General features: G+C 71.0%; 103 protein-coding genes and 1 tRNA gene (2 of these 104 cut by a window edge). 50 read left to right on the forward strand and 54 right to left on the reverse strand.

Annotation, left to right across the window (positions count from 1 at the left end):
* Positions 1-41, forward strand: the 3' end of a protein-coding gene (locus tag FF100_RS03455) for a hypothetical protein (RefSeq protein WP_246101892.1). 817 nt of this gene lie to the left of the window's left edge; only the last 41 of its 858 coding nucleotides appear in the window; its start codon lies off the left edge, out of view; it ends in the stop codon at positions 39-41.
* A gap of 91 nt (positions 42-132) precedes the next feature.
* Complete coding sequence (locus FF100_RS03460; protein WP_139034305.1) at positions 133-573, forward strand: DUF1489 family protein; 441 nt, start codon at positions 133-135, stop codon at positions 571-573.
* Between the two features lie 155 nt (positions 574-728).
* Here the strand turns inward: FF100_RS03460 and FF100_RS03465 are convergent, their stop codons facing one another.
* Positions 729-1,220, reverse strand: coding sequence for a hypothetical protein (locus FF100_RS03465; RefSeq protein ID WP_139034135.1), 492 nt, complete (start codon positions 1,218-1,220; stop codon positions 729-731).
* A 288-nt stretch (positions 1,221-1,508) separates the two neighbouring features.
* Positions 1,509-10,016: an apolipoprotein A-IV repeat region-like domain-containing protein gene (locus FF100_RS03470; protein WP_139034136.1), complete on the reverse strand. Its 8,508-nt coding sequence runs from the start codon at positions 10,014-10,016 to the stop codon at positions 1,509-1,511.
* Positions 10,017-10,452: 436 nt separating this feature from the next.
* On the opposite strand from FF100_RS03470, the gene FF100_RS37705 reads away from it, so the two are divergent.
* From FF100_RS37705 to FF100_RS03485, 3 genes are all read left to right on the forward strand, one after another.
* Positions 10,453-10,770 carry an Hpt domain-containing protein gene (locus FF100_RS37705; RefSeq protein WP_246101893.1) on the forward strand — a complete coding sequence of 106 codons (318 nt, stop codon included), beginning with the start codon at positions 10,453-10,455 and terminating at the stop codon, positions 10,768-10,770.
* Positions 10,771-10,909: 139 nt separating this feature from the next.
* Positions 10,910-11,230, forward strand: coding sequence for a 2Fe-2S iron-sulfur cluster-binding protein (locus FF100_RS03480; protein ID WP_139034138.1), 321 nt, complete (start codon positions 10,910-10,912; stop codon positions 11,228-11,230).
* A 230-nt stretch (positions 11,231-11,460) separates the two neighbouring features.
* Positions 11,461-12,531 (forward strand): methyl-accepting chemotaxis protein, encoded by a 1,071-nt coding sequence (locus FF100_RS03485; protein ID WP_139034306.1) that lies wholly within the window; start codon positions 11,461-11,463, stop codon positions 12,529-12,531.
* Positions 12,532-12,551: 20 nt separating this feature from the next.
* Here FF100_RS03485 and FF100_RS03490 read toward each other — a convergent pair whose 3' ends face one another.
* The 4 genes from FF100_RS03490 to FF100_RS03505 form a co-directional block, all read right to left on the reverse strand.
* Positions 12,552-13,727 (reverse strand): vWA domain-containing protein, encoded by a 1,176-nt coding sequence (locus tag FF100_RS03490; RefSeq protein ID WP_139034307.1) that lies wholly within the window; start codon positions 13,725-13,727, stop codon positions 12,552-12,554.
* A 32-nt stretch (positions 13,728-13,759) separates the two neighbouring features.
* A complete protein-coding gene (locus FF100_RS03495; protein WP_139034139.1) occupies positions 13,760-14,656 on the reverse strand; it encodes a DMT family transporter in 897 nt (298 codons plus the stop codon).
* 10 nt (positions 14,657-14,666) lie between these two features.
* Positions 14,667-15,563, reverse strand: a complete 897-nt coding sequence (gene hemF / locus FF100_RS03500; RefSeq protein ID WP_246101895.1) for an oxygen-dependent coproporphyrinogen oxidase — start codon at positions 15,561-15,563, stop codon at positions 14,667-14,669.
* 124 nt (positions 15,564-15,687) lie between these two features.
* The gene (locus FF100_RS03505; protein ID WP_139034141.1) at positions 15,688-16,143 is read right to left on the reverse strand and encodes a tRNA (cytidine(34)-2'-O)-methyltransferase; all 456 of its coding nucleotides are present in this window, start codon (positions 16,141-16,143) and stop codon (positions 15,688-15,690) included.
* Between the two features lie 121 nt (positions 16,144-16,264).
* On the opposite strand from FF100_RS03505, the gene FF100_RS03510 reads away from it, so the two are divergent.
* Positions 16,265-18,133 (forward strand): ABC transporter ATP-binding protein, encoded by a 1,869-nt coding sequence (locus FF100_RS03510; RefSeq protein ID WP_139034142.1) that lies wholly within the window; start codon positions 16,265-16,267, stop codon positions 18,131-18,133.
* 358 nt (positions 18,134-18,491) lie between these two features.
* Entirely contained in the window at positions 18,492-18,905 is a 414-nt protein-coding gene (locus FF100_RS03515; protein ID WP_139034143.1) for a hypothetical protein, read from the forward strand.
* A 162-nt stretch (positions 18,906-19,067) separates the two neighbouring features.
* Here the strand turns inward: FF100_RS03515 and FF100_RS03520 are convergent, their stop codons facing one another.
* Both FF100_RS03520 and FF100_RS03525 read right to left on the reverse strand, forming a co-directional pair.
* Entirely contained in the window at positions 19,068-19,391 is a 324-nt protein-coding gene (locus FF100_RS03520; protein WP_139034144.1) for a hypothetical protein, read from the reverse strand.
* A gap of 1,212 nt (positions 19,392-20,603) precedes the next feature.
* Positions 20,604-21,068: an outer membrane protein assembly factor BamE gene (locus FF100_RS03525; RefSeq protein WP_139034145.1), complete on the reverse strand. Its 465-nt coding sequence runs from the start codon at positions 21,066-21,068 to the stop codon at positions 20,604-20,606.
* A 266-nt stretch (positions 21,069-21,334) separates the two neighbouring features.
* On the opposite strand from FF100_RS03525, the gene FF100_RS03530 reads away from it, so the two are divergent.
* The 11 genes from FF100_RS03530 to FF100_RS03580 all read left to right on the forward strand — a co-directional run bounded on the left by FF100_RS03530 (position 21,335) and on the right by FF100_RS03580 (position 32,693).
* Positions 21,335-21,892: a ubiquinol-cytochrome C chaperone family protein gene (locus tag FF100_RS03530; RefSeq protein ID WP_139034146.1), complete on the forward strand. Its 558-nt coding sequence runs from the start codon at positions 21,335-21,337 to the stop codon at positions 21,890-21,892.
* Positions 21,893-22,061: 169 nt separating this feature from the next.
* Positions 22,062-22,568 carry a YceD family protein gene (locus tag FF100_RS03535; protein WP_139034147.1) on the forward strand — a complete coding sequence of 169 codons (507 nt, stop codon included), beginning with the start codon at positions 22,062-22,064 and terminating at the stop codon, positions 22,566-22,568.
* Positions 22,569-22,741: 173 nt separating this feature from the next.
* Positions 22,742-23,776 (forward strand): phosphate acyltransferase PlsX, encoded by a 1,035-nt coding sequence (gene plsX, locus FF100_RS03540; protein ID WP_139034148.1) that lies wholly within the window; start codon positions 22,742-22,744, stop codon positions 23,774-23,776.
* Positions 23,777-23,804: 28 nt separating this feature from the next.
* Positions 23,805-24,782 carry a beta-ketoacyl-ACP synthase III gene (locus tag FF100_RS03545; protein WP_139034149.1) on the forward strand — a complete coding sequence of 326 codons (978 nt, stop codon included), beginning with the start codon at positions 23,805-23,807 and terminating at the stop codon, positions 24,780-24,782.
* Positions 24,783-24,914: 132 nt separating this feature from the next.
* Positions 24,915-25,232: an integration host factor subunit alpha gene (locus FF100_RS03550; protein ID WP_139034150.1), complete on the forward strand. Its 318-nt coding sequence runs from the start codon at positions 24,915-24,917 to the stop codon at positions 25,230-25,232.
* Positions 25,233-25,275: 43 nt separating this feature from the next.
* Positions 25,276-25,803 (forward strand): MerR family transcriptional regulator, encoded by a 528-nt coding sequence (locus FF100_RS03555; RefSeq protein ID WP_246101896.1) that lies wholly within the window; start codon positions 25,276-25,278, stop codon positions 25,801-25,803.
* Positions 25,804-26,116: 313 nt separating this feature from the next.
* Positions 26,117-26,566, forward strand: coding sequence for a hypothetical protein (locus tag FF100_RS03560; RefSeq protein ID WP_139034151.1), 450 nt, complete (start codon positions 26,117-26,119; stop codon positions 26,564-26,566).
* Positions 26,567-26,770: 204 nt separating this feature from the next.
* Entirely contained in the window at positions 26,771-27,262 is a 492-nt protein-coding gene (locus FF100_RS03565) for a 4-aminobutyrate aminotransferase (RefSeq protein ID WP_139034152.1), read from the forward strand.
* A gap of 388 nt (positions 27,263-27,650) precedes the next feature.
* Positions 27,651-29,603, forward strand: coding sequence for a PrkA family serine protein kinase (locus FF100_RS03570; protein ID WP_139034153.1), 1,953 nt, complete (start codon positions 27,651-27,653; stop codon positions 29,601-29,603).
* A 114-nt stretch (positions 29,604-29,717) separates the two neighbouring features.
* The gene (locus FF100_RS03575) at positions 29,718-31,034 is read left to right on the forward strand and encodes a YeaH/YhbH family protein (protein WP_139034154.1); all 1,317 of its coding nucleotides are present in this window, start codon (positions 29,718-29,720) and stop codon (positions 31,032-31,034) included.
* A 78-nt stretch (positions 31,035-31,112) separates the two neighbouring features.
* Complete coding sequence (locus tag FF100_RS03580; RefSeq protein ID WP_139034155.1) at positions 31,113-32,693, forward strand: SpoVR family protein; 1,581 nt, start codon at positions 31,113-31,115, stop codon at positions 32,691-32,693.
* Between the two features lie 112 nt (positions 32,694-32,805).
* Here FF100_RS03580 and FF100_RS03585 read toward each other — a convergent pair whose 3' ends face one another.
* Entirely contained in the window at positions 32,806-33,147 is a 342-nt protein-coding gene (locus FF100_RS03585; RefSeq protein ID WP_139034156.1) for a DUF1476 domain-containing protein, read from the reverse strand.
* A 166-nt stretch (positions 33,148-33,313) separates the two neighbouring features.
* On the opposite strand from FF100_RS03585, the gene FF100_RS03590 reads away from it, so the two are divergent.
* Together FF100_RS03590 and FF100_RS03595 are read left to right on the forward strand one after the other, a co-directional pair.
* The gene (locus FF100_RS03590) at positions 33,314-33,805 is read left to right on the forward strand and encodes a YciE/YciF ferroxidase family protein (RefSeq protein WP_139034157.1); all 492 of its coding nucleotides are present in this window, start codon (positions 33,314-33,316) and stop codon (positions 33,803-33,805) included.
* Positions 33,806-33,848: 43 nt separating this feature from the next.
* Positions 33,849-34,262, forward strand: coding sequence for a VOC family protein (locus tag FF100_RS03595; RefSeq protein WP_139034158.1), 414 nt, complete (start codon positions 33,849-33,851; stop codon positions 34,260-34,262).
* Between the two features lie 23 nt (positions 34,263-34,285).
* On the opposite strand, the gene FF100_RS03600 is transcribed toward FF100_RS03595, so the two are convergent.
* The 5 genes from FF100_RS03600 to FF100_RS03620 all read right to left on the reverse strand — a co-directional run bounded on the left by FF100_RS03600 (position 34,286) and on the right by FF100_RS03620 (position 39,669).
* Positions 34,286-35,275, reverse strand: coding sequence for a glucokinase (locus FF100_RS03600; protein ID WP_139034159.1), 990 nt, complete (start codon positions 35,273-35,275; stop codon positions 34,286-34,288).
* A 68-nt stretch (positions 35,276-35,343) separates the two neighbouring features.
* A complete protein-coding gene (locus FF100_RS03605) occupies positions 35,344-36,294 on the reverse strand; it encodes a 3-hydroxyacyl-CoA dehydrogenase family protein (RefSeq protein WP_139034160.1) in 951 nt (316 codons plus the stop codon).
* A gap of 274 nt (positions 36,295-36,568) precedes the next feature.
* Positions 36,569-37,597, reverse strand: a complete 1,029-nt coding sequence (locus tag FF100_RS03610) for a cyclase family protein (RefSeq protein WP_139034161.1) — start codon at positions 37,595-37,597, stop codon at positions 36,569-36,571.
* The gene (locus tag FF100_RS03615; protein WP_139034309.1) at positions 37,594-38,787 is read right to left on the reverse strand and encodes an ABC transporter substrate-binding protein; all 1,194 of its coding nucleotides are present in this window, start codon (positions 38,785-38,787) and stop codon (positions 37,594-37,596) included. The genes FF100_RS03610 and FF100_RS03615 overlap by 4 nt, the downstream gene beginning before the upstream one ends.
* 195 nt (positions 38,788-38,982) lie before the next feature.
* Positions 38,983-39,669 carry a histidine phosphatase family protein gene (locus FF100_RS03620; RefSeq protein WP_139034162.1) on the reverse strand — a complete coding sequence of 229 codons (687 nt, stop codon included), beginning with the start codon at positions 39,667-39,669 and terminating at the stop codon, positions 38,983-38,985.
* Positions 39,670-39,741: 72 nt separating this feature from the next.
* On the opposite strand from FF100_RS03620, the gene FF100_RS03625 reads away from it, so the two are divergent.
* Both FF100_RS03625 and FF100_RS03630 read left to right on the forward strand, forming a co-directional pair.
* Entirely contained in the window at positions 39,742-40,143 is a 402-nt protein-coding gene (locus FF100_RS03625; protein ID WP_139034163.1) for a PaaI family thioesterase, read from the forward strand.
* Between the two features lie 128 nt (positions 40,144-40,271).
* A complete protein-coding gene (locus FF100_RS03630) occupies positions 40,272-41,720 on the forward strand; it encodes an MFS transporter (protein WP_139034164.1) in 1,449 nt (482 codons plus the stop codon).
* Positions 41,721-41,726: 6 nt separating this feature from the next.
* Here the strand turns inward: FF100_RS03630 and FF100_RS03635 are convergent, their stop codons facing one another.
* The gene (locus FF100_RS03635; RefSeq protein WP_139034165.1) at positions 41,727-42,665 is read right to left on the reverse strand and encodes a LysR substrate-binding domain-containing protein; all 939 of its coding nucleotides are present in this window, start codon (positions 42,663-42,665) and stop codon (positions 41,727-41,729) included.
* Positions 42,666-42,826: 161 nt separating this feature from the next.
* Here FF100_RS03635 and FF100_RS03640 point away from each other — a divergent pair, with 161 nt between their 5' ends.
* From FF100_RS03640 to FF100_RS03665, 6 genes are all read left to right on the forward strand, one after another.
* Positions 42,827-43,744, forward strand: coding sequence for an amino acid ABC transporter substrate-binding protein (locus FF100_RS03640; RefSeq protein WP_246101898.1), 918 nt, complete (start codon positions 42,827-42,829; stop codon positions 43,742-43,744).
* Between the two features lie 20 nt (positions 43,745-43,764).
* Positions 43,765-44,847 carry a threonine aldolase family protein gene (locus FF100_RS03645; RefSeq protein WP_139034166.1) on the forward strand — a complete coding sequence of 361 codons (1,083 nt, stop codon included), beginning with the start codon at positions 43,765-43,767 and terminating at the stop codon, positions 44,845-44,847.
* 565 nt (positions 44,848-45,412) lie between these two features.
* The gene (locus tag FF100_RS03650; RefSeq protein ID WP_139034167.1) at positions 45,413-46,966 is read left to right on the forward strand and encodes a DEAD/DEAH box helicase; all 1,554 of its coding nucleotides are present in this window, start codon (positions 45,413-45,415) and stop codon (positions 46,964-46,966) included.
* 188 nt (positions 46,967-47,154) lie between these two features.
* The gene (locus tag FF100_RS03655; RefSeq protein ID WP_139034168.1) at positions 47,155-47,340 is read left to right on the forward strand and encodes a YegP family protein; all 186 of its coding nucleotides are present in this window, start codon (positions 47,155-47,157) and stop codon (positions 47,338-47,340) included.
* A 292-nt stretch (positions 47,341-47,632) separates the two neighbouring features.
* Entirely contained in the window at positions 47,633-47,959 is a 327-nt protein-coding gene (locus tag FF100_RS03660) for a hypothetical protein (protein WP_342778981.1), read from the forward strand.
* A 159-nt stretch (positions 47,960-48,118) separates the two neighbouring features.
* Positions 48,119-48,313 (forward strand): hypothetical protein, encoded by a 195-nt coding sequence (locus FF100_RS03665; protein WP_139034169.1) that lies wholly within the window; start codon positions 48,119-48,121, stop codon positions 48,311-48,313.
* On the opposite strand, the gene FF100_RS03670 is transcribed toward FF100_RS03665, so the two are convergent.
* The 10 genes from FF100_RS03670 to FF100_RS03715 form a co-directional block, all read right to left on the reverse strand.
* Complete coding sequence (locus FF100_RS03670; protein ID WP_139034170.1) at positions 48,310-48,801, reverse strand: NUDIX hydrolase; 492 nt, start codon at positions 48,799-48,801, stop codon at positions 48,310-48,312. The genes FF100_RS03665 and FF100_RS03670 overlap by 4 nt on opposite strands.
* Before the next feature lie 8 nt (positions 48,802-48,809).
* On the reverse strand, positions 48,810-49,976 hold the full coding sequence (locus FF100_RS03675; protein ID WP_139034171.1) for an ABC transporter permease: 1,167 nt from the start codon (positions 49,974-49,976) through the stop codon (positions 48,810-48,812).
* Positions 49,973-50,998, reverse strand: a complete 1,026-nt coding sequence (locus tag FF100_RS03680; RefSeq protein ID WP_139034172.1) for an ABC transporter permease — start codon at positions 50,996-50,998, stop codon at positions 49,973-49,975. The genes FF100_RS03675 and FF100_RS03680 overlap by 4 nt, the downstream gene beginning before the upstream one ends.
* A complete protein-coding gene (locus FF100_RS03685; protein ID WP_246101899.1) occupies positions 50,995-52,821 on the reverse strand; it encodes an ABC transporter substrate-binding protein in 1,827 nt (608 codons plus the stop codon). Before FF100_RS03685 ends, FF100_RS03680 begins: the two co-directional genes overlap by 4 nt.
* 242 nt (positions 52,822-53,063) lie before the next feature.
* Entirely contained in the window at positions 53,064-53,945 is an 882-nt protein-coding gene (locus tag FF100_RS03690) for a hypothetical protein (protein ID WP_139034173.1), read from the reverse strand.
* Positions 53,946-53,962: 17 nt separating this feature from the next.
* Positions 53,963-55,840: an ABC transporter ATP-binding protein gene (locus FF100_RS03695; protein WP_139034174.1), complete on the reverse strand. Its 1,878-nt coding sequence runs from the start codon at positions 55,838-55,840 to the stop codon at positions 53,963-53,965.
* Entirely contained in the window at positions 55,837-57,837 is a 2,001-nt protein-coding gene (locus FF100_RS03700; RefSeq protein WP_139034175.1) for a glycosyltransferase, read from the reverse strand. Before FF100_RS03700 ends, FF100_RS03695 begins: the two co-directional genes overlap by 4 nt.
* Entirely contained in the window at positions 57,834-58,931 is a 1,098-nt protein-coding gene (locus FF100_RS03705) for a glycosyltransferase family 4 protein (RefSeq protein ID WP_139034176.1), read from the reverse strand. The genes FF100_RS03700 and FF100_RS03705 overlap by 4 nt, the downstream gene beginning before the upstream one ends.
* Complete coding sequence (locus FF100_RS03710; RefSeq protein WP_139034177.1) at positions 58,928-60,172, reverse strand: glycosyltransferase; 1,245 nt, start codon at positions 60,170-60,172, stop codon at positions 58,928-58,930. The genes FF100_RS03705 and FF100_RS03710 overlap by 4 nt, the downstream gene beginning before the upstream one ends.
* A gap of 12 nt (positions 60,173-60,184) precedes the next feature.
* Positions 60,185-61,387 carry a glycosyltransferase family protein gene (locus FF100_RS03715; protein WP_139034178.1) on the reverse strand — a complete coding sequence of 401 codons (1,203 nt, stop codon included), beginning with the start codon at positions 61,385-61,387 and terminating at the stop codon, positions 60,185-60,187.
* Between the two features lie 294 nt (positions 61,388-61,681).
* On the opposite strand from FF100_RS03715, the gene atzD reads away from it, so the two are divergent.
* The 3 genes from atzD (at position 61,682) to FF100_RS03730 (ending at position 65,025) form a co-directional block, all read left to right on the forward strand.
* Positions 61,682-62,812, forward strand: coding sequence for a cyanuric acid amidohydrolase (gene atzD / locus FF100_RS03720; protein WP_139034179.1), 1,131 nt, complete (start codon positions 61,682-61,684; stop codon positions 62,810-62,812).
* Positions 62,813-62,995: 183 nt separating this feature from the next.
* Positions 62,996-64,240: an FAD-dependent oxidoreductase gene (locus tag FF100_RS03725; RefSeq protein WP_139034180.1), complete on the forward strand. Its 1,245-nt coding sequence runs from the start codon at positions 62,996-62,998 to the stop codon at positions 64,238-64,240.
* Positions 64,237-65,025: an AraC family transcriptional regulator gene (locus FF100_RS03730; protein ID WP_139034181.1), complete on the forward strand. Its 789-nt coding sequence runs from the start codon at positions 64,237-64,239 to the stop codon at positions 65,023-65,025. The genes FF100_RS03725 and FF100_RS03730 overlap by 4 nt, the downstream gene beginning before the upstream one ends.
* Positions 65,026-65,183: 158 nt before the next feature.
* Here the strand turns inward: FF100_RS03730 and FF100_RS03735 are convergent, their stop codons facing one another.
* The 3 genes from FF100_RS03735 to FF100_RS03745 form a co-directional block, all read right to left on the reverse strand.
* Positions 65,184-65,501, reverse strand: a complete 318-nt coding sequence (locus FF100_RS03735; RefSeq protein ID WP_139034182.1) for a c-type cytochrome — start codon at positions 65,499-65,501, stop codon at positions 65,184-65,186.
* Positions 65,502-65,558: 57 nt separating this feature from the next.
* On the reverse strand, positions 65,559-66,833 hold the full coding sequence (locus FF100_RS03740) for a PQQ-dependent sugar dehydrogenase (protein WP_139034183.1): 1,275 nt from the start codon (positions 66,831-66,833) through the stop codon (positions 65,559-65,561).
* 121 nt (positions 66,834-66,954) lie between these two features.
* Positions 66,955-68,394: an amidase gene (locus FF100_RS03745; protein WP_139034184.1), complete on the reverse strand. Its 1,440-nt coding sequence runs from the start codon at positions 68,392-68,394 to the stop codon at positions 66,955-66,957.
* Positions 68,395-68,681: 287 nt separating this feature from the next.
* Between FF100_RS03745 and FF100_RS36875 the strand changes: the two genes are divergently transcribed.
* Together FF100_RS36875 and FF100_RS36880 are read left to right on the forward strand one after the other, a co-directional pair.
* A complete protein-coding gene (locus FF100_RS36875) occupies positions 68,682-68,828 on the forward strand; it encodes a hypothetical protein (protein ID WP_171070024.1) in 147 nt (48 codons plus the stop codon).
* Positions 68,829-68,959: 131 nt separating this feature from the next.
* Positions 68,960-69,097, forward strand: a complete 138-nt coding sequence (locus FF100_RS36880) for a hypothetical protein (RefSeq protein ID WP_171070025.1) — start codon at positions 68,960-68,962, stop codon at positions 69,095-69,097.
* A gap of 70 nt (positions 69,098-69,167) precedes the next feature.
* Here FF100_RS36880 and FF100_RS03750 read toward each other — a convergent pair whose 3' ends face one another.
* The 6 genes from FF100_RS03750 to FF100_RS03775 form a co-directional block, all read right to left on the reverse strand.
* A complete protein-coding gene (locus tag FF100_RS03750) occupies positions 69,168-70,469 on the reverse strand; it encodes an MFS transporter (RefSeq protein ID WP_139034185.1) in 1,302 nt (433 codons plus the stop codon).
* An 86-nt stretch (positions 70,470-70,555) separates the two neighbouring features.
* Entirely contained in the window at positions 70,556-72,109 is a 1,554-nt protein-coding gene (locus FF100_RS03755; protein ID WP_139034186.1) for a UxaA family hydrolase, read from the reverse strand.
* 163 nt (positions 72,110-72,272) lie between these two features.
* On the reverse strand, positions 72,273-73,016 hold the full coding sequence (locus tag FF100_RS03760; RefSeq protein ID WP_139034187.1) for an ABC transporter ATP-binding protein: 744 nt from the start codon (positions 73,014-73,016) through the stop codon (positions 72,273-72,275).
* A gap of 15 nt (positions 73,017-73,031) precedes the next feature.
* Complete coding sequence (locus tag FF100_RS03765) at positions 73,032-74,864, reverse strand: branched-chain amino acid ABC transporter ATP-binding protein/permease (RefSeq protein ID WP_139034188.1); 1,833 nt, start codon at positions 74,862-74,864, stop codon at positions 73,032-73,034.
* Entirely contained in the window at positions 74,861-75,736 is an 876-nt protein-coding gene (locus tag FF100_RS03770) for a branched-chain amino acid ABC transporter permease (protein ID WP_139034189.1), read from the reverse strand. Before FF100_RS03770 ends, FF100_RS03765 begins: the two co-directional genes overlap by 4 nt.
* A gap of 108 nt (positions 75,737-75,844) precedes the next feature.
* Entirely contained in the window at positions 75,845-77,005 is a 1,161-nt protein-coding gene (locus tag FF100_RS03775; RefSeq protein ID WP_139034190.1) for an ABC transporter substrate-binding protein, read from the reverse strand.
* A 198-nt stretch (positions 77,006-77,203) separates the two neighbouring features.
* On the opposite strand from FF100_RS03775, the gene FF100_RS03780 reads away from it, so the two are divergent.
* On the forward strand, positions 77,204-78,274 hold the full coding sequence (locus FF100_RS03780; RefSeq protein WP_139034191.1) for a malate/lactate/ureidoglycolate dehydrogenase: 1,071 nt from the start codon (positions 77,204-77,206) through the stop codon (positions 78,272-78,274).
* Between the two features lie 21 nt (positions 78,275-78,295).
* Here the strand turns inward: FF100_RS03780 and FF100_RS03785 are convergent, their stop codons facing one another.
* Positions 78,296-78,709, reverse strand: coding sequence for a type II toxin-antitoxin system VapC family toxin (locus FF100_RS03785; RefSeq protein ID WP_139034192.1), 414 nt, complete (start codon positions 78,707-78,709; stop codon positions 78,296-78,298).
* A complete protein-coding gene (locus tag FF100_RS03790) occupies positions 78,706-78,933 on the reverse strand; it encodes an antitoxin (protein ID WP_139034193.1) in 228 nt (75 codons plus the stop codon). The genes FF100_RS03785 and FF100_RS03790 overlap by 4 nt, the downstream gene beginning before the upstream one ends.
* A gap of 136 nt (positions 78,934-79,069) precedes the next feature.
* Between FF100_RS03790 and FF100_RS03795 the strand changes: the two genes are divergently transcribed.
* The gene (locus FF100_RS03795; protein WP_139034194.1) at positions 79,070-80,089 is read left to right on the forward strand and encodes an SMP-30/gluconolactonase/LRE family protein; all 1,020 of its coding nucleotides are present in this window, start codon (positions 79,070-79,072) and stop codon (positions 80,087-80,089) included.
* A 258-nt stretch (positions 80,090-80,347) separates the two neighbouring features.
* Here the strand turns inward: FF100_RS03795 and kce are convergent, their stop codons facing one another.
* Both kce and FF100_RS03805 read right to left on the reverse strand, forming a co-directional pair.
* Positions 80,348-81,277 carry a 3,5-dioxohexanoate:acetyl-CoA acetone transferase gene (gene kce / locus FF100_RS03800; RefSeq protein ID WP_139034195.1) on the reverse strand — a complete coding sequence of 310 codons (930 nt, stop codon included), beginning with the start codon at positions 81,275-81,277 and terminating at the stop codon, positions 80,348-80,350.
* A 17-nt stretch (positions 81,278-81,294) separates the two neighbouring features.
* Positions 81,295-82,170, reverse strand: a complete 876-nt coding sequence (locus FF100_RS03805) for a 3-hydroxyacyl-CoA dehydrogenase (RefSeq protein WP_139034196.1) — start codon at positions 82,168-82,170, stop codon at positions 81,295-81,297.
* 253 nt (positions 82,171-82,423) lie between these two features.
* Here FF100_RS03805 and FF100_RS03810 point away from each other — a divergent pair, with 253 nt between their 5' ends.
* Both FF100_RS03810 and FF100_RS03815 read left to right on the forward strand, forming a co-directional pair.
* The gene (locus FF100_RS03810) at positions 82,424-83,086 is read left to right on the forward strand and encodes a GntR family transcriptional regulator (protein ID WP_246101900.1); all 663 of its coding nucleotides are present in this window, start codon (positions 82,424-82,426) and stop codon (positions 83,084-83,086) included.
* Positions 83,087-83,103: 17 nt separating this feature from the next.
* The gene (locus FF100_RS03815; protein ID WP_139034198.1) at positions 83,104-83,871 is read left to right on the forward strand and encodes an SDR family oxidoreductase; all 768 of its coding nucleotides are present in this window, start codon (positions 83,104-83,106) and stop codon (positions 83,869-83,871) included.
* 131 nt (positions 83,872-84,002) lie between these two features.
* Here the strand turns inward: FF100_RS03815 and FF100_RS36885 are convergent, their stop codons facing one another.
* From FF100_RS36885 to purD, 4 genes are all read right to left on the reverse strand, one after another.
* A complete protein-coding gene (locus tag FF100_RS36885; protein ID WP_171070026.1) occupies positions 84,003-84,152 on the reverse strand; it encodes a hypothetical protein in 150 nt (49 codons plus the stop codon).
* A gap of 57 nt (positions 84,153-84,209) precedes the next feature.
* The gene (gene rarD, locus FF100_RS03820; protein WP_139034199.1) at positions 84,210-85,076 is read right to left on the reverse strand and encodes an EamA family transporter RarD; all 867 of its coding nucleotides are present in this window, start codon (positions 85,074-85,076) and stop codon (positions 84,210-84,212) included.
* Between the two features lie 126 nt (positions 85,077-85,202).
* Complete coding sequence (locus FF100_RS03825; protein ID WP_139034200.1) at positions 85,203-86,111, reverse strand: alpha/beta fold hydrolase; 909 nt, start codon at positions 86,109-86,111, stop codon at positions 85,203-85,205.
* Between the two features lie 69 nt (positions 86,112-86,180).
* Complete coding sequence (gene purD / locus FF100_RS03830) at positions 86,181-87,470, reverse strand: phosphoribosylamine--glycine ligase (protein WP_139034201.1); 1,290 nt, start codon at positions 87,468-87,470, stop codon at positions 86,181-86,183.
* A 154-nt stretch (positions 87,471-87,624) separates the two neighbouring features.
* On the opposite strand from purD, the gene xseA reads away from it, so the two are divergent.
* Positions 87,625-89,187, forward strand: coding sequence for an exodeoxyribonuclease VII large subunit (xseA, locus tag FF100_RS03835; RefSeq protein WP_139034202.1), 1,563 nt, complete (start codon positions 87,625-87,627; stop codon positions 89,185-89,187).
* Between the two features lie 220 nt (positions 89,188-89,407).
* On the opposite strand, the gene FF100_RS03840 is transcribed toward xseA, so the two are convergent.
* The 4 genes from FF100_RS03840 to FF100_RS03855 all read right to left on the reverse strand — a co-directional run bounded on the left by FF100_RS03840 (position 89,408) and on the right by FF100_RS03855 (position 93,267).
* A complete protein-coding gene (locus FF100_RS03840; protein ID WP_139034203.1) occupies positions 89,408-90,124 on the reverse strand; it encodes a DUF1013 domain-containing protein in 717 nt (238 codons plus the stop codon).
* A 319-nt stretch (positions 90,125-90,443) separates the two neighbouring features.
* Complete coding sequence (locus FF100_RS03845; protein ID WP_139034204.1) at positions 90,444-91,388, reverse strand: ribose-phosphate pyrophosphokinase; 945 nt, start codon at positions 91,386-91,388, stop codon at positions 90,444-90,446.
* A 256-nt stretch (positions 91,389-91,644) separates the two neighbouring features.
* The gene (locus FF100_RS03850) at positions 91,645-91,893 is read right to left on the reverse strand and encodes a DUF4170 domain-containing protein (RefSeq protein WP_139034205.1); all 249 of its coding nucleotides are present in this window, start codon (positions 91,891-91,893) and stop codon (positions 91,645-91,647) included.
* A gap of 291 nt (positions 91,894-92,184) precedes the next feature.
* Positions 92,185-93,267 (reverse strand): alkene reductase, encoded by a 1,083-nt coding sequence (locus tag FF100_RS03855; RefSeq protein WP_139034206.1) that lies wholly within the window; start codon positions 93,265-93,267, stop codon positions 92,185-92,187.
* Positions 93,268-93,555: 288 nt separating this feature from the next.
* On the opposite strand from FF100_RS03855, the gene FF100_RS03865 reads away from it, so the two are divergent.
* Positions 93,556-95,208: a DUF3825 domain-containing protein gene (locus FF100_RS03865; RefSeq protein ID WP_171070027.1), complete on the forward strand. Its 1,653-nt coding sequence runs from the start codon at positions 93,556-93,558 to the stop codon at positions 95,206-95,208.
* 128 nt (positions 95,209-95,336) lie between these two features.
* Here the strand turns inward: FF100_RS03865 and FF100_RS03870 are convergent, their stop codons facing one another.
* The 3 genes from FF100_RS03870 to FF100_RS03880 all read right to left on the reverse strand — a co-directional run bounded on the left by FF100_RS03870 (position 95,337) and on the right by FF100_RS03880 (position 98,752).
* Complete coding sequence (locus FF100_RS03870; RefSeq protein WP_139034208.1) at positions 95,337-95,741, reverse strand: hypothetical protein; 405 nt, start codon at positions 95,739-95,741, stop codon at positions 95,337-95,339.
* Positions 95,742-95,933: 192 nt separating this feature from the next.
* On the reverse strand, positions 95,934-98,207 hold the full coding sequence (locus FF100_RS03875; RefSeq protein WP_139034314.1) for a xanthine dehydrogenase family protein molybdopterin-binding subunit: 2,274 nt from the start codon (positions 98,205-98,207) through the stop codon (positions 95,934-95,936).
* 65 nt (positions 98,208-98,272) lie between these two features.
* Positions 98,273-98,752 carry a (2Fe-2S)-binding protein gene (locus FF100_RS03880; RefSeq protein WP_139034209.1) on the reverse strand — a complete coding sequence of 160 codons (480 nt, stop codon included), beginning with the start codon at positions 98,750-98,752 and terminating at the stop codon, positions 98,273-98,275.
* Between the two features lie 604 nt (positions 98,753-99,356).
* Between FF100_RS03880 and rpsA the strand changes: the two genes are divergently transcribed.
* From rpsA to FF100_RS03920, 8 genes are all read left to right on the forward strand, one after another.
* A complete protein-coding gene (gene rpsA / locus FF100_RS03885) occupies positions 99,357-101,069 on the forward strand; it encodes a 30S ribosomal protein S1 (protein ID WP_139034210.1) in 1,713 nt (570 codons plus the stop codon).
* Between the two features lie 244 nt (positions 101,070-101,313).
* Positions 101,314-102,270 carry a signal peptide peptidase SppA gene (gene sppA, locus FF100_RS03890; protein WP_139034211.1) on the forward strand — a complete coding sequence of 319 codons (957 nt, stop codon included), beginning with the start codon at positions 101,314-101,316 and terminating at the stop codon, positions 102,268-102,270.
* A gap of 60 nt (positions 102,271-102,330) precedes the next feature.
* Positions 102,331-102,657 carry an integration host factor subunit beta gene (gene ihfB / locus FF100_RS03895; protein WP_048443025.1) on the forward strand — a complete coding sequence of 109 codons (327 nt, stop codon included), beginning with the start codon at positions 102,331-102,333 and terminating at the stop codon, positions 102,655-102,657.
* 142 nt (positions 102,658-102,799) lie between these two features.
* Complete coding sequence (locus tag FF100_RS03900; protein ID WP_139034212.1) at positions 102,800-103,156, forward strand: lipopolysaccharide assembly protein LapA domain-containing protein; 357 nt, start codon at positions 102,800-102,802, stop codon at positions 103,154-103,156.
* Between the two features lie 2 nt (positions 103,157-103,158).
* The gene (gene lhpI, locus FF100_RS03905; protein ID WP_139034213.1) at positions 103,159-104,097 is read left to right on the forward strand and encodes a bifunctional Delta(1)-pyrroline-2-carboxylate/Delta(1)-piperideine-2-carboxylate reductase; all 939 of its coding nucleotides are present in this window, start codon (positions 103,159-103,161) and stop codon (positions 104,095-104,097) included.
* Positions 104,098-104,257: 160 nt separating this feature from the next.
* Positions 104,258-104,986 (forward strand): phosphoribosylanthranilate isomerase, encoded by a 729-nt coding sequence (locus tag FF100_RS03910; RefSeq protein ID WP_139034214.1) that lies wholly within the window; start codon positions 104,258-104,260, stop codon positions 104,984-104,986.
* A gap of 17 nt (positions 104,987-105,003) precedes the next feature.
* Positions 105,004-106,263 carry a tryptophan synthase subunit beta gene (gene trpB, locus FF100_RS03915; protein WP_139034215.1) on the forward strand — a complete coding sequence of 420 codons (1,260 nt, stop codon included), beginning with the start codon at positions 105,004-105,006 and terminating at the stop codon, positions 106,261-106,263.
* 124 nt (positions 106,264-106,387) lie between these two features.
* Positions 106,388-106,464, forward strand: a tRNA-Met gene (locus FF100_RS03920).
* On the opposite strand, the gene FF100_RS03925 is transcribed toward FF100_RS03920, so the two are convergent.
* The 5 genes from FF100_RS03925 to FF100_RS03945 all read right to left on the reverse strand — a co-directional run bounded on the left by FF100_RS03925 (position 106,421) and on the right by FF100_RS03945 (position 111,819).
* Positions 106,421-108,049 carry a recombinase family protein gene (locus tag FF100_RS03925; protein WP_139034315.1) on the reverse strand — a complete coding sequence of 543 codons (1,629 nt, stop codon included), beginning with the start codon at positions 108,047-108,049 and terminating at the stop codon, positions 106,421-106,423. The two genes, FF100_RS03920 and FF100_RS03925, sit on opposite strands and share 44 nt — an antisense overlap.
* 591 nt (positions 108,050-108,640) lie before the next feature.
* Positions 108,641-110,200 carry a YfjI family protein gene (locus FF100_RS03930; RefSeq protein ID WP_139034216.1) on the reverse strand — a complete coding sequence of 520 codons (1,560 nt, stop codon included), beginning with the start codon at positions 110,198-110,200 and terminating at the stop codon, positions 108,641-108,643.
* Positions 110,197-111,030, reverse strand: coding sequence for a DUF7146 domain-containing protein (locus FF100_RS03935; RefSeq protein ID WP_171069993.1), 834 nt, complete (start codon positions 111,028-111,030; stop codon positions 110,197-110,199). The genes FF100_RS03930 and FF100_RS03935 overlap by 4 nt, the downstream gene beginning before the upstream one ends.
* 103 nt (positions 111,031-111,133) lie before the next feature.
* Positions 111,134-111,343 (reverse strand): hypothetical protein, encoded by a 210-nt coding sequence (locus tag FF100_RS03940; protein ID WP_139034218.1) that lies wholly within the window; start codon positions 111,341-111,343, stop codon positions 111,134-111,136.
* A gap of 266 nt (positions 111,344-111,609) precedes the next feature.
* Complete coding sequence (locus tag FF100_RS03945) at positions 111,610-111,819, reverse strand: helix-turn-helix domain-containing protein (RefSeq protein WP_246101901.1); 210 nt, start codon at positions 111,817-111,819, stop codon at positions 111,610-111,612.
* A 124-nt stretch (positions 111,820-111,943) separates the two neighbouring features.
* Here FF100_RS03945 and FF100_RS03950 point away from each other — a divergent pair, with 124 nt between their 5' ends.
* The 3 genes from FF100_RS03950 to FF100_RS03965 all read left to right on the forward strand — a co-directional run.
* Complete coding sequence (locus tag FF100_RS03950) at positions 111,944-112,504, forward strand: hypothetical protein (RefSeq protein ID WP_139034220.1); 561 nt, start codon at positions 111,944-111,946, stop codon at positions 112,502-112,504.
* 385 nt (positions 112,505-112,889) lie between these two features.
* Complete coding sequence (locus FF100_RS03960; protein WP_139034222.1) at positions 112,890-113,474, forward strand: GNAT family N-acetyltransferase; 585 nt, start codon at positions 112,890-112,892, stop codon at positions 113,472-113,474.
* 1 nt (position 113,475) lies between these two features.
* Positions 113,476-113,506: the start of a hypothetical protein gene (locus tag FF100_RS03965; protein WP_139034223.1), read on the forward strand. The gene runs 851 nt beyond the window's last position; only the first 31 of its 882 coding nucleotides appear in the window; its start codon is at positions 113,476-113,478; its stop codon lies off the right edge, out of view.

Below are 113,506 nucleotides of genomic sequence, written 5' to 3' on the forward strand. Positions count from 1 at the left end.
ACGACCTCGCCCTCGGCGAGAAGCTCGCCCGCTTCACCTGACGTCCTCGCCGGGGCGCCGGATCCGCCCTCGCGGCGCCACGATCGCCTTGCAGGGACCCCGTGCCCCGCCTTGCTCTCACACCCGGCCGCGATGACCCTGCACCTCCTCAAGCTCTGCGTCGGCTGCGAGTCCATCGCCGATCTCGAGGACTGGATCGCCGCCCGCCGGGCCGAGGCCGTGCGCCAGGGCCGCCCGCACGAGCAGGCCCACGTCACCCGCATGGTTCCGAAGCGCGGCGGCGAGATCGCCGGGGCGGGCTCGCTGTACTGGGTGATCCGCGGCCAGATCGCCTGCCGGCAGCCGGTCCTGGCGATCCGTCCCTTCACCGACGGCGAGGGAGTCGGCCGCTGCCGCCTCGTCCTCGACCCGGAGGTCACCCCGGTCGAGCCCCGGCCGTGCCGGCCGTTCCAGGGCTGGCGCTACCTCGCGGCGGCGGACGCCCCCCGGGACATCTCCCGCCACGCCGCCGGCGACCTCGCGGCGATGCCGGAAGCGATGCGGCGGGAACTGGCGTCGCTGGGGCTGCTCTGAGGGGGCGGTCCGAGCCGGCGCCGCCCTGATCCCCTCCCGCTCGTTCCGGGGTCGCGAAGCGGCGCCCGGGATCCGGAACCTTCGGTCGTTCAGCAGGGCGTCAGCACGGCCGTCGGAATCGGACGGGCGCCGGGCTGTCGGCAGCCCCCGTTCCCTCAGCCCCCCACACCCGTCTCTAGCGTCCGCAGGATCCAGGCGTCGCGGCTGACCTTCGCCTTGGCCGCCGCGGCGTCGATCTGGTCCGACAGGGCGGTCGGGACCGGGACGGTGACGAGGATCCGCGTCGCGTCCTGGGCGGGGTCGTAGACGAGGGTCGTGAGCTGCGCGGCGAAGCTGCGCAGGGCCGATTGCTTCTGCGGCAGGGTCAGGCTCGGATCGCGGTCGATCACCGGGCAGTAGGACGCCACCGCGTGGTCGATGATCGCGCCGTTCGACAGGCCCTCGGCCCGCAGGCGCTGGACCGCGGCGTGCAGGTCGCGGTTCGACCCGGCGGCGGCCCCCGGCTTGGCGATGGCCTCGAACAGCGGTCCGTCCGGCGCGCCCTTGCCGTTGCCGGGGCACGCGAGGCCGTCCGCCGCCGCCGGCCACGCCGCGAGCACCAGCAAGCCGGCCAGGGTCAGGGAGGGGAGGCGGGATGCAACGCTCATGACAGTCCTCGCTCGACGGGAAGGATCGCGGCGGTGGCGGGATCGCCTCGCGGGCGAAGCATCCGGCAGGCGATCCGTTCATCTCATGGTCGGAGAACGTCGCCGCCGCCGCGACGTTGCGTCCCGCGAAGATGAAAAACCCGTAATGCAACGAGCGGGTCGTCGTAACTCTGGGTCACACGCCAGGATCGTCGATGCGGAACCGGCCGCCGGAACGAAGAAGGCCCCCTCCGGTCCAGCGGGACCGGAGGGGGCCTTCGTTCGGCCGAGGCGGGTGCCGGGGGAGCCTTACGCCCCCTCGAACCGCCCGCTGGCATGGGCCAGCATCGTGTAGACCTTGCCGCTCTCCGAGGTGAGGTAGGCATTGGCCCGGCGCGGGTCCTTGTCGGTGCGGGAGACCTCGCCCAGCAGGCGCTCGAACTCCCGCACGTAATGGTCGACGGTCCGGCGGAACTCCGGCTCGGCCCGGTAGCGGCGGCGGATCTCGTCGAAGGTCTGCTGCCCCTCCGCCGTGTAGAGGCGGCGGGTGAACAGGTTCGTCTCGCCGCGCCGGTACCGCTCCCACAGGTCCACGGCGGCGCCGTGCTCGATCATCCGGGCGATGTTGCTCGAGATCGAGTCGATCGCCGCCGCTCCGGCCCGGTCGGAGGCCGGCTCGCCGGCCTGGCCCGCCTTCGCCTGGCCGGACTTGCCTTGACCGGACCTGCCTTGGCCGTTCTTCGCCTGGCCGGTCACCGGCCCCTCGACCTCATCCTCCTGCGAGGCGCGGGTGAGGAGGTCGGAGAGCCAGCCGCCGGATCCGGCCGGCCGGTTCGCCCCTGCCGGGGCGGCCGGACGGGCAGCCTGGGGCGCCGCCGGACGGGACTGGCCTTGAGCCGGGCGGGCCAGCCCGGAGCCCTCGGCCGTCTGGGCCGTGGACTTCGCCGGCGTCGCCGGCTGAGCCGCCGGCTTGGCGCCTTGAGCCGCCGGCTTCGCCGCCGGGGCCTGGGCCGCTGGCACCTGTGCGACCGGCTCCTGCGCCACCGGCGCTTGGGCCACCGGCGCTTGGGCGACCGGCGCTTGGGCGACTCGAGCCTGGGCGACCGGGGTCGGTGCCGGGGCCAGCGGCCTGGGAGCCGCCGGGGCCGGGACCGCCGGAGCGGAGCGGCCGGCTTCCGCGGCGCGGGGCTGCGCCACGTCGACCGAGCGCGGCGAACGCTGAACCAGGGCCGAGAGCTCGTTCAGGGCCTTGATCTGCTCGGCCACCACCCGGCGCATCTCGCCGGTGGCGTCCTGCGCCTCCTGCGGGATGCTGACCACGCCGCGCTGCAGGTCGCCGCGGATCTCCTCCAGGGTGCGGCGGATCTCGGTCGCCATGCCGCGCATGGATTCCACCGTGCCCTGGAAGCGCTCGGCGGCGTCGCCGAACGCCTCGCGCATCTCGCCCGAGGCACCCGCCACCGCCTGGCGCACCGATTCGGCCGCCCGCTCGCCCTCCTGGCCGGTGCCGGAGCGCAGGCGCTCGAACGCCTCCGTCACGGCGCTGCCGGCCTGGCGGGCGCTGGTCTCGATCTCGCGGCCGAGCGCCTGGGTGCGGGCCTCGATGGTCTTCAGCGTCGCCTCGACCCGGGCGCCGACGCCCTCCGTGGCGGCGGCCAAGGCCGCCGAGCGGGCGTCGATGCTGCCGAGCAGGGCGTCGATCTCGGCCTGGCGGTCGCCGAGCGAGGCGTTGACCCGGCCCTCGGCGCCCTCCAGCGCGCCGGCGGCCTGCGTCAGGTCACCGATATGCTGGCGCGCGGTCTCGGTGAGCGCCTTGCCGCGGGCGTCGAGCGTCGCGGCGAGGCCGGCCGCCTGGCGCAGCGCGCCCGTCGCCGCGCCCTGGAGCGCATCGACCTGCTCGGCCACCCGGTCGGACGCCTTGCCGGTCTCGGCGGCGATCTCGGCGAGCGCCGCCTGGATCTCCTGCACCCGGCCCGACAGCCCGCCCTCGATCGCCGACAGGTTCTCGCCGGACTTGCCGATGAGGTCCTGCAGGGCGCCCGACGCCGCCTCGATGCGGCCGATCAGGCCGCCGAGCTCGCCGCTGAGGCGCTGGTTGACGCGGGTGAGGGCTTCCACCGCCCGGGCCGCGCCCTGGTCGGCCGCCCGGCGCAGGGTCTCGGCCGCCTCCGAGGACAGGGCCGCCAGCGTCTCGGCCCGTTCGCCGAGCGCCGCCACGGCGCCGCCCATCCCCTCGGTGACCGCCCGCTCCAGCGCCTCGCTGCGCTGGGCCAGCACCGCCACCAGCTCGCTGCCGGGGCCTTCCACCAGGCCGCGCAGCTGCGCCACCTGACGGTCGAGCCCCTGGACGGTCTCGCCGCTCGCCGCCAACGCCGCCACCAGGGCGCCGCCGCGCTGATCGAGGGTCCGCTGCAGCGACGCGGTCGTCGCCTCGAGCCGCTCGCCCAAGGCTCCGCCGCGCTGATCGACGATCTGGCGCAGGGTCTCGACCCGCTCGGCGAGGCCGCGGTTCAGCTCGTTGCCGCGCCCGTCGATGGTCTGGGTCAGGTCGCGGGCGGTCTCGGCGAGCGCCCGGGTGAGCCCGCTGCTGCGCTGGTCGATCAGCGCCGCGAAGGCCGCCGCGCGGCGGTCGAAGCCCGAGCTGAGCTGGGCGCTGCGCTCGTCGACCGCCGCGGCGAGGGCCGCGGTGCGCTCGTCCATGGCGCCGTGCAGGTTCGCCACCCGCTCGTCGAGGGCCGCGGTGAGGGCCGCCGTGCGGGCATCGACGAGGGCCGCGTAGGCATCGCTGCGGTCGTCGAAGGCGTCGGCCAGGGCCTCGCCGCGGGCCGCCACCAGGGCGGCGAAGGCGCGCATGCGGCCGTCGATGCGGGCGGTGAAGGCGGCGCTGCGCTCGTCGACGCTGCCGGACAGGGCCTCGGTGCGGGCCTGCATCAGGGCGGCGAGTTCCGCCGCCTTGCCGTCGACCAGGGCGCCGAAGGCCGCCGCCCGCTCCTCGACGGTGCCGTCGAGGATCTGGACGCTGTCTCGCAGGCGCTCGGCCACCGCCGTGCTGCCGGCATCGAGCCGCTGGCCCAACGCCTCGACCTGCCCGCCGAGCACCGCGTCGAGGGCGGCGCGGCTGCGCTCCAGCGCCGTCGACAGCTCGGCAACCCGGGCGTCGAGGAGGGCGGCCAGCGCCGCGCCGCGGCCGTCGAAGGTCTCGGCGAGGTCGCTGTTGCGCGAGTCGAGGAGGCCGGCCAGCGCGTCGCCGCCGCTGCGGATGGTCGCGGCGAGCACGTCGATGCGCTCCTGGACCCTGCGGGCCAGGATATCGCCGGCGCCGGTCAGCTCGGCGAGCGCCCGCTGGCGGCCGTCGATCAGCCGCGCCAGGTTGCCGCCGCCCTGCTCGATCGTGCCGGCGATGGCGTCCTCGCGCTCGCGCAGCAGCGCCGCCAGGGCCTCGACGCGCTCGGTAAGGGTCTGGGCCAGCGCGCTCCGGTGCCCGTCGAGGGCGTCGCCGAGGCCGGCCTGGCGCTCGGAGAGGAGGCCGGACACCGCCTCGGCACTGCGCGATACGGCGTCGCCCAGGGTCGCGACGCGGGATTCGAGCAGGCCGGCGGCCTCCTCGCCCCGCGCCGCGATCAGGCCCGCCATCGCCTCGCCGCGCCGGTCGAGGCTGGTCTCGAGCGACCGGGTCCGGTCGGCGATCAGGCCGTCGAGGTCGCGCAGGGCCGCGTCGAGGCGGCCGGCCAGCCCCTGGCCCCCGGCCTCCGCCGCCCGGACGAAGCCGTCGGCGCGGGCATCGATGAGGCCGGCGATCGCCTGGGCCCGGGCCTCGACGGCCTCGGCGAAGGCGGCGCCGCGGTCCTCGACCAGGCGGTCGAGGGCGGCGAGGCGGTCGTCGAACAGCTCCGACAGGGCGCGGGTGCGGGCGTCCAGGGTGCCGGCCGCGCGGCCGACGCGCTCCTCCAGCGTGGCGCCGAGGTGGTCGCCGCCATCGGCGAGCACGCCGCGCAGGGTGCCGGTGTGCTCCTCCAGCGTGGCGCCGATGGCGCCGGTCCGGTCGTCGAGCAGGACGCGCAGGGTCGTGACCTGCTCGTCGAGCCGGTGCCCGAGGGCCCGCAGGCGCTCGGCGAACAGGCGCTCGACCCCCGCCTCGCGTTCGTCCAGCAGGGTGGCGAGGGCGGTGGAGCGGTCGCCCACCACCGTCTCGAGGCGGCCCGAACCCTCGGCCAGCACCCGGTCGGCCTCCTCGACCGTCGCCCGCAAGGCGCCGAGCACCGCGTCGCCGCGCTTGCCGATCAGGTCGGTGAGCGCCGTGCCGCCGCGGTCGAACAGCCGCGCCAGCTCGGTCATGCGGCCGGCGAGCGTGCCGAACAGCGCGCGGCCGCGCTCGTCGATCTCCTCGGCGAAGGCCGCGATGCGCTCGTCGACGAGGCGCGCCAGGGCCTCGCCGCGGCCGTCGAAGGCGGAGCGGATCGCGTCGGCCTGGACGGCGAGGCCGCGGCCGGCCTCGCCGCTATGGGTCTCCACGAAGGCGACCAGCTCGCGGGTGCGGGCCCCGAGCTCCTCGTCGAGGCCGCGGGTGCGGCTTTCGATCAGGCGCAGGGCCTCCTCGGCCTTGACGCCGAAGGTCTCGTCGACGATGCGGCCGCGCTCGTCGAGGGCCTGGGCCAGGCCGTCGAGGCGGGCGATGACCCGCTCGTCGAAGCGGGCGGCGCCGGCATCGAGGCTGCGGGTCAGATCCTCGGTGCGGCGGCCGAGCTCGTCGCCGATCTCGCCGACCCGGGCGGTGAGCGCGTCGCTCATCGCCTGGCTGCGGGCGGTGATGGCGCGGGCGAGCTCGTCGGCACGGCCGTCGAGGGCCTGGGCGACCTCGCGGCCGCCCTCGGCCATCACCCGGGCCATCTCGCCGGCCCGCACGATCAGGGCCTCGTTCAACGCCGTGGCGCGGGCGCCGATATGCTGGTCGACATGGGCCACCATGGTGCTGAAGGTGGCGCCGATCTCGGCGGTGCGCTTGGCCGAGCGGTCCTCCAGCGCGCCGAGCTGGGCCTCGACCGCCTCGCGGGCCTCGCGGGTGCGCTCGGCGATGGTCTCGGCGACGGCCCGGCCCTGGACCGTGATGAGGCGGTCCATCTCCTCGAGACGCCCGGAGACGGTCTCGGTGAGGTGGTGGGTGTCGCGGGAGATGCGGTCGGCCAGGATGTCGCCGCGGGCGATCGCGTCCTGGAGCGCCGCGAGGCGGTTCGTCACCACCTCGTCGATCGCGCGGCCACCGGTCTCGGCGGCGCCGGCCAGCGCCGTGCCGGTCTTCTCCAGGGCGTCGTTGACCCGCGCGCCCTGGCTCGCCACCGCCACGACGATGTCGCGGCCGACCGCGGCGAGACGGGTATGGGTCTCGTCGGCATGGCGGCCGATCATGTCGGTGAGGGCGCGGCCATGGCCGTCGAACGCGGTCCCGACCTCGGCGAGACGGCTGTCGAGGGCACCGGTGGCACTCTCGGCGGCGAGGGCGAGGGCCGCGGAGACGTCCTCGGCCTGACGGGTCAGGTGCTCGACGGCGCCGCGCAGGGTGGCGTCGGTGGTCTCGGTGCGCTCGGCGACGAGGCGCCCGGCCTCGTCGGCGGCCTTGGCGAAGGCGGCGGCCGCCGCCAGGGTGCGGGCATCGAGGGTGCCGGTCGCGGCCTCGGCCGCCCGGCCGATCGCAAGGGCGGCCTCCTCGGCCCGGCCCGCCAGACCCACCACGGCGCCGTGCAGCGCCGCATCGGCCTCGCCGGCCCGCACCCCGATCACGCTCGCCGCCTCCTCCGCCACCCGGGCGAAGGACGATGCGGCCTCGGCCAGACGCGCCCGCAGCGCACCCGACGCCTCCTCGGCCCCCTGCCGGAACGCCTCGACGCTCTCGGCCGTGCGTGCCCCCACCGCACCCGTCGCCGTCTCGGCGGCCCGGCGCAGCACCTCGGCCGCCTCTTCCGCCCGCGCGCCGAACTCGCCGGTCGTCGCGGTGGTAGCCTGCCGCAGCAGCTCGGCAGCCGCCTGGCTGCGGGCGTCGAGCTCGGCGCCGGTGGTCTCCAGGGTGCGCCGGAAGATGTGCGCGACTTCGACGGTGCGGGTGCCCAGCGCCCCGGTCGCCTGCTCGGCGGCGCGGCGCATGATCTCGGCGGCCTCCGTCGAGCGGCCGTGGAGCGCGTCGCCGACCGTGTCGGCGGAGGCGGACAGGGCCGCGGCGGCGGCCTCGGCCCGCTCGGCGAGGCCGGCGAGCGCCGTGCGCAGCGACGCGTCGGCGGTCTCGGTGCGCTCGCCGATCAGGCGGCCGGCCTCCTCGGCCGCAGCCACGAAGGCGGCGGTCGCGGCGGCGCTGCGCCCGTCGAGGGCGCCGGTGGCGCTCTCGGCGGCGAGGGCGAGGGCCGCGGAGACGTCCTCGGCCTGACGGGTGAGGTGCTCGACGGCGCCGCGCAGGGTGGCGTCGGTGGTCTCGGTGCGCTCGGCGACGAGACGGCCCGCCTCGTCGGCGGCCTTGGCGAAGGCGGCGGCCGCCGCCAGCGTGCGGGCGTCGAAATGGCCGGTCGCGGCTTCCGCGGCCGCGGCGATGGCGGAGGCGACCTCGGCCGCCCGCTCGGTCAGGCCGTCGACGGTGCCGCGCAGGGTCGCGTCGGCGCTGGTCGCACGCTCCGCGACCAGACGGCCGGCCGCATCGGCGGCGCGGGCGAAGGCGGCGGCGGCCTCCTCGGTGTGGCTGCCGACATGGCCGGTCGCGGCCTCGGCCGCCTTGCGGAACTGCTCGGCCAGGGCGGCGGCGCGGGCATCGAGATCGGCGGCGATGTCGTCCGCCGTGCGGCGCAGCGCCTCGCCGGCGCCGGCGGTGCGGGCCTCGAAGCCGCCCTGCAGCGCCTCGGCGGCCAGCGCCAGGGCGGCCTGGGTCTCGCGGGTGCGGGTGTCGAGGCCGTCGATCAGGCCGAGGCTCTTCGTCTCGAAGGCGGCGGCGAGCCCGTCGAGGGCCTGGCCGATCCGGGCCTCGGCCTCGCCGGTGCGGGCAGCGACCAGCGCCGCGACCCGGTCGCCGGTCTGGTCGAGGCTGCGCTCCAGGCTGCCGCCATGGCCGACCAGCACCTCCTCGACGCGGCCGATCGTCTCCTCGAGGCGGGCGGTGAGGTCGGCGCCGCGCACGCCCAGCGCCTGCGCCGCGTCCTCGACCAGGGTCGAGAGGTCGTCGCGCACATGAGCCGCCTTCTCGCCGAAGGCCGTGATGACGCCGTCGCTGGCGCGGGACAGGCCGGACTCGGCCGCCGCCGCCCGGGCCTCGATGGCTGCCGCGACGCCGGTGCCGGCCTGCTCGATCTCCTCGCGCAACGCGATGCCGCGATCGGCGATGTGGGCCGCGATGGCGCTGCCGGAGGCGGCGAAGCGCTCGGTGATGCCGGCACCGGTCTCGGCGAAGCGCTCGGTGAGGTCGCTGCCGCGGGCGAGGAAGCGCTCCTCCAGCCCCTGGGCCGAGCGTTCGAAGGCATCGCGGACCTCGGCGCCCTCGCGGTTGAGGGCCTCGATCACGCCGGCGCCGGTCTCGGCGAGGGTGCGGGCGACCTCGCCGGCATTCTCGGCCAGCGTGCGGCTGAGGAGGCCGCCGGTGCGCTCGAACGCCTCCGTGACCTCGACCGCGCGGGTCTCCAGCGCCCGGCTCAGGGTGTCGCCGACGCTGCCGAGATCGGTCTTCACGCCCTCGCTGGTGGCGACGAGGCGCTGCACCAGGTCGTCGCCGCGGCCGGCCACCGCCTCGACCACCCGGTCGCCGGTGGCGGCGAGCGCCGCGGTGACCGCCTCGCCACGATCGCCGATCGCCGCCGTGATCGCGTCGCCGCGGGCGCCCAGCGCCGCGGTCACCCGCTCGCCGGCGCCGTCCACCGCGGTCACGATCCGCTCGGCCGCGGTGTCGAGCTCCTGGGTCAGGTTCTGGTGGGAGCCCTGGATCGCGCCGCGCACCCGCTCGGCATTGGCGACGATCGATTCGCGCTGCGCCACCAGCTCGTCGACGAGGGTGCGGATGCGGATCTCGTTGTCGGAATAGGCCCGCTCCAGGGTCGAGATCTCGCCGCGGACCAGGGTCTCCAGCTCGCCGGCGCGGGCGAGCGCCCGCTCGACGCCGTCGCCGACCGCCGCGACCTCGCGGCGGACCGCCTGCGACATGGTGAGAACGGCGTCGGTCGAGAAGCCCTCGGGCTCGGCGAGGCGGACCGCCACCTCGCCGACGGCGCGGGCGACGAGGCGCATCTCCTGGGCGCGCACCGCCAGCATCGCGGCGATGAAGAACAGCATCACGGGGGCGAGTACCGCCGCGGCGCCGACGGCCCCCTGCAGGCCGGTGACCCCGGCGGCGAAGCCGCGCAGGTCGCCGCCGGACTGGCTCCAGGCCAGGAGCGCGACGCCGGCGAGCCAGGCGAAGGCGGCGAGGGTGGCGACGAGATAAGGTCCGCGCGACGGCTCGACCCGCAGGGTCTGCTGCAGGCTGCCGACGCTGCGACGATCGTCGTTGGCGACGAGGGACCGGTCGGGCGGCAGGAGGCCGCCCTCGCGGCGGCCGTCACGGGGGCCCGGCAGGGTGCTGCCGTCGAAGCCGGGCTCGCGGGCCGCGGGATTCCCCGAGGGACCGGCCAGGGGATCGGAATCGTGCACGTCGGGCAGGCGCGGCTCGACCCGGCTGGCATCGGCATGGAGGTCGGGCGAGGAGGCGTCGGGCGACCGGGATCCCTGCCCCCCTGCGGGGTGGTCCAGGTTCAGGGCCTGCTCAATCGCCGACAGCGCCGCTTCCGCCGGGTCCTTGAGCTTCTTTTCCGTCGCCATCGAACGCCTCGTTACGCCGTGAACGCCGCCGGGCGACCCGCGAAGGCCGCCGCGCCGCATCATCCCCGAGATCCGCGAAACCCGCGCCGTGCCGCCAGCCGACGCGATCCTCAGCGGTTTACCACGGGAACCTTAGACGCAAGGAGTACCAGCCGGATACCCGGACGGTGCGAACCCTCCCAAAAAGCTTAAGGGAATGGTTACCATGTGTCCGGAGTGGCACCGCGACCACCGCTATCTCGCGGCGGAATCTGAGGTTTGGCCGCCGGAGCGCACCACCGGCGCGGGCGCGATCGGGCTGTGGACAGGAGTCCACCGCCGGCACCGGAACCTTCCGCCCACAGCCGCCGCGACCCGGAACCTTGCATCGACGCACGTCCTGCGGAATCTGACCGCGGACCCGATCCCGCACCCCCACCATCCCGGAGACGCCGCGGTGGAGCCGCTCCTCGACCGCGCCCACCTGGCGCACCAGACCTTCGGCGACGACGACCTGGCCCGCGAGGTGCTGGCCCTGTTCGCCGGGCAATGCGACCGGCTCGTCCCCGGATTGACCGATCCTGGCCTCGACGCGGCGGTGCGGGCCGATCTCGCCCATACCCTCAAGGGCTCGGCGCTCGGCGTCGGCGCGACGCGCGTCGCGACGCTGGCGGGCCGGATCGAGAGCGCCTTGCGGGCCGGCGACGGCGCGGTCCTGCCCGACCTGGGGGCCGGGCTGGCGCGGGCGGTGCGCGAGACGCTCGCCCTGCTGTAGGATCGCCGCCGGAGCCATGCGACGGCCGGAGTGCCGCGCGACGCACGGCGCGCTTGCATTCCGGGACGGCAGCCGCCAATCAGACCCCGCCGCGTCCACGTCCGATCCGCGGCCGCGCTCGAGGCTTCCGGAGTCCCAGATGGTCCAGATCACCTACGTCGATGCCGCCGGCACGCCCCGCACCGTGAAGGGCGAGGTCGGCTCGACCGTGATGGAGACCGCGATCCGCAACAACGTGCCGGGCATCGACGCGGAATGCGGCGGCGCCTGCGCCTGCGCGACCTGCCACGTCTATGTCGGCGAGGAATGGGCGCAGGCGGTCGGCCCGGCCGAGCCGATGGAGCAGGACATGCTCGACTTCGCCTCGGACGTGCGGCCGAGTTCCCGCCTGTCGTGCCAGATCCGGTTGAAGCCCGAGCTCGACGGCCTCACGGTCGTCACCCCGGCCCGCCAGGGCTGAGGCGCCGCGGGTGCCATTCCCTAGAGGAATCGGTGCCCCGCCGGTCGCATCGCATCCCGGCCGCCCCTGCCAGCAAGATCTGACAAGTGCCAGGGTCGAACAGGTAAGATGTTCGGCAGATGGCCTAGACCGTGGCGAGGTGAGATTTCTTAAGCAAGCGCCTCGATAATGGAGTCGTGTCCGGGCCTGACCGGACCAAGGAGGCGCGTTTGACCCACCAGGCCCTCAAGATGAGCGACGACCGGGCGGGCGCCGGTTGCGGCTTGTCGGACATCGCCGACGCGGCGACGACCCTGCGCCGGGTCGCCCAGGACAAGACCCAGCGCATCCGCCGGATCACCCATCAGGTGAAGATGCTGGCCCTTAACGCCCGCATCGAGAGCAGCCGGGTCGGCGAGCAGGGGCGCGGTTTCACGGTGGTGGCGAACGAGGTCGGCGCCGTCGGCGAGGCGATCGCCGGGCTCGCCCGGGAACTCGAGGCCGATGTCGACGGCCGCATCGTCGGGTTGCAGGAGCAGGTCTCCCGTCTGGTGACCCAGGCGCAGGGCGAGCGCCTGATCGACCTCGCGCTCAACGCGGTGGAGTTGATCGACCGCAATCTCTACGAGCGCACCTGCGACGTGCGCTGGTGGGCGACCGACGCGGCGGTGGTGGCCTGCGCGGCGGAGCCGGACGTAGGGTCGGCGGCTTTCGCCGAGAAGCGCCTCGGCGTGATCCTTTCGGCCTACACGGTCTATCTCGATCTCTGGCTGTGCGACCTCGAGGGGCGGGTGATCGCCACCGGCCGGCCCGACCGCTTCCCCGGCCTGCGCGGGCAGAGCGTGGCCCAGGAGCCGTGGTTCCGCGAGGCCGCCGCCCTCGCCTCGGGCGACGCCTACAGCGCCGCCGATATCCGGGCGGAACCGCGCCTCGGCGGCGCCCAGGTGGCGACCTATTGCGCCAGCGTGCGCGAGGGGGGCGAGGCCTCCGGCCGCCCCCTCGGCGTGCTGGCGATCCACTTCGACTGGCAGCCGCAGGCGCGGGCGATCGTGCAGGGCGTGCGGGTCGCGCCGGAGGACCGCGCGCGCACGCGCGTCCTTCTCGTCGATGCCGCCCATCGGGTGATCGCGGCCAGCGACGGCGCCGGCCTCCTGACCGAGCGCCTGCGCCTCGACCTCGCCGACCCGGTCAGTGGCGTCGTCCCGACCCGGGGTGCCCAGGGGCCCGCCGCCAAGGGCCTCGTCGCCTATCACCGCACCCCCGGCTACGAAACCTACCAGGGTCTCGGCTGGTACGGGGTGATCGTGCAGGGGGCCGGCTGACGCCAGGGTGGGGGAGACTTTCAGCGCAGCAGCGCCCGCGTGGCCTGATCGATCCCGTCCAGGGTCAGCGGGTACATCCTGTCGGAGAAGATCCGCCGGATCATCGCGTTCGATTGCGTGTAGCCCCATTGCGCCTGCGGCACCGGGTTGAGCCACGCCACCTTCGGGAAATGCGCGAGCACCCGGTCGAGCCAGACCTGGCCGGCTTCCTCGTTCCAGTGCTCGACCGAGCCGCCCGCCATCGCGATCTCGTAGGGCGACATCGCGGCATCGCCGACGAACACCACCCGGTAATCGGACGGGTAGGTGCGGATCACGTCGAGAAGCGGCGTGCCCTCGGTGTGGCGCCGGCGGTTCTCCTTCCAGACCGTCTCGTAGAGACAGTTGTGGAAGTAGAAATGCTCGAAATGCTTGAACTCCGAGCGGGCGGCGGAGAACAGCTGCTCGGCGAGTTCGACGTGCCAGTCCATCGAGCCGCCGACATCGAGGAACAGCAGCACCTTCACGGCGTTGCGACGCTCCGGCCGCAACCGGAGATCGAGCATGCCGTGGCGCGCCGTCTCGCGGATCGTGCCGTCGAGGTCGAGCTCCTCCGCCGCGCCGGTGCGGGCGAAGCGGCGCAGGCGCCGGAGCGCCAGCCGGATGGTGCGCGAGCCCAGTTCCGCCGAATCGTCGAGGTCCTTGAAGGTGCGCTGGTCCCAGACCTTCACCGCCCGGAAGTTGCGGTTGCCGTCCTGGCCGATGCGGATGCCCTCGGGATTGACGCCATAGGCGCCGAACGGCGAGGTGCCGCCGGTGCCGATCCATTTCGAGCCGCCCTGGTGGCGCCCCTTCTGCTCGGCCAGCCGCTCCTTCAGGGTCTCGAACAGCTTGTCCCACCCGAGCGCCTGGAGCTGCGCCCGCTCCTCCTCGGTGAGGTGCTTCTCCGCCAGCTTGCGCAGCCAGTCCTCGGGGATGGCCTGCGGCTCGACGGCCTCGCCGAGCGTCACCACGCCCTTGAAGACGCGGCCGAACACCCGGTCGAACTTGTCGAGGTTGCGCTCGTCCTTCACCAGGGCCGTGCGGGCGAGGTAGTAGAAATTCTCCACCCGCTGGTCGGCGAGGTCGCGGTCGAGGGCCTCGAGCAGGGTCAGGTACTCGCGCAGCGAGACCGGGACCTTGGCGGCGCGCAGCTCGGTGAAGAAGGACAGCAGCATGGCGCCGATCAACGCGCCGGCGGCCCTATCGGTCAAGCCCCCTTCGGGATCACCGCCGGGGCCTGTCGCCGCGCCTCCGCGGCGAGGTTCCAGACGATGCCGCCGACGATCAGCGCGGCGCCGAGGAACAGCCACGGGTCGAGCGGCTCGCCGTAGAGGCGCCAGCCCAGCAGCGCGATCAGCGGGATGCGCAGGAAATCGAGCGGCATCACCAGGATGGCGTCGCCGCGGCGATAGGCGCTGGTCAGGCACCAATGCGAGGTGAGGCCTGCGATGCACAGGACCGCCAGCGCCAGCCCGTGCCGCCCCTCGAAGGCGTGGACCGGGGCGGCGGGGAAGATCCGGCCGGCGGCGAGGTTGAGCGGCAGCTGGATCAGGTTCATCCAGAACAGGATCGACAGCACGCTCTCGGTCCGGGTCAGCGCCTTGGTGGCGACCGCGGTCAGGGCGAACAGGATCGCGGAGAGCAGCACCACCAGGCTCGCCGGCTGCAGGGCGGCCAGCCCTGGCCGCAGCACCACCAGCACGCCGAGGAAGCCGAGGACCACCGCGGCGACCCGGCTCGCGGTCAGCCGCTCGCGCAGGATCAGCACCGCCAGCAGCGTGACCCAGGCCGGCGTGGTGAATTCGAGGGCGAAGACGACCGCCAGCGGCAGCAGCGTGACGCCGAGCGACCAGGCGTAGTTACCGCCCCAATGGACGAGGTTGCGGGCGAGGTGCAGCCGCAGGCGCCGGGCCGGCAGCGGCCGGCGACGGACGAGCGCGACCACGCCGACGACCGCCACCCCGGCCGCCGCCCGGACCGCCAGGATGTCGAAGAGGCCGAGCGCCGGTGCCACCTCGCGCACCGCGATGGCGGTGGCCGAGAACGACAGCAGGGCGCCGGCCATCCACAGGACGACGGCGACGAGGTCGGGGAGGGGCTTCACCAGGACCCTTCTACGGCCAGCGCACCGTCGGCGGCATCGACGACAGGATCGACGCGACGTTGCCGCCGGTCTTCAGCCCGAAGATCGTGCCGCGGTCGTAGAGCAGGTTGAACTCGACGTAGCGGCCGCGGCGGACCTGCTGCTCGTGGCGATCGGCCTCGGTCCACGGCGTCGCGACGTTGCGCCGGACGATCTCGGGATAGACGCCTAGGAAGGCGCCTCCGACCTCGCGGGTGAAGGCGAGGTCGGCGGCCGGATCGCCGGTCCAGTGGTAATCGTAGAAGATGCCGCCGATGCCGCGCGGCTCGTCCCGGTGCTTGAGGTGGAAATACTCGTCGCACCAAGCCTTGTAGCGGGCGTAGTCGGCCGCCGGATGCCGGGCGCAGGCGGATTCGAACGCGGCGTGGAAGGCGACCGTGTCCGGGTCCTCCTGCGTCCGGCGCCGGTCGAGGACCGGGGTCAGGTCGGCTCCGCCGCCGAACCACGTCTTCGTCGTCACCACGAAGCGGGTGTTCATGTGCACGGTGGGCACGTTCGGGTTCCACGGATGGGCGATCAGCGAGATGCCCGTCGCAAAGAAGCGCGGATCCTCCGCGGCGCCCGGGATCTGGCCGCGGAACTCGGGCGCGAACTCGCCATGCACCGCCGAGACGTGGACGCCGCATTTCTCGAACACCCGGCCGCGCAGCATCGCCATGGTGCCGCCGCCGCCCGGCGCGCCGGAATGGTCCCTGCGCTCCCACGGCGTGCGTTCGAACCGGCCCGGCCCGCCGGCCTCGGGGGCGAACGGTCCCGTCGCCTCGTCCTCGATCCGCTCGAGGGCGGCGCAGATGCGGTCGCGCAGGGTCGAGAACCAGGTGGTCGCCTCGGTCTTGAGCGCGGCGATGTCGGGAACGGTGTCGGTCATGGGCGGCGTCATTCCCCAGCACTAGAGCATTTTCCGACGAAGCGGATACCGGTTCGTCGAAAAAGGCGGCCCGTCGACGATCCGGAGCGGCGTTCGGGCGCTGCTCCCAGACGGGGCCAAGGACTCAGATCGCACCGATTTGCCGGTGACCCTCGCCCAGCATCATCCCGGCGGCCACCGCGACGTTGAGCGAGCGCATCCCTGCCCGCATCGGGATCGCCACCCGGGCATCGGCATCCGCGTGGACCGCCTCCGGTACGCCGGCCGATTCGCGCCCGACCATCAGGCAGTCGCCGTCCCGGAAGGCATGGGCCGTGTAGGGCACCGACCCGTGCGTGGTGGCGAGCACCAGCCGGATTCCGGCCGCGCGCCGCCAGGCGTCGAAGGCGGCGTAGGAGCGGTGGCGGGTGATCGCGACGTGGTCGAGATAGTCGAGGCCAGAGCGGCGCAGGTGGCGGTCCGAGACGTCGAACCCCGCCGGCTCGATGATCTCGACGGCGACGCCGAGGCAGGCGGCGAGGCGCAGCATCGTGCCGGTGTTCTGCGGGATGTCGGGCTGGTAGAGGGCGAGGCGCAGCATGGCTTCGGGATGGTCGATTCGCGCGTCCCGGCATAGCCCGCTGCGTGGCCTGCGGCATCGCTCCCCGGTTGGCGCCGGGCAGCGGTCGCATAGCTGAGGCGGCATCACCCCCGGAGCCCGCATGTTCCTCGACTGGCTCGAGCGCCGCATCGACCCCTTCGCCCCCTTCGAGGAGACGCGCCGCCCGCCCGGCACGGTCGCGGGCTTCGCCTGGTTCTACCTGCGGCCGGTGCGGGGACCGCTGGCGGTGCTGTTCGTCGTGGCGCTCGCCGCCGGCAGCGTCGAGGCCTCGCTCTACCTGCTGATGGGCTGGTTCGTCGACATCCTGGCCCGCTCCGGGCCGGACAGCCTGTGGCGCGACCACGGCACCGGGCTGATGCTGGCCGCCGGCCTGATCCTGGTGGTGCGGCCGATCCTCGCCTGGCTGCACGAGGTCCTGTCGAACCAGTACGTGGTGCCGCAGACGACGAGCCTGATCCGCTGGCGCACCCATCTCTACACGCTGGGCCATGCCCTGTCGTATTTCCAGGCCGATTTCGCCGGGCGGCTCGCCAACCGGGTGACGCAGGTCGGGGTGGCGGTGCGCGAGCTCGCCATCGTGGTGATCGACACCCTGCTCTACGTCGCGATCTTCGCCGTGACGGCGGTGAGCCTGTTCGGGTCGATCAGCCTGTGGCTGATGCTGCCGGTGCTGGCGTGGATCCTGGCCTATGCGGCGCTCACCGCCTATTTCGTGCCGCGCGCCCGGGCGCGCTCGCTCAAGGTCGCCGATACGCGCTCGGCCTTCATCGGCCGCATCGTCGACAGCTACACCAACATCCTGACCCTCAAGCTGTTCGCCCGCGACCGCGAGGAGCGCTCGGCGGTGCGGAACGCGACGATCGAGCACACCGACGCCTACCTGCACTCGTTCCGGCTGATCACCGCGGTCACCGGCACGCTCTCGCTTCTGAACAGCGTCCTGATCGTCGCGACGGCGGGCGTGGTGCTGGCCTTATGGTCGCGCGGGCAGATGACCACCGGGGAGGGGGCGGCGGGCCTCGCCCTGGTGCTGCGGCTGATCGCGATGTCGGGCTGGGTGATGCAGACCGTGCGCGGCTTGTTCGAGAATATCGGCGTCGTCCAGGAGAGCATGCAGACCATCGCGCTGCCGCACGCGCTGACCGACCGGCCGGGCTCCCGCGACCTCGCGGTGACGGGGGGCGAGGTGCGGTTCGAGGGCGTCAGCTTCCATTACGGCAAGGCGGAGGCCGGGATCATCGAGGATTTGAGCCTGCGGATCGCGCCGGGCGAGCGGGTCGGCCTCGTCGGCCCGAGCGGGGCGGGCAAGACCACGCTCACCTCCCTGCTGCTGCGGCTGCACGACCTCGAGGGCGGCCGCATCCTGATCGACGGCCAGGACATCGCCGGGGTGACGCAAGCCTCGCTGCGCCGGCAGATCGCCGTGGTGACCCAGGACACCTCGCTCCTCCACCGCTCGATCGGCGACAACATCGCGTATGGCCGGGAGGAGGCGACGGAAAGCGAGATCGTCGCGGCGGCGCGGGCGGCCCACGCCGATGACTTCATCCGCGCGCTTGCCGACCACAAGGGCCGCGGCGGCTACGACGCGCAGGTCGGCGAACGCGGCGTCAAGCTGTCGGGCGGCCAGCGCCAGCGCATCGCCATCGCCCGGGTGATCCTCAAGGACGCCCCGATCCTGATCCTCGACGAGGCGACCTCGGCCCTCGATTCCGAGGTCGAGGCGGCGATCCAGAGCTCCCTCGACCGGCTGATGCAGGGCAAGACCGTGCTTGCCATCGCCCACCGCCTCTCGACCATCGCCGCCCTCGACCGGCTGGTGGTGCTCGACCGTGGCCGGATCGTCGAGGAGGGGACGCATGACGCCCTCGTCGCCGCCGGGGGCCTCTATGCCCGGTTATGGGCACGGCAATCCGGCGGCTTCCTCGGCGGCGCGCCCGACGCCGCGACCCGGGACGCCGCGGAATAGGGCGGGCACCGCGCGCACGCCGTCCCCCGCAGGATCCGGGATCGACCCCGCTCGGGGAGCAACCACAAGGCTGGTCCCGGCATCGTCGATTCATGATTCGCGAACCCGGTCGGCTTACCCTGGCGGCGATCTCGCGGCAGCTTGCGGGCAGGCCATGTCGTCTCGGCTTCCCAACTCGTACGAAATCCGATCGGTTGCGCCGCGATGCGGCCTCCCGCTTCGCTCAGGCGCCGTGCGTGCCGGTGACGCGCGGTCGGGACGCTGCCTCGTGGAAGCGGTGTCATCCCGTTTAACGAGATCGCCTCGGCGCCATCGCGCCCTCGTCGCCTCGCTGCTCGTCGCGGCGAGCCTCGGCCCGGTGCAGGCCGACCAGTTGCAGCTCAACGTGAAGGCGCAAGCCGGCGAGGCTGTGCCCGAGGCCGCGCCCGTTAACCTGGGCGGCGGATTCATCGAGTTCCTGATCACCGGTCGCATCAACGGCGTGCCGCGGCGCGACCCTTCGCCGGTCCAGGCGGCCGCGGCCCAAGCGGTGCCGCTCCAGACGGTTCCCGCTCAAGCGGCCCCGCCTCAGGACGCGGCCACCGCGGATGCGCCGGCCGGCGACGTGACCATCGTCGATTACAGCGGACCGATCGAGCCCGGCTCGGTCATCCTGAACGTGACCAAGCGGGAGGTGTACCGCATCCTCCCGAACGGCAGGATGGCGATCTACCGGAACGACGAGACCCAGATCAGGCTCGCCCGCGCCATCCTCAAGCAGACGGGGCGGTAAGCGCCGGGCCCGGTCGAGGCCGATCCGACCCGGCAGGCGCGGCGGACAGGCGCCCGATCATGCTGCGATCGGACGCCACGTCGAGCCGTCGATGCCGGCGCGGTCGACCACGGCGCCTGGTTCGCGGCGACGCTTCCGCTCGGTCGCCGGATGCTCTCGCGACTACTGCCCCGGGCAGGCGACCGGAACGAGGGTGAAGTGCTCCCGCTCCACGACCCGCTGCGTCTTGACGTACATCGCCGGCTCGACGCCGGTCCGAACCAGGCCGCCGCTCACACGTGCGGCCGAACCCGCGTCGAAGAACGCCTGCGGCGCACGCACCAGGCGACCACGGGTGTTCTCGACCACCAGGTTCGGGACGTACTGCTTGCTGTAGCAAACATCCGAACCGGTCTGATCGACTTCGTAAGTCCTTGCAGAAGCTTCGCCGGCGATCACGCTCACGGCGAAAGCACTGAAAGCGACGAGAGCGATCTTGGTGTTCATTATCATGCCTCCACTTGGCGCTGTGCACCGACGGATCCTTAACATGTTTTAATCTGAGTTCAACAGCCTTCGACTACTTATGGGTTTAGATTCTGAAATCAAACTCAGTATCGTTCACAGATGGAAATTCCATTCCGACAAAATATTCGCATCGTATATTTCTGCGATCTGCCCGGGATGCCGGTGCGCGATCAGCGATCTTCTCCCTTGATTGAAGTCATTCCACGCTGCATTGCCATAGTTTCCGCGTATGACTGACGCGATTTGGTGCATGATGGATCGATGGTGATGAGACGCACCGGTCCATTTCTACTCCATTGCTGACCGCGATGATCAAGCGGAACCGTGTGCCGGCAGCCCGGGCTGCGCCGCCCGTGCCTGGGGACGCCGCGGACTACGTAGGATGTCGGACGGAGGCCGGGCTGACGCTCCGTGCCTATGCACAGCCGAAAACGGGCTTCGACCGGCGCCGGAGAGGATCGTGGCCGGGCGCATGGGGACGTCATAGGGTCGGCGGCCGGGGCGATTCACCTGACGCCGGACCGGCACGGCGGAGGGGACCGGGAGTCGCACAGACGCCGGGGCTCAGCCGCCGCCGGCGCACATGATGCGCTGCTTCTCTCCTGACCGCGTCCTGCCTCGCGGCGGCCGTCTCCCGATCGGACGGGCAGTCACCGCCGGACTGTACGAGGATCTTGCCGGCGGCGGGGTCGATCGTCTGCGGACGATGCGCGGCCCGCGGGACGGAGGCTCGACGAAAGCGACGAGAGTCAGCCGACGATCGGCGATGCGATCGACGATCGGGGGGCACGTCCGACCCCCGTGCCGCAGCGCGCGACAGCGGCAGGGGCGGAGACGGTGATCGCAACCGTTCCTGTCCGGGCGCAAACGGCCGCCAGGAGGATTCGGCTCACGTCGGCGAGGGGGGCGCGCTCTCGCCTTGCCTGGGGTCTGCGCTGACCGCGGGTCCCTTGCCCCGGGTCTTGTACCCTCGTGCCTTGGGATCGACACGTCGATGCCAAGGCGTCCGGCGCATCGGCGACGACGCCCGTTCGGGCGTGCCTTGCGCCGTCGAACGGATCCGTTCGAAGGCGCCGCGGTAGTACTGGGCCACCGGGAGCCGCCCCCGATCGCCTTGCGGCCGACGGTCCCGCCTCCGGTCGCCTTTCCGGCGCTACGATCGGGCCGGAGGCGCAGCCTCCGGCGACGGCGTCACCGCGCGTTGCCGAACGGCTCGAACTTGGTCAGGCCGCGCATCAGCTGGCCGAGGAAGGCCTGCTCGCCGCCGCTGGTCGGGGTGGTGCGGGAGATGAAGTCGAACACTCGTCCGTCCTGCTCGCCGTAGAGCGCCACGCGCTCGACCTTGAAGCCGGCATTGAAGTACACGGCCAGGACACGCTGGTCCCTCGGGCGCTCGCCCAGGAACATGACCGAGCGCTGGGTGTTCTGGCTGATGTAGTACCAGGACTTGTTGCCGACGGTGGAGACGGTGGTCGGCGTGCCAAGGGTCTGCAGCACCTGCTCGGCGCTGGCGCCCGGCCGCACCTGGGCGACGGCAGCCTCGTCGATGATGTAGCCGTGCCGGAACTCTTCGCCGATCACGCAGCCCGCGGCCGACAGACCGATCAGGCCGGCCGCGGCGAGGCGGAGGAGCGACGGTGTGAAGCGGCGCGGCATCGAGACCTCGGGAGACGTGTGCGGGATGGTGTGACGGCCGACCGGATGGCGGCCTTGCGCGAGAAGCGACCGTTGCCGTACCCCGGGGTTGTGGCGTTGGCAAGGCACGGCCAAGGTTCCGCCACGGAGAGACGGGTCGCCGCGCAGCCGCGACGCGACGGCGATCCCGGATCGTGCAAGAGAGATGTGCAAGCGAGTTGTGCAAGCGAGTGGTCCACGAGCCGGCCTCGCGGATGAACGAGGCGCGGAAGGCGCGAGACACCCCGATGATCCGAAACCCCTTCCGCCGCGACACGGCCCGGACCCGGGCCATCGAGGCGCTGCATGTCCGCATCAATGCCGGGGCCCGGGTGCCGGCGCTCTATCTCGACCTCGGCGTGCCCGATACGGTCGAGGGCCGGTTCGAGGCCTTATGCCTGCACGTGGTGCTGGTGCTGCGGCATCTGAGGCGGCTGCCGGCCCCGGCGGCGGACATCGCCCAGGACCTGGTGAACTCGGTGTTCGAGCAGCTCGATTCGTCCCTGCGCGAGCTCGGCGTCGGCGACATGGGCGTCTCGAAGCGGATGAAGAAGCTGGCCCAGGCCTTCTACGGCCGCGCCGCCGCCTATGACGCGGCCCTCGATGCCGGCGATGTCGACGGGCTGGCGGTGGTGCTCGCCCGCAACGTCCTGGCGCGCGAGGACGTGGACGCGGCGCGGGGGCTCGCCGCCTACGTGGCGGCGGCCGATGCCGGCCTTGCGGCGAGCGACCTCGACGCCCTGATGGCCGAGGGCCCGGCCCTGCCCGACCCGTCGCGCTTCGCGGGCCATCCGGCCCGGGGCTGACGCCGCACGATCCGCCCGATCGTCCTGCCGGTGCCCCTTGCGCCGGGGCGGGGCGGGGGGCATCTCGGGAGGATCGAGCCCGACCACGCGAGAGTGCCCCTTCGGGGCTGCCGCGCCCGCTCATGCCCGTCCCCCGCATGCGCGAACAAGCATCCGGAAAGGAGCCCCCATGACCCCCGACAGCGTCGGCCCGTTCTCCCGCCCGATCCTGGTCGAGCGCACCTTGAAGGCCGGGCAGCCGGTCACCGTCGAGGCCACCGAGGCGGAGCGCGCCGCGCTCGCCCGCGATTTCGGCCTGCCGGGCATCGCGCGGCTCAGCGGGACCTTCCGCCTCTCCGGCTCGCTGCACCGGCTCCAGGTCACCGGCACCGTCGAGGCGGCGGTGACCCAGACCTGCGTCGTGACCCTCGAGCCGTTCGACGCCACCGTGAGCGAGGAGGTCGACGTCGATTTCGCCGCCCAGGACGCGTTCGCGGGCACGCCGGCGGAAGATGCCGACATCCCCGACCCGATCGTCAACGGCCGCATCGATCTCGGCAGCCTCGCCGCCGAATTCCTGGCGCTGGGCCTCGATCCCTACCCGCGCAAGGACGGCGTCGCCTTCGAGCCGCCGGCGGATGCGGGGGAGGAGACGCCTTTCGCCGCGCTCCAGACGCTGAAGGGCAACGACCGCTGACGGCGAGGCCCCTCGCGCGAAACGAGGCCTGACGCCGTCTCGGCACGGAAGCCTTCAGATTTCGTTTGCGGCCCGGCGCCGGGTCGCTATTTTCCGCCGCGCCGCGGATACCTGCATCTCCACGCGCGTCATTCCCTGTCCCCGGCGGATCCGAGAGGCTGTTCGACCCCCCCATGTCCCAGAGAGTGCGCATCTCGCTCGACGCGATGGGCGGCGATCACGGCCCCTCGACGGTCGTGCCCGGTGCGGGGCTCGCCCGCGAGCGCCACCCCGAGACGACGTTCCTGATGTTCGGCGACGAGGCCGTGCTCGCTCCCCTGGTCGCCGCCGAGCCGCGCCTGAAGGGGGCGGTCGAGATCCGCCACACCGCCGTGTCGGTGGCGATGGACGAGAAGCCGAGCCAGGCGGTGCGCTCGGGCCGCGGCAAGTCGTCGATGTGGAAGGCGATCCAGGCGGTGCGCGACGGCGAGGCCGATGCCGCGGTGTCGGCCGGCAATACCGGCGCCCTGATGGCGATGTCGAAGATCTGCCTCAAGACGATGTCCCACATCGAGCGCCCGGCCATCGCCTGCCTGTGGCCCACCGTGCGGGGCGAGAGCGTGGTCCTCGATGTCGGCGCCACCATCGGCACCGATGCCAACCACCTCGTCGACATGGCGGTGATGGGCGCCGCGATGGCCCGCATCGTGTTCGACCTCGACCGTCCGACGGTCGGGCTCCTCAACGTCGGCACCGAGGAGATGAAGGGCAACGAGGCCGTCAAGGAGGCGGCCCGGATGCTGCGCGAGGCCGACCTGCCGGGCCTCGCCTATCACGGCTTCGTCGAGGGGACCGATCTCGGCCGCGGCACCGTCGACGTGGTGGTGACGGAGGGCTTCACCGGCAACATCGCGCTGAAGACCGCCGAGGGAACGGCGAAGCAGATCGCCGCCTACCTCAAGGGCGCGATGGGCCGCACCCTGATGGCGAAGATCGGCTACCTGTTCGCCCGCGGCGCCTTCCGGGCCCTGCGCGAGAAGATGAACCCGAGCCGGGCGAATGGCGGCGTCTTCCTCGGCCTCGAGGGCATCGTCATCAAGAGCCACGGCGCCGCCGATGCCGAGGGCTTCGCCAGCGCCGTCGACCTCGCATACGACATGGCCCGCCACGACCTGATGCGGACGATCCGGGAGCGCCTCGACGCGACGCCGGCCCAGGCCTCCGCATGAAGACCGCCTCGGGCGTAGGGAGTAGATCATGACCCGCCTTCGCTCGGTGGTGCGGGGCTGCGGCTCCTACCTGCCGCGGACCACCGTCACCAACGACGACCTCGCCGCCCGGGTCGACACCTCGGACGACTGGATCATCCAGCGCACCGGCATCCGCCAGCGCCACATCGCCGAGGCCGACGAAACCACCTCGGTGCTGGGTATCAAGGCGGCCGAGAATGCCTTGCGCGACGCCGACATCGATCCGGCGACGATCGACCTCGTGATCTGCGCGACCTCGACGCCGGACCACACCTTCCCGTCGACCGCGACCCAGATCCAGGCCGGCCTCGGCATCCAGTCGGGCGCCGCCTTCGACCTCCAGGCGGTCTGCGCCGGCTTCGTCTACGCGGTCGCCACCGCCGACAAGTTCCTGACCACGGGGGCGGCCAGCCGCGCCCTCGTCGTCGGCGCCGAGACCTTCTCGCGCCTGCTCGACTGGGAGGACCGCACCACCTGCGTGCTGTTCGGCGACGGCGCCGGCGCCCTGGTGTTGGAGGCGCAACCCGGCGAGGGCCGCGCGAGCGATCGCGGCGTGCTGACGAGCCAGCTGCGGTCCGACGGCCGCCACCGGGAGAAGCTCTATGTCGATGGCGGGCCCGGATCGACCGGGACCACCGGCAAGCTGCGCATGGTCGGCAAGGAGGTGTTCCGCTTCGCCGTCGGCTCGGTCACCGACGTGATCGCGCAGGCCTTCGAGGCCACCGGCACCACCGCCGACGAGCTCGACTGGTTCGTGCCGCACCAGGCCAACCGGCGCATCATCGAGGCCTCGGCCGACAAGCTCGGCATCGCCCGCGAGAAGGTGGTGCTGACGGTCGACCGCCACGGCAACACCTCGGCGGCCTCGATCCCGCTCGCCCTCGACGCCGCCTGCCGCGACGGCCGGATCAAGCGCGGCGACCTCGTGATGATCGAGGCGATCGGCGGCGGCTTCACCTGGGGCAGCGCGCTGATCCGCTGGTAGGCCATCCAAGGTCTGCCACAAAGTATCCGGGAACCCGCCCGGCGCCCGGTTGACCCAGCGCGCAACGCCGATTAGCGTGCGCGATCAGAGACATACGTTATTTCGCGAATCAGCCGCCGGGGGAGCAGCACGATGGCAGGCAAGACGGTCACGCGGGCCGATCTGAGCGAGGCCGTCTACCAGCGGGTCGGCCTGTCGCGGACGGAATCCGCCGCCCTGGTGGAGACGGTGCTGTCGGAGATCTGCGGCTGCCTCTCGGCCGGCGAGACCGTCAAGCTGTCCTCGTTCGGCTCCTTCGTGGTGCGCGACAAGGGCAAGCGGGTCGGCCGCAACCCGAAGACCGGCGTCGAGGTGGCGATCGAGCCGCGCCGCGTCATGGTGTTCAAGCCCTCCAACGTGCTCAAGGCCCGGATCAACGGCGACGCCGCCCCGGACGACGACGAGGGGTGAGCCGCCTCCGCGCCACGGCGCGGGCCGAGACGGGATCGGGCCGATGACCGGGATGCCGATCGAGGACGAGGACGCGCCGGAACCGGGCGGAACCGATGCCCCCGGCCGCGCCCTGCTGCCCGAGAAGGAGCCCGGTGCCTTCCGCACCATCGGCGAGGTCGCCGAGGACCTCGACCTGCCGCAGCACGTGCTTCGCTTCTGGGAGACCCGCTTCACCCAGGTGCGTCCGCTCAAGCGCGGCGGCAACCGGCGCTACTACCGGCCCGACGATATCGATCTCCTGCGCGGCATCCGCCGCCTGCTCTACGGCCAGGGCTACACGATCCGGGGCGCCCAGCGGATCCTGCGCGAGCGGGGCATGCGCTTCGTCCAGGCGGTCGGCCGCGGCGAGCAGACCGCCCCGGCCTTCGTCGAGACCGACCACGAGCTGGAGCCGGACACCCCACCGCCGCCGCTCGGGCGGGCGGACCGGGCGAGCCTGAACGCCGTGCTCGACGAGTTGCGGGCCTGCCGGCGGCAGCTGGCCGGCGTGAGGGGGGCGACGAATGCGGCGGACGCGCAGGGCGAGTGACGGAGGCACCGATCACCCAGCGCCGCTCTCCGTCGAATCGGCCGGGTGTCGTCACGTTCCTCGACGAGTTCCCGCCCGCTGCGTCGATGCGGCGCCGCACGTGGGATCGGACCGGGCGAACGGCCGGCCGCCATGGTCTTGCGGCCCGTCATACCCGGATTCCGGGCTCCGTCCCCCCGTGAGGTTGCGGAAAGGGGTCGATCGCGCCGGGGCTGACAGTCACGGGTCGCGCCATCGGGTCGAATACGATCGCTGCTCCCTGGCGTTTCTGCGTCATGGCAGAACCGAACGCCCCTCGCGGCGTTAGGCGCAGATGGTCGATTCCCGCCGTCGTGCGTCCCCCACCACCGAGCTGATCGCGCGGCTGATGCGCATCGTGCGGACCTGCCCGGAAGCCACCGCCGACGTGCTCGAACTGGTGCTGCTGGTGAGCCAGATCGAGGCGATTCCGGTCGTCGACCGCGATTACCGGGACGCCAAGCGGGTGATCGCCCGGCTGCGCCAGCCGCTCTGGGACATGACCCTGGATCAGCGCGAGGTGCTGCGCAAGGCCGCCGACACCATCCGCGACGCCTGCCGCCTGCGCGAGGCCGACATCCCGTCCGACCCGATCGGCGATGCCGGCGAGCGGGCGCGGATCGAGCGCGGCCTCGCCGCGGCCCTTGCGGGCGAGTTCACGCCGGCGCAGATCGCCCGCGTCACCGGCGCCGCCCTGTCGGTGCTGCAGGCGGCGCAGGGCGGCCAACCGGAGGAGGGGGCATGATGATCGGCGACTACCCGGTCGAGGGGCGGGGCTACTGGCTGTGGCTCGGCGGGGTGGCCCTGCTCGGGCTGTTCAACCTGTTCGTGATGCTGGTCCTGCACTGACGGGAGGAGTCCGGCGCGGAACCCGCGGCCCGAGCCCTCGACGGCGCCGGGCCCGCTCCCCACATGCGGCCGGCACCCTCTCGGAGAGCTTTGAGAAACAATGTCTCGCCACTTTCGGACCCGCCCCTTCCGCCCGACCCTGGCGCTCGCCGTCCTGATCGCCGCCGGGCCCGTGCTGGCCGCCGGCCCGGCCTTCGCGCAGGCCACCAAGGTTCGTGAGCATTCCGTCGCCTCCGGCAAGCAGGTCCGGCTCGTCATGGTGCCGAACCTGAAGAAGGATTGCTCGCTCGGGCCGCAGCCCGAGCTGAAGGTGACCAGCCCGCCGAAGAACGGCGCGACGGTCCAGCGCGCCGGCAAGGTGAAGACCCCGGGCACCTATCGCTGCCCGAACGTCGACGCCAACGTCCAGGCCCTGTTCTACGAGAGCAAGGCCGGGTTCACCGGCACCGACGAGGTGACGGTCGAGATCAAGGGCACCGACGGCAACGTGAGCACCCAGACCATCAAGCTCACGGTCGGGCCCGCCGGGACCAAGGAGGGCCCGAAGGACGCGCCGAAGGACGGCGCCAAGAAGGACACGACCGACCTCTAGCCGGCGGCGGTCCATCGCCTGACGGGTCGGCCCCGCGCCGCGTGCGGGGCCCGAACCGGCGCGGCCGAAACGAAGCGGGAACGGCGGCCACGCCGCCGGCGTTCCCCTCATGTCTCGCGGAGTGCCGGACGGCGTTTCGGGGGGTGTGGAAGAACCAGCACAGGCGTGTCCTTTACGGCACAGCTCAGGTCGCGCGCGGGCTTTCGCCTTGGCAGATCTGTGACTTTCCCGGCGACTGCGGCACGCGCCTTGCCCGCAGCCGGCCTGCATACAGGCTCCTGCTCGCCTCCGCACTCCTCCCCCCGTCGCCGCGCTGCGACAAACATGGGGATATCGATTGCATCCGAGGCGGGACAGGATGATCCTGGCGATGTCGTGAGGGTCCGGAATGCCAATGCCGTCAGCGAGCGACCTCTTTCAAACTTTCGCGCGCAGCTACGAGTCCCGCCGGGATTCGGAGCTGACGCTCTCCGAGTATCTCGACGCCTGCCGTGACAATCCCTTGATGTACGCGAGTGCGCCCGAGCGCATTCTCGACGCGATCGGCCGGCCCGAGTTCATCGATACGGCGCGGGATCCGCGCCTGGGCCGGATCTTCATGAACCGGACCATCCGTACCTACCCCGCCTTCTCCGAGTTCTACGGCATGGAGGAGACGATCGAGCGCATCGTCTCGTTCTTCCGCCATGCCGCGCAGGGGCTCGAGGAACGCAAGCAGATCCTCTACCTGCTGGGACCGGTGGGCGGCGGCAAGTCGTCCCTCGCCGAGCGGCTCAAGGCGCTGATGGAGGTGCACCCGATCTACGTGCTCAAGGCCGGCAACGAGATGAGCCCGGTCTTCGAGAGCCCGCTGGTGCTGTTTGACCCCGAGACGATGGGGCCGATGATCGAGGAGCGCTACGGCGTGCCGCGGCGGCGCCTGACCGGGCTGATGAGCCCGTGGTGCCTCAAGCGCCTCGACGAGTTCGGCGGCGACATCTCGAAGTTCAAGGTCGTCAAGGTCAATCCGTCGCGCCTGCGCCAGATCGGAATCGCCAAGACCGAGCCGGGCGACGAGAACAACCAGGACATCTCGTCCCTGGTCGGCAAGGTCGACATCCGCAAGCTCGAGACCCTGAGCCAGGCCGATCCCGACGCCTATTCCTACTCGGGCGGCCTCAACCGGGCGAACCAGGGCATCCTCGAATTCGTCGAGATGTTCAAGGCGCCGATCAAGATGCTGCACCCCCTGCTCACCGCGACGCAGGAGGGCAACTACGTCGGCACCGAGAATATCGGGGCGATTCCCTTCACCGGTATCATCCTCGCCCACTCGAACGAGGCCGAGTGGCAGAGCTTCAAGACCAACAAGAACAACGAAGCGTTCATCGATCGCATCTACGTCATCAAGGTGCCGTACTGCCTGCGCGTCACCGAGGAGCAGCGGATCTACGAGAAGCTGGTCTCGGGCTCGGAACTGGCCGCGGCACGCTGCGCTCCCGGCACGCTGGAGATGCTGGCCCGGTTCTCGGTGCTCTCGCGCCTGCGCGAACACGCGAACTCGAACGTCTTCTCCAAGATGCGGGTCTATGACGGCGAATCCTTGCGCGAGGTCGATCCCCGCGCCCGCTCGATGCAGGAATACAAGGACACCGCCGGCGTCGACGAGGGCATGGACGGGATCTCGACCCGCTTCGCCTTCAAGGTGATGGCGGCCACCTTCAACCACGATACCACCGAGGTCTCGGCCGACCCGGTCCACCTGATGTACGTCCTCGAGCAATCGCTGCGACGCGAGCAGCTGCCGCCCGAGACCGAGAAGCGCTACCTCGAATTCATCAAGGGCGAGCTGGCGCCGCGCTACGCCGAGTTCATCGGTCACGAGATCCAGAAGGCGTATCTCGAGTCGTACCACGATTACGGCCAGAACCTGTTCGACCGCTACATCGACTATGCCGATGCCTGGATCGAGGACCAGGACTTCAAGGACCCGGAGACCGGGCAGCTGCTCAACCGCGAGCTCCTGAACCAGGAGCTCACCAAGATCGAGAAGCCGGCGGGCATCGCCAACCCGAAGGATTTTCGCAACGAGGTGGTGAAGTTCGCCCTGCGCTCGCGGGCCCAGCATGGCGGGCGCAACCCGTCCTGGACCTCCTACGAGAAGATCCGCGAGGTGATCGAGCGGCGGATGTTCAGCCAGGTCGAGGAGCTGCTGCCGGTGATCTCCTTCGGCTCGAAGAAGGACAGCGAGACCGAGAAGAAGCACGGCGAGTTCGTCGAGCGGATGAAGGACCGCGGCTATACCGAGCGGCAGGTCCGCCGCCTGGTCGAGTGGTACATGCGGGTCAAGCAGGCGGGCTGACCGCGAAGGCGGACGAAACCCGCGGGAGCCATCTCCCGCGGGCCTCCACCCAGAGGAGCGGTGGCGGGACGGACCCGGTACGGTAAGGTGGCGTGATCGGAGAGCGCGAAGCGGATGCACATCATCGATCGACGCCTCAATCCCGGCGGCAAGAGCCTGGCGAACCGGCAGCGCTTCCTGCGCCGCGTCCGCGACGTGGCCCAGCGCGCCGTGCGCGAGGCGGCCCGCGACAAGGACATCAAGGACCTCGGCAAGGACGGCCACGTCACCGTCCCGGTCGACGGGGTGCGCGAGCCCAAATTCACCCGCAACCCCTCGACCGGCGTGCAGGACCACATCCTGCCGGGCAACAAGACCTATATCGAGGGCGACCTGATCGAGCGCCCGCCCGGCGGCTCAGGGGGACGAGGCGGCAGCGGCGAGGCCGGCGACGGCGGTCAGGACAGCGAGGATTCGTTCCGCTTCGTCCTCACCCGCGAGGAGTTCCTGGAGCTTTTCCTGGAAGACCTGGAATTGCCCGACCTCGCCAAGCGCCGCCTCGCGGTGGTCGAGACGGCGACCCTGCGCCGGGCCGGCTACACCGTGTCGGGATCCCCCGCCAACCTCGCGCTCGGACGGACGCTGCGCAACTCGCTGTCGCGACGCATCGCCCTCAAGCGGCCGAAGGCCGTCGAGATGGAGACGCTGGAGGAGGAAATCCGGGCACTGGAGGAGAGCCAGCCCGACGCGGCGATCCTCGACGAGCTGAAGGCGGAGCTGGAGCGCCTGCGCACCCGCTCGCAGCGCATTCCCTACGTCGACCCGATCGACCTGCGCTACCGCCGGTTCGAGCCCTATCCGCGCCCGGTGGCCCAGGCGGTGATGTTCTGCCTGATGGACGTCTCGGGCTCGATGACCGAACACATGAAGGACCTCGCCAAGAGGTTCTACATCCTGCTCCATATCTTCCTGACCCGGCGCTACAAGCACGTCGAGATCGTGTTCATCCGCCACACCGACCACGCCAAGGAGGTCGACGAGGAGACGTTCTTCGGCTCGCGCGAGACCGGCGGCACGCTGGTATCCTCGGCGCTGGTCGAGATGAAGCGGATCATCGCCGAGCGCTACAACCCCGAGGACTGGAACATCTACGCGGCCCAGGCCTCGGACGGCGACAACGTGTCGAGCGACGGCGCCACCTCGCAGGACCTGCTGCGCTCGTCGATCCTGCCGGCCTGCCAGTATTTCGCCTATCTCGAGGTCGGCGACGAGGGTGGGCCGCGGGCCGGCTTCGTCGAGCACCGCACCACGCTCTGGCGCACCTACGAGCCGGTCTCGAAGGCCAACTCGGTCCTGGCCATGCGCAAGGTCAACCACCGCCGCGACATCTACCCGGTCTTCCGCGAGCTGTTCGCCCGCAACAAGGCCGGTCAGGAGAGCGCAGCCCCCTGACGGGGCCGCGCCTACGAGACTGAAGGATCCGCGTCCCCGCCGGGGGGACGCTCCAGGCACCGGGAGGTCCGACGCCCGATGAGTTCCGCCACCTTCGACGCGCGGCCCGCCGGCCCGGCCGTGATCGCCAGGCACGCCCCGCTCTTCACCGGCAACGACTGGGATTTCGACACGATCCGGCGCATCCACGACGCCTGCGAGGCGATCGCCGGGCCGGAACTGGGCTTGAGCTGGTACCCGAACCAGATCGAGATCATCACCGCCGAGCAGATGCTCGACGCCTACGCGTCGATCGGCATGCCGCTGTTCTACAAGCACTGGTCGTTCGGCAAGCACTTCGCCCAGCACGAGGCCGGCTATCGCCGCGGCCTGATGGGGTTGGCCTACGAGATCGTCATCAATTCCGATCCGTGCATCTCCTACATCATGGAGGAGAACACGGCGACGATGCAGACGCTGGTCATCGCCCACGCTGCCTTCGGCCATAACCACTTCTTCAAGAACAACTACCTGTTCCGCCAGTGGACCGATGCGGAGGGCATCCTCGACTACCTGGAATTCGCCAAGACGTTCATCACCCGGTGCGAGGAGCGCTACGGCCACAACGCGGTCGAGGCGGTGCTGGACGCCGCCCATGCCCTGATGAACCAGGGCGTCCACCGCTACCCGCGCAAGAAGCGCCCCGACCTCTCCTCCGAGCAGCGCCGCGAGCGCGAGCGCCAGGAGCACCAGGAGAGGATGTACAACGATCTCTGGCGCACCCTGCCGGCCAAGGCCCAGTCCGGCAAGCCCGACCCGCATGCCGAGCGGCGCCGGGCGCTCCTGGAGCTGCCGCAGGAGAACATCCTGTATTTCCTGGAGAAGGCGGCGCCACGGCTCCAGCCCTGGCAGCGCGAGATCCTGCGCATCGTCCGCCACGTCGCGCAGTATTTCTACCCGCAGCGCCAGACCAAGGTGATGAACGAGGGCTGCGCCACCTACAACCACTACCGGATCATGACCCGGCTGTCGGAGACCGGGCAGATCGACGAGGCGGCCTACCTCGAATTTCTGCAATCGCACACCAACGTGATCCGCCAGCCGACCTACGACGACCGGCATTACGGCGGGCACAATCCCTACGCCATCGGCTTCGCGATGATGACGGACATCGCCCGCATCTGCACCGAGCCGACCGACGAGGACCGGGCCTGGTTCCCCGACATCGCCGGCAGCGGCGACGCGATGGGGGTCCTGCGCGACGTCTGGGCCAATTACCGCGACGAGAGCTTCATCGCTCAGTTCCTCAGCCCGCGCCTGATGCGCCAGCTGCGGCTGTTCCATGTCACCGACGATCCCGATAAGCCGGAACTCCGGGTGGAGGCGATCCACGACGAGCGCGGCTATCGCCGGCTGCGCCGGGCCTTCGCGCGGCAATACGACGTCGCCTGGCTGGACCCGGACATCGAGGTGATCGACGTCGACCTCGAGGGCGACCGCAAGCTGATCCTGCACCACAAGGTGCTGAACCGCGTGCTGCTCAACAAGGACGACGCGGCGCGGGTGCTGCAGCACCTCGCCGACCTGTGGGGCTACGACGTGCTGATGAAGGAGGTCGACACCACGACCGGCGCGGTGCTGAAGGAGCATACGGCCAGCGCGCGGCCGACCTTCTTCTGAGATCGCCCGCCGTCCGCGCGCGACGAGCCCGATTTCCGCGGTGTCATCCCGGGGCCGCCAAGGCGGAACCCGGGATCCATCATCGCAGCGGTGCCAGGACGGAACGCCGACCCTAGCCCCGCGCCTGCTCGCGCACACTGCGGGCCGCCTCGGCGCCGTAGCGGGCGATCAGCCCGGGGACGTCGTCTCCGGCCACGCCGTTCGCCGCCAGGTCGGCCCGCAGGCGCTCCGCCAGGGCCTCGTCCGGCGAGCGCCCAACCGCCCGCGTCTCGGTGCCCGCCTCGATCAGGCGCCACCGATAGGCCTCGGCTGCATCGCCGGTGAGGCTCAGCCGTTCGCACATCCAGGCCGCCAGCATCTTGTTGCGCCGTGCAAGCGCCAGGAAGCGCAATTCCTCGTCGAGGGCGAACAGGGCCTCGGCCGCGCGCTCCCGCTCATCGAACAAGGTCGACATCGGGTGGTCTCCCACGGATCCACGCCCCCTATCGTCACAATGGCCATGATGGCCCCCGACCGCCAGGCCCGGTCAACGACCCGTGATCGCCGGGGATCCCGTCCCGGAACGAAGCCGGGACGCGGGGAGTTGCCGGGGCACCTAGGTACCCCACGGGAGCATCTTCATGGCCGATGACAAGAACCTTCGCGCGCTCTTCCTGCACCAGCTGAAGGACACCTACTTCGCCGAGAACGCGATCCTGAAGGCGTTGCCGAAGATGGCGCAGGCGGCCCGGTCGGACGAGCTGCGGGGCGCGTTCGCCGTCCATGTCGAGGAAACCCGCGAGCAGGTGAAGCGCCTCGACCAGGTGTTCCGGATCGTCGGCGAGAAACCCGAGGGTGTCACCTGCCAGGCGATCCAGGGCATCATCGCCGAAGGCGAGGAGGTGATGAAGGATTTCGCTGGCAGCGACGCCCTCGATGCAGGCCTGATCGCCGCCGCGCAGGCGGTGGAGCATTACGAGATCACCCGCTACGGCACCCTGCTGGCCTGGGCGCGCCAGCTGGGTCTCTCCGAGGCCGAGGACCTGATCAAGGAGACCCTGGTCGAGGAGGAGAACACCGACGAGGTGCTGTCGGAACTCGCCGAGGACGCGATCAACCCGGCCGCGGCGTAACCGCGACGGCCGCCCGCGCGTTGCTCCGGCGGGAGGTGGCACCATGCCGGAGATCGCCGGAATCCTCGAGACGGTCCTCTACGTCGACGACCTCGCGCGGGCCGCTGCGTTCTGGGGCGGGCCGATGGGCCTGCCCTGCCTGTACGAGGACCACCGGATGCGCGCCTACGACGTCGCCGGGCGCGGCGTGCAGCTGCTGTTTCCCCGCGGCGGCTCGCTGCATCCCGTCCCGATGCCCGGCGGCACCATCCCGCCGCATGACGGCTCGGGTCCGCTCCACCTCGCCCTGTCGATCCCGGCCGGCGCCCTCGGCGAGTGGGAGCGGCATCTGGCGGCGCACGCCATCGCGGTCGAGGGGCGGACCACCTGGCCGCGGGGCGGCGTCAGCCTGTATTTCTGCGATCCGGACGGGCACCTGGTCGAACTGGCGACGCCGGGATTGTGGAAGGGGTATTGAGCAGCCCCTCCCACCGTTCGGCCTCACGCCGTCCAGTGCTGCCCGTCATAGGCGAACCGGTCCGGCTGGCAGGCGAGCGCCGAGAGGCCGGCCAGCGCCGGATCGGCGATGGTGATGACGCAGGTCGGGATCTTGGCCATCCGGTCGGAGAAGGGCGGCTTGTGCTCGAAGGCCCGCCGGAAGGTGCCCTCGTTCAGCACCTCGAGGATCCGGGGCGCGATGCCGCCGCCGATATAGACGCCGCCGGTGGCGAGGAAGGTGAGGGCGAGGTCGCCGCAGAGCCGCCCGAGCAGCTTGGAGAACACCCGGAGCGTGCGCTGCGCCGCCGGATCCTCACCCGACATCCCCCGCTCGGTGATGTCCTTGGGGTCGGCCTCGCCGCCGCCGAGGCCGGCATGGAGCCGGGTGAGGCCGGGCCCGGAGAGCAGGGATTCGACGGTGATCCGCCCCTCGATCCGCGCCAGATTCGGCCAGAACGCGAACTCCTCCTCGTCGCTCGGCCCGAAATCGACGTGGCCGGCCTCGGTCGAGACGATGGCGAGCTGCTTGCCGTAGGGCACCAGGCCCGCGGCGCCGAAGCCGGTGCCGGGGCCCAGAACCAGGCGCGCGCCGCCATCGGGGCAAAGGGTCGGGCCGATCTGCTCGAGGATCGAGCGGTCGCGCCCGGCCGGGTCGAGGGCGGCGGCGCCGGCCGCCACCGGCACGTAGTCGTTGACGACCCGGCAGCTCGCGAGGCCGAAGTCACGGCCGATCCGCTCGCCCTCGATCACCCAATGGGCGTTGGTGAGGTGCACCGCCGGCCCGTCGACCCGGGCGGCCACGGCCAGGATGGCGGAGCGGGGCGGGGCGACCTCGCTCTTCGCCAGGGCGGCGCGGATCGCCGCGCTGGGATCGGGATGGCCGGCGGTCTTGTCGTGGGCGAGCACCACCGGCTCGGACCCCGGCTTGTCCTGCACGGCGAAGCGCGCATTGGTGCCACCGATGTCGCCGAACAGGACCGGGAACTCGAACATGGGCCGCCGCCTCGCCTCTTGCGCTCAAGGCCCATCGTTATAGCGCCGCGGCGGCGCCGGTCGACCGCTCAGGCTCCCTCCATCCGGCCGACTTGCTTCATCGCCTGCTTCAGCGCCAGCAGGCGGCGGTCGCGGTCGCGAAACAGCTCGGCCGGATCGCGCCCGCCCCAGTCGAAGAAGCCCTTGCCGGCCATCACCCCGGTGCGCCCCTCTGCCACCAGGCCGTCGATCGCCTCGGAGCGGGTGCGGGCCGGCGGCGGGCTGTAGCTGGCATTCGCCAGCGCATGACGCAGCAGCGCGATGCCGGTGAAATCCGCCTTGGCAAGGTGTCCGAGGATCGGGATGCGGAGCGCCAGGCCATGGATGATCGCGTCGTCGATCTCCCGGGCCGAGGCGACGCCCTCGTCGAGCAGGTGGTAGACCTCGGCCGAGATCGCCGACTGGATCCGGTTGGCGACGTAGCCGGGGATGAAGCGCTTGAGCACGATCGGCACCTGACCGAGCCCGAGAACCAGCTGGCGCGCCTCCTCGATCACCGCCGGATCGGTCTGCGGGCCCGGCACCACGTCGACGAGATCGACGATGTAGGGCGGGGTGTACCAGTGCATCACCAGGGCGCGGGACTGACGCGCCTCCGGGATCAGCGGGAAGACGTCGAGGTAGCTGGTGTTGCTGGCGATCCGCGTCTCGGGGGCGCACAGCCGGTCGAGTTCGGAGAACAGCGTGCGCTTCGCCTCCGGGTTCTCGGTGATCGCCTCGATGACGAGGCTGGCGCCCGAGACGGTCGCGGCGAGGTCGGGTTCGAGGCGGATCGCCTGCGCCGCGCGCTCCGGCGTCCAGTCGGGCGCGACGGCGCCGGCGTCGCGCAGGGTGTCGAGGGCGGAGGCGATCAGCCCGGGCACTTGCTCCAGGGTCTCCGGCCGGCTGTCGGTCAGCCGGACGCTGTGCCCCCCGAGCGCCAGGATCAGGGCGATGCCGTGCCCCATCAGCCCGGCCCCGATGACCGCGATCTCGCTCATGGTGTTCTCCCGTCGCATATCCTTGGAAGCGCAAAAGCCGTGGCGTCGTCCCGCCGGCCCACGTCGTGACATCCGCCGTCATCCCGGGGCCGCGCCGCGGAGCCCGGGATCCGGAACCGCCCGTGGTGCGGACACGGGGCAACCGCGTTCCGTGGCATCCCGACGAACCTGAGCGTCGGCATACCGGGCCTTGCGGCACGGCCCCGGGCTGACGGGGAGGGGATGGCGGTCCTTGCCTCCGACCGGCGAACCGGGGTGCCTGCCGCGATCCGGCTCACACCGTCGCGATCGGCGTCGTCGGCGAGCCGACCGCCCCGGGCAGCCGCAGGGGCGGGGCCGTGAGCAGGAAGCGGTGCCGGCCGTTCGCCCGCAGCCAGGTGGCGAGCGGGGTGAGGTGCCACAATTCGCCGAGATTGACGCCGAGGCGGAACAGGCAGTGCTCGTGCAGCGGCAGGGTGGCGCAGCAGCCATCGCCGGGCAGCGCCGGGTGGACCTCGACGGCGTAGTTGTCGGCGATGAGGGCGACGAGGCCCGAATCGGTGATCCAGTTGAGGAGGCGTCGGTCGCGCCCGTCGAGCCCGGCACAGAGGTCGTGGACGATCGCTGGATCCGGGTTGCGGTTCATGCCGAGCAGCCGCTCGGCAAAGCCCGTATGCAGGCAGACCATGTCCCCGGGCTCGACCGTCACCCCGTCGGCATCGAGGATCCTGCGCAACGGGTCGTAGCCGACCGCCACCCGCGCATCGCCGAGATGAGCGTGGAGGTCGATCATCACGCCGCGGCCCTGCATGCCGCGCTCGGCCAGCCGCTCGATGCCGAGCGCCTGCGCGCGGGACGGCGCGCCGGCGTCCTCCGGCGTCGTCGGGCCGGTGATGTCGGAGCCGGCCCGGAAGCCATTGTAGTAGACCGGACGCGGGGTGCCGTCGCCCTCGACGTCGAACAGCGAGCCGACATGGGCGAGGCTGTCCCATTGCGTCGAATATTGCAGGTGCAGCACCGCGAGGTCGTCGCTGACCACGTCGGTCGCGTCGGGCACCTCCTCGCAGACCGGGAAGTTCATGTTCGGCCGGCCGCTCGCCCGCACGGTCGGGCGGATCTGCGGCGGGTGGCGGCGGGGGTTCAGGACGTTGCCGCCGGGAAAGTCGAGGGGCAGGCTGAGGCAGAAGGCCAGGCCCTCCCGGACCTCGGCGGCGCCCTGGCGCACCTTCTCGGGGGTCAGCAGGTTGAGCCGGCCGAGCTCGTCGTCGGGGCCGAAATCGCCCCATGTCGAGCCCTCCGGGCGGCGGCGCCAGCGCATCGTCATTTCTTCACCAGGGGGCAGCGGGAGGCGGATAACGGCTGGAAGGCCTGCTCGCCCGGCACCGTGGCGACGAGCTGGTACAGGTCCCAGGGCCCCGTCGATTCCGACGGCGCCTTGACCTTGAACAGGTACATGTCGTGGACCATGCGGCCGTCCTCCCGGATGCGCCCGCCGCGGGCGTAGAAGTCGTCGACCGGCGTCTCGCGCATCGCCGTCATCACGGCCGAGGTCTCGTCGGTGCCGGCCTTCGCCACGGCCTTCAGGTAGTGCATCACCGTCGAGTAGACCCCGGCCTGGGACATGTTCGGCATCTTGCCGACCCGCTCGAAGTAGCGCTTCGACCACGCCCGCGTCGCGTCGTTCAGGTCCCAGTAGAACCCCTCGGTGAGCAGCATGCCCTGCGTCGCCTTGAGGCCGAGGGACTTCACGTCGCTGATGTAGACGAGCAGGCCGGCGAGCGTCTGGCCGCCCTGGGTCAGGCCGAACTCGGCGGCCTGCTTGATCGCGTTGGTGGTGTCGGCGCCGGCATTCGCGAGGCCGACGACCTTGGCGCCGGAGCCTTGCGCCTGGAGCAGGAAGGAGGAGAAATCGGCGGTGTTGAGCGGCACCCGCACGCTGCCCCGGACCGTGCCGCCATTGGCCTTCACCACCGCGCTCGCGTCGCGCTCCAGGTCCTGGCCGAAGGCATAGTCCGCGGTGACGAAGAACCACGAATCACCCCCGGCCTTGATGGTGGCGAGCGCGGTCGAGTTGGCGAGGGCGTAGGTATCGTAGGCCCAGTGGACCGAAACGGGAGAGCAGGCCTCGTTGGTGAGCCGCACCGCGCCCGGGCCGTTGAACACGATGATCTTGTTCTTGGCCTTCGCGATGTCGGCAGCGGCCAGCGCCGTGGCCGAGGCCGCGACGTCGAGGATCGCGTCGACCCCGGCGGTATCGAACCAGGCCCGCGCCGTCGCCGCCGCGATGTCCGGCTTGTTCTGGTGGTCGGCGACGACGACCTCGACGGGGGCGCCCAGCACCGTGCCGCCGAAATCCTCCACCGCCATGCGGGCCGCCGCGGCGCTGCCGGGCCCGGTCACGTCGGCGTAGGGCCCTGACATGTCGAGCAGGAAGCCGAGGCGCACCACCGCGCCGGAGATCGTCGTGGAGATCCCTTGAGAATGGCCCACAGGCGCCTGTTGCGCGCAGGCCATGCCCTGTGATGCGGCAAGCAGAGCCGCCGCCAGAAGCGTTGTCCTCACCCGGTCCGTCCTTCATCGAAGACGTTCGTTCATGCGGTACGCCGTCGAGGGCGCCCGGATGCATGGTCCGGACAAGGGGGCCCGATTGTCAACTGCGCGAGAAGCGGGGCGGTACTGAGAAACCAGTATGGCCCGGCCCGCCCCGCGTCAGGCCGCGGGCCCGGCTCCCTCCGCCGCACCGAGCCAGGGCTGCGCGTTGACCATGCCGACGCGCCAGCCCGCCCCGTCCGGCCCGTCGTAATGATCGAGGCGGGTGAGGGAGCAATTCTCGATCGCGAAGGCGAGGCCGCCTTGCGGGGCTAAGTTCAGCGCGAGTGCGATCGCCGCCCGGATCGTCCCGCCATGGGCCACCGCCACGATGTCGCGGCCGCGATGCTCCGCGGTCAATTCGGCGATGGCGGCGCTCACCCGGTCGGACAGCTCCGAAAAGCTCTCGCCGCCCGGCGGCCGCTCGTCGGCGGGGGCGAACCAGTAGCTCGCGGCGTGCGGCTGGCGCTCGGCGAAGAAGCGGGCGCGGTCCTGGCCCTGCCACTCGCCGAGATTCTGCTCGGCGAGCGCCGGCAGGGCGGTCAGCCGTGGAACGACGCCGTCGGTGGTGAAGTCGCCGGCCTGCCACAGGGCCTCGGCGGTCTGGCGGGTCCGGCCGAGATGGCTCGCGACCCAGACCGCGCCGCGGGGCAGGACCGGGGCCAGGCCGGCGAAGACGTGGGCGTCGCCGCAATCGCAGGCGATGTCGCCGCCGCCATAGATGCGGCCGCCGTCGCCCCGCACGGGAGCGTGACGCACCCACCACCAGCGGGTCCGGACGAAGGGGGAGGGGGTCTGGGCGCTCATGAGGCCGACATAGCGCGAATTGCCAGGCCGGCGAACTCTCCCCATAGGTGCGACACGCGGAGGACGGAACCGATGGACAGGGCGGATGACGGCACGATCTACGGCGCGGATATCCCCTTTGCCCGGCTCTGCGGCATCGAGGCGCTGGAGGTCGTCGAGGGGCGCACGCGCCTGCGCCTCGCGCTCGGGCCGCAGCACGGCAACAATCTCGGCATCGCCCATGGCGGCATCCTCTGCACCCTCCTCGACATCGCCATGGGCACGGTGGCCCGGCTCACCGCCGGCCGGCCTGTGGTCACCCTCGACATGCAGACCCGCTTCCTCTCGCCGGGGCACGGCGTGCTGCTCGCCGAGGGTCGGGTGACCCGGGCCGGACAGTCGATCCTGTTCTGCGACGCCGAGATCCGCGACGAGGCCGGGCGGGTCGTGGCGACCGCGACGGGGGTGTTCAAGCCGGTCGGCGTCAAAGCTTGACCAGCACGCGTTGGCTCGTCGGAGCCGACCGCGACGGGCAAGGTTTCTGGTCTGTTGCGGGTACCCAACCCGACGGCCGGGGCCATGTTGATCGGACATGGTCAGGCCCGCGCGCCGGAAAGGCCCCGATGACGCCCCACGCGACCCGCACCGCCCCCGGCGGCGTGATCGAGACCGACGTCTCCGCCCGGCTCGACCGGCTGCCCTGGGGCCGGTTCCATACGCTGGTGGTGCTGGCGCTCGGCATCACCTGGGTGCTCGACGGGCTCGAGGTGACGCTGGCCGGCGCGCTCGCCGGCGCCCTCAAGGCGAGCCCGACGCTGCAATTCTCCAACGCCGAGATCGGCCTCGCCACGTCGAGCTACCTCGCCGGCGCGGTGCTGGGGGCGGTCGGCTTCGGCTGGCTCACCGACCGGCTAGGGCGCAAGAAGCTGTTCTTCATCACGCTTGCGGTCTACCTCGCCGCCACCGCCGCCACCGGCCTGTCCTGGAACCTGTGGAGCTTCTGCCTCTTCCGCTTCCTCACCGGGGCGGGCATCGGCGGCGAATACACGGCGATCAACTCGACGATCCAGGAACTCATTCCCGCTCGCGCCCGGGGCTGGACCGACCTCGTCATCAACGGCAGCTTCTGGCTCGGCGCGGTGCTCGGCGCCGGCACGTCGCTGATCGTGCTCGACCCCGCCCTGTTCGGGCCGGATACGGGGTGGCGCGTCGCCTTCGGGCTCGGTGCCTTCCTCGGGCTCATCATTCTCGCCTTGCGCACCTGGATCCCCGAGAGCCCGCGCTGGCTGATGACCCACGGGCGGCACGAGGAGGCCGAGGCGCTGGTCACCGGCATCGAGGCGCGCTTCCGCCGCGAGGGCCACGTCCTCGCCGAAGGGCCGTTCCCGAAGGCGCGCCTGCGCCAGCGCAGCCACACCCCGCTCGCCGAGGTCTTTTCCGCACTCAAGGCCTACCGGCAGCGGGCCTGGGTCGGCCTGGCGCTGATGTCGGCGCAGGCGTTCTTCTACAACGCGATCTTCTTCACCTATGCACTGATTCTGATCGACTTCTATCGGGTGCCGGCGGACGGGGTCGGCTGGTACATCCTGCCCTTTGCCGCCGGCAATTTCCTCGGCCCGGTGCTGCTCGGGCGGCTGTTCGACACGGTCGGCCGCAAGCCGATGATCGCGCTCACCTACGGGATGTCGGGAGTGCTGCTGGCGCTCAGCGGGTTTGCCTTTCAGCAGGAGCTCGTCACCGCGACGACCCTCACCGTATGCTGGATGGCGGTGTTCTTCTTCGCCTCCGCCGCGGCGAGCTCGGCCTATCTCACGGTGAGCGAGGTGTTTCCCCTCGAGATCCGGGCGCTCGCCATCGCGCTGTTCTACGCCGTCGGCACCTCGGTCGGGGCGGTGGGGCCGGCCCTGTTCGGCGTGCTGATCGAGGGCCATTCCCGCACGGCGATCCTCGGCGGCTACCTGCTCGCCGCCGTGCTGATGATCGCCGCGGGAGCCGTGGCGGGGATCTGGGGCGTGGCGGCGGAGCGGAAATCGCTGGAGGACGTGGCCAAGCCGCTCGCGGCGGAGCCGTGAGCCGGGTCAGGGCCGTCCGTCGGACCCGGCTTGCAGCACGGCCAGCGCGCTCAGCAGGGTCTCCCGCGCGCAGGCGCTGAAGGCCGCGACCAGGCGGTCCTGCGACCGCAGCGGCGGAAAGACCAGGGCGAAGACCACCGGCAGGGCGGGCGCGAAGCGGCGGATCTCGATCGGCGAGACCTTCGCCTCCTCGTAGGCCGCCAGGGGATTCATCAGGCTGACGCCGAGACCCGCCGCCACCAGGGCGCAGACCGCCGAGCCGAGCCCGGCCTCGGCCGCGACGGACCGGCGGATGCCGGCCGCATCGAACACCGCGTCGATCCGCACCTGCAGCGGATTGCCGGCCGGCGAGGCGATGAAGGGCTCGCCGTCGAGATCGGCCGGGCCGAGGACCGCCTTCTCCGCCAGCCGATGGCCGCGGGGCAGCACCGCCACGCAATCCAGGCTCAGCACCGGATCGACCTCGACGCTTGCCTGCGCGCCGTACAGCATGGTCAGGCCGGCATCGCAGAAGCCTTCGGCGATCCACTTGTACACGGTGCCCTCGTCGCCGGCATGGATCGACACCATGACGCCGGGATTGTCGCGCTTGAACCGGACGACGGAGCGGGCGAGCAGCCCGCCGGCCAGGCGCGGCATGGCGGCGACGCTGAGGCGGCCCGCCCCGAAGAGGCGGATGTCGGCCGCCGCGGCTTCGAGGCTGGCGAGCCCGATGCAGGCCCGCTCGACCTCGTGGTGGAAGCGCTCCGCCTCGACGGTCGGGGAGAGACGGCTGCCGCTGCGATCGAACAGCGTCAGCCCGGTGACCGCCTCGAGCTGTGCGATCAACCGGCTGACCTGCGGCTGCGACGTGTGCAGCCGGCGCGCCGCCTCGGTCATCGAGCCCGCCAGCATTACCGTGCGGAAGGCCTCGACGTGGCGGAAGCTCATGCGTCGCGGCGCCATATCAGATCCGTATCGGACAGTGTCGAATCGGAATTAGCAGCCGGCACAGCTTTCGGCCATGCTCCCTGACGCAGCGCAGCGGTGAGCCTGTTCGCCGAATACAGCCGAAGGGTACGGTTGCCCCTGGCGCATGATCAACTCGGACCGAGAGGGGATACGGGGTGACGATCAAGCCGATACTTGCATGGGTCTGCGCTCTCGTCGTCTCGGCGGGCGCGACCGTCGCCCGGGCCGACGACGGGGGCCGCCTGGACCGGATCCGGAAGACCGGGACGATCCAGATCGGGTTTCCCGATGCCTCGCCGCCCTTCGCCTTCCTCGACAACGACGGCAAGCCGATCGGCTATACCCTCGAGATCTGCGAGCACGTGGCGCAACGGATCAAGGCGAAGCTCGGCCTCGCCGCGATCCAGATCCGCCACGTCCCGGTCCAGTCGGCCACCCGGATCCCGCTGATCAGCAATGGCACGATCGATCTCGAATGCGGCACGGCGACCAACCTGCCCGAACGGCACAAGCTGGTCTCGTTCGCCCCCACCACCTTCGTGGCGCAGATCGTCCTCGTCGCCCGCAAGGGAGCGGACGTGGACGTGAACGACCTGGCGTCGTTCCGCGGCAAGGCGATCTCGGCCCAGGCCGGCGGCCAGACCCAGCGCTACGTCGTGCAGGCCAGCGCGCGGGACAATCTCGACATCCGGGTGATGGCCGCCAAGGACACGGCCGAGGCGTTCCTGCTGCTGTCGAGCGGCCGCGCCCAGGGCACCGCCAACGACGACGCCATGGCCTACACCACGGTCGCCAACGCCCCGGACAGCGACAGCTACAAGATCGGCACCAAGGGCCTCGAATTCGCGCCCTACGGCATCCTCGAGCCCAAGGACGATCCGGCCTTCAAGGCGGCCGTGGACGAGGCCGTCATCGGCCTGATGAAGGACGGGACCGTGGCCAGGCTCTACGCCAAGTATTTCGAGAGCCCGATCCCGCCGCGGCAGATCAACCTGAAGCTGCCGATGAGCGACGTGCTGAAGCGCGCCCTCGCCCGGCCGACCGATTCCGGCGACCCGGCCGACTACCAATGAGCACGGCGGAGATGGCGACGATGCAGAGCGGTCGGAGCGGCCCGCACTCGGACCGGCCGGACGTCGCGCCGGCGGAGAGCTGCATCGACCTGCGCAGCGACACCCTGACCCGGCCGACGCCGGCCATGTACACGCGGATCGCGACGGCGCCCCTCGGTGACGACGGCCTCGGCCACGACCCGACGGCGAAGGCCCTGGAGGAAGCGGGCGCGAGGCTCCTCGGCAAGGCGGCGGCCCTGTACCTGCCGAGCTGCACCATGGCGAACCTCGTCGCGACCCTCTGCCACGCCGGGCGCCAGGAGCAGGTGATCCTGGAGGCGCAATCGCACATGTACACCGCGGAGCGCGGCGCCGCGACCTTCACCGGCACCTTCCCGCTCGCCATCGCCGGCACCGACGGGGCGATGGATCTCCAGCGCCTCGCCGATGCCCTGCGGCCCGGCGGGTCGAGCCTCAGCACCGGGATGATCGGCCTCGAGACGACCCACAACAATGCCGGCGGCACGGTGCCGCCGCTCGACCACATGCGGGCGGTCCGGGCGATGGCCCTGGCCGACGGGATCCCGGTCCATCTCGACGGCGCCCGGCTGCTCAACGCCGCCGTTCACCTCGGCGTCCCGGCCTGCATGATCGCCGCGGAGGTCGATTCGGTGTCGCTCTGCCTGTCGAAGGGCCTGAGTGCCCCGATGGGTGCCCTGCTCGCCGGATCGGCCGCCCTCGTTGCAAGGGCGCGTTCCCTGCGCAAGATGCTCGGGGGTACGCAGCGGCAGGTCGGCATCGCCGCGGCGGCCGGCTTGGAAGCCCTGGCGACGATGGGCGATCGCCTCGGCGAGGACCACGCCCGGGCGCGCCGGCTCGGCGCCGGGCTGAACGGGCTCGGTCCGGGCTTGAGCGCCTCGGTCCCGCAGACCAACATCGTGCAGGTCGACCTGTCGCAGAGCGGGTGCGACAGCGCGACCTGGCTGGACAGGCTGGCGGCGCAGGGGGTCCTGGCCCGCCCCCTCGGGCCGTGGAAGCTCCGCCTCGTCACCCATCGCCACATCGACGACGGTGCCGTAGAGGCGGCGATCCGGGCTTTCGGGGCGTGTCTGCCTCCCCGGTGACTGACCCACCGTGCGGTCCCTCGCGGATGAAATCTGTCGCGAGGGCCGGTTTCGACGGGGTCGCAGGGCTGCAACGTCGGACAGGACGGACTTCCGTCGTTGAGACCCTCCGGATCATCCCGGGGGCCGCGCAGCGGAGCCCGGCATGACGCGAAGGGTGGAACGCTGCCGGCGGGCACGTCTCGACCGAGTTGCAAGACACCTCGGAGACGCAATCCGAGCGATACTGCCCTGGGCGGCGCGGTTCTGCCTGTCGCCGCCGGCACGCGGCAAGCGCCCGACGCGGAGGTGCCGCGCATCCGGCACCACGCCCCGCGATTGACTTCGCACCCGCACAAAGCCATATGAGCGATTGCAGCGTCAGCGGCCGATCGCGGTCCGCTCGAGAGGGCTGCGTGACGGATTTCGCCGCGGCACCTGCGCGGCAGGCCCGGCCCTCTCTTAATCGCTCGTCCCTTGGACTGCTCCATCACGCGGGCGGTCTCCCGACATCGGATCGCGATGAGGGCCGTGCGATGGCACGCGCCTTGCGGCGATCCCGCTGCCAAATTCCAAGAAGAACACAGTGACTCAATTCACCGATTTCGGCCTCGCGGCGCCGATCCTGAAGGCGCTCGCCCAGGCCGGCTATGTCACGCCGACCCCGATCCAGGCACAGGCGATCCCGCCGGCCATGCAGGGCAAGGACCTGTGCGGCATCGCCCAGACCGGCACCGGCAAGACCGCCTCCTTCGCGCTGCCGATCCTGCACCGCCTCGCCACCGAGAGCGCGGCGAAGCCGGCGCCGCGCCGCAGCTGCCGCGTGCTGGTGCTCGCCCCGACCCGTGAGCTTGCCAGCCAGATCGCCGACAGCTTCAAGGATTACGGCCAGTTCCTGAAGCTCACCACCACGGTGGTGTTCGGCGGCGTCACCATCGGCCGCCAGGAGCGGGCGCTCGCCAACGGCGTCGACGTGCTGGTCGCCACCCCGGGCCGGCTCCTCGACCTGATCGACCGCCGCTCGCTCACCCTCGACGGCGTCGAGTACCTCGTCCTCGACGAGGCCGACCAGATGCTCGACCTCGGCTTCATCCACGCGCTGAAGCGCATCGTGAAGCTGCTGCCGGCCGATCGCCAGAGCCTGTTCTTCTCGGCCACCATGCCGAAGAACATCGCCGGCCTCGCCGACCAGTACCTGAAGAACCCGGTCCAGGTCGCGGTGACCCCGGTCGCCACCACCGCCGAGCGGGTCGACCAGAAGGTCGTCTTCGTGCCGACCGGCTCGAAGCAGTCGCTGCTCGGCACGATCCTGCGCGACGAGACGATCGACCGGGTGCTGGTCTTCACCCGCACCAAGCACGGCGCCGACCGCGTGGTGCGCGGCCTGGAGCGCGACGGCATCGGCTCGGCGGCGATCCACGGCAACAAGTCGCAGCCGCAGCGCGAGCGGGCGCTCGCCGCCTTCCGCGCCGGCACCTGCCGGGTGCTGGTCGCGACCGACATCGCCGCCCGCGGCATCGACGTCGACGGCGTCTCGCACGTCGTCAATTTCGACCTGCCGAACGTGCCCGAGGCCTATGTCCACCGCATCGGCCGCACCGCGCGCGCCGGCAAGGACGGCCTGGCGATCTCGTTCTGCAACGACGAGGAGCGCGCCTACCTGCGCGACATCGAGCGCCTGACCCGCCAGAAGGTGCCGGTGATGGCGATCCCCGAGGGCTTCGTGCCCCCGAGCCGCGAGGAGGCGGCGCAGGCCGTCGCCGAGGCCGAGCGCGACCGGCGCCAGCCCGGTTCGGGCCCGCGCGGCCAGCGCCCCGCCGGCGGCCGTCCGGGCCAGCAGCCCGGCCAGCGCCAGGGCCGCCCCGGCGGCGGCCAGGGCCAGCCGCGCCACGGCGCCGGCCGGCCGCAGGAGCCCCGCGAGGCGCGGGCGCATGACGGTCGCGGTGGGCAGGACGCCCGCGGCGGGCAGCACGAGGGCCGGCAGGGTCGTCCGCAGGGCCAGGGTCGTCCGCAAGGGCAGGGTGGCCGGCCTCAGGGCGGCCAGCGCGCCGACGGCAACCGCCAGCAGCGCCCCGCCGGTGGCGGCGGCGGCAACCGCGACGGCCGCTCGATCGGCTGGCTCGACCGCGCCCCGCGCTGAAGCGGCCTGATCGGCATCGAATGACGGGAAGCCCGCGCTCCGCACCGGAGCGCGGGCTTTCTGCGTTTCGCGGCTCCGTCGTTCAACGCCGCGGGCGCTCCTCGCCGCTCGGCCCGCGTGATTCGGCGTTGCCGCGCTCGCCCGGTACGCCATCTCCTTGCACGGCGGATGCAGCACAGGAGACCGCGATGCGCTTCGAACTCTATCGCGACGGCAAGGGCGAGTGGCGCTGGCGCCTGCGGGCGGAGAACGGCGAGGTGGTGGCCGATTCGGGCGAGGGCTATGGGCGCCGCGAGGATTGCGAGCACGGCATCGCCCTCGTGAAGGGGGCCACCAACGCCCGGGTCGTCGACATGACGCTCAAGATGGCGTGACGGCGACGGCGGACCTCATGCCGCCATCGACCCGAGCGTCCGACCGTCGGCACCGGCCGCGCGAGCCTGGCCGACGCGTCGAGGATCAGGCTCGGCGTGGTCTTCGCGCCGGCGACCATGGGGGCTTTCGCGAGGCACGGCCGGAGCGCACCGGCCTGCGCATCGACGCTCAGGCGCCTCCAGGCCCCCTCGTTCGGCAAGACAATGTTCACCTCATGACGCAAAGCGCGCAACGCTTTGCCGCCCCCGTGCGTTTCAGCCGTCCATGCCTCCCCCGGGGAGGCTCGCACGAGTGAGGACCAACCACGTGCTGAAGACCGTGATGCTGGCCGCCGGCCTGATCCTGGGCGGTGCCGCCGCCCTGCCGCAGGCCGCTACCGCTGCTCCGCTGACTGAGACGGCCGCCGCGCCCGTCGCCGCCGCGGTCCCGACCGCCTGGGCGCAATACGGCTACGGCTATGGCTACCGCCGCCATTTCGGCCCGCGCCACGGCTTCTATGGCCACCGCCGCCATTTCGGCCCCGGCTACGGGTTCCGCGGCCCGCGCCATTTCGGCCATCGCCACTGGGGCCCGCGCGGCTATGGGTACGGCCCGCGCGGCTACTACCGCGGATACTGAGACGCTGCCGCCGGCCGCCCCATCCGGGGCGGCCGTGCCACATTCTCGCCTCATCCATGACCTTGGCTGTGCAAGCCTGGCCGTTCCGGCGGTTGGGCTTGGCGTCACGAGCGGGTCCGCCCAGGCGGCGGGACCGCCCCACAACCAAGGGGAACCGGAATGCCGCACACTCTCGCGGAGCGCCGTCGGCGCGTCGAAGCTCAGCTTCAGGATTACGAGCGGATGCTCGCCGAGATCCGCTCCTCGGCGGGCCTGGGTGCCAACAGCCGCGCGCTTCAGCTGCAGCATGCCCGCCTGATCTCCCAGGCCCGCACCGAACTCGCGTCGCTCGACGCCGAAGCGGCCAGCCTCTAGCGGCCGCCCCCCGGTCCCGCGGCTTCCGCGGGACCCTCGAGGGCCATCTTCGCCGCGTCGAAGAGCACCAGCACGTCCTCTGGATAGATCTGCGCGTCCGCCGCCGCGAGTTCGGCCCGCGACCACCAGCGATGCTCGGCCAGAACCTCCGCCTCGTGGTCCGTCCAGCCGTCACGGGAGAGGGGAATCGCCCCGGCCCGGACGGCGAAGAACCGCTCCTGCGCCCTGACCCGCTCGCCGTCCACCAACTGCATCGTGAAGTGGCGCTCGCCGATCTCCGGGGCGGCGGCCGGGCAGGTCAGGCCGGTCTCTTCGCGCAGCTCCCGGATCGCGGCCTCGGCAAAGCTTTCGCCCGGCTCGACGGCACCACCCGGGGTCGCCCAGTAATCCTCCCCGGCCAGCGCCCCGGTGCGGAAGATGAAGCGGAACAGCAGCAGCCGGTCCTCGCCGTCGAGGACGATGAGCCGGGATGCCGGACGCTCGCGCATCGTTGCGCCTAGTGGTAGGGGTCGGCCGCGTCGCGCAGGCCGTCGCCGAGGAAGTTGAAGGCCAGCACCACGATCACCACCGGCAGGATCGGCGCCAGCAACCAGGGATGGAGCTGCACCGCCGCGAGGTTCTGCGCCTCGTTGAGCAGCACGCCCCAGCTCGTCACCGGCGGGCGCAGGCCCAGCCCCAAGAACGACAAGGCCGTCTCGCCGAGGATCATCGAGGGGATCGACAGGGTCGCCGACGCGATCAGGTGGCTCATGAAGTTCGGGATCAGGTGCCGGGCGATGATCCGGCTCTTCGAGGCGCCCATCAGCTCGGCGGCACGGACGTAATCCTCCTCGCGCAGCGCCAGCAGCTTCGAGCGCACGGCGCGGGCGAGGCCCGGCCAGTCGAGGAGGCCGAGGATCAGCGTGATGCCGAAGAAGACCAGGATCGGGCTCCAGTTCGGCGGCAGCGCCGCCGAGAGGGCGAGCCAGAGCGGCAATTCGGGCAGCGAGCGCAGGATCTCGATCACCCTCTGGATCACGTTGTCGACCCAGCCGCCGAGATAGCCGGCGAGCCCGCCGAAGAACAGCCCGAGGGCGAAGGACACCGCGATCCCGACGAGGCCGACGGTGAGCGAGATCCGCGTGCCCGAGATGATGCGCGAGAGGAGATCCCGCCCGAGCCGATCGGTGCCGAGGAGGAACATCGTCCCGCTCTCCGGCGGGCAGACGAGGTGCCAGTCGGTGTCGATCAGGCCCCAGAACGCGTAGCTCTCCCCCCGGCAGAAGAAGCGCAGGCGCTGCACCTTGGTGCGGTCCACCGTGTAGTCGCGGTGGAAGGTCTCGATGTTGAAGGTGAAGTGATAAGGGTGGGTATAGGGTCCGACGAAGCGGCCCTCGTGGAACAGGTGAATGCTCTGGGGCGGCGCGTAGAGGTAGTCGCCGTGGCGCTTGGCCGGGTTGTAGGGCGCGATCAGCTCGACGAACGGGATCAGGGCGTAGAAGGCGATCAGGATCAGCCCCGCCGCCACCGCGACCCGGTGCTTGCGGAACTTCCACCAGGTCAGGCGCCAGGAGGACGCGCGGTCGACCGCGCCGCTCTCTGCCCCGACCGGCTCGGTACGGCCGGGATCGAAGGCTGCGGCGTCGACGAAGTGGTGCGGCCGGTCGCGCAGGTCGAGGTTCATCGGCCGCTCCCCCCAAGGCGGATGCGCGGATCGAGCCAGGCCAGCAGCAGGTCGGAGACCAGCATGCCGATCACCGTCAGCATCGCGACGAACATCAGGATGAAGCCGGCGAGGAACTGGTCCTGGCTCTTGAGGGCGGCGAGCAGGATCGGCCCGACGGTCGGCAGGCTGAGCACCAGCGAGACCAGCACCGAGCCCGAGATGAGATGGGGCAGGAGGTTGCCGATATCGGCGATGAACGGGTTCAGCGACATCCGAAAGGGGTATTTGAGCAGCGCCCGGGTCGGCGGCAGACCCTTGGCACGGGCGGTCACGACATATTGCTTGCCCAGCTCGTCGAGGAGGTTGGCGCGCATCCGCCGGATCATCGCGGCGGTGCCGCCCAACCCGATCACCAGGGTCGGCACGACGAGGTGGGCGAGCAGCGAGCGCAGCTTGTCCCAGCTCCAGGGCTGGCCGGCATAGGCACTGTCGAACAGCCCGCCGATCGAGACCCCGAACCAGCGGTTGGCGTAGAACAGCATCACCAGCGCCAGCAGGAAGGACGGCGTGGCGAGGCCGATATAGCCGATGAAGGTCGCGACGTAATCGCCGATCGAGTATTGCCGGGTCGCCGAGTAGATGGCGATCGGGATCGACACCAGGTGGACGAAGATCACCACCGCGAGGTTCACGACGAGGGTCAGCCAGAGCGCGTCGCCCACCACCTCCCGCACCGGGCGGTCATACTCGAACGACCAGCCCCAATTGCCCTGGAGAAGGCCGTTGAACGCTCCCTCGGGGTTGGGCCACAAGCCGATCCAGCGCAGGTACTGCTCCCAGACCGGACGGTCGAGGCCGTATTGCTGCATCAGGAACTGCGCCTTGGCGACCGAGGCCGCCTCGCCCTGCGAGCGCAGCTCGGCGATCTGGTTGGTCAGGAAGTCGCCCGGCGGCAGCTTGATGATGACGAAGACGAGGGCGGAGATGATCAGGAGCGTGACCGCCATGGTGATGAGGCGGCGGGCGAGGTAGCGGATCACCGCGACGCCTCCTTCGGGTTCGGCCCCCAGAAGAACTGGTCCATGCGGTAGATCCCGATCAAGGCCGTCGGCTTCCAGCTGTAGGTCTGCTTGTCCGGAACGTTGAGGAGCCGGGTCTTGGCGACGACCGGCTGCAGCGCGCCCGAGACGGTGCCGATCACCCACTGGTTCTCGGCCCGGTTCTGCAGCATCTCGCCCCAGATCGTCGCCTGCTCGGTCGCGTCGGCGGTCGCCATCCAGCGGTTGTTGAGGTCGATCAGCACCCTCGCCGCGGGGATGTCGCAGGGCTCGCCCTCCTTGCCCCGGGTCTCGACGTACTGGCCCCATTTCGGCCAGGTATAGGTGTCCTGGTGGACAGGCGCCAACTCGTCGGGCGACATCTCGGCGGTCGGCATCGCGAGGTCGAGGCCCTGCGCCGCCACCATCACGGCGGCGCCCGAATAGGCGCGGTTGCGCAGGACCGTCCGGTCCTGCGGCTTGACGAACAGCTTGACGCCGACCTCGCGCCAGAATTCCGAGATGAGGGTCAGCCCGTCGGTGAGCATGCTGCTCTCGCCGTCGGTCTCGACCACGATCTCCAGCTCGCGCCCGTCGGGCAGGAGGCGGATGCCAGCACCGTTGCGCTGCGTCAGCCCGATCTCGTCGAGGAGGCGCGAGGCCTCTCCCGGGTCGTAGCCGGCGTAGAGGGTGCGGTATTCCGGCTTGTAGAGCGGGCTCTTCTCGACGACCGTGTCGTTGCCCTCGGTGCCGAGCCCGAACAGCAGGGCGTTGTTGAGGGTGCGCCGGTCGATGGCCAGCGACAGGGCGCGGCGGTAGCGCAGGTCGCGGTTGAGGGCGCGCCAGACCGGATCGGTCACCGTCAGGTTCGGGTAGAGCGCCACTTCCGAGCCGCGGGCGGTGGGCCAGAGATGGGTGCGGTAGCCCTTGGCGCGCTCGCCCTCGCGCAGGATCGGGATGTCCTCCATGTTGAGGCCGCGAAACAGCAGGTCGGCCTCGCCCGCATTGGCCTTGGCGGCGAGCAGCCCACCGGCCGCGACATCCATGAGGATCTTGTCGATGTAGGGCAGTTGCTGCCCGTTGCCGTCGACCCGATGGTAATAGGGGTTGCGCACGAAGACGAAGCGGGCCGCCGGTGCCGTATTGGTGACGCGCCAGGGCTGAAGCGTCGGCAGGTCCGGGTTGGTCTGCTCGAACATCGCGTCGAGCCGGTTGTGGAGTGCCGCCCAGCCCTTGACCTTCGCCTGCTTCACCAGCGGCTCGATCTCGGCCTTCGGCGTGTAGCGCGGGTTGAACTTCTTGAGGTAATGCGCCGGGCGGTAGATGAACGGATCGCGCGGCGAGGCGAGTTCCGGCAGGAAGCGCGGATTCGGCTTGTCCCAGGTGAAGCGGACGTGGAGCGGGTCGATCACCTCGAAGCGGGGCGGCTGCCCGTCGACCATCATGAATTCCGGCGGGCCGGACGGGCTCAGCTCCTTGTTGAGGGCGACGTCCTCCCACCAGTAGCGGATGTCCTCCGCGGTGAAGGGCTGGCCGTCCGACCAGCGATGGCCCTCGCGCAAGGAGAAGGTGTAGACCCGGTCGCCGTCATTCTCGAACCTGTCGAGGATGTCGGCCTTGATCGCCAAGCTCTCGTCGTAGCCGACGAGGCGGGTATAGCTGTAGGTCGAGATGTACCGGATGTCGCGGGCCTTCGCGACCAGGGTGACGATGTCGCCGCCGGGCTTGCCGACCTGGCGGCCTTGCGCGGTGGAATCGACGACCAGGGGTTGCTTGGGCAGGCGGTCGGAGAGGTCGCCGGCGCGGGCGGGAAGGGCACTCGACACCAGGAGGGACAGGGCGATGATGCGCCGCCAGCCCTCCCCCCTCCGCGGGGGAGGGTGTCCCGCACAGCAGAGCGGGAGAGGGGCACCGCGACGCCGATTCAGTTCCCGATCGTCCTGAAGCGCGTGACCTCCATCGGAGCGTCGTTCCCCGCTCCCGGCCCTCTCCGGAGGCCATCGTCCCCCGCAGAGGGGGGAGGGTTCGGAGGCGGCGGCTCCCATGAAGACGTGTCGGAACCGAAGCGTCATGTTCCGTCCCTCCCGTGCAGGCGCACCCAGGTGAGGCGGGTGGGCGAGTAGCCGGTCGCGGCGTGCAGGTCGTCGAAGGCGTGGCTGGCGGCGATCGCCGCGCGGGCGGCCTCCGCCTCCGGGTCGTCGGGCCGGTAGACGAATTCCCGGCCGTTGCGGCGCCAGCGCACCGGCTCGCCGGAGCGCGGTGCGATCAGCATCGCGATGGTCGGGAAAGCGGGACCGCCATGGGCGTGGAGGCGGTGGGCCGCGGCGTCGTCGTCAAACACGAGCCGCGTCAGTCCGCGTTCGCGCGCCTCCAGCACCCGCCGGGCCTGGCTGATATGATCGTCGAAGAAGCCGACCGCCCGGTCCGCCTCGAGCTGCGGCAGCCGCGCTGCCGACCAGTCGCCAGCATGGTAATGCGCGCGGGGATCGCGGTAGCGCAGGCCGGACAGGTCGGGGTCGAAGCAGAAGATCTCGGCCTGCGGGCAGGCTTGGCGCATCACCCAGGTGGTCAGCCCGCGAAACACCCCCGATTCAACGATGACCTCCGGGTTGAGCGCCCGCATCAGCACGTAGAGCTGCAGCGCACCGTTGAAGCCGTTGCCGCCGCGCTTCTGCGCCACCGGTGCCGAGGCGATCAGGTCCCAGAAGGTCGCGACCGCTCGTGCCGCGCCGCCCGGCAGGTGCAGGCCGGCCTGCGCGAGATCGTGGTCAAGGCGCGCGGCGGCGGCGGCGATCAACGCCTCGGTCTCGGGTCGAGAGAGCGGCCGGTGGTTCCAGTCCGACACCGCCGGGACGAGGTCGTAGCCGAGGCGGTCGAACAGGCGGCCGAGGAAACGGCGGCGCAGCCGCTCGAGGAGGGGGTGGGGACGGAGGGCGGCGCCGTGGGACATCGTCAACTCGTCAAGGTTCAGGCCGCCTGGCCGATCGCCGGGTGCGAGACCCGGACGCAATGGCCGGGCTCGATCTCGGTCATGGCGCCGGCCGCCCCGCCGGCGAGGCGGAACGGTTCGGGCCAGCTCGCCGGGTCGGAGAAGCGGTCGCTCATCAGGAGCTTAAGGTCGAGGGGGTGGTCGAGGTCGGGCTCGGGCACGGCGGCGAGCAGCGCCCGCGTGTAGGGATGGGCGGGGTTGCGGAACAACGCGTCCTTCGGCGCTTCCTCGACGATGTAGCCCCGGCACATCACCGCGATCGTGTCGGCGATGTAGTCGACCACCGCGAGGTTGTGCGACACGAACAGGTAGGAGACGCCGAGGCTCGCCTGGAGATCCTTGAGCAGGTTGAGCACCTGGGCCTGGACCGACACGTCGAGGGCCGAGACCGGCTCGTCGCAGAGCAGCACCCGGGGCTTCAGGGCGAGCGCCCGGGCGATGCCGAGGCGCTGGCGCTGGCCGCCCGAGAAGGCATGGGGATAGCGGCGCAAGGACGACGCATCGAGCCCGACCATGTCGAGCAGCTCCTTTGCCCGCTCGTAGCGCTCGTCGGCGGTGCCGACGCCGTGGATGCGCAGGGGCTCGGTCAGCAATTCGTAGACCGTCATCCGCGGGTTGAGCGACGAGAACGGGTCCTGGAACACGAACTGCACCGCGCGGCGGAAATCCTTCAGCTCGCGGTCCTTGAGGGCGAAGACGTCCCGGGGCCCGCGCCCCGACCCGTCGTCGAAGGTCACGGTGCCGGAATCGGGCCGCAGGGCCCGCATCACCACCTTCGAGAGCGTCGTCTTCCCGCAGCCCGATTCGCCGACGAGGCCGAGGGTGCGGCCCGGATGCAGGCTGAGCGAGACACCGTTGACGGCATTGATGGTGCGGGTCTTCCCCTTGAACCAGCCCGAGCGCAGGGTGAAGGACTTGCGCACCCCCTCGATGGCGAGCAGCGGCCCGGCCGGGTCGGGCCGGTGCGGCTCGCCGGCCTTGCGGGCGAGCACGGCGCTGCGCACCTCGCGGATCGGGGTCAGGCGCTCGCCGGGCTCCATGTGGAAGCGCGGCACCGCCCGCATCAGCGCCTTGAGGTAGGGGTGGCCGGGCCGGCGGAAGATGTCCTCGCGGGAGCCCGCTTCCATCACCCGGCCGCGATACATCACCACGACGTCGTCGGCCATGTTGGCGACGACGCCGAGATCGTGGGTGATGAGCAGCATCGCCATGCCGGTCTCGGCCTGGAGGTCGCGCATCAGCTCCAGGATCTGGGCCTGGGTCGTGACATCGAGCGCCGTGGTCGGCTCGTCGGCGATGAGGAGCGCGGGCCGGGTGATCAGCGCCATCGCGATCATCGCGCGCTGGCGCAGGCCCCCCGACAGCTCGAACGGATAGGTGACGAGGGCCCGCTTCGGATCGGGGAAGCCGACGCGGTCGAACACCTCGACCGCCCGGGCCTTGCCGGCGTCGGCCGAGACGTCGGCATGCAGGCGCAACGCCTCGGTGACCTGGTCGCCGACGGTGTGGAGCGGCGACAGCGAGGTCATCGGCTCCTGGAAGATCATCGCGATCCGCCCGCCGCGCAAACTCTGCATCCGCGACGACTCGGGTCTCAAGCCCGCGATGTCGGTGCCCCCGGCGGGACCGCCGGGATCGGCGAGGCGAATGGAGCCGCCGGTGATCCGGGCGACCTTGGGCAGGATCTGCAGCACGGCTTGCGCCGTGACCGACTTGCCCGACCCCGACTCGCCGACGAGCGCCACGGTGCGGCCCGCCGGCACGTCGAGGGACAGGCCGTCGACCGCCCGGAACGAGCCGGCATCGGTCGTGAAATCGACCGTCAGGTCGCGGATCGACAGGAGCGGTGCCGTCATCCTGATGCCGTGCTGTCCTCTCGGGGCGGGGGCGTCCCCGGATCACCGCGGAAGATAGGGCTCGGTTGTGACACGGGCGACGCCGTGGGCGCAAACAAAGCGGCGGCGCGCGATAGGTTCGCCCCGCGGCCTTTCGCAGCGCACGCCGCGAGATGGTCGAGGAGGCGGGCGCAGAAGGCCCAGGTCGCCTCGTCCTGCACGAGGTGATGGGTGAGCAGCCCGACCGTGCCGTCCTGCGCGACCGCCCGGGCCGCCCGGTCGATGATCCAGGCCGGATCGGCGAGCTTGGCCCCGGCGCGCCAGGCGATCGGATCGACCGCGGCATGGACCTGGATCAGGCCGGGCACCGGTGCGACCGGCGCGGCGGCCGAGAGGCCGCGATAGCCGAGAGCCGGCAGGCTCCCGGGCAGGCTGGGGTCGAGGCGGTTCCAGGGCGGCACCAGCACCGGCAGCAGGCGGGGCCCGAGGCGGGCGCGGGCGAGCGCCAGGGCCTCCGTGGCGTCGGCGCGCAGCGCGTCGAGGGGGCGATGCGGGCCGAACTCGGCCTTCTTCGCCGCCGGTGGGGCATGGTTGGCGTGGGCAAGGCCGTGAACGAGCAGGTCCACCCCCGCCTCGTCGGCGAGGCGCGCCGCCAGCGACGGTTCGGCCCGGGCCGGCACGGCGGCGAGGGCCACCGGCCAGCCGCTCCGGCGCGCCAGGGCGAGCAGGCGGTCGAGGGCGGGGGTGTGGGCGACCGCGTCGTCGTCGCGCCACCAGAACGCGACTGTGCGGCCGGCATCGGCGGCGCGAGCGAGGGCGTCGGTGAGGGGGGCGAGGTCGAGGGCGGGGTGGAGGGCGGGCCTTCCCCCCTCTTCCGGGTGGGAGAGGAGGGAAGGCGCGCGCAGCATCGCCTCCACGATCGCCACGCTCCGCCGCGCCCCGTCGCGGCCGATGGCGTGGGGCGCCCCGGGTGCGGGGGCAGCGAGGACCGCCGCAGCCAGGCTCTCGGGCGTCAGCGCGTCTTCCGGCAGCACCCTGGCGAGGCCGTGGGCCGCCAGGGTGTCGGCGCGCAGGCGCTGCTCGGTCTCGTGGCCGGCCTCGAACGGAACCAGCACCGACGCGCAGCCGCTCGAGAGCAGGTCCAGAACCGTGTTGTAGCCGGCCTGGCTCACCGACAGGGCGGCGCCCGCGAGGAGCGCGCGGAAATCCGGCCGGGCCCGCTCGACGACGGCGTTCGCGGGCGCCGCCTCGACCAGGCGCGCGAAGGCGGGGTCCGGCACGGCGCCACCGACGAGGATGCGCCAGGACAGGCCGGGGGTCAGCGCTGCCGCCGCGACCGCCGCTTCCTGGAGCGGCAACCCGGCGGCGCTGGAGCCGCCCGAGACCACGATGCCGACGCGGGATTCGGCCGGTGCGGGCGCCGCCTCGGCCTCGTCGACGTAGCCGGTGTAGCGCAGGCGCGGGGCCAGGGAGGCGTCGGCCGGCCAGGAGGCGTCGAGGGGCAGGAAGGCCGGATCGCCGTGGACCAGCACGGCGTCGTAGGCGGCAAGCCGGGCGTGGGTGGCGGCGATCCGCTCCGGGCGGCTCGGGGTCGCCAGGATGTCGCGGATCGAGGCGAGCAGCAGGGGGCGGGGCGAGGCCGCCCGGACCGCCTCGGCGAGGGCCTCGAATTCCGGGCTCAGCACCCGGCGACCGAAGGGCCAGAGCTCGGTGATCACCACGTCCGGCCGGCCGTCGGCGAAGGCGCCGAGCAGGGCTTCGCGGCGGGCCGCCAGGCGCTCGGCCGTGACCGGCGTGCCCTCGGGGTCGAGGAGCGCCGTGAAGGCGGTGCCGGTGATGCGCACCGGCGGCAGTTGCACCAGCCGGATGCCGTCGAGGCGAGGCCGGGCGATCGGCATCCCGCCGGAGACCAGGGTGACGGCGTGGCCCGCCCGCGCGAAGGCACGCGCCAGGGATGCCGCCCGGGTGAGGTGGCCCGCCCCGAGGAGGTGGGTGACACTGATGAGGATCCGGCTCATCCGCGACGCTCGCGCAGAATGGCCCCGAGCCTCGCGCGCAGGATCGCGGCGGCACCGTCGAGGCCGCGCTCGGTGCGGGCGAAGGCGAGCGCCGCCTCGCGCATCGCCGCGAGACGGTCGGGCGCCGCGGCGAGATCGCGGATCGCGGCCGCCATCGCGGCGGCGTCGCCGGGCGGCGTCACCCGGCCGGTCGCGCAATCCCGAACCACGTCCGGCACGCCGCCATAGCCGCCGGCGACCACCGGGCAGCCATGGGCCTGCGCCTCCAGCACCGCCATGCCGTAAGCCTCGTTGACGGCGGGCCAGACCAGGAGGTCGGCGGCGGCGTAGAGCGCCGAGAGTCCGGCGGCGGCCACGGCGCCGTGGCGGCGGATGCGGGTCCCGAAGGGCGCCAGCCGGGCCGCCACGTCGGCCGCGGCCGGACCGTCGCCGGCGACGTCGAGGGTCCAGGGCCGGTCGCCGAGTTGCGCCAGCACCTCCGCGAGGAGGCGGTAGGAGGCGAGCTTGTCGCCCTCGCGCATCATCGCGACGGCGAGGAGACGTAGAGCGCCGGGCGCACGCTCGGCCTCGGTCAGCGGCCAATCCGCGGAATCGAGGAACGGCGGCAGGTCGGCCAGCACCTGACCTGCCGGCCGCGCCGCCTCCAGGGCCGGCCTGTCGCGGCGGTTCATCACCAGGATCAGGGTGGCGGCATCGAGCGCCGCCTCGGCGCCGGCATGGCCCAGGGCGTGGGGACCCTGCGCCCGCTTGCCCGCCCGCGAGCCTTCCACCACTACGTAGGGGATGCCGAGGGCCCGCGACACCGCCGGGCCGATCCAGTCCGGCGCCTTGTAGTAGACGTGATAGGTGAACCACAGGACCGGTGGATCGGCGCGATACCGCGCGATCAGCCGCTCGGCCTGTTCAAGCGATTCCGCCCGTAATCCCGGATGGCGCGCCCCGTCCGGATCGCGGGTGCGCAAGGTGCTGGCGACCTCCGGGGCGAAGCCCGCCGCCGCCAGCGCCCGCAGGAGCAGCCGCGCCATCGTGCGCTCGCCGGAGGGGACCGGGTGTTCCGGGTCCTTCAGCGGCGCGTAGAAGGCGACGCGGCTCATCGCCGGGCCGCCTCCGTCAACAGGCGCGCGACCGTGTCGAACCCGGCCTCGGCCCCGAACTCCGCCCGCAGGCGGGCGAGCGCCGCCGCGCCGAGGCGGGCCCGCTCGGCCGGATCGCGGGCGAGCAGGTTGAGGGCGTTCGAGAGCGCCCCCCAATCTCCCGGCGGCACCAGCCGGCCCTCGATCCCGTCGCGCAGGAATTCCGGGATGCCGGCGAAGTCGGTGGCCACCACCGCGAGCCCCTGCGAAGCCGCCTCCATGATGACGTTGGGCAGCCCGTCGCGGTCGCCCGACGGGGCGCGCTTCGAGGGCAGCACGAACAGGTCGGCCTCGCGCAGCAGCGCCACCACCTCGGGCTGCGGCTTCGCGCCGAGGAAGATCACCCGCGGCGCCAGGCCGAGCGACGCGGCCTTGGCTTGCAGGGCGCTCAGGTCCTCGCCGCCGCCGACATGGGCCAGGCGCCAGTGCAGGTCCGGCGGCAGGGCGGCGAGCGCGTCGAGGAGGTCGTCGAAGCCCTTCTTCGCCACCGCCCGGCCGACGGTCACGATGCGCAGGGGATCGGCCGGGTCAGAACCGTCCCGGGGCGGACGGGATTCGGGCGGAGCGGGAAACCGCGACAGGTCGAGGCCGTGATAGACGAGCGACACCCGCCCCGGATCGCGCGAGACCTCGCGCAGCCGCGCCGCGCCCGCCGCCGTGCAGGTCACCGCGAAGGCGAGGCGCGCATCGTCGAGCTTCTCCGCCAGCTCCCAGTCCGGCGTCGTCCAGATGTCCTTGGCATGGGCCGAGGCGCTCCAGCTCCGCCCGGTCAGCAGCGCGGCGTACCGCGCCACCGAGGCCGGGGTGTGCAGGTAGTGGACGTGGATGTGGTCCGTGTCGGTGGGCAGCTCGCGGGCGAGCACCAGGGCCTGGCCGAGGCGCCGGCCGCGATTGGCGGTGAAATCGCGGGCGAGGTCCCGGCGGACGAGCGTCAGCAGGGACCACAGGCCGGGCCGGCGCAGGGCCGCGAGGGCGCCGCGCAGCACCCGCCACGGCGCCTGGTGGAGATATTCCGGCAGGTAGGCGACGGGGGCGCGGATCTGTCGGTGCATCGGATGCACGGCGCCGTCATGCGGCCGGCGCAGCGACCAGATCGCCAGGGCGAGGCCGCGGGCCTCGAGACCGAGCAGTTCCTGCGCGATGAAGGTCTCGGACAGGCGCGGATAGCCCTTGACGAGGACGGCGATGCGGAGCGGAGGCATGGGAATGTCGGGTTACTCGGCGGCCACGCAGGCGGCGGCGTCGGGGACGGCGAGCCGCCGGATCGCCGGCAGGCCGTCGAGGAGGCCGGGGATCGGCCGGGCCGAGGGCGGCGGCCGGTGGGGCAGGGCGGCGAGCGCCGCGGCCATGCGGGCGGTCTCGGTCCCGGCGGCCCCAGGCTCGATCACCCCGACGAGGCCGAGCCGGGCGGCGGCGCGGGCGCGGATCAGCTGCTCGCGCCGCGGCCGCACCCGCGGCAGGATCAGGGCCGGGCGGTCGAAGGACAGGATCTCGCAGAAGGTGTTGTAGCCCCCCATCGCCACCACGCCGGCGGCCCGGCGCATCAGCCGCTCGAGCCGGGCGTCGAATCCGAGGGAGGCGAGGCGCGGATGCGCGGCGATGCGGGCGCTCAGCGCCGCCTGCTCGGCCGCCGGAAAGAACGGCCCGAACACCACCAGCGCCCGGTGCTCGATCGGCTGCGCCTCGTAGGCGTTCACCACCGCCTCGACGAGCTCGACCCCGTCGCCGCCGCCGCCCGGGGTGACGAGGAGGAACGGCTCCTCCGCCGCATCGTCCTCCTCCGCCGCCTCGGGCGCCTCGCGCCGCAGGTAGCCGGTATAGGTCAGGCGATCGGCGACACCCGCCGGCAGCGTCAGCCCGTCGAGAGGGGCGTAGATCGCCTGGAGGCCGTAGACCCAGAGCGCATCGTAGAGCGGCAGCACCGCCAGCGCGCCCTTGCGCTCCCATTCCGGCGCCAGCAGGTCCGGGTCGTCGAGGACGTCGCGCAGGCCGAGCACCAGCCGGCAGCCGTGGGCCTTGAGCCGGTGGAGGGTCGGCAGCACCTCGCCGTGGAAGCCCGCCGGCTCCTTGTCGACCAGGAACAGGTCGGGGTCGAAGCGGTCGGCGACGTGGCGGATCAGGGCGGCCCGGGTCGCCACCACCTCGTCGAGATGGTGGCCGGCGCCGAGGCTCTGGTACTCGCCGCTGGCGAGCTTGGTCACGCCGGGCAGGCGCCGGCAGGTCACCCCGGGGGCGAAGCGGAAGGCGTGGCTCACCGGCGAGCCGGACAGGATCACCACCCGCCGCTCCGGCGCCTCCGCCACCAGGGCATGGGCGATCGCTCGCGCCCGGCGCAGATGGCCGAGCCCGAACGTGTCGTGCGAGTAGATCAGCACCCGCTGCGGAGATCCGCCGGGCCCGGGGGTGGGGAACGTCATCCGGACGAGACTTCATCCCGCGCGGACGCGGCTGTCCGGGGAGACAGGCAGGCCCGTGCGGACACGGCGGGCCGGAAGCGGCTCAACGGTATCGGCATCGGGTGCGGACCTCCCGGGCGCGGGAGGCCAGACTAGCGCATCCGCCCCCGCCCCGGCTACCCGGCCGGCCGCACTTATGGCCAGGCTTGTGAGGGCGAGCCCGCATCGGCCCGACCGGCAGCCGGGTCGGGCCGTCGTTGGCGGCGCATTTGCTTGGCGGGGCCCGCGTCTTGTGACCGTCAGTGAGTCCCGATCATGCCCGAATGCCTCGCCTTCCGCGTGCCGACCCGGCACCCCGCCGACGTCTCGGGGCTCGATGCCCTGATCGCGTCCGGCGCCGTAGCCCCGGAGGAGATCGTCGCGGTGTTCGGCAAGACCGAGGGCAATGGCTGCGTCAACGATTTCACCCGGCCGCTGGCCGTGATGGCGCTGGAGGCATCCTTGAGCGCGCGGCTCGGGCTCTCGCCGGCGGAGGTCGGCGCGCGGGTCGCCCTGGTGATGTCCGGCGGCACCGAGGGCGGGCTCTCGCCCCATCTGCTGATCCTCGCCCGGCGCGAGACGCCGGGGGCGGAGGGCCGGGCGGAGGGCAAGGCGGAGGAGAGCAAGGCGCTCGCCGTCGGCACCGCCTTCACGGACGACTTCCTGCCCGAGGAGATCGGCCGGATGGCACAGGTGCGGGCGACCGCATCGGCCGTCGAGCGCGCCATGGCGGCGGCGGGGATCGCCGACATCGCCGACGTGCACTTCGTCCAGGTGAAATGCCCGCTTCTCACCAGCGCCCGCATCCAGGAGGCGGCCGGCCGGGGGCACGAGGTGGCGACCCACGACACCTATGCCTCGATGGGCCTGTCCCGCGGCGCCTCGGCGCTCGGAATCGGGCTGGCGCTGGCCGAGATCGCGGAATCGGCGCTCGACGACGCGGTGATCGGGACCCGCACCGACCTCTATTCCGGCCGCGCCAGCGCCTCGGCGGGGATCGAGCTGATGCGCAACGAGGTGATCGTGCTCGGCAACGCGCCGGGCTGGCGCGGCCCGTTGCGCATCGCCCACCGGGTCATGCGCGACGGCATCGACCTCTCCGCGATCCAGGGGGCGCTCTCCGATCTCGGCTTCCCCGTCGCGGGCCAGCTCGCACCGGATCAGGCCGAGCGCGTCGTCGCCCTGCTCGCCAAGGCCGAGCCCTCGGGCGACGGCCTGATCCGCGGCCGGCGTCACATCATGAACGACGACAGCGACATCAACGCCACGCGCCACGCCCGGGCGCTGGTCGGCGGCGTGGCGGCGGCGGCGATCGGGCGGACGGATTTGTTCGTCTCGGGCGGGGCGGAGCACCAGGGGCCTGATGGCGGTGGGCCGGTGGCGGTGATCGGGCGGATCCAGGCCTGATCGCCTGAGCGGGGGCCGCCGGGGAGACGTACCGGCCACCGCTGCCGACGTGGCCCGAGAAGCGGTTTGGCCGACGGCCCCTATTGTCTGGCCGGAGATCGATACCACGCCGCGGCGTGCCGCGGGCAAACAGGGCGGCACGAGGCCCGGCTGATCGGGCCGCCGGAACAAGGCCGGACGCGCATGCCCCACGACATCCACGTGTCGATCATCGGAGCCGGATTGAGCGGCTTGTGTCTCGGGCAGGGGTTACGACGGGCGGGCGTCCGATTCACGCTTTTCGAGCGTGACCCGACGCCCGGGAGCCGCGGACAAGGCTATCGCATCCGCCTCGATGCCGATGGGCAGGCGGCTCTGCGGCACGTTCTCCCGGATGATCTGAACGCCTTGTTTCTGCAAAGCTGCGCGGTCGCGAGCAGCACGGGCCGCCTCCTGAATGTCGCGCTGCAAGACGTGCCCGGTCGGCCCGTCGAGACGTGGCGGCCTTCCGCGACGCGGCTTCCCGACGAAGGGAGGTCGACGGACCGCGCCGCCAACCGGCAGACCTTGAGGCAGATCCTGACGACCGGCATCGAGCCACATATCCGGTTCGGCAAGTCGCTCGCGTCATTCGACCAGGATGCGCAAGGCATCGTTTGCCGCTTCGTCGACGGCTCGAACTCGCGCACGGACATTCTGGTAGCCGCCGACGGCGCATCCTCGGTGATCCGCCGGACCGTCCTACCCGAGGCCGAGCCGCGGGACACGGGGGAGGTCAGCATCTACGGCAAGACCGTCCTGACAGCGGATGTCGTGGCCGCGATCGGGGATCGCCTGACGGACGGGATCTCCGTCGTCTTCGCCGACACGTTCGCGGTGATCGTCGATGACATCCGCTTCCGCGCGCCACTGCCGCAGCTCGGCGCGGCACTGGTCCCCGGCTGCCGGCTCACGCCGGTCGAGGACTATTTCTACTGGTCCGTCCTCGGCTCACGGGCGGCCTTGGGGCTGCCTGCGGGCCGCCTGCACCTCGCGGATCCCACCGACATCCGCGCCCATCTCGATACGCTGTCGGCCACCTGGCATCCGGCCCTGAAGGCGCTTTTTCGCCTCTCCAGCCCCGAGGTTCTCGCCCTGCGGCCGGTTCTGAGCGCCCCGCCCCTCACGATCGACCATCGATCTCCCGTCGCATTCATGGGGGATGCGATCCACGTCATGAGCCCTGCCGGAGGCCTCGGCGCGAACACCGCCTTGCGGGACGCGGTGGCTTTCGCCGACACGATCGCGGCCGTCGCCGCCGGTCGAAGCGCGCTGGCGGAGGCTCTCGAGGCCTACCATGCCGACGTGGCCTTACGGGCCAATCGGGCCATCGCCCTGTCCGAGGACGGAAGCCGCCGTCTTTCCGGCTGTTCCCTGATCGACCGTCCCGTACCCGCGGGGCACGGATGACGGCGATCGCGGCGACGGACTGGAGCGAGACCACCGGTGGACCGGGCATCGTCGTTCTGGCCGGACGTGACGACCCCGATCGCGAGTTTCGATTGGGGACCCGCGACTACCCTTGGCATCGTCACGCCCGTGGCCAGCTCATCTGCATCGAGAGCGGGATGCTCCATGTCCGCACGGAATCGGGAGCGTGGCTGCTACCGCCGCATCGCGCCGGCTGGATGCCGCCCGGAATCCTCCATCAGGTCGGCGTGCATGGCGTGGCGACGGGATGGACCGTGCTGATCGCCCCACCCCTGACGACGACGTTACCGGAAGCTCCAAAGGTGGTCGGCGTCAGCGAACTGATGCGCGCTCTGGTGCACCGCGCCGTGGACTGGTCCGAGACCAGGACGCCCGAGCAGGACCGACAGGCCGGCGTGCTGCTGGACGAGGTGCGGCACGCGCGCCCTGAACACCTCCACCTCCCAATGCCGCAGGATCCACGGCTGAAGCGGATCGCACTGGCTATCCTTAATCGACCCGAGACCCGCAAAACCCTCGACATGTGGGCAACTTGGGGCGGGATCTCGCCGCGCAGCCTGCGACGGCTGATCGTCGAGGAAACGGGGTTGAGCTTCGCGCAATGGGCACAGCAGGCACGGTTGATTCGAAGCCTCGAACTCCTCGCACAGGGGAACCCGGTCTCGGTTGTCTCAGACCGACTGGGCTATGAGACACCGAGCAGCTTCATCGCCATGTTCAAGCGATCCTTCGGCGTCTCGCCGGGCCGGTTCTTCGCGGATTGAGCACTGCCCGGATGTCGCACGCAACGACATCGTCGCGTCTCGCGGCCGGGATGCAAGACGGGTCACGCACCGACCTGCCCTTGCCGCGATGGCGAAGGCTTCGACGGCCCGTCCGGCAAGGATGCACGAAAACGGACCTTGCCGTGAGACGACGCCTCTCAGCCCGGCGGGATCACCTCGATCTGGATCCCGCTGTAATACGCCGCCAGATTCGCGATATCGGCATCCGACAGTTCCTGCGCCGCGACCGACATCACCTCGTTCTTGCGCGTCCCGTTGCGAAACTCGGTCAGCGCCTTCACCAGATAGGGCTCGACCTGGCCGGCGAGGTTCGGTGCGTCGGGGAGCTTGGAAAGGCCGTCGAGGCCGTGGCAGGCCTGGCAGCCGACCGCCTTGGCCCGGCCGGCCTTGGCGTCCCCGGCGGCTGCCGGCGCCGTCGCGGCGAGGAGCAGGAGGAGGGCGAGGGAGCGGGTCATGGGCGTCTCCTGATAGAGGAGGGGGCGACCACCGGCCGCCCCCCCTCTGACAAAAACCTACTTCTCGTAGGAGATGCGGTAGATCGCGCCGGCCGCGTCGTCCGAGACGAGCAGCGAGCCGTCGGGCAACGTCGCGACATCGACCGGACGGCCGAGATACTCGCCGCCCTCGGTCAGCCAGCCCTCGGCGAACGGCTCGGGCTTGCCGGCGGTGCCGTCCTTGTTGACCGGCACGAACATCACCCGGGCGCCGATCGGCGTGGTGCGGTTCCACGAGCCGTGCTCGGCGGTGAAGATGCCGCCGCGGTACTTCTCGGGAAACGACTTGCCCTTGTAGACGATCATGCCGAGATCGGCGGCGTGGGGCGGGAGCTCGGCCTTCGGCGGCACGACGTCGGCCGGGACCTTGTCGTCCTTGTACTCGACGGTGCGGACGCCGCCGCCGCCGTACCACGGGAAGCCGAAATTCTGGCCCGGCTTGGTGATCTGGTTCAGCTCGCCTGGCGGCTGGTCGTCGCCCATGCCGTCGACCTGGTTGTCGGTGAACCACAGGGTCTTGTCGGGCGCGAAGTCCATGCCGACCGAGTTGCGGATGCCGGTCGCGTAGACCTCGCGGTTCTTGCCGTCGGCATCCATGCGGATGATGCCGCCGATGCCGGTCTTGGCGTAGAGGTCGGCCTTGTCCTTCGGCGGGACGTTGTAGGGCTGGCCGAGCGACACGTAGAGCTTGCCGTCCGGCCCGATGCGGCAGATCCGGGCGGTGTGGTTGTAGCTCTCCTCGGCCGGCGGGATCAGCTCGCCCTGCTTGACCACGACGACCGCCGGGCCGTCCGTGCCCTCGTAGAAGAACTCGGCCGCCGGGAAGGCCAGCACCCGGTTCTGCTCGACGATGGTCAGCACGCCGTCGCGGGAGAAGCAGACGGCGTTGGGGATCTTGAAGTCGACGCCGGGTGCGTAGACCTTCACCTCGTCGGCGACGCGATCCTTGTCGCGGTCGGTGACGGTGTAGACCTTGGACTTGCGGGTGCCGACGAAAACCACGCCGGCATTCGGGCCGACCGCCATGGCGCGGGCATCCGGCACCACGGCGTAGAGCTCGATCTTGAAGCCGTCCGGCACCTTGATCTTCTGCAGGGTGCGGTTGATCGCGTCGGCGCGCCGGCCGGTCTGCGGGATCGGCGCCGGCTCGGCGACGCCGGTCTGCTTGAAGCTGCCGAGCTTCTCGAGGTTGTCGACCTTGGCCTTGGTGTCGCCGGCGGTCGTGTCCTGGGCGTAGGCAGCGCCCACGAAAGACACGCTGGCGGCGAGCGCCGCCATCAGGAAAGGCTTCATTGGGTCTCCTCCGGGTCTCGGCCGTTCGGGCGTGGCCGACCTTGTTGCCCGCCATGTATGGCGGCAGGCTCTGTCAGCGGCAAGCGCAGCGATCAGCCTATCCCGTTCGACCCGGCGCGGATCACCCGCGCAGGACCGGGGGCAGGGTGCGGTCGAAGCCGGTGACGGCCTCGTACGCCGCCGCGAGGCTAAGAAGACCAGCCTCGTCCTGGTTCCGCGCGATCAGCTGGAGGCCCATCGGCAGGCCGGCCGGATTGAAGCCCACCGGCAGGCTGATCACCGGGCAGCCGGAGAGCGTGCCCGGCACCACCACCTCCATCCAGCGGTGATAGCTGTCCATCGCCCGCCCGGCGACGGTGCGCGGCCAGGTCTCCTCGGCGGCGAACGGGAAGACCTGGGCCGCCGGCAGCGCCAGCACGTCGAAGCGGTCGAACAACCCGCGCACGCAGTGATACCAGGCGGTGCGGGTGACGCTGGCGGCGTGCAGGTCGAAGGCCGAGAGCTTTTGGCCGTGCTCGACCTCCCAGACCGCCTCGGGCTTCATCAGCGCGCGCTTTGCCGGATCGCGCCAATGGGCCGCGAGGGCCGCACCCGTGATCCCTTGCCGAAGCGTCACCCAGGCGCGCCAGATCGCCTCCGGGTCGAAGGCCGGCAGTACCGGCTCGACGACGGCGCCGTGGTCGGAGAAGGCGTTCAAACCGGCCTCGCACAGGTCGAGCACGCCGGGCTCGAAGGGGAGGTGGCCGCCGTAATCGCCGATCCAGCCGATGCGCAGGCCGTTCAGGTCCCGCGGCTTTGGCGCGGCGAAGGCGGCAGGGTCCTGCCGAATGGCGTTCGGGGTACGCGGATCGTACCCGGCCTGGACCGAGAGCAGCAGGCCGAGATCGGCGGTGCAGCGCGCCATCGGCCCGACGACGCCGAGCTGGGGCAGGAACACCTCGTCGGTGTTGCCCGGCACCCGGCCGGCGGCGGGGCGCAGGCCCAGCACGTTGTTCCAGGCCGCGGGGTTGCGCAGCGAGCCGCCATGGTCGCTGCCGTCGGCGAGCGGCACCATGCGGAGCGCCAGCGCGACCGCGGCCCCGCCGCTCGATCCGCCGCCGGACTTCGCCGGGTCATAGGCGTTGCGCGTCACGCCGAAGACCGGGTTGGTGCTGTGCGAGCCGAGGCCGAATTCCGGGACGTTGGTCTTGCCGATCAGGATCGCGCCGGCGGCACGCAGCCGAGCGACGTGAATCGCGTCGACCGCCGGCACCGTGTCGCGAAACAGCGGCGAGCCCTGCGTGGTGCGGATCCCGGCGGTGGCCGAGAGGTCCTTCACCGCGTGCGGCAGGCCGTGCAGGGGCCCGCACGGGCCGTTCTCGGCGAGCTGCCGGTCGGCGGCCTCGGCCTCGGCGAGCAGGACGTCGGGATCGCGCAAGGACACGATCGCGGTCACGGCCGGGTTGTGGCGGGCAATCTGGTCGAGATGCGCCTGCATCACCTCCCGGGCCGAGACGGCCCGGTCGCGGATGGCCCGCGCGAGGTCGGTGGCGCGCATCATGACGAGATCGGAAGGGGGCATGGCTAGGTCCTGGGGAACGTCGCCGCAGCGGAGCACGAGGGCGGGCGGCGCGACAAGCGCGCGGGGCGCAGAGGTCGAGGGATCGAGACACGCGCGCTGCAGACCGCCATTTGCTGTTGCATAGAGGCTGAGCAGCCATCCCGCGGCGACGCATCTTTGAGCGCCACCCACTGACTGTTTTCCGTCCTTTCTGCTGCGGCTCAAGGCGTCATGCTGTAGGGTGAGGCAGGGACGCCTGCGTCAGACGGGTGCCCGGAGGACACGTAACCCCGAGGGGGAGATTTCCCATGCACGACATCGCACACTCGCCAGGGACGCCGCTGCCGCAGGCCGAGAGCACTGCCTGGTGGGCCGCGATGCCCCTCGACCTCTGGGGCGTGGTTCTGGCCGTGATCGCCGCGGGTGGGCTGAAGCTCGCCGGGATCCTGCCGTAAGCGCTTCACGCCAGCGTCTTAGTCTCGCCAAAGCCCCGGATCAGCCTGCCCGGCAAGATTTTCGCAACCAACGGCCGGCACGATCCCTGCCAGGCCCGATTGCGACCCGGTCCCGTGCAGGAGGAAGATCCATGCTGATGGCTTTCGTCGGACGCCTCACCCAGCGTTGGCGGGACCTCGTCGCGGAGATCGTGGATCCGTACCGCCCGGAGCTGCACTACATGCGCGGTCCCGGCCCGCGCTGGCGCGAGCGGCACCCGGAGGTGTAGGCGTCGCCTCGCGGCGAAGACCACCCGCGCGCGTGTGGGGCGCGCGGATGGCGGCGGATGGCGGCGGCGATCAGCCGGAGACCGGCACCGCCTCGGCCAGGGTCGTCGGCCGGTCGGAGAGCCGGCTCGCCACCACGAGCCCGATCAGCGCCGAAGCCGCGATGATGAGCCCGGGCGCCGCAGTCCAGCCGGTGGCGCCGATCAGCGCGTTGGCGGCGAGCGGGCCGAGGCCGCTGAGCAGCGTGAAGCCGACATTGAGCGACAGCGCGACGCCGCTGAACCGCACCCGGGTCGGGAACAGCCCGGCGAGCAGGAAGGCGAAGCTGCCATTGGCCCCGGCCACCGCCACGGTGAGGAGCGGCAGCACCAGGAACAGGTCGGCATCGCCCCGCGCCAGCACTTGGTAGACCGGGATCACGCCGAGCAGGACGACGAGGGCGGAGACCTGCATCAGGCGGCGCGGCGGCACCCGGTCGGCGAAGAATGAGGCGAAGAGCAGCGAGGCCGACATCGCGAACAGAGCGACGTTCATCGCCATCGCCACGGTCTTGGGCGGGTACTTCAGCACCTGGATCAGGTAGGCCGGCATGTGGGCGAACAGGATGCCGTTGAAGCCCGCCGTCAGCGCCACGATGCCGATGCCGAGCAAAACCGGGCGGCGGTGATGGCGCAGGACCTCGCCGATCGGGCTGCGGGCGGCGCGGTGCTGCAGGCGCAGGAATTCAGGCGTCTCTTCCAGCGAGCGCCGCAGCACGAAGCTGACCAGTCCGACCACGCCGCCGAACAGGAAGGCAATGCGCCAGCCGTATTCGGCCATAGCGGCCGGCGGCAGCCAGGTTTGCAGGCCGAGATTGACCAATGCCGCGAGCAGCACGCCGCCATTGACGAGGCAGAAGACGATGCCGCAGGCCAGCCCCGGGCGGCGCGACGCGGTCTCGACCACGAAGGTGATCGCGCCGGGGAGTTCGCCGCCGATGCACAGCCCCTGCACGAAGCGCAACATCACGAGGAGCAGGGTCGCCCACACGCCCCAGGACACGTAAGGCGGCACCAGGCCCATGCCGAGGGTGCAGGCCGACATCGTGAAGACGGTGACCACGAACACGGTCTTGCGGCCGTAGCGATCGCCGAAATGACTCAGCACCAGCCCGCCGAGCGGCCGCGCGAGGTAGCCGACCGCGAAGACCGCCAGCGACAGGGTCAGGGCCGCCACCGGATCGCTCGCCGGGAAGAAGGCGGCGGCGATGTCCTTGGCGAAGATCCCGTAGACGATGAAGTCGTAGTACTCGAGCCCGCCGCCGAGGCTCGCCAGCAGGGTCATCTTCCATTGGCGGCGGGTGAGATCGCTCCCGCTGCCTCCATTCGGTGTCATCGTGGTGTCCTCCGGGGCATTCTTGTTGGTGTGCCCCCCGGAGGGCCCCTTAGAACGGTTCGGCCGCCGCCGCCATATCGCCGCCGCTACATCACCGCGCCGATCTGCCAGGGCACGAATTCGGCGTCGCCGTAGCCGAAGCCCTCGGACTTGGTGCGTTCGCCCGAGGCGACGCGCAGGATGGTCTCGAAGATCTGGCGGCCCTTTTCCTCGATCGAGACGCCGTCGAGCACGTCGCCGCAATCGATGTCCATGTCGTCCTGCATCCGCCGGTACATCTCGCTGTTGGTGGCGAGCTTGATCGACGGGGTCGGCTTGCAGCCATAGGCCGAGCCGCGGCCGGTGGTGAAGCACAGGACGTTGGCGCCGCCGGCGACCTGGCCGGTCGCCGCCACCGGATCGAAGCCGGGGGTGTCCATGTAGACGAAGCCCTTCGCGGTCACCGGCTCGGCGTAGCGGTAGACGCCCTCCAGCGTGGTGCTGCCGCCCTTGGCGGTGGCGCCGAGCGACTTCTCCAGGATGGTGGTGAGGCCGCCGGCCTTGTTGCCGGGGGAGGGGTTGTTGTTCATCTCGCCGCCGTTGCGGGCGGTGTAGGCCTCCCACCAGTGGATCATCTCGACGAGCTTCTGCCCGATCTCCGGCGTCGCCGCCCGGGCGGTCAGCAGGTGCTCGGCGCCGTAGATCTCCGGCGTCTCGGACAGGATCGCGGTGCCGCCCTCGGCCACCAGCCGGTCGACCGCGGCGCCCAGCGCCGGGTTGGCGGTGATGCCCGAATAGCCGTCCGAGCCGCCGCATTGCAGGGCCAGCATCAGTTCGGAGGCCGGCACGGTCTCGCGCCTCGCCTTCGCCACCGCCGGCAGCATCTCGCGGAGCGCCGCGACGCCGGCCTCGATGGTGCGGCGGGTGCCGCCGCTGTCCTGGATGGTGAAGCTGCGGAAGGTCTCGCTCTCCTCGATGCCGTAGGCGCGCTTCCAGCGGTCGATCTGCAGGCCCTCGCAGCCGAGGCCCACCATGATCACGCCGCCCATGTTCGGGTTGGCGGCGTAGCCCCACAGGGTGCGCTTGAGGATGTCGGCCCCCTCGCCCTGGATGTCGTAGCCGCAGCCGGTGCCGTGGGTGAGCGGGATGATGCCGTCGATGCCCGGGAACTCGTCGAGCAGGCCGGAGCGGCGCGCCTCCTCGGCGATGAACCGCGCCACCGTGGCCGAGCAGTTCACCGAGGTCAGCACGCCGACATAGTTGCGGGTGCCGACCTTGCCGTCGGCCCGGCGGTAGCCCTCGAAGGTGGCGCGCTGCGCCTCCGCCACCATCGCGATCGGCTTGGCTTCCTCGCAGAAGCGGTAGTCGCGGGCGAAATCGCCCTTGTCCTCGCCCAAGCCCACATTGTGCTCATGGACCCACTCGCCCGGCGCGATGCCACGGCTGGCAAAGCCGATGATCTGGCCGAACTTGCGGATCGGGCCGCCCTCGGGAATCGCCACGACCGCGAATTTGTGGCCCCGCGGCACGCGCGCCGAGGCGGTCACGCCCTCGACGGTGGCGCCGGGCACGATCGGATCCACCGCCACCACGACGTTGTCCTCGTGGCTGAGGCGCACGATGCGGGGATGGGCGGGGTGGAGCGGGGTGGGGGCGGACATCGATGGGACCTTTTGGGAAATATCTGTGACTCATACGGCCGCGTGAAGCGGTCTGGAATGTCATCGATCACCGCATGCGACACAACAGGTTGCGCGGTGCGGGCGCGCAGGCTTCCGTGTGGTGTACCGCGGCATCCCCGTCACCCCCCCCGCGACCTGATCGTCAATGCGCCAGGGCCTCCGCCTTGGCCCGCCCACCCAGATACGCCGCCCGGATGTCGTCGTTGGCCCAGAGCGCCTGCGGCTCGCCGCTCAGCACCAGCTGCCCTGTCTCCAGCACGTAGCCGCGATCGGCGACCGACAGGCCCATGCGGGCGTTCTGCTCGACGAGAAGCACGGTGGTGCCGCGCCGGCGCACCTCGGCGATGATCGCGAACACCGCCTGGACGATCACCGGGGCGAGGCCCAGCGACGGCTCGTCGAGGAGCAGGATCCGGGGCTTGGCCATCAGCCCGCGGGCGAGCGCGACCATCTGGAGCTGGCCGCCGGACAGCGTCCAGCCCAGCGCGTCGCCGAAGCGGCGGATGTCGGGAAAGAGCTCGAACATTCCCTCCGCCTCGTCGCGGATCTGGCGGGCGGACAGGCCCTTCCGGTTCGAGGCGCCGAGCATGATGTTCTCGCGCACGGTGAGGCCCGGGAAGACCCGGCGCCCCTCCGGCACGTGCGCCACGCCGCGGCGCACGATCTCCTCGGGGTTGAGGCCGAGCAGCGACTGGCCCTCGAACAGCACCTCGCCGCCGGCCGGCTTCACCAGGCCGGAGATGGTCTTGAGCGTCGTCGACTTGCCGGCCCCGTTGGAGCCGAGCAGGGTCACGACCTCGCCGGCCTCGACCGAGAACGAGATGCCGCGCACGGCCTCGATCTCGCCGTAGCGCACCGTCAGGTCACGGATTTCCAGGAGTGCCATGATCGTTCTCCTGTGTCAGGCGGGGGCGAGGTCGGTCTTGAGGCCGGCGCCCGGCCCCTCGGTGCTCTCCTGGCCGAGATAGGCCTCGATCACCGCCGGCTCGCGCAGCACCGTAGCCGTCACCCCGTCGGCAATGCGCCGGCCGAAGTTGAGCACCGTGATGTGGCTCGCCACGTCGCTCACCAGCGTCATGTCGTGGTCGATGATCAGGATGGTCAGGCCCTTGGCGGCCATCCGGCGGAGCAACGCCGTGAGCGCGACCTTCTCGCTCGAATTGAGGCCCGCCGCCGGCTCGTCGAGGAGGAGGAGCACGGGATTGCCGGCAAGCGCCCGGGCGATCTCGACCAGCCGCTGGTGGCCGTAGGAGAAGGACGAGATCGGCTCGTCGGCTCGTGCTTCCAGTCCGACAAAGGCGAGGGCGGCGCGGGCCCGAGCTTCCAGCGAGGCGCGGTCATGGGCCACGATGCCGTTGCCCGGCCGCTCGGCCCCGATGACGACGTTCTCCAGCGCGCTCATCGAGCGGAACAGGCGGATGTTCTGGAACGTCCGCCCCAACCCTGACCCCGCGCGCTGGTGCGGCGCGAAGCGGGTGATGTCGCGCCCGTTGAGCCGCAACCGGCCGCCGGTCGGGGTGTAGAGCCCCGACAGCACGTTGAGCGTCGTGGTCTTTCCGGAGCCGTTCGGGCCGATCAGCGCGTGGATGCCGCCGCGGGTCACCGTGAAGCTGACCTCGTCGACCGCCTTGAGGCCGCCGAAGTGCTTCGACAGGCCCTCGACCTCGAGCACCGGGGCGGCGGTGGCCGCGTCCTGCGTCAGGGTGAGGTCCTGGGCGCGGGGGGCGGCTTTCCGCGGCCGCAGGCGCTTCACCTGGTCGCCGAGGAAGCCCCAGATGCCCTCGGGCATGAACACCACGATCAGGATGACGGCGAGGCCGTAGATCGCGAGGTAGAGGCCCGGGATCTCCTTCAGGAAGCGGAGCCATTCGGGGATCAGGATCAGGAGCCCGGTGCCGATCACCGCGCCGACCGGCGAGCCGACGCCGCCGAGCAGCGCCATGGTGAGGAACACCACCGATTCGGCGAAGGAGAACTGGTCCGGGCTGATATAGGTGAAGCTGCCGGCGAACAGCCCGCCGCCGAGACCCGCGAGCAGCGCCCCGATGGCGAAGGCCATCACCTTGGTGCGGTAGATGTCGATGCCGGTGACGCCGGCCGCCAGCTCGTTGTCGCGCACCGCCCGCATGGCGCGGCCGAGCCGGGTCTTCGGCATCCGCCAGACCGCGTAGGCGACCGCCGCCAGCACGAGGACGCAGAGCGCGAGGTAGCTCTGGCCGTCGGTGAACAGGCCGGGGCGCTTGATGTTCGGTACGCCGTCCGGCCCGTGGGTGACCGGGATCCAGTTGATCATGATCAGCGTCAGGATCTGCTGGAACGAGATCGTCACCATGGCGAGATAGTGGCCGCCGAGGCGAAGCGTCGAGGCGCCCAGCACCGCGCCGAGGATCAGCGCCAGCACGAGGCCGATCGGCAGGCAGAGCCAGAAGCTGATCCCGAGATCGACGGTGCCGAGGCCGACCGCGTAGGCGCCGATGCCGAAGAACGCGGCCTGGGCCAGGTTGATCTGGCCGCAGAGACCCAGCACGACGGTGAGCCCGATGACCGCGATGGCGTAGGTCGCGGCCTGCATCAGGATGTTGAGCACGTAGCCGCTGAACGGCGTCGTGGCGGCGAGGAACACCGCGACCGCCACCAGGGCCGCGTAGGCGAGGGTGCCGAGGGGAAAGCCGCGGGCGGGGGAGCGGGGGGCGGACACCGGGTCCGCCGCGACGGGGCGAGGGGAGCCGGTCATGCTTTCTCCGCAATGCGTTCGCCGAAGATCCCCTGCGGGCGCAGGGCCAGGAAGGCGACGAGGACGATGAAGGCGAAGGCGTCCTTGTAGGGGACCGAGATGTAGGCGGCGCCGAAGGTCTCGATGATGCCGAGCGCCAGCCCGCCGATGATGGCGCCGGTCACGTCGCCGAAGCCGCCGATGATGGTGGCGGCGAAGGCCTTGAGCGCGATGGTGGCGCCCATCTGGATCGACACGAACAGCACCGGCGCGACCAGGATGCCGGCAATGCCGCCGAGCACCGCGCTGTAGACGAAGGTCAGCATGATCATCCCGGCGACGGGGATACCCAGCAGCGCCGCCATCTCCTTGTCCTGCGAGGTCGCCTGCAGCTTCTTGCCGATCAGCGTATGCTCGAAGAACCAGTACTGGAACGCCACCAGCACCGCGGTCACGGCGATGATCAGCAGGTACTGGGTGTCGAGGAAGACAGGGCCGACCAGGAAGCCTTGCGTCTCGAAGACCGGCGGCAGCACCTGCGGCTGCGGCCCGTAGAGCGCGAGCGTCGTGTTGGCGAGGAAGATCGAGGCGCCGATGGTCGAGATGATCACCGGCAGGTAGGTGCGGTGGCGCAACGGATAGTAGACGCCGAGGTTGAACAGCGCCCCGAGCAGGGCCATGCCGCCGATGGCGAGCAGGAACGACAGCCAGTACGGCCATTGCAGGTCGACGGCGAAGACCACCATCAGGAAGGCGGCGACCATCGAGAACTCGCCCTGGGCGAAGTTCACCACGTTGGTGGCGCGGAAGATCAGCACGAAGCCGAGCGCGACGAGCGCATAGACGGCGCCGATGCCGATTCCGGTAAAGAGTAGCTGGAGGATGAGGTCCATGCGGGCCCGCCCCGATCGGATGAAGAGGGTCGTGCCGCCGCGCGTCGGGCAGCGGCCGAGACGGCGTCGGGACGGCACACGGCCGTCCCGGTCAGGCTTTGCGAACGATCAGGCCTTGTAGAAGTCGATGCGCTTGTCGAAGACGATGTTGCCCTTGTCGTTGCGCACCACGTTGTAGCCGTGCAGGCCGTCGCCGTTCTGGTCGAAGTTGTAGGTGCCTTCCGCCCCCTCGTGGCCGCGGATGGCGAGCAGCGCCTCGCGGATCGCCTTCGGGTCGGTCTTGCCGGCGGCGTTGATGGCCTTTGCCAGCACCGTCACGGCGTCGAAGGTCCAGGACGACTGGTTGTCGGGGGCGAGCTTCATCACCGCCCGGTAGGCCTTGCCGAAGTTGCGCGCCGCGTCGCTCGATTCCTCGGCGTAATCCGCCACCCCGTAGGTGTTGTAGAGCGACGGCCCGGCGAGCTTGAGCGCCGTGACGTTGACGATCGAGGCCGAGCCGACCCAGGGCGCCTGCACGCCGAGCTGGCGCAATTGCCGGGCGAAGATGCCGAGGTCGTTCTCGAAGGTGAAGTAGGAGCCGATCACGTCGGCGCCGGACTGGCGGATCGCCAGCACCACCGGCGTGAAGTCCTGGCTCTGGTTCGTGTAGCCCTGGTCGAGCGCCACGGTGGCGCCGGCCTTGCCCAACGCCTCCGTCAGCGCCTTGGCGCCGCTGGTGCCGAAGGCGTCGGTCGAGTGGATGATCGCCCACTTCTTCTTGGCGAGCGTGCTCACGCCGTACTCGGCGATGACGCGGGCCGAGAAGCTGTCGTTCGGCCGGAAGCGGAACAGCCACGGGTTGCCGAGCTGGGTCAGCACCGGATCGGTGCCGCCGAAGGCCACGGGCTTTCCGGTCTTGAGGATGTCCGGCGCCATGGCGTGGTTCTGGGTCGAGCGGATCGAGCCCAGGAACGCCACGAGGTCGGGCTGCGAGGCGAGCTTCGAGAAGGCCAGCACCGCGCCTGGATTGGTGGTCTGGTCGTCCTCGGTGACGAGCTCCATCGGCTTGCCGAGGACGCCTCCGGCCTTGTTGACCGCCTCAAGCGCGATCTTGGCGCCGTTGAGGGCGAAGCGGCCGGCATCGGCCCCCGGCCCGGTCACCGGCAGCACCATGCCGATGCGCACCGTCCCACCCTGGGCGCTCGCCGGTCGTATGATCGACGGCGCCACGACGCCGGCAGCCGCGACCGTGGCCGCACTCTTCAGGAAAACGCGGCGCGTCGTCCTCATCGGCATGTTCCTCCCGGGGGAAATGACCGGTGCTCCGAGGCCCGGCCTTGGCCCGGATGAGACACCGGCAGCGCTGCCATGTCCATCCCCCGCGGGCTGGAAAAAAGGTGCTGTCAGGTCTGCGCCGAGCAGACTCGACCTGCGGCGTCGCGGCGGCCATTCTCCCGCGCGCCAGAACCAAGAAACCGGGAGGATTTCATGCAGATCGCCGCCAGCGGCTTGACCGCCTACGTGCAGGACATCTTCGTGCGCGAGGGCTGCTCGCAAGCCGAGGCCGAACGGATCGGGCGCTATCTTGTCGCTGCCAATCTGACCGGGCACGACAGCCACGGCGTGATCCGGGTGCCGCGCTACGTCGGCTGGCTGCGCGAGGGCGAGGTCGAGGCCGACCGGACGCCCGAGGTGGTGACCGACGGCCCGGCCTTCGCGCTGATCGACGCCCATTACGGCTTCGGCCAGACCGCCGGCCCGTTCGCGACCGAGCTCGGCATCCGCAAGGCGCGCGAGAACGGCGTCGCCATCGTGGCCCTGCGGCATGCGGGCCATCTCGGCCGCATCGGCGAATGGGCCGAGCAGGCGGCGGCGGCCGGCCTGGTCTCGGTGCATTTCGTCAACGTGGCGGGGAGTCTGCTCGTCGCGCCGTTCGGCTCGGTCGACCGGCGCTTCTCGACCGCGCCCTTCGCGGCGGGTTTCCCGGTCCAGGGCGCCGAGCCGGTGATCCTCGATTTCGCCACCTCGGCGGTGGCCGAGGGCAAGGTGCTGGTCGCCTCGCAAGGGGGCAAGGCGTTGCCCGAGGGCGTGCTGATCGAGCCGGACGGGCGCCTCTCGCGCGACCCCGCGACGCTGTACGGCCCCCTCGACGGCCCCGAGCGCGACAGCCGCAACGGCGAAGGCGCCATCCGGGCCTTCGGCGAGCACAAGGGCTCGGGGCTGGCGCTCATGTGCGAATTGCTCGCCGGCGCGCTGACGGGCTCCGGCACCGCCGGGCCGGGGACGCGGCGGTTCTGCAACGGGATGCTGTCGCTCTACATGACGCCGGAGGCCTTCGGCTCCGAGGACGCGATGGTGCGCGAGACCCGCGCCTATCTCGATTTCTTCAAGGGCGCGCGGCCGGTGCCGGGCGGCGAGGTGCTGCTGCCGGGCGAGCCGGAGCGGCGGACGCGGGCGCAGCGCCTGGCGGAGGGCGTGCCGCTGCCGGATCCCGTGTGGGAGACGCTGCTGGCGGCGGGGCGGCCGCATGGGCTGGATGGGGAGGCCTATCGCCCATAGTGCAGCGGGTCCGGGCGGCCCTCACTGGGCCGCCCAGTTCTCGATGACGAGACCGGGCACGCGACTGAACTCACCGACGTTCCCGGTCACGAGCGTGAGGTTGGCCGCGAGAGCGTGCGCGGCGATCCAGACATCGTTGTTGCCGATCAGCTGGCCTTGTCGTGCAAGTATGGCCCGGAGTTCACCATAGCGGCGGCCGGCTTCCTCGGGCTCAGCGATCGCGATCGGAACGACGGCGACCATTTGGGCAAGGACTGCGAGAGCGTTGTCCCGATCCACGCTCTTCTCCGCCCCAAAGCACAGTTCTCCGTAAGTTATAGGCGACATGACGGCTTCGCCGATGCGGAGCGCAGCCAATCGAGCGACGACCGAGGGTGGCCGCCTGCGCCGAAGCGCAATGATGACGTTCGTAGGGAGCAGGTAGCGAGGCTTCACAGGCCCTCGCGCTCCTGCGGTGGACCATCATGAAGATCGGTCAGCATATCGGCGGGCATGCTGTCGATGATGTCGAGGAGCACGGAGAGATTGGCAGGGCGCTCGCGCAGGACGACTTCCTCGCCCCGGCAAAAAATCTCGACCTCGGTGCCGTCGAAGCGGAATTCTCGCGGCAGTCTGACGGCTTGGCTGCCTCCGGACATGAAGAGCTTCGCGACAGTCATGATGCCTCCGTATATACATAATCGGTCGCCCAATCGCCACAACGGCGGTCGGCCCGTCGAAAACCACGAGACACGGCGCCCCGCTTCCGTACAATCCTCCCGTCCGGCGCGAAGACCGGACGGGAGGAGACGAGTGATGAACCGACGTGACGTCCTCGCGGGCGCCGCTGCCCTGGCCGCGACCACGGTCGCGGCGCGGGCCGAACGGCTGCCCCTCGGCGACCTGCCGGGCACCCGCTATCCCGACCCGCGGGTCGAGGCGCTGGACAAGCGCTTCCGCTACAAGGTCGGCAACGCCGCCATCGAGCGCATCGCCACCGGCTTCCGCTGGGCGGAAGGGCCGGTCTATTTCCGGGACGGCGGCTACCTGCTGTGGAGCGACATCCCCAACAACCGGATCATGCGCTGGCTCGAGAACGGCCAAGTCGGCGTCTATCGGGCGAATTCCAACTACTCGAACGGCAACACCCGCGACCGGCAGGGCCGGCTGATCACCTGCGAGCACGACAGCCGCCGGGTCACCCGCACCGAGCCGGACGGCAAGATCACGGTTCTGATCGACAAGTTCGACGGCAAGCCGCTCAACGCGCCCAACGACGTGGTGGTGGCCGCCGACAACGCGATCTGGTTCACCGATCCGGGCTACGGCATCGACGGTTTCTACGAGGGCCACAAGGACAAGGCGGAACTGCCGACCCGGGTCTACCGCCTCGATCCGGCGACCGGCCAAGCCAAGGTGGCGGCCGAGGGCATCGACCGGCCGAACGGGCTGGCCTTCTCCCCCGACGAGAAGATCCTCTACGTCGTCGATTCCGGCGCCACCCATGGCGGGCGGGCCAATATCCGCGCCTTCACCGTCGAGGGCGACCGGCTCACGGGCGACCGGGTGTTCGCGGAAGGGTTCTCGCCGGGCTTCACCGACGGCGTGAAGACCGATGTCGACGGCAACGTCTGGTGCTCGATGGGCTGGGCCGACCCCAAGGAGGACGGTGTGCGCTGCTACACGCCGTCCGGCGACCTCATCGGCAAGATCCACCTGCCGGAGACCTGCGCCAACCTGTGCTTCGGCGGGCCGAAGAAGAACCGGCTGTTCATGACCGCGAGCACGTCGGTCTATGCGGTGTATGTCGAGACGCAAGGGGCGCTGGTGCCGTAAGGGAAGGTTTTTTCCTTCATTACCCTGGACACACCGCGCGGATGAACCCTCCCCCCTCTGCGGGGGAGGGCGGCCTCCGGAGGGGGCCGGGAGAGGGGCCGCGCGACGCTGATCCAGGTATCGACATTCCTGACGGTCGCGATCGTTCCGGAAGCGGTGTCCCCTCTCCCGACCCCTGCTGACGCAGGGGTCATCCTCCCCCGCAGAGGGGGGAGGGTTCAGGCGTCGGCGCTACCCGTGCAGGGCCCGGACAAACTGCTAGAAGTTCACCCGGTCGCCGCCCTTCAGGGCCAGGATCTCGCGCGCATCGTCCGGACTGGCCACGTCGAGCCCCAGTCCCTCGATGATCTGACGGGCCTTCGTGACCTGCTGGGCATTCGACTCGGCCATCCGGCCGGGACCGATCCACAGCGAATCCTCGAGCCCGACCCGGACGTTGCCGCCGAGCGCGATCGCCTGGGCGGCGATGGTCATCTGGTTGCGGCCCGCCCCCAGCACCGACCAGCGGTAATCGTCGCCGAACAGCCGGTCGGCGGTCCGCTTCATGTGCTGGACGTCCTCCGGGTGCTGGCCGATGCCGCCGAGGATGCCGAACACGCTTTGGACGAAGAACGGCGGCTTGATCACGCCGCGATCGGCGAAGTGGGAGAGCGTGTAGAGATGGCCGATATCGTAGCATTCGACCTCGAACCGGGTGCCGTTCTCGGCGCAGGTCGTGAGGATGTGCTCGATGTCGGCGAAGGTGTTCTTGAAGATCCGGTCGCGCGAGCCCTCCAGATAGGGCTGCTCCCAGTCGTGCTGGAAGGTCTTGAAGCGCGACAGCATCGGGTAGAGGCCGAAATTCATCGACCCCATGTTGAGCGAGGCGACCTCCGGCTTGAAGTGGGCTGCGGGCCCGAGGCGCTCGTCGATGCCCATGGTCGGGGCGCCGCCGGTGGTGAGGTTCACCACGCAGTTCGAGCGCTGCTTGATCACCTTCAGGAACGGCTCGAAGGCCTCCGGCGACTGGTCGGGCTTGCCGGTCTTCGGGTCGCGGGCGTGCAGGTGGACGATCGCGGCGCCTGCCTCCGCGGCGCCGATCGCGGCCTCGGCGATCTCGTCCGGCGTCACCGGCAGGTGCGGCGACATCGAGGGGGTGTGGATCGCCCCGGTGACGGCGCACGTGATGACGACTTTCCGGTTGGCCATGGACGTTTCCTCTCGGGTCAGGACTGGGCGCGCTTGTGCGCCATCAGCGCGGCGAGGCGCGCGTCGCGGCGGCGGCTGCGCTCCGCCGCCGGGGCGGGATCGGGGCCGCCGTCCCAGGCGGCGACGATGCGGGCGGCGCTTTCCGGCGACCAGACCGAGGCCGGGGCCGGATCGGCGGCGAGCCGCCCGTAGAAGCCGCCGTAGCGGGCGGCGTAGTCGGCCACGCCGCCGGGCGCGTTGAGATCGATCGTGGCGAAGGGCCCGAGGAACGACCAGCGCAGGCCCAGGCCCTCGGCGACCGTCCGGTCGAGGTCGGCCGGGCTCACCACGCCCTCGGCGACGAGCCGGAACGCTTCCGAGAGCAGCGCCCCTTGCAGGCGGTTGAGCACGAAGCCCTCGACCTCGCGATGCACCGTCACCGGCGCCTGGCCGGCGGCCTCGTAGAGGGCGCGGGCGCGCTCGATCACCGCCGGGTCGGTCCAGGGCGCGCCGCAGAGCTCGACCACCGGCACGAGGTGGGGCGGGTTGACCGGATGGCCGACGAGGCAGCGGGCCCGGCCCGCCAGCCCCTCGGTGAACAGCGAGGCGTCGAGCTCGGAAAACAATGCGCGCTTGGCCTCGACCGTCTCGGGGCCGTTCTCCTGGACGAGGTCGGCCCCCGCCACCGCCTCCGCCAGGGTCGCGCAGGTGCGGATCCGGGCGAGCGCCGCCGGAACATCGGCCACGAGGCCATGGCCTTCGAGCTGGCGCAGGGCCTCGGCGATGTGGCCCGGCGCGGCGGCCAACGCCTCCGGGTGAAGATCGGTGAGGCGGACGGCAAAGCCCGCCCGTGCGAAGACCACCGCCCAGGAGCGGCCGATCAGCCCGGATCCGACGATCGCGACGGTCGGCATGGAAGAGGAATCCGCCGGGCGCATCACGGCGCAGCCGATCGCCGGTGCGGCGCGGAAGGGGGGCCTGGTCTCATGGTGCGTGTCCTGCCCGGTCTCGCGTCACGGTCGTTGGGGTTGCCGTGATCTGTGATCACACTTAGGCTCGCACCAAACCGCGCGCCTGTCGAGATGCCGAAGTGGCAAGCGACAGACCTAGCAAGCAGCGGGAATGCGAGGGGAGGCGGCTTTGGGGAGCATCGCCCGGATCGGCCGCGTGGCGCACGCTACCCTGGGCGCGCAGGCCTACGAATCGTTGCGCGACCTCCTGATCGCCGGCGAGCTGGCGCCGGGGGAGCGGCTGTCGCTGCGCACCCTCGCCGAGCGGCTCGGCACCTCGGTGATGCCGGCGCGCGAGGCGGTGTCGCGCCTCGTCGCCGACGAGGCGCTGGAGGTGCTGCCGAACCGGGCCGTCCGGGTGCCCGTCCTCACCCTCGGCACCTTCCGCGAGCTGACCCGGGTGCGCATCGCCGTCGAGGGTTTCGCGGCGGCGGAAGCCGCGCGGGCCATGGAGGCCGACGGCCTCGCGGCGATCCATGCCCACGACGCGGCGTTCCGGCGCGAGGTCCTGGCATCCGAGCCCGACCTCGAGCGGGGGATGCGGGCGAATCGCGACCTGCATTTCGCGGTCTACCGGGCCGCCGGCCTGCCCTCCCTCGTCACGATCATCGAGGGGCTGTGGCTGCGCATCGGCCCGGTGCTCAATCTCGACCTGCGCTCCTCGCGCCGCCGCCTCGCCGAGGGCGGGGCGCAGGTGCATCACGCCCGCCTGGTGGCGGCGCTCGCCACCGGCGACGGGGAGGGCGCGCGTGCGGCACTGGCCGCCGACATCGCCGGCAGCGCCGACTTCATCGAGACCACCGGGCGCCTCGCGCCGTAGGACACGGAGGGAACAGCATGGATATGGGATTGGGCGGTCTGAAGGTGCTGGTCACCGCGGGGGCCGGCGGCATCGGCCTCGACGTGGCGCAGGCCTTCCGGGAGGAGGGCGCGCGGGTCCATGTCTGCGACGTCGACCGCGACGCGCTGGCGGTTCTGCCAGCCGGCATCACCGGCACCTATGCCGACGTCGCCTCGCGCGAGGACGTCGCCCGGCTGTTCGCGGAGGCGGATGCGGCGCTCGGCGGGCTCGATTGCCTGGTCAACAATGCCGGGATCGCCGGGCCGACCGGCCGCGTCGAGGAGATCAACCCGGAGGATTGGGACCGCACCCTCGACATCTGCATCACCGGGCAGTTCAACTGCGTGCGCCTGGCGGTGCCGCTGCTCCGGGCGAGCGCCAACCCGTCGATCGTCAACCTGTCCTCGGTGGCGGGCCGCTTCGGCTTCCCGCTGCGCACGCCCTACGCGGCGGCGAAATGGGCGGTGGTCGGCTTCACCAAGTCGCTGTCGCGGGAGCTCGGGGCCGACGGCATCCGGGTCAACGCCGTCCTGCCCGGCATCGTCGCCGGCGACCGCCAGCGCCGGGTGCTGGAGGCCAAGGCGCAGCAGCGCGGGATCAGCTACGCCGAGATGGAGGCGGCGGCCTTCGCGGCGGCCTCGATCAAGGATTACGTCACCGCCCGCCAGCTCGCCGACCAGATCCTGTTCCTGGCCTCCCACCGGGGCAAGACCATCTCGGGGCAAGCACTGGCGGTGGACGGCGATCTGCAGATGCTGACATAGGCCGAACCTCGTTCGTTCGACGCAGGGATTGCCGCCCTCCACGGCGTCCCGGGGCCGCGCCGCGGAACCCGGGATGGCGCCCGGGGGGGGCGGTCAGGGCCGGTTCGACAAAGCCAGGCCGAGCCCTGCTGTCACGGCAGCCATCGCGCCAGGAACCCGCCCACCGCCACGGCGAACACCGCCCACGGCCCGAGCACCAGCCAGATCGGGTGCGGCCCGGCCTCGTCCCTGCTCTTCACGTCGTTCAGGATCATCGCGGCCCCCGCCGATTCGTCGCTCACGACAGGAAGCTCCGCGATTATGGTTGGACGGGGGAAGCTTGGCCGCTGGAGCTTGCGTCAGGCTGGATTGCCGCCGCTCGCCCGGCGGCGCGGCCGTGCCGCGTCGAGGGCGTAGAGCGCCAGCCCGGCCCAGATCAGCCCGAAGACCAGGGCCCGGGACGGCGGCAACGCCTCGCCGTAGACCAGCACGCTCAGGCCCATCAGGCAGGACGGGGCGATGTACTGCATCAGGCCGATCGTCGAGAGCTTGAGGCGGGCGGCCGCGGCGGCGAACCACATCAGCGGCACCGCGGTGGTGATGCCGGTGAGGATCAGGAGCAGCCATTGCCCGGCCCCCTGCCCGGGCGGGGCCGGGGCGACCGCGAGGTAGGCCAGCGCCAGCGGCAGCAGCGCGAAGGTCTCGGCGCCGAGACCCAGGATCGGGTCGATCGGCACCAGCTTGCGGATCAGGCCATAGACCGCGAAGCTGAGCGCCAGCGCCAGCGCGATCCACGGCAGGCTGCCGGCCGCCGCCACCGCCGCGGCGACCCCGAGGGCGGCCAGCGCCACCGCGGCGAGCTGCATCGGCCGCAGGGTCTCGCGCAAGACCAGGGCGCCGAGCGCCACGTTGACGAGCGGGTTGATGAAGTAGCCGAGGCTCGCGTCGAGCATCCGCCCGTTCTGCACCGCCCACAGGTACAGCGACCAGTTGCCGGCGATGATCAGGGCGGAGAGCAGCAGGACGGCGTGGCGGCGCTGGAGCGTCATGCGCGGCCCGCGGCGCAGCAGGCGCAGGCCAGCGAGCAGCAGGGCGATGAACAGGCTCGACCAGACGATGCGATGGGCGAGGATGCCCCAGGCCGGCACCCCGTCGAGCAGGCGGAAATGCACCGGGACGACGAGGCCCCAGCTCAGGAAGGCGCCGAGCGCGTAGATCAGACCCACGGATGTTTCCCCCGGGCGGCTTGGCGCCCGGGGTTCTTGTGCCGCAGGCACTTGGGCCCGGCTACGTTCCGGGACGGGGGGCCGTCCCCCGCCCGGCGCGGATCTCCCCAAGGTCAGGCGATCCGGTCAGGCCCGGAAGAACCGCTCCAGGATGGCGAGCGTCGCCTGCGGGTTCTCCTCGGCGACGAAATGGCCCGACGGGACGATCTCGAAGACCGTGCCGTCCGGCGCGAAGGTGCCGGTCCAGGCCTGCCGCACCGGGTCGATGCCGTTCTTGCCGACGAAGCGGTCGGCGACCAGCACCAGGACCGGGCCGGCGAGGCGGCGCCCTTCGGCGATGTCGGCCTCGTCGGCGGCCCGGTCGGGCCCGGCCCCGGCGCGGTAATCCTCGCAGCTCGCGTGGATGCGCTCGGGCACGTTCCAGCTCTGGCGGTAGAGGTCGAGGGCGCCGGGGGAGAAGGCGTCGAGGCTGCCGTCGCCGGTCCAGAGCCGCAGAAGCTCCTCGTAATAGGGGATCGGCGCCCGGCCGATCTCCTGCTCGGGGACGGGCGCCGGTTGCGCCAGGAACCGCCAATGCGGGTAGGCCCCGGGCTCGGATTCCATCGTCCGCCATTGCGAGACCGTGGGCACGATGTCGAGGAGGGCGAGCCGGTCGATCCGGCCCGGCTCGTCGAGGGCGAGGCGGTAGCCGACCCGGGCGCCGCGGTCATGGCCGATCAGGCCGAAGCGGACATGGCCCAGCCGCTCCATCACGGCGACCACCTCGCGGCCCATCTGCCGCTTCGCATAGGCCTCGTGGCCGGCATCCCCGGCGGGCGCCGCCGACCAGCCGTAGCCCTTGAGGTCGAGGCAGATCACCCGATGCGTGCGGGCGAGCGCCGGGGCGATCCGGTGCCAGCAGGCATGGGTCTGGGGAAAGCCGTGCAGCAGCACCAGCGGCGGCGCCTCCTCGCGGCCGCCGGCCCGGGCGAAGAAGCGCCCCTCGGCCGTGTCGATCCAGTGAGAGGTGAAGCCGGGAAACAGGTCGGCGGGCATCGGGCGCTCCCCACGGTCTTCTCAAAGCGTGCTGTCAGGGCGGACCCCCGGGTAACGCGCCAATACCGCTCAGGTCTCCCGCGCCACCGCGCGCCAGCCGATGTCGCGGCGGCAGAAGCCCTCCGGCCAGTCGATCCGGTCGAGGGCGGCATAGGCCTTGGCTTGCGCCTCACGCACGTCGCGCCCGAGCGCCGTCACCGCCAGCACCCGGCCGCCATCGGCGACGAGCCGCGCGCCGTCGCGCTTGGTGCCGGCCTGGAACACCAGGGCGCCGGCAGCCTCGGCCGCCGCGAGGTCGCGGATCTCCGAGCCCTTGGCGACGGTGCCGGGATAACCGGGAGCCGCCATGATGACCGTCAGCGCCACCTCGTCGCGCCACTCCGGCGCCAAGCCCGACAGATCGCCGTCGGCGGCGGCTTCGAGCAGCGGCACGAGGTCGGAGACGAGGCGCGGCATCAGCACCTCGCATTCGGGGTCGCCGAAGCGGGTGTTGTACTCGATCAGCATCGGGCCCTCGGCCGTCAGCATCAGGCCGGCATAGAGGATGCCGGAGAACGGCGTGCCCCGCGCCCGCATCCCGTCGAGGGTCGGGCGAATGATCCGCTCCATCACCTCGGACTCGAGCGCGGGCGTCAGGACGGGAGCGGGGGAATAGGCGCCCATGCCGCCGGTATTCGGCCCCTTGTCGCCGTCATGGACGCGCTTGTGGTCCTGGGCGGTACCGAGCAGCACGGCGCGCGTGCCGTCGCAGAGGGCGAACAGGCTCGCCTCCTCGCCGATCATGCAGTCCTCGATCACCACCTCGGCGCCGGCGGCCCCGAGCCCGCCGCCGAGCATGCTCTCGACCGCGGCCTCGGCCTGGTCCAGGGTCTCGGCCACCACCACGCCCTTGCCGGCGGCGAGCCCGTCGGCCTTGACCACGACCGGAATGCTGCCGGCGCGGAGATGCGCCAGCGCCGGAGCGACCTCGCGGAAGCGCGCGAAGCCGGCGGTCGGGATCGAGAACTCCCGGCACAGCTCCTTGGTGAAGGCCTTCGACCCTTCGAGCTGCGCGGCCGCGGCGTTCGGCCCGAAAGCCCGGATGCCGGCCTCGGTGAGGGCGTCGACGAGGCCCGCCACCAGCGGCGCCTCGGGGCCGACCACCACGAAATCCACTCCCTCGCGCCGGCAGGCGGCGATCACCGCCGCGTGGTCGGTCACGTCGAGGGCGAGGTTGGTGCCGTGGGCGGCGGTGCCGGGATTGCCGGGGGCGATCAGCAGGCGGCGGCAGCGCGGGCTCTGGGACAGCTTCCAGGCGAGCGCGTGCTCGCGCCCGCCGGAGCCGATCAGCAAGAGGGTGAGGGGGTGCTGGTCGCGCATCGCCGGTTCCGGAAACGGTGGATCTGTCTCGCGCGACGGTTTACGGGCGCCGGCCGTCCGCAGCAACCGGGACTGATGCGCGGGGGCCACGGCCTGCCGCAAGGCTGGGGACCGCCCTTCCGCGGCCGGGCCCGAGCCGGTAGCGTCGCGCGCGATGTCGGCCTCCGCTCTCTCAACCCCGATCGCCAACGTGCCCGAATGGTCGGTCACCGAACTGGCGACCGCCCTCAAGCGCACCCTCGAGGATGCGTTCGGGCATGTGCGCCTCAAGGGCGAGATCTCGGGCTATCGCGGCCCGCACGGCTCCGGCCACGCCTATTTCAGCCTGAAGGACGGCGGCGCCAAGATCGACGCCGTGATCTGGAAGGGCACGATGCTGCGGCTGCGCCACAAGCCCAAGGAGGGGCTCGAGGTCGTGGTCACCGGGCGGATCACCACCTATCCGGGCAAGTCCGCCTACCAGATCGTGGTCGATTCGCTCGAACCCGCCGGGGCCGGCGCCTGGATGGCGCTCCTGGAGGAGCGCCGGCGCGTGCTGGCCGCCGAAGGCCTGTTCGACGCCGCCCGCAAGCGGCCGGTGCCGTACTTGCCGCTCGTCGTCGGCGTCGTCACCTCGCCGACCGGGGCGGTGATTCGCGACATCCTGCACCGTCTCGCCGACCGGTTCCCGCGTCCCGTCCTGGTCTGGCCGGTGCGGGTGCAGGGGGAGGGCGCGGCCGAGGAGATCGCGGCGGCGATCCACGGCTTCAACGCGCTCGAGCCCGGCGGCGCGATCCCGCGGCCGGACGTGCTGATCGTCGCCCGCGGCGGCGGCTCGATCGAGGATCTGTGGTGCTTCAACGAGGAGATCGTGGTCCGCGCCGCCGCGGCGAGCGTGATCCCGCTGATCTCCGCCGTCGGCCACGAGACCGACGTCACCCTGATCGACCACGCCGCCGACCGGCGCGCGCCGACCCCGACCGGCGCGGCCGAGATGGCGGTGCCGGTGCTGCACGAGTTGCTGGCCGACCTCGATTCCCTGAGCCGGCGCCATGCCGGCGCGCTCTCGCGCCTCGTCGAGCAGCGCCGGGGTGAGCTGCGCGGCCTCGCCCGCGCCCTGCCGGGGCCTGAGGCGCTGCTGGCCCAGAAGCGCCAGCGCCTCGACCTCGCGGAAGCCCGCCTGGCGCCTGCGCTCGCCGCCAATGCCCGCGATGCGCAAAGCCGCCTCAACCGGGCACTCCAGGGGCTCGCCCGCAACCCGCCCTCCCTGCGGCTGGCGCGGGCCCGCGAGCGCCTGGCGGCGATCGACCACCGCCCGCGTCACGCCCTGGAGCGGGTGCTGGCGGTGCAGGGCGAGCGGCTGAGCGGCGTGTCGCGCCGGCTCGACCGGGCGCCGGGTCAGGGGTTGGAGCGCCTGGCCGCGCGCCTGTCGCGGGCGACCGCCCTGTTTTCCAGCCTCAACTACCGCTCGGTGCTGGCCCGCGGCTACGCGCTGGTGCTCGACGGCTCGGGCAAGCCGGTCGGCTCGGCGGAGGCGGCGCGGGCCGCCGGCCGGCTGACGGTCGAGTTCGCGGACGGACGGGTGGCGGCCTCCGTCGATGGCGCGGCCGCGCCCGAGACGCCGCCCGAGCCGGCCCGGCCGGCGCCGCGCCGGGCGGCGAAGCGCAAGGAGCCGGGGGCGGAGACGAAAAAGGCGCCCGTGGCGGGCGCCGTGCAGGGATCGCTGTTCGAGAGCTGACCGGCTTCAAAAGCTGGCACCCCGAACCCTCCCCCCTCTGCGGGGGAGGGTGGCGCGGGAGAGGGGCAGCGCGACGGTGCCAGGTATGGCGCCCCCGGAGCGCTCGCGACCTCCTCGGAAGCGGCGTCCCCTGTCCCGGCTCGCTCCGATCGCCACCCTCCCCCGCAGAGGGGGGGAGGGTTCATGCGCGCGGCCGCGGCGATCGTCTCGAGCTGGCTCCTCAATACTCGTCGTCGTCCTCGTCCTCCCCGCCCTTCCGCATCGGCTTGAGGCGGGCGAAAACCGAATCGGCGTCCAGGCGCTCGTCGCGGCCGGGGCGGCGGTCGGCGTCGTGATCCTCGGGCTCGGGCAGGACCGAGAGCTCGGGCGGCATCAGGGTGGCGCCGCCTTCGGCGGACTCGACCAGCGGACGGTCCTTCGCGGCACGCTGGACTTCGAAATCGAGGTCGATCTGCGAGCACAGGCCGAGGGTCACCGGGTCCATCGGCTGCAGCGAGCCGGAATTCCAGTGGGTGCGCTCCCGGATCTGCTGGATCGTCGACTTGGTGGTGCCGACGAGGCGCATCACCTGCGCGTCCTTCAGCTCCGGGTGGTTGCGCAGCAGCCACAGGATGGCGTTCGGCCGGTCCTGGCGGCGCGACAGCGGGGTGTAGCGCGGGCCCTTGGTGCGCTTGACCTCGGGCAGCTTCACCTTCGACACCGCGACCTTCATGCGGTGGTTCGGATTGACCTGCGCCCGCTCGATCTCCTCGCGGGTGAGCTGGCCGGTCGAGACCGGGTCCAGGCCCTTGATGCCGGCCGCCACCTCGCCGTCGGCGATGCCCTTCACCTCGAGCGGGTGGAGCTTGCAGAAATCGGCGATCTGATCGAAGGACAGCGACGTATTCTCGACGAGCCACACGGCCGTCGCCTTCGGCATCAACGGTCCCTGGGACATTCCACACCTCCTCGGGCGTTCCGGCATTTCGCGGAACGCGGCCTGCCGCTCATCCGGGAAGCGGCCAGTCAAACACGGGCCCCTCGGCGGCGACAGGGCGCCCGGGGCGGAACCGGGAGGTCCCGCCGGCGTCCCGGGATATCAGGACGGCCTGTCTCACGCTGTGAGGGAATCGTCCGTTATATAGGCGCGTCGCAGGCCCGGCGCAAACCGCTTTCGCGGGCCCTGCCGCCTCGTTGCAGGCAAAGATGTCGTTGCTTGAAGCTCGAACGGCCCGCCGGCGGGAGACCGGCGGGCTCGCATCGGTCGGGGGGGTCGCTCAGACGAACAGGCTCGAGACGCTCGACTCCTCGGCGGTGCGCCCGATCGCCTCGCCGAGCAGCGGCGCGATGGTGACGACCCGGATGTTGCGGGCGAGCTTCACCGCCGCGGTCGGCTGGATCGAGTCGGTGATCACCAGCTCCTTGAGCTTCGAGGAGGCGATGCGCGACACCGCGCCCCCCGAGAGCACGCCGTGGGTGATGTAGGCCGAGACGTCCTTGGCGCCCTTGGCGAGGAGGGCCTCGGCGGCGTTGACGAGCGTGCCGCCCGAATCGACGATGTCGTCGACGAGGATGCAGGAGCGGCCCTCGACCTCGCCGATGATGTTCATCACCTCGGACTCGCCGGGACGGTCGCGGCGCTTGTCGACGATGGCGAGCGGCGCGTCGATGCGCTTGGCGAGCGCCCGGGCGCGGACCACGCCGCCGACGTCGGGCGACACCACCATCATGTCCGCGGGATCCATCCGCTCCTTGATGTCCCGCACCATCACGGGGGCGGAGAACAGGTTGTCGGTCGGGATGTCGAAGAAGCCCTGGATCTGGCCGGCATGCAGATCGAGGGTCATCACCCGGTCGGCGCCGGCCTCGGTGATGAGGTTGGCCACCAGCTTGGCCGAGATCGGGGTCCGGCCGGAGGTCCGCCGGTCCTGGCGGGCATAGCCGAAATACGGGATCACGGCGGTGATCCGCCGCGCCGAGGAGCGCCGCGCGGCGTCGATCATGATGAGCAGTTCCATCAGGTGATCGTTGGCCGGGAACGAGGTCGACTGGACGATGTAGACGTCCTCGCCGCGCACGTTCTCCTGGAGCTCGACGAAGATCTCCATGTCGGCGAAGCGGCGCACCGAGCAGACCGCCAGCGGCTTCTCGAGATAGGCCGCGATCGCCTCGGCCAGCGGGCGGCTCGCATTGCCGGCGACGATCTTGATCGAGGATTTCATCGTGCTTCCATCGTGGCCCGCGCCGAGAGCCCCGGCGCTGCCGCGCGGTCGGGAACCGCGCGCGCCGGGGTGAGGGGAGGATCGCATCGAGCTTCGCGCGATTGCGGGCCCCTCGCGCGACGATGCTCTCGTGTGACGGGCGAGGCTCTTAGCAGTGCCGGGATACCGTCACAATGCTTTCATGCGCGCGGAATCGCGAGGCGCCACCGGCATTCACCCGCACGGTGACTGCATCGTTACGCAGGGCGCCTGCGTTTCAGGGCTGCAGCAGCCGGTGGAGATGCACGATGAAGTAGCGGGTCTGGGCGCTGTCCACGGTCTGCTGCGCCTTGGCCTTCCAGGCCATGGCGGCGCTGGCATAGTCGGGGAAGATGCCGACGACGTCGAGCTTCGAGAGGTCGCGGAAGGTGACGCTGTCGAGGTCGGTCAGCTCGCCCCCGAACACCAGGTGGAGAAGCTGCTTTGGCTCCTGCGACGTCGCAGGGTTGTTGCCCGGATTGCTCATGCGCATCGTCTCCGCGTGCCGCCATGATGCCGCTCCGCGGTCCGGCGGGACGGCGCCTGCCCGGTGGACAGGCGCCGAGCGGCGTCGCAAACGCCGGGCGCCGCGTCAAGCCGGATCATGGTGCGGTGCACCCGCGCCCGCGTTCCGGCCGCCCCCCGACGCTCCAGGCGGCGTCGGGGGGCGGCAAAGCCGCCGTCAGGCGGCGTCGAGGGGCGGCAAAGCCGCCGTCAGGCGGCGTCGAGGGGCGGCAAAGCCGCCGTCAGGCGGCGTCGAGGGGCGGCAAAGCCGCCGTCAGGCGGCGTCGAGGGTCGGGTAGTCGATGTAGCCCTCCGGACCCTGGCTGTACCAGGTCTTGTAATTGTCCTTGGCGAGGGGCGCGCCCTGGGCGATCCGCTCCGGCAGGTCGGGATTGGCGATGAAGGTGCGGCCGAACGCGATCGCGTCGGCATGCCCCTCGTCGAGGGCGGCCTGCGCCTTCGGACCGTCATAGTCGGAGTTCAGCACCAGCGGCCCGCGGAACGCGGCCTTGATGGCGGGCGCCACCGGCGGCCGGGCGGCCTTGCCGAAGGTGCCGTTGGGCCCGGGCTCGCGCAGCTCCAGGAAGGCGACGCCGACCTGCGACAGGGCGGCGGCGGCGGCCGGGAACAGCGTCTCGGGATCGGGATCGTCGACGCCCTGGATCGGCTCGTTCGGCGACAGGCGCACCCCGGTCCGGTCGGCCCCGACGGTGTCGGCGACGGTGCGGGCGACCTCGGCGAGCAAGCGGATGCGGTTCTCCACCGGACCGCCGTAGCGGTCGTGGCGCAGGTTGGTGCCCGAGCGCAGGAACTGGTCGATCAGGTAGCCGTTCGCCGCGTGGATCTGGACCCCGTCGAACCCGGCCTCGATCGCGTTGCGGGCCGCCTTGGCGTAATCCTCGAGGAGCCGCGGGATCTCGTCCTCGCGCAACGGCCTTGCCTCGGCGTAGGGCTTCTTGCCGTCGTAGGTGTGGGCCTGGTCGGGTGCCGTGGTGGCCGACGCCGAGACGGGCTGGGCGCCGCCGAGGAAGTCCGGATGGACCACCCGGCCCATGTGCCAGAGCTGCGCGGCGATGCGGCCGCCGGCCTCGTGCACCGCGGCGACCACCGGCTTCCAAGCCTCGACCTGCTCAGATGACCACAGGCCCGGGGCGAAGGGCCAGCCGGTACCCTCCTGCGAGATGCCGGTGGCCTCGCTGATGATCAGGCCGGCGCCGGCGCGCTGGCGGTAATACTCGACCATGATCGGGGTCGGCACGTGGGCCCGGCTGGCGCGGCCGCGGGTCAGCGGCGCCATCAGGATGCGGTTCGGCGCCGCGATGGCGCCGAGCTGGATCGGGTCGAACAGGGACGGCACTTTTACTCTCTCCGGACTGTGGAGCCTCGGCTCGAAGGCCTAGTGCCCGGCGCGGCCGGGCGATGACGGTGACAGATGGGATGCCGGCGGAAGGATGCCAGATGGTGCAGTGCAGCGCGTGCCGTTGCGCACACACCCGGGCTTGCGCGGGACGCGACCGGCGCGTCGCCGCGCCGGGTGCGGGCCGCCGCCGACGATCGTTGACGCAATGCCCAGGTCTTGCTTATCGTCCGACAAGACAAGCCGCCTTGTTCGAGATTACTTGGCGCGATTTCCGCGAGACGGACAATGATGCAGCCGACCGGCAGATGGCGCACACTCGTAAATTCAGTCATTTCTGAGCATTCATTTCCCTCCGACGACATCATCGCGAAGATCCGGGAGGGCAAGCTCAATCGTCGGGACTATGTCTGGCAACCCGAATCCGGCATCGCCGAATGGACCCGGATCGAAGACACGGCGTTCTCGGCGTATTTCGACGAGCCGGTCGCAGTCCGACCGACCGCGCTCCCCGAGGGCGGGATCGTGCCGCGCCCGGCGATCCAGGGAGAGGCTCCCCGGGCCGGCTCGCCGTTCCCGGCCGCGGCCGATCCCGTCATCGGCGAACCGGTCTCCCGCATCGCGGCGGGTGCGGGGGCCGGCGAGGCCAAGGGCTCCGGCGACGCGCCGGCCGCCGAGGAGCCGACCTTCGCCCCGGTCGAGACCGGGACCGTGAAGCCGACCTACAACGAGGTCACCGGCTGGGGCTTCGTGCGGATCGAGGGCAAGCCCGACCTCTACTTCAAGATCAAGGGCGGCCCCTGCGTGGTGAAGCCGGGCCCGCACCCCCTCGCGGCCGGCAGCACGGTCACCGCCACGGTGGAGCGGGGCGGGGACGGGCGCTACTTCGCGACCTCGCTGCACGTCGACGCGCCGGCCCCCGCCCTGACGCCGGAGGAGCTGCAGGCGCGCCAGGAGCAGGGCGCCCGGGTGATCCAGGCACTGATGGAGCAGGCGCCGCCCGGCGTCTGGTTCACGCGCTGGTCCAACATCAAGATCAACGTCGCCGACAAGCGCAACCATAACGATGCGACCGTGCGCGGCCTCGCCCACATGGCCCTGGAGGAGGAGTGGAGCTTCAGCCATTCGCGCGATGCGCACCTCATCCTCCGGCAATACCTGAAATACACTTTCGTCCGGCTCGCCCGGGAGAACAAGATCCTGTATTCCGGGCCCTACGCCGCGTTCGATACCGGCCTGCTCGACAAGTTCTACGAGCCGATCTTCTGCCTGTGCGAGTACAACGAGGACGGAAACCGGTACAGCCACATCAATTTCTGCGTCGCCGGACAGGGACCGGCGGGCAAGCGGCTGATCTCGGTCTTCCCGGAACGGCCGGCGACCGCGCGCTACCTGACGCGGCTCGACGAGGTCATGTTCGATCCCGCCTGCCCCGTCACCGTGCAGTGGAGCCACATCGTCGAGGATGCGATCGAGCGCGGCCGCTTCCCACTCGCCTTCCTCCAGCGTTACGCCCCGGCCGGCTTTCGCGAACGGCTGAACGACCGGGCGGACGAGGCGTGGATGCGCGACTACGTGCGGGCGCTCACCGGCGACATCCAGGCGCACCGCGCCGTGGTCAGCCATGTCGGCGCGGCGATCGAGGCGGCGCGGAAGCGCGTGCGCTGGGACTACAAGACCGCCCTGCCGATCTACTACCCGGCCGAGAACGCGACGAGCTTCATCCTGCCGCTCGCGCTCCGGCCCGACGGGCGGCCGGACCTCGCCCTGGTGGCCCGGCGGGTGAACCCGAACGAGTATTACGGCGTCACCGTCTACACCCTCGAGATGGCTTACCTGGCGGCCCGGCTGATCGGGCCGCTCGCCGGGGCCGGCTGGCTCACCCCGCGGATCGAGGAGGCGACGAGCCTCCTCAGCTATACCGGCGATCTCACGCTGTAGGCGCCAGTCCGCGCGGCGTCGCCGTTCCATGAAACGCAACGGCGCACACCACTCCCCGTCATCCCAGGGCCGCGCAGCGGAGCCCGGGATGACAACGTGGGTCTTGGTTCAGTCGGCCCCCCCCCCGCTCACGACTTGTCCATCTTCTCCTTGGCGTCGGACACCGCCTTCATGCAGCCGGCCTCGTCGCCCTTCTTGTCGAGCTCGCGGGCGCGGTTGAGGCTGGCGCGGGCCTCCATCACGCCGGTGCCGCCGCCGCTCGCCCGGGCGACGTCGGCGGTGGCCTGCGTCTCGGCCGAGCCCGGGGCCGGGCCCTTCGGCAGGTTGGACGGGCTGGTGCCCTTCTCGGTCGCCGCCTCGGCCTGGGCCTCGCGGCGCGACGCCACCTCCTTGCCGCCGCTCGACGCCGCGATGGTCTCGCGGCCCTGCTCGGTCAGGCGCGGCTCCAGCGCCGAGATCTCGGTGCCGCAGGCGCCGGCATAGGCGGGCCCGGCGAGGCCGGCGAGGAGGCCGGCGGCGAGGATGAGCTTCATGGCGTGTCTCTCCCGGTCATGACTCTTGCACCCGAACCTCAGCCCGGATGGCTCTCGTCCGCGAACACCCGCCCGGGGGGAGGGGTTCCGGCGGGAGCGCGAGACGATCCGGAAAAAAAGGGACCGCCCCCGGCGGGAGGCGGTCCCTCGTCTTGCATCCCGCGGGGCGCGACACGCCCCGCGGACCCATCCTCACGCGCTCAGCTTGTCGCGCATCGGCAGCTGGCGGATGCGCCGGCCGGTCGCCGCGAAGATCGCGTTGGCGATGGCCGGCGCCACCGGCGGCACGCCGGGCTCGCCGACGCCGCCGAGCGGCTTGTCCCAGGACCCGCCCTGGACGAGGTGCACGTTGATGATCTTGGGCGCCTCGTTGATCCGGGTCAGCTCGTAGGTGTCGTAGTTGTCCTGGACGGCGCGGCCGTTCTTGAAGGTGATCTGGGCCGTGAGCGCGAGGCCCATGCCCATCACCACCGCACCCTCGAGCTGCGAGCGCACCCGCTCCGGGTTGACCTGCTGGCCGCTGTCGATGGCGATGTCGACCCGCTGGACGGTGACCTCGCCCTTCGGCCCGACCTCGACCTCGGCGACGGCCGCCGTGTAGGTCACGAAGCTGTAATGCGCCGCGATGCCGAGGCCGCGGCCCTTCTCCACCTTGCGGCCCCAGCCGGCGCCCTGCGCCACCGCCTCGATCACGTTGCGCAGGCGCCCGGTGTCGTAGGGGTAGCGCGAGGGATCCTCGCCGTAGTTCCAGGCATCTCCGATCTTGACCGGATCGATGATCCGGGCCGGGCCGATCACGTCGAGGAGGTAGTCCTTCGGGTCGCGGCCGGCCATGTGGGCGAGCTCGTCCAGGAACGACTGCACCGCGAAGGCCCGCGGGATGTTCGACACCGAGCGGAACCAGCCGATGCGGACATGGGCGTCGGCGGGCGGGTTCTCCATCCGCATGTTGGGGATGTTGAACGGCACGTTGACGAGGCCCATCCCGAGCTCGATCGGGATCTGCTCCTTGGCGCCGGCGACGAAGGTCGAGCCGATGGTCGGGGCGGCACTGCGGTGCAGCCAGGCGATCGGCATGCCCTTGTCGTCGAGGCCGGCCTCCAGCCGCTCGACCGAGACGGTGTGGTAGTAGCCGTGATGAAGGTCGTCCTCGCGGGTCCAGGTCATCTTGACCGGGGCACCGTCCATCGCCTTCGAGCAGAGCGCGGCCTCGACGAAGTAGTCGGGCTTCGACTTGCGGCCGAAGCCGCCGCCGAGCAGCGTCACGTTGACCGTGACGGTCTTCGGGTCGACCCCGAGGCGCTTGGCGATGCGGTCGCGGGCGGCCTGGGGCGACTGCACGCAGCCCCACGCCTCGATCGCGCCGTCCTTGGCGATCCTGACGGTCGCGGCCGGCGGCTCCATCGGGGCCTGGACGAGGTGCGGGATGTAGTACTCGGCCTCGAGGCGCTTGACCGCCTTCTTCATCGCCGCGTCGACGTCGCCTTCCTGGCGCACCACCTTGCCGGGCTTGCGCACGGCCTGTTCCAGGGCGGCCCGGTAGGCGTCCGAGTCGTAGCTGGCGTTCGGCCCGTCCTCGAAGGTGGGATTGAGCGCCTCGCGGCCCTTGATCGCCGCCCAGGTGTTGCGGGCGATGACCGCGACGCCGCCGGTCGGCATGAACTCGTAGGGCGGGGCCGGCGGATCGATGGTCACGACCTTGACGACGCCCGGCACCTTCATGGCGGCGGCTTCATCGAAGCTCTTGACCTTGCCGCCGAAGACCGGCGGGCGGGCGACCACGGCGTAGAGCATCCCCTCGACGCGGGTGTCGAGGCCGTACTGCGCCTTGCCGGTGGTGATGCCGACATTGTCGATGAGGCCGACGCGGCCCTTGCCGATATAGCGGAAGGCCGACGGGTCCTTGAGCTTGACCGATGCGCGGTCCGGCACCGGCACGGATGCCGCGGCCTGCGCCACCTCGCCGAAGCCGATCCGGCGGCCGGACTTGGCGTGGACGAGGGCGTGGTTCTCGGCCGCGACCTCCCCGGCCGGCACGTTCCACTGCTTGGCGGCGGCCTCGACCAGCATCGCGCGGGCGGCGGCACCGGCGCGGCGCAGCGGCATGAAGAAGTGCCGGAGCGAGCGCGAACCGTCGGTGTCCTGGTTGCCGAAGCGCTCCTCGTCGCCATGCGCCTGGGTCACCTTGACCTTGGCCCAGTCGGCGTCGAGCTCGTCGGCGATGACGAGCGCCACCGAGGTGCGCACGCCCTGACCCATCTCGGCGCGGGTGCAGGTCACCGTCACGGTGCCGTCCGGGGCGATCGCGACGAACAGGGTCGGGTCGTCGCGCCAGCCATGCGGCATGCCGTCGGCACCGAATCCCTTCTCGGCCGCCTGCACGCCTTGGGGTTTCAGCGACAGGGCGAGCACCAGGGCGCCGGCGCCCGCCAGAAGCCCGCGGCGGCTGAGCTGGCCGGGGGACACCTTGGCGACGACGGAGTCCGGCTCGTCGGCCGGGGCGGCCTTGAGGAAGGAGGAGAGGTCGTGAATCACAGGCGATCTCCCTGGCCGGCCTTCGGGGTCAGCCCCGCCGCCTGCTTGATGGCGGCGCGGATGCGCGGATAGGTGCCGCACCGGCACAGGTTGCCGCTCATCGTGTTGTCGATGTCGGCATCGGTCGGCTTCGGGGTCTCCTTGAGGAGGGCGGCCGCCTGCATGATCTGCCCGGTCTGGCAGTAGCCGCACTGCGCCACGTTCAGCTCGCGCCAGGCCGCCTGGACCGGGTGGTTGCCGTCCGGCGACAGGCCCTCGATCGTGACGATCGGCTGACCGTCGGCGGCCGAGACCGCGGTCTGGCAGGCGCGCACCGCGGTGCCGCCGACATGGATGGTGCAGGCACCGCAGGCCGCGACGCCGCAGCCGAACTTGGTGCCCGTCAGGCCGAGCTCGTCCCGCAGGTACCACAGCAGCGGCATCTCGGGATCGCCGTCGAAGCGGCGCTCCTCCCCGTTCACGTTGAGCTTGATCATCGTCGCCCTCCGGCTTCGGGAGGTGTCGGGGCGCCCCGCGGACACGATTCCGGTCGCGGCACCCACCCTCCCTCTGGTTCAGTCGATTCTGCACTCAAGTCTCAGGCGCCGCGGCCCCGCCCGGGCCCGCGCCTCGTTCCTCCCTCAACGCCGCGCGCGGCGTGCCGTCTTGCTTGCTTGGGCGGCCGGGTCCCCGACGGGCCGGTCCACCTTGGCCCGAACATGAGAATGGTTTCAGGCTAGGAATGGGTAACCCGGACCGGCGCATGGGGGCAAGACGGGCGCGGGAAACACTGGCAATCACGGTGCGGTGATCGCACCGGCGCCGCAACGCCTTGCCGCGGGGCGGATTTTCCTGTATCGGCCCAACCTCCGGTGGTCCGATACCGGGATGCCGCATGCCGGGCGACGAGCCTGGCCCCGCGCGCTCCGGCCGGGACACCCGGAACACACGTTTTCGCCCGTCGATCACGCGCCGGCCCGCGCCCCGTTTCGGGGAGCGGCGGTTCCGAGGAAGTTCGGAACTCCGGCGGGCGGAAGCGGCCCGTTGATACGAGCCGCCGGCGCCGTCCCCCCGGATAGGGTGGGACGAAAGGGAGCATAGATGTCCGCAGGTTTGCAAGGCGCCGCGTCGAGCCGCGAGGATTTCGCCGCCCTCCTGGAAGAGTCGTTCCGGGAGCACGAGATCACGGAAGGCTCCGTGGTCAAGGGTCGGGTGGTGGCGATCGAGAAGGACGTCGCCGTCATCGACATCGGGGCCAAGACCGAGGGCCGCGTCGCCCTCAAGGAGTTCACGGGCCCCGGCCGTGACCAGCCGATCACCGTCGGCGACGAGGTCGAGGTCTACGTCGACCGCATCGAGAACGCGCTGGGCGAAGCCGTCATCTCGCGCGACAAGGCGCGCCGCGAGGAGAGCTGGGTCAAGCTCGAGAAGGCGTTCGAGAACAACGAGCGCGTCAGCGGCACGATCTTCAACCAGGTCAAGGGCGGCTATACCGTCGACCTCGACGGCGCCGTGGCGTTCCTGCCGCGCTCGCAGGTCGACATCCGCCCGGTTCGCGACGTCACCCCGCTGATGGGCACGCCGCAGCCGTTCCAGATCCTCAAGATGGATCGCCGCCGCGGCAACATCGTGGTGTCGCGCCGCACCGTGCTCGAGGAGAGCCGGGCCGAGCAGCGCTCCGAGCTGGTGGCCAACCTCGAAGAGGGTCAGGTCATCGACGGCGTGGTCAAGAACATCACCGAGTACGGTGCGTTCGTCGACCTCGGCGGCATCGACGGCCTGCTGCACGTCACCGACATGGCGTGGCGCCGCGTCAACCACCCGTCCGAGGTGGTCAACATCGGTCAGACCGTCAAGGTCAAGATCATCAAGATCAACCACGAGACGCACCGCATCTCGCTCGGCATCAAGCAGCTCCTGGCCGACCCGTGGGAGGGCATCGCCGCCCGCTACCCGGTCAACGCCAAGCTCAAGGGCCGCGTGACCAACATCACCGATTACGGCGCCTTCGTGGAGCTGGAGCCGGGGATCGAGGGCCTGATCCACGTCTCGGAGATGAGCTGGACCAAGAAGAACGTCCATCCGGGCAAGATCGTCTCCACCTCCCAGGAGGTCGAGGTTCAGATCCTGGAGGTCGATCCGGTCAAGCGCCGCATCTCGCTCGGCCTGAAGCAGACCCTGCAGAACCCGTGGGAGGCCTTTTCCGAGAAGCACCCGCCGGGCACCGAGGTCGAGGGCGAGGTCAAGAACAAGACCGAGTTCGGTCTGTTCATCGGCCTCGAGGGCGACGTCGACGGCATGGTCCACCTCTCGGACCTCGACTGGAACCGTCCGGGCGAGCAGGTCATCGACGAGTTCAAGAAGGGCGACGTGGTGCGCGCCCAGGTTCTCGACGTCGACGTCGAGAAGGAGCGCATCTCGCTCGGCATCAAGCAGCTCGCCGGCGACCCCTTCGCCGATGCCGGTGACGGCATCCGCAAGGGCCAGGTCGTCACCTGCGAGGTGCTCGAGGTCAAGGACTCGGGCATCGAGGTCAAGATCGTCGATTCCGACCTCCAGGCCTTCATCCGCCGCGCCGACCTCGCCCGCGAGCGCAACGACCAGCGCCCCGAGCGCTTCGCCGCCGGCGAGAAGCTCGATGCCCGCGTGACGCAGTTCGACCGCAAGGCCCGCCGCGTCCAGCTCTCCATCAAGGCCCTCGAGATGGCCGAGGAGAAGGAGGCGATCGCCCAGTACGGTTCGGCCGATTCGGGCGCCTCGCTCGGCGACATCCTCGGCGCGGCCCTCAAGGCCCGCCAGGGCGACAAGAAGTAAGGGATCCGCCCGGGCCTCCCGGCCCGGGCACCTCGACGAGACCGAACGCCCGCGCAGGCCCCCCTGCGCGGGCGTTCTCGCGTCCGCATCACCCGATGGAGGATGGAAATGCCGCCAATCCCGCTCTTGCCGCTGCGCGACGGCCGGGGGTAGAACACCCCGGGAGCGAGTTGCGCCAATGACTTGCAGGCTTGCGGCCTGCGGCGAGGGCACCTCGGAGGTCACACCAGGATACGGGCGCCGCATGGCCATCGATGCCGAACTTCTCCTCGACCGGCGTGCCTTGCGCCGGAAGCTGTCCGTGTGGCGCGCGATCGGGGTCGGGGCGCTGATCGTCGCCGCCGGCGCCGTCGGCTGGCGGGCGGCCGGGGGCAGGGGGCTGTCCGCCGTCACGCCGCAGATCGCCCGCATCAGCATCGACGGCTTCATCGCCGGCAGCGAGAAGACCCGCGAGCTGATGAAGCGCGTCGGCGATTCGAGCGCCGTCTCGGGCGTCGTGGTCTCGATCAACTCGCCGGGCGGCACCACCACCGGCTCGGAAGAGCTCTTCCGCAACCTGCGGGCGCTGGCCGAGAAGAAGCCGATCGTCGCCTTCGTCGACGGCACCGCGGCCTCGGGCGCCTACATCACGGCGATCGCCGCCGACCATATCGTGGCGCGCGAGACCTCGCTCGTCGGCTCGATCGGCGTGCTGTTCCAATACCCGGAGGTGTCCGGCCTCCTCGACAAGATCGGCGTGAAGGTCGACGAGGTGAAGTCCTCGCCGCTCAAGGCGGAGCCGAGCGGCTTCCACCCGACCCCGCCGGAGGCCCGCGCCGCCCTCCAGGCGATCGTCGGCGACACCTACGGCTGGTTCAAGGACCTGGTGGCCGAGCGCCGCAAGATGAACCCCGACCAGATCAAGACGGTGGCGGACGGGCGGGTGTTCAGCGGCCGGCAGAGTGTGCCGCTCGGCCTGATCGACGAAACCGGCAGCGAGCGACAGGCCATCGCCTGGCTCGAGCGCGAGAAGGGCATCCCCAAGAACCTGCCGGTGCGGGACTGGAAGCCGCGCTCCGACAACCGCTTCGGCCTGTTCTCGGCCGCGGCGGCCGGCGCCGGCCTGCTGGGATACGACGACCTCGCCGCGCGGCTGCGGCAGGCCGGGGACGAGACGGCGAGCCTGACCCAGGGCGGCCTGCTCGCGGTCTGGCGCCCATAAGGCCAGACGCCCCGCGCCTCCTTCCCGGCCAGCCCCGCCTCTCCCGAGACCGTACCGACCATGATCAAGTCCGAGCTGGTGCTCAAGATCGCCGAGCAGAACCCGCATCTGTATCAGCGCGACGTCGAGAACATCGTCAACGCCATCCTCGACACCATCGCCGACGCGCTCGCGCGGGGCGACCGGGTCGAGCTGCGCGGCTTCGGCGCCTTCTCGGTCAAGCGGCGGGAGGCGCGGCGCGGCCGCAACCCGCGCACCGGCGCCGCCGTGGCGGTGGCCGAGAAGGCGATCCCGGTATTCAAGACCGGCAAGGAGATGCGCCTGCGCCTGAACGCCGCCGGGATCGGCGCCGACGAGCCGAGCCGGGCCGAGGCCGCCGTGAGCTGACGCCGAATCGATGGCGTCGAGCCGGTCCTGACGCACCGTCGCCACTGGCGCTCGAACGCCGGCGCGTTACAACTTTGCCCGCGGGGCTCCGTCCGGCGGCCCCGCTTCCCTCCGCATCACCGACGAAAGACCGGGTTTCCCGATGATCCGCTTCCTCAAGGGCCTGATCCTGCTGCCCATCGCGATCGTGGTCGTGCTGCTGGCGGTGGCCAACCGCCAGCCGGTGATGCTGTCCTTCGATCCGTTCACCGACGGGACGCCGGCCTTCAGCCTGCAATTGCCGCTCTACGCGCTGATCTTCGCCGCGGTGGCGCTCGGCGTCGTCGTCGGCGGCGTCGGCTCCTGGCTCGGCCAGGGCGACAACCGCCGCGACCGCCGCGCCAAGGGCCGCGAGCTCAACCGCCTGCGCGGCGAGACCGAGCGCCTGCGCCAGACCGTCGCCGCCACCACCCCGACCGTCGGCCGCACCGCGCTCCCGGCCCCGGTCAGCCGGGCCTGACCATGCGGTGGATCGGCGAGGGCGAGATCGATGCGGCCCTGACCCCGGCCCGCATGGTCGAGGCGCTGGCGACCGCGTTCCGGGCCGGCGCGACCGCGCCGACCCGCCATCACCACGCCATCGAGACCGCGCCGGACGGCGCCTCGCTCCTCCTGATGCCGGCCTGGACCGCCGACTATGTCGGCGTGAAGATCCTGACGCTGTTTCCGGGCAACCCGGCGAAGGGCCTCGAGACGATCCAGGGCGGGGTGCTCCTGTGCGACGGCCGCGACGGCCGGCCCCTGGCGCTCCTCGACGGCGCCCGCCTGACCCTGTGGCGCACCGCCGCCGCCTCGGCGCTGGCCGCCCGCCACCTCGCCCGGGACGATACCGCGCGAATGGTGATGGTGGGCTCCGGCGCCCTCGCCCCCGCGCTGATCCGCGCCCACGCCGCCGTCCGGCCGATCCGCGACGTCGCGATCTGGAACCGCCGGGCCGAGGGGGCGGCGCGCCTCGCCGCATCGCTCCGCGCCGAGGGCATCCCCGCCCGTCCGGTCACCGACCTCGCGGCGGCGGTCGGCGATGCGGACCTCGTCTCCTGCGCCACCCTGTCGACCGAACCGCTGGTGCGGGGCGCCTGGCTGCGGCCCGGCACCCATCTCGACCTCGTCGGCGCCTTCACGCCGACGATGCGCGAGGCCGACGACGAGGCCCTGCTGCGCGGGCCGGTCTACGTCGACACGCCCGACGCGCTCAAGAAGGGCGGCGACGTCGCGGTGGCGATCCAGTCCGGGGCGCTCGCGGCCGAGGCGGTTGCCGGCGATCTGACCGCCCTCTGCCGGGGCGAGGCGCACGGCCGCCGGAGCCCGCACGAGATCACCGTCTTCAAGTCGGTCGGCGCCGCGATCGAGGACCTCGCCGCCGCGGCGGCGGTGTGGGAGAGCCTGGCGCCGCCGGCCTGAGCCGGTTTGCGACCGCCGGATTCGACCCCGTCCGCGTCATCCCCGGGCCGCGACGCGGAACCCGCGATGGGAGGGAAATGGCGACGAGGCAGGCGTGCGAATCGCCCTTCCACCTCCCGCGCCACGTGCGGGACGAACCGGATCGGCCTATATGGAGCGGATGTCGCCCGCTCCTGCCCGAACCTGCCTCGTCAAGATCTGCGGCCTCAGCACGCCCGAGACGCTGGAGGCCGCGATCGCCGCCGGCGCCGACCAGATCGGCCTGGTCCATTTTCCCAAGAGCCCGCGCCACGTCGACCTCGCCCTCGGCGCCGCCCTGTCGCGGCAGGCCCGGGGCCGGACCGAGCGCGTCGTCCTGCTGGTCGACCCCGACGACGCTCTCGTCGATGCGGTGATCGAGGCGCTGGACCCGGACTGGCTCCAGCTCCACGGCCGTGAGAGCCCGGAGCGGGTCGCGGCCCTGCGCACCCGCATCGGACGCCCGGTGATGAAGGCGCTCGGCATCGCGACCGCCGACGACCTCGCCCGCGCGGCCGGCTACGCGACCAGCAGCGACCGGCTTCTCTACGACGCCAAGCCCGCGCCCGGCGCGGTTCTGCCGGGCGGCAACGGCCACGCCTTCGACTGGTCGCTGCTGGCGGGCGCCGGCCGCGACGACCCGTTCATGCTCTCGGGCGGCCTGACCTCCGAGACCGTCGCCGAGGCCGTCGCGATCACCGCCGCGCAGGCCGTCGACGTGTCGTCGGGCGTCGAGAGCGCCCCCGGCGTGAAGGACCCGGACCGCATCGCCGCCTTCGTGGCGGCGGCCAAAGCCGCCGCAGGCGGAGAGACGACCGCCGGGACGGCTGCGTCCGCAGCGCAAATTGCCCCAGCGGCGCGAAGGGCGTAAGGCCGCCGCCGAGGACGATGTTTCGCCCAAACCTTCCAGATGCAAGGGCTCCTGCCGTGACCGCTCCCCAGAATCCGAACTCGTTCCGCACCGGCCCCGACGAGCGCGGCCGCTTCGGCATCTTCGGCGGCCGCTTCGTGGCCGAGACCCTGATGCCCAACATCCTCGCTCTGGAAAAGGCCTATGCCGAGGCGAAGGCCGACCCGTCGTTCCAGGCCGAGATGACGAGCTACCTGACGCACTATGTCGGCCGGCCGAGCCCGCTCTACTACGCCGAGCGGCTCTCCGAGCATCTCGGCGGCGCGAAGATCTACTTCAAGCGTGAGGAGCTGAACCACACCGGCTCGCACAAGGTGAACAACGTGCTGGGCCAGATCCTGCTCGCCCGGCGCATGGGCAAGCCGCGGATCATCGCCGAGACGGGAGCGGGCCAGCATGGCGTCGCCACCGCGACGCTCTGTGCCCGGTTCGGCCTGAAATGCGTCGTTTACATGGGCGCGGTCGACGTGGAGCGGCAGAAGCCGAACGTGTTTCGGATGAAGATGCTCGGCGCCGAGGTGGTGCCGGTGGAATCCGGCACGCGCACCCTCAAGGACGCGATGAACGAGGCCCTCCGCGACTGGGTCACCAACGTCGCCGATACCTTCTACTGCATCGGCACGGTGGCGGGCCCGCATCCCTACCCGGCGATGGTGCGCGACTTCCAGTCGATCATCGGCATCGAGACCAAGGCGCAGATGCTGGAGCAGGAGGGCCGCCTGCCTGACTCGCTCGTCGCCTGCATCGGCGGCGGCTCGAACGCCATGGGGCTGTTCCATCCCTTCCTCGACGATCGCGAGGTCGCGATCTACGGCGTCGAGGCGGCCGGTCACGGCGTGTCGAGCGGCCTGCACGCCGCCTCGCTCTCCGGCGGCAAGCCGGGCGTGCTGCACGGCAACCGCACCTACCTGCTTGTGGACGGCGACGGCCAGATCGCCGATGCGCACTCGATCTCCGCCGGCCTCGACTATCCGGGCATCGGTCCCGAGCATGCCTGGCTGCACGAGATGGGCCGCGTCACCTACCTGTCGGCGACCGACAGCGAGACCCTGGAGGCGTTCCGGCTCTGCTCGCTGATGGAGGGCATCATCCCCGCCCTGGAGCCGGCCCACGCGCTCGCCAAGGTCAAGGAGCTCGCCCCCCGCCTGCCGCGCGACCACCTGATGGTCGTCAACCTCTCGGGCCGCGGCGACAAGGACATCCCCCAGGTCGCCGAGATCCTGGGCGACGCGCTCTGATTCCACCCAGCGCCTCGCTGTCGTGGCGAGGCGCAAAAAGGCCTGCGACGGTTCCTTGACAGGCCCGGCCACCTCCCCCTATATCCGCGCCACCGCAGAGCCGGACACGCACCGGCCACCGCGCGGCGGAGTAGCTCAGTTGGTCAGAGCAGAGGAATCATAATCCTTGTGTCGGGGGTTCAAATCCCTCCTCCGCTACCACTAAAACCCCACTAAGGGTTTCCGGCCGCCCTCGGGCTACTAAAGCTGTTAGGCGGCCTTTCACTTCGACCTCTATGCCTTGACGACGAGCGCCGGGCAGGACCGTGACGGTCTCGATAAGGCCTCGGAACGTCTGCACGAGATGGCGGCTTGCTTCGTCGGTCGCCCGTGCATGGTCGCTCAACCTCCCCGAGAGATCCTTGATCTGCGCCAGGTAGCTGGTGACGACGTTCTCCTCGATCGTGAGCAGGTTGGGCGTGTCGGACAGCTGGGCAAGCTCGATCTCCAGGGTCGCCTGCTCTGACTTGATCGTCGGCAAGCGCGCCGCAGCGTCGGCCTCGGTGACGAAGCCCTTTAGATAGCCACTCATCAACCGGGCGTGTTCCGCCTCCAGGGCCTTCAGCCGACTTTCGAGCTTGGCACGCTCACCGCCTGAGCCCGAAGCTAACCGCCGCCGAGCCTCGTTGTAGCGCGACACGTAGATATCGATCAGCCGGCGGTCCCGTAACGCCTCCTCCATGCCAGACACCACGGCCTGCTCGATCAGGGGCAGGTAGACGATGCGGCGGTTGTCGCAGCATCCACTTTCCCGCACAGCCGAGCATCGGACCCGCGTCTTGCCGGTGTGGTCCCGATCATGAACCGAGAGGCCAGAGCCGCACGCATGACAGCGTAGGAGGCCCGAGAGCAGGTAGGGCTGTCGCCGCACGAATTGCGGGTAGTCGTTGGTCCTAGTCGCCTTCACGGCCCGGACACGGTCCCACACATCATCAGACACGATGCGGAGGCGAGGGGCCTCGACGGCTTGCCACAGCTCCTTCGGGTTCGGTCGCGAGACGCGCCGGCCCGTATCGGGGTTCTTGAGCATCTGGACCTTGTTCCAGACGATCCGCCCCACATACAGCTCGTTGAAGACGAGCCCCGTTCCCCGTGCCGAGTTGCCATTGATGGTCGAGGCGTTCCAGTGACGGCCGCGGGGAGGGGGCACGCCTTCCCGGTTCAGGTCCGAGGCGATATCGCGAGGCTGGCGGCCGTTGGCGTACTCCGTGAGAACGCGCCGGACGATCGCCGCCTCGGCCTCATCGATAGCGAGTTCACCCCGTTGCCCGGGTACGGGTCGGTAGCCGTAGGCTCGGCCTCCGGCGTGCCGCCCGCTTCGGATGACGCCTGCCATACCCCGACGTACCTTCTTGGCGCCCTCCTCACGCTGCATTTGCCCAACCAAGCCGAAGAGGCCTGCCATGGTCGCATCCAGCTTGCCGCCGCTATGGACGGACCGGAGTTCGATCCCGAGAAAGGTGAAGCGGTCGAACAGATCGCCGGTGTCTCTCATGGACCGGGCGAGGCGGTCGGAATGCTCGACGATCACAGCATCAAAGGCGTGCTCCCGAGCCTGTGCCATGAGGCTGATCAGGCCATCGCGACCGAGGATCGAAGCGCCGGACTTGGCTCGATCGCAGTAGGTAGCGACGACAGCGAAACCCTCTCGTTGCGCGTAGGCCCGGCAGATCGCGACCTGATCCTCGACAGAGCGCTCGTTCTGGAGGTCCGTCGAGAACCGCGCATAGATCGCCGCTCGCTTCATTACCGCTTCGCCTTCATCGCTGGGTTTCGGCCGGCCAGAGCTGCGTGATGGTCACGCTGGGCTGCCGCGTCCGCAAGGGCTTCGACGAACCGGACGAGGTCGGGGTCGAGAGGAGCCAGGCTCCGCGCCCGACGTGTGTCGAGCTGGATCACCATGTGCGCTGCTCCCCGCTCCTTGCCGCGCCGTGCGCTTGGTTTTCCGGGGCGGCCGACGGCTGAAGAAGGAGCAGCGCGCAGGAAGCTCTATCCTGCTTCCACGTGCCGATAGTGTCATTTGTGCCGGTAGGGGCCTCACCGGATCGGTGTAGGCCGCGATCTCGGATGGTGGCAGCGATCGACATGCGACCCACTCTATATCCAGAACCCGTGCCGATAGCGTCATTAGTGCCGGTAGCCGGCTTGTCCGGGCGACACAGCCGGCGATCATGCACGGAGGCGAGTGTCCGTTTATGGCACTCGTTATACCGGGAGCGCGTGCCAATAGTGTCGTTGGTGCCGATAGGTTCGGTCAGGACGTTCGCGAAGAGTGCTGCCGGCACTAATGGCACTACCGGCACAGCGGGCCCTCCGAACCAAGTCGCCGCCGCGTCTGTCATGACAGCCTCGCGAACACAACCGGGTTGACCTGGTAGCGCTTCGCAGCCTTGCCCTTGGTGGGGCCGGCTCTCGTGAACCGAGGGCGGATCAGGTTGGCTTCCACCAAGCCGTCGCAGGCGCTGTTCATCTGATCGGCTTCGCGCAGCGGACCGCCGATCTCCCGCCTCAGGTCCCGGGCGACGAAGTCCGTCCGGCCGGTTCTGCGAAGGTGGCGCGCGAGATAAATCGCCTGGCGCTCCGCCGTCGGGATCGAGGCATCGCCGTAGACGCGCTCGGCCATGGGGATGAAGTAGGCCTGCAGCAGCTCCACGGCACACCGCATTGCCGATGCGCCTATCTCCTCCGGCTCGGCCTCCTGGCGGGCGCACCACCAGAGGTGATCGATCACGGTGGCGATACGGAGAGCGTGACCACGGGCCTTGCCAAGAGTGCCGGCGAAGAGGCCTGTCGCCTCGTGAGCACGACGGGCCATCTCCCGGGCGAACGCCTCCAAGATGTCTTCCGCCTCGCGCGTCAGGCGCAGCAGCTTCGGCTCGAGGTTGCCGAACCGATCAGCATCCATCGCCAAGCCAGTTAGCCGCGCGAAGGCCGCCTGCATCGGGCCGTCGTCATGCAACTCGCGCGCGAGGCGGAAATCCGGCGATGCATCGGGCCAGCACCACAGTAGCCGGGCTGCAAGGCCGTCGTCCGGGCCCTCGATGATGGCAGAGAGCCGTTCAGGCTGGATGCCGCCGAGCACCCCGACCGAGAGGTGCCGAATGTTGACCGGCTCAGGGTTCTTCACCCGATCCACCACGTAGGAGCGGCCGCCATACATCTCGATCGCGAAGGCTCGATCCGAACCGCCGGTGCTGTAGCGGTCGAGGCCACCGATGAAGCCGGAGAGTTCGTCGCGCACTAGGAGTAGGCCACGGGGCAGGCCGGCTGCCAGCATTCCCAGCTTCTCGGCCGTCACGTCGGCAACCCGGATGCGCGGCCGGATGGGTGCGGCGGGCTCGGCCGCGTCCCTCGGCTGCGGGGGCGGGTTCTCGCCAGCTTTGATCGCCGCCTTCACATCGGCCTTCCAGGCTTCGTTACGCGCCTCTGCGGCCTGCTTGCGGGTGGCAAAATCGGTCTGAACCTCGTCGAAGTCGGCGGCCATTAGATCCTCGGCATGGCGCACCAAGCCGAAGGCGGCATCCATGGACGGCGATTTGCTGGAGGAAGGCGCCCCGACCTCGGCGCACCAGAGGATCGGCGGCTCTGACCAAGTTGCACCGGCCAGCGGCCAGCGCACGTTCGCGATAGCGGCACCGGTACACGCCATGAGCGCAACGGCAACATAGTCGGGCGGAGCGCAGGCGCCGCGGGCCTTCATCTCCACCCAGTCGGCCCACGGCCCGAGAACGGTCAGCGGAAACGCTGGAGCAGGCCGGCGGCCCGTGCCCAGGTAAGAGATGTCGGCTTCGCCCCATGCGTCGGGGTCGTCTTGATCCTGGTAGGATGCGGGCGCGAACGGCGAGCGCTCGTAGGCCTCCGAGTCAGCCTCAATCGGATGCTTTCCGTTGAACGTCATGCCGGCGAGCCTCCCATGATAATGTCGTTCATGTCGCCGCCGGTGCGGGGACGTACGATTTCGACCGCACGGCCGGCTTCCACCCAGCGCAGACCGCAGGACTGGATCGCGGCGGCGTTGGCGCCCTTGGCGTCGGTCTCTCCGAGAACGGTCAGGCAACCGATGCCAGGCAGAACCGGGAAGGTGCTGATGGCGCCGACACTGCCCAGCGCCCATACGGGCTTGATCCCGAGTTGGCGGGCGGCAATGCCGGTCTCGATGCCCTCGCCGATGACGAGGCCGTGCGTGACCTCCGCATCGGCGTCGAGCTTGATGGCGGCACCGATCGCGCCGCCGTACATCTTCCGAGCCTCGGCGCCCTCGAACCGCTTGCGACCGTCATGCGCCAAAGCTGTCCGATGGATGCCTGTCGGCTCGTCGGTGTGCGCATCGCGAAACAGCGCGATCATCGCCGGTACGGTCCGATCACCCCAGGGGCAGATCGGGTGGAAGCGGAGCACCTCGCCGGCCAGGTCGGCGGGCAACTCGAGGCCGCGGTTGCGCAGGTAGGTCTCAACCAGGGTGCCGCGCGGGTCGTGAGCTGCGTTCCAGATCCGCAAGGCGCGCTGGCGCTTGGTGAGAGCTTCTGCCTCGGCTGCGGCCCTGGCCTTCTCCCGGACGGCGCTGCGGCGCGCGGTCTCGGCCGGATCGACGCTGATGCGTGTTCCGTCCTGCCAAGCAGGTAGCCCTAAGGCGTTCCGCACGTAGTCCCGGCACACCCCGAAGGGATCGCCCGCGAAAGAGTGAACCGTGAAGCGTTCGGGGGAGGCTGGGTTGATCCACACGGACATTGACCGGTCCGGGCGCGTGTGACCGGGGCCGGGAGCAAGTACGTGTCCCCGGCCGACGACTTCTCCGCCTAGTGCGCGGGCGATTGCGCGATCGTTGAGAAGGTCAGCCCCGAGCACTCGCCACCTCCTGAACAGAGAGGCGGCCGGCCCGGCGTACACGGCGCCAGACCGTGTGCCGGTCGCGAGAGCTGTCCGCGATCTCCCAGCCGAAGCCATAGGGTGGCCGGACGATGCTCGACCATGAGCCGTCGCTGTGATCGAGCTTGGCGTCGCGAGTGACGGCGTACTCGTAAAGGGAGTCATGCGCGGTCATTAGCGCGCCTCCGTCACTGAGAAGGCCGCGGCTGCCATGGCACGAGCGACGCTCTCGCTCACGGCGACACGGGCCAGGATCCTGCGCACTGCGAGATCCTGATCGTAATCGCGGTCGGATTTTGATTGCCCTTCGAGGGCTAACCCATTAAATACGGTCATGCAAGTTTAGACCTTTTCGGCCCCGCACGGCTTCCCGTGACGGGGCCGTCTTTTTGCGAAGCTGCTGCGAAGTGCCGGTAGGACTTTCCCTCCGACGGTGGAAGATCAGGCGGCGATGGGCTCGGGCTTGATGCCGAGCATTTCACGCAGCTTCGCGCTCGGGACACGGTATTGGCCGCCGACCTTGATGGATGGGATGTCTCCCGCTTCACGCGCCCGATAGGCTGCGTTCTTCCCGATCCCGAGCACGCGCGCAGCCAGCGCAACGTCCACGGTCGGCTCTGTCAGCACCTTAAGGATGTCGTCCGCGGCCACGGCTCGCTCCATCAGTTTGCGCCATGTTTTTATGGCGCAAACCGATGAAAGCTGAAGCCGGAACGGTTGTCAACTTACGCGAATGGGAATATGTGGGAAACACGGTGACAGAAGGGTACGCGGCATGGCCGAGGCTGAGAAAAAGGTGGCGAAGCGCACTGGCAGGCCGCCGAAGAACCCCGAGTTGGGGAAGCGCATCAACGTGATGTTCCGCCTCAACGAGGCGCGGCGTGATCAGCTTATGCGCGACGCTGAGCGGAACGGCCGCTCTATGAGCGAGGAAATAGAGTACCGTCTCGAAAGATCATATACAGACGTTGATGCCATATCTCGATATTTTGGTCGCCCCGAAACCGTTGAGTTGGCTTTAACTATAAGCTCTCTTTCTGATAGAATTGAAAAAGAAACGGGAAAGAAATGGTCAGAAGATAGTTATACTATGAAAATGTTTTATAGCGCCATAACGCGAATTATGCATCTTTATTTTGAGGAGCACAAAGGCGAATTACTATCTAAGCCGGAAATTGGTAAAAATCAGAAACTGCCGGCCGATCATCCGGGGTATTTTCTTGGAATGACATGCGCAGACGCGCTTTCATTAGCTATGGGGTTGGATACAAGCGTAAAGAAAAATTGGGATGAATTTATGAAGACGCGTCAGGACCAGACGCAAGCCAATAATTAGATAAACATTATAACGCATGCAAAATATGCATAGGTACGACTAAAATATCTATTTGATATGGCCAAATATAGAAACAAACAAAAAAAGAAAGTGATGACAAGTTAATTTTAGCCATTCACTTAAAGCGCAAGACAATATGGCCAGTTCATGCGTTAATCTCCTGAGAATTTCAGGAGGTTCGCGTGGCTCGTTGCAGGCTCCCGGCCCATATCTACATCCGTGTTGATCGAGATCTGCGCACTGCCTTGAACGAAAGCGCGCAGGCGTCTGGCGAGAACGTATCTGCCTTTGCTCGGCGCGCTCTTCGCGCGGCGCTATCCTCGCCTTCCGATCCTGACGGTCCCTCTCCCGCTGGCCCGGCCGCTGCAATGAGGAGGGCGGCTTGATGGTCAACATGCTGGTGGCCGAACTCGTCACACCGCAGGGCGCGACCGCACACGAGGTGGTCGCCTCGCGCGTCGCGCAGAACCCGGACAACGGCGCGCCTCCCGGCCTTCTGCGCTTCAGCCTCGACGATCCGTTTCCGGTCGTTGCGGGATTGATCCAGCAGCACACCGGGCGGTGGCTGGGGCCGCAAGCGACTTGGCTGCGGCTCTTCAGGATCGATCGCCCCGCGGGGCTCCTCGTGGCCCTGCACACGCCGACCCCTGCCGGGGAAGTTGATCTCGTTGTTGCTAGCGATCCCGGGGTGGTCTGCCGCTCGGCGCTGCGGGCGATCTGCGGGTGGGTATTCGGCGACGTTGGCGCGACGCGGCTCGTAGTTCGCATCCCGGCCGGCGCCTCGTGGCTGTCTGACTATGCTCGCCGCGCTGGCTTCGCGCATGAGGGCCGGAGCCGCGACTTCTTCGGCATCGGCGCTGACGCCGAGATCTGGGCGATGACGCGGCATTCCTGCCGCTGGCTGCCGCGCCCTCCACTGGCGATCCCGACAGTAGACACCTCTCCGCCCTCCAGCATCGCGAGGCATTGACGTGAGTATCCTAGACGCGATCACTGGCGGGG

It is taken from the genome of Methylobacterium terricola (genome assembly GCF_006151805.1).
Classification (GTDB): Bacteria; Pseudomonadota; Alphaproteobacteria; order Rhizobiales; family Beijerinckiaceae; genus Methylobacterium; species Methylobacterium terricola.

Bases quoted from the DNA above. Each gene is read 5' to 3' on its own strand.
- FF100_RS03460 (WP_139034305.1), top strand. From the start codon at position 133: ATGACCCTGCACCTCCTCAAGCTCTGCGTCGGCTGCGAGTCCATCGCC.
- FF100_RS03465 (WP_139034135.1), bottom strand. From the start codon at position 1,220: ATGAGCGTTGCATCCCGCCTCCCCTCCCTGACCCTGGCCGGCTTGCTG.
- FF100_RS03470 (WP_139034136.1), bottom strand. From the start codon at position 10,016: ATGGCGACGGAAAAGAAGCTCAAGGACCCGGCGGAAGCGGCGCTGTCG.
- FF100_RS03480 (WP_139034138.1), top strand. From the start codon at position 10,910: ATGGTCCAGATCACCTACGTCGATGCCGCCGGCACGCCCCGCACCGTG.
- FF100_RS03485 (WP_139034306.1), top strand. From the start codon at position 11,461: ATGAGCGACGACCGGGCGGGCGCCGGTTGCGGCTTGTCGGACATCGCC.
- FF100_RS03490 (WP_139034307.1), bottom strand. From the start codon at position 13,727: ATGCTGCTGTCCTTCTTCACCGAGCTGCGCGCCGCCAAGGTCCCGGTC.
- hemF (WP_246101895.1), bottom strand. From the start codon at position 15,563: ATGACCGACACCGTTCCCGACATCGCCGCGCTCAAGACCGAGGCGACC.
- FF100_RS03505 (WP_139034141.1), bottom strand. From the start codon at position 16,143: ATGCTGCGCCTCGCCCTCTACCAGCCCGACATCCCGCAGAACACCGGC.
- FF100_RS03510 (WP_139034142.1), top strand. From the start codon at position 16,265: ATGTTCCTCGACTGGCTCGAGCGCCGCATCGACCCCTTCGCCCCCTTC.
- FF100_RS03520 (WP_139034144.1), bottom strand. From the start codon at position 19,391: ATGAACACCAAGATCGCTCTCGTCGCTTTCAGTGCTTTCGCCGTGAGC.
- FF100_RS03525 (WP_139034145.1), bottom strand. From the start codon at position 21,068: ATGCCGCGCCGCTTCACACCGTCGCTCCTCCGCCTCGCCGCGGCCGGC.
- FF100_RS03530 (WP_139034146.1), top strand. From the start codon at position 21,335: ATGATCCGAAACCCCTTCCGCCGCGACACGGCCCGGACCCGGGCCATC.
- FF100_RS03535 (WP_139034147.1), top strand. From the start codon at position 22,062: ATGACCCCCGACAGCGTCGGCCCGTTCTCCCGCCCGATCCTGGTCGAG.
- plsX (WP_139034148.1), top strand. From the start codon at position 22,742: ATGTCCCAGAGAGTGCGCATCTCGCTCGACGCGATGGGCGGCGATCAC.
- FF100_RS03545 (WP_139034149.1), top strand. From the start codon at position 23,805: ATGACCCGCCTTCGCTCGGTGGTGCGGGGCTGCGGCTCCTACCTGCCG.
- FF100_RS03550 (WP_139034150.1), top strand. From the start codon at position 24,915: ATGGCAGGCAAGACGGTCACGCGGGCCGATCTGAGCGAGGCCGTCTAC.
- FF100_RS03555 (WP_246101896.1), top strand. From the start codon at position 25,276: ATGACCGGGATGCCGATCGAGGACGAGGACGCGCCGGAACCGGGCGGA.
- FF100_RS03560 (WP_139034151.1), top strand. From the start codon at position 26,117: ATGGTCGATTCCCGCCGTCGTGCGTCCCCCACCACCGAGCTGATCGCG.
- FF100_RS03565 (WP_139034152.1), top strand. From the start codon at position 26,771: ATGTCTCGCCACTTTCGGACCCGCCCCTTCCGCCCGACCCTGGCGCTC.
- FF100_RS03570 (WP_139034153.1), top strand. From the start codon at position 27,651: ATGCCAATGCCGTCAGCGAGCGACCTCTTTCAAACTTTCGCGCGCAGC.
- FF100_RS03575 (WP_139034154.1), top strand. From the start codon at position 29,718: ATGCACATCATCGATCGACGCCTCAATCCCGGCGGCAAGAGCCTGGCG.
- FF100_RS03580 (WP_139034155.1), top strand. From the start codon at position 31,113: ATGAGTTCCGCCACCTTCGACGCGCGGCCCGCCGGCCCGGCCGTGATC.
- FF100_RS03585 (WP_139034156.1), bottom strand. From the start codon at position 33,147: ATGTCGACCTTGTTCGATGAGCGGGAGCGCGCGGCCGAGGCCCTGTTC.
- FF100_RS03590 (WP_139034157.1), top strand. From the start codon at position 33,314: ATGGCCGATGACAAGAACCTTCGCGCGCTCTTCCTGCACCAGCTGAAG.
- FF100_RS03595 (WP_139034158.1), top strand. From the start codon at position 33,849: ATGCCGGAGATCGCCGGAATCCTCGAGACGGTCCTCTACGTCGACGAC.
- FF100_RS03600 (WP_139034159.1), bottom strand. From the start codon at position 35,275: ATGTTCGAGTTCCCGGTCCTGTTCGGCGACATCGGTGGCACCAATGCG.
- FF100_RS03605 (WP_139034160.1), bottom strand. From the start codon at position 36,294: ATGAGCGAGATCGCGGTCATCGGGGCCGGGCTGATGGGGCACGGCATC.
- FF100_RS03610 (WP_139034161.1), bottom strand. From the start codon at position 37,597: ATGACGATGCGCTGGCGCCGCCGCCCGGAGGGCTCGACATGGGGCGAT.
- FF100_RS03615 (WP_139034309.1), bottom strand. From the start codon at position 38,787: ATGGCCTGCGCGCAACAGGCGCCTGTGGGCCATTCTCAAGGGATCTCC.
- FF100_RS03620 (WP_139034162.1), bottom strand. From the start codon at position 39,669: ATGAGCGCCCAGACCCCCTCCCCCTTCGTCCGGACCCGCTGGTGGTGG.
- FF100_RS03625 (WP_139034163.1), top strand. From the start codon at position 39,742: ATGGACAGGGCGGATGACGGCACGATCTACGGCGCGGATATCCCCTTT.
- FF100_RS03630 (WP_139034164.1), top strand. From the start codon at position 40,272: ATGACGCCCCACGCGACCCGCACCGCCCCCGGCGGCGTGATCGAGACC.
- FF100_RS03635 (WP_139034165.1), bottom strand. From the start codon at position 42,665: ATGGCGCCGCGACGCATGAGCTTCCGCCACGTCGAGGCCTTCCGCACG.
- FF100_RS03645 (WP_139034166.1), top strand. From the start codon at position 43,765: ATGCAGAGCGGTCGGAGCGGCCCGCACTCGGACCGGCCGGACGTCGCG.
- FF100_RS03655 (WP_139034168.1), top strand. From the start codon at position 47,155: ATGCGCTTCGAACTCTATCGCGACGGCAAGGGCGAGTGGCGCTGGCGC.
- FF100_RS03665 (WP_139034169.1), top strand. From the start codon at position 48,119: ATGCCGCACACTCTCGCGGAGCGCCGTCGGCGCGTCGAAGCTCAGCTT.
- FF100_RS03670 (WP_139034170.1), bottom strand. From the start codon at position 48,801: ATGCGCGAGCGTCCGGCATCCCGGCTCATCGTCCTCGACGGCGAGGAC.
- FF100_RS03675 (WP_139034171.1), bottom strand. From the start codon at position 49,976: ATGAACCTCGACCTGCGCGACCGGCCGCACCACTTCGTCGACGCCGCA.
- FF100_RS03690 (WP_139034173.1), bottom strand. From the start codon at position 53,945: ATGTCCCACGGCGCCGCCCTCCGTCCCCACCCCCTCCTCGAGCGGCTG.
- FF100_RS03695 (WP_139034174.1), bottom strand. From the start codon at position 55,840: ATGACGGCACCGCTCCTGTCGATCCGCGACCTGACGGTCGATTTCACG.
- FF100_RS03700 (WP_139034175.1), bottom strand. From the start codon at position 57,837: ATGAGCCGGATCCTCATCAGTGTCACCCACCTCCTCGGGGCGGGCCAC.
- FF100_RS03705 (WP_139034176.1), bottom strand. From the start codon at position 58,931: ATGAGCCGCGTCGCCTTCTACGCGCCGCTGAAGGACCCGGAACACCCG.
- FF100_RS03710 (WP_139034177.1), bottom strand. From the start codon at position 60,172: ATGCCTCCGCTCCGCATCGCCGTCCTCGTCAAGGGCTATCCGCGCCTG.
- FF100_RS03715 (WP_139034178.1), bottom strand. From the start codon at position 61,387: ATGACGTTCCCCACCCCCGGGCCCGGCGGATCTCCGCAGCGGGTGCTG.
- atzD (WP_139034179.1), top strand. From the start codon at position 61,682: ATGCCCGAATGCCTCGCCTTCCGCGTGCCGACCCGGCACCCCGCCGAC.
- FF100_RS03725 (WP_139034180.1), top strand. From the start codon at position 62,996: ATGCCCCACGACATCCACGTGTCGATCATCGGAGCCGGATTGAGCGGC.
- FF100_RS03730 (WP_139034181.1), top strand. From the start codon at position 64,237: ATGACGGCGATCGCGGCGACGGACTGGAGCGAGACCACCGGTGGACCG.
- FF100_RS03735 (WP_139034182.1), bottom strand. From the start codon at position 65,501: ATGACCCGCTCCCTCGCCCTCCTCCTGCTCCTCGCCGCGACGGCGCCG.
- FF100_RS03740 (WP_139034183.1), bottom strand. From the start codon at position 66,833: ATGAAGCCTTTCCTGATGGCGGCGCTCGCCGCCAGCGTGTCTTTCGTG.
- FF100_RS03745 (WP_139034184.1), bottom strand. From the start codon at position 68,394: ATGCCCCCTTCCGATCTCGTCATGATGCGCGCCACCGACCTCGCGCGG.
- FF100_RS36875 (WP_171070024.1), top strand. From the start codon at position 68,682: ATGCACGACATCGCACACTCGCCAGGGACGCCGCTGCCGCAGGCCGAG.
- FF100_RS36880 (WP_171070025.1), top strand. From the start codon at position 68,960: ATGCTGATGGCTTTCGTCGGACGCCTCACCCAGCGTTGGCGGGACCTC.
- FF100_RS03750 (WP_139034185.1), bottom strand. From the start codon at position 70,469: ATGACACCGAATGGAGGCAGCGGGAGCGATCTCACCCGCCGCCAATGG.
- FF100_RS03755 (WP_139034186.1), bottom strand. From the start codon at position 72,109: ATGTCCGCCCCCACCCCGCTCCACCCCGCCCATCCCCGCATCGTGCGC.
- FF100_RS03760 (WP_139034187.1), bottom strand. From the start codon at position 73,016: ATGGCACTCCTGGAAATCCGTGACCTGACGGTGCGCTACGGCGAGATC.
- FF100_RS03765 (WP_139034188.1), bottom strand. From the start codon at position 74,864: ATGACCGGCTCCCCTCGCCCCGTCGCGGCGGACCCGGTGTCCGCCCCC.
- FF100_RS03770 (WP_139034189.1), bottom strand. From the start codon at position 75,736: ATGGACCTCATCCTCCAGCTACTCTTTACCGGAATCGGCATCGGCGCC.
- FF100_RS03775 (WP_139034190.1), bottom strand. From the start codon at position 77,005: ATGAGGACGACGCGCCGCGTTTTCCTGAAGAGTGCGGCCACGGTCGCG.
- FF100_RS03780 (WP_139034191.1), top strand. From the start codon at position 77,204: ATGCAGATCGCCGCCAGCGGCTTGACCGCCTACGTGCAGGACATCTTC.
- FF100_RS03790 (WP_139034193.1), bottom strand. From the start codon at position 78,933: ATGACTGTCGCGAAGCTCTTCATGTCCGGAGGCAGCCAAGCCGTCAGA.
- FF100_RS03795 (WP_139034194.1), top strand. From the start codon at position 79,070: ATGAACCGACGTGACGTCCTCGCGGGCGCCGCTGCCCTGGCCGCGACC.
- kce (WP_139034195.1), bottom strand. From the start codon at position 81,277: ATGGCCAACCGGAAAGTCGTCATCACGTGCGCCGTCACCGGGGCGATC.
- FF100_RS03805 (WP_139034196.1), bottom strand. From the start codon at position 82,170: ATGCCGACCGTCGCGATCGTCGGATCCGGGCTGATCGGCCGCTCCTGG.
- FF100_RS03815 (WP_139034198.1), top strand. From the start codon at position 83,104: ATGGATATGGGATTGGGCGGTCTGAAGGTGCTGGTCACCGCGGGGGCC.
- FF100_RS03825 (WP_139034200.1), bottom strand. From the start codon at position 86,111: ATGCCCGCCGACCTGTTTCCCGGCTTCACCTCTCACTGGATCGACACG.
- purD (WP_139034201.1), bottom strand. From the start codon at position 87,470: ATGCGCGACCAGCACCCCCTCACCCTCTTGCTGATCGGCTCCGGCGGG.
- xseA (WP_139034202.1), top strand. From the start codon at position 87,625: ATGTCGGCCTCCGCTCTCTCAACCCCGATCGCCAACGTGCCCGAATGG.
- FF100_RS03840 (WP_139034203.1), bottom strand. From the start codon at position 90,124: ATGTCCCAGGGACCGTTGATGCCGAAGGCGACGGCCGTGTGGCTCGTC.
- FF100_RS03845 (WP_139034204.1), bottom strand. From the start codon at position 91,388: ATGAAATCCTCGATCAAGATCGTCGCCGGCAATGCGAGCCGCCCGCTG.
- FF100_RS03850 (WP_139034205.1), bottom strand. From the start codon at position 91,893: ATGAGCAATCCGGGCAACAACCCTGCGACGTCGCAGGAGCCAAAGCAG.
- FF100_RS03865 (WP_171070027.1), top strand. From the start codon at position 93,556: ATGATGCAGCCGACCGGCAGATGGCGCACACTCGTAAATTCAGTCATT.
- FF100_RS03870 (WP_139034208.1), bottom strand. From the start codon at position 95,741: ATGAAGCTCATCCTCGCCGCCGGCCTCCTCGCCGGCCTCGCCGGGCCC.
- FF100_RS03880 (WP_139034209.1), bottom strand. From the start codon at position 98,752: ATGATCAAGCTCAACGTGAACGGGGAGGAGCGCCGCTTCGACGGCGAT.
- rpsA (WP_139034210.1), top strand. From the start codon at position 99,357: ATGTCCGCAGGTTTGCAAGGCGCCGCGTCGAGCCGCGAGGATTTCGCC.
- sppA (WP_139034211.1), top strand. From the start codon at position 101,314: ATGGCCATCGATGCCGAACTTCTCCTCGACCGGCGTGCCTTGCGCCGG.
- ihfB (WP_048443025.1), top strand. From the start codon at position 102,331: ATGATCAAGTCCGAGCTGGTGCTCAAGATCGCCGAGCAGAACCCGCAT.
- FF100_RS03900 (WP_139034212.1), top strand. From the start codon at position 102,800: ATGATCCGCTTCCTCAAGGGCCTGATCCTGCTGCCCATCGCGATCGTG.
- lhpI (WP_139034213.1), top strand. From the start codon at position 103,159: ATGCGGTGGATCGGCGAGGGCGAGATCGATGCGGCCCTGACCCCGGCC.
- FF100_RS03910 (WP_139034214.1), top strand. From the start codon at position 104,258: ATGTCGCCCGCTCCTGCCCGAACCTGCCTCGTCAAGATCTGCGGCCTC.
- trpB (WP_139034215.1), top strand. From the start codon at position 105,004: ATGTTTCGCCCAAACCTTCCAGATGCAAGGGCTCCTGCCGTGACCGCT.
- FF100_RS03925 (WP_139034315.1), bottom strand. From the start codon at position 108,049: ATGAAGCGAGCGGCGATCTATGCGCGGTTCTCGACGGACCTCCAGAAC.
- FF100_RS03930 (WP_139034216.1), bottom strand. From the start codon at position 110,200: ATGACGTTCAACGGAAAGCATCCGATTGAGGCTGACTCGGAGGCCTAC.
- FF100_RS03935 (WP_171069993.1), bottom strand. From the start codon at position 111,030: ATGTCCGTGTGGATCAACCCAGCCTCCCCCGAACGCTTCACGGTTCAC.
- FF100_RS03940 (WP_139034218.1), bottom strand. From the start codon at position 111,343: ATGACCGCGCATGACTCCCTTTACGAGTACGCCGTCACTCGCGACGCC.
- FF100_RS03950 (WP_139034220.1), top strand. From the start codon at position 111,944: ATGGCCGAGGCTGAGAAAAAGGTGGCGAAGCGCACTGGCAGGCCGCCG.
- FF100_RS03960 (WP_139034222.1), top strand. From the start codon at position 112,890: ATGGTCAACATGCTGGTGGCCGAACTCGTCACACCGCAGGGCGCGACC.